Here is a 115343-nt window from a genome sequence, read left to right as displayed (position 1 = left end):
TGCCCGGTGTCCAGGTCGAGCAGGTGCAGCTCGTGGCGGTGGTTGACGACGGCCACCCGGTCGTGCGCGGGGTCGGGCACCAGCTCGTTGATCCGCCCCAGCCGGGCCGCCTCCGTCCCCGGGCCGCCCTCGCCGCCTTCGAGGATCACCAGCCGCTCCTCGTCGGAGTCGTCGCTGGCCGCCGCGATCAGCCGCGCGCCGTCGTTGAGCCAGGTCAGGAACCGGTAGCGGACGCCGTCCTGCACCCCGTACTGGCGTACGGGGCCCTCCCAGCCGGCCATCGCGTACGCCTTGCCGCGGGCGGTGACGGCCAGCGCGCTGCCGTCGGGGCTGAGCGTGGCGCTGTCGAGGTAGTCGGCCGCCTCGACGAACCTGCGGTTGCGCTGCGTCCTGGAGCTGGCCAGCCGCACCTCCAGCTTGCGCGCCCGCTCGCCGGGGTCGAGCAGGTACAGGTCCGCGCCCGCGTGGTAGACCAGCCGCTGCCCGTCGCTCGACAGGTTGCGCGTGTAGTAGTCCTCGTGGTGGGTGTGCTTGCGCAGGTCCTGGCCGTCGGGGGCGCACGAGTAGACGTTGCCGACGCCCTCGTGATCGGAGATGAAGCACACCCGGTCGCCGCTCCAGCAGGGCGAGGCCAGGTTCCCCGGCAGCCGGATCAGCCGCCTGAACTCGCCGTCGCCCCGCGGGTCGATCCACAGGTCGCCGACCGTCCCGCCGCGGTAGCGCTTCCACCGCGCCGGGTCGGCGGTGTTGCGGCCGAGCACGATCATGCCGTCGGGGCCGTGCGCGATCGAGTTCGCGGGCCCGTACGGGAGCCGCTCGGGCACCCCGCCCGGCGTCACCCGGTGCAGCCATTTGCGGCCCTCGAACGGCTGGGACTGGTCGCTGGCGTACAGGATGCGCCCTTCGGGGTCCCAGCCGGAGACCGTGCAGCGCGCGCCGTGGAAGGTCACCCGGCGGGCCGCGCCGCCGGCGGACGGCATGACGTACACCTCTTCAGGGCCCTCCTCGCTCCCGACGAACGCGAGCTGGTCGCCGTGCGGTGAGATGCGCGGGTAGCCCGCCTCGGCGAGGCCGGCGGTCAGGCGGAAGGCCCGGCCGCCCTGGGCCGAGACCATCCACAGGTCATCCTCGGCGGCGAAGACGACGACGTCCTGGAAGACGGCGGGAAATCGCAGGTAAGCCGACATTCAGGCAGCTCCACAATCGATCGGACGGCCGGGGAGTGCGGCCCTCGGCCGTCCGATCATGTCACCCGGCCGGGCAGCGCCCGGCTGCCCGGCCATCGAACGGGGTTATCCCTCGTCCGTCGTCGTCTTGCGGCCCTCGCGCTTGATCTCCTTGGCCTGCCGGTTGCTCTTGATCGACTGCTTCTTCGACTTGCCCGACTTCGTGCTGGGTTTCTTGTTGGAGTCAGCCATCGAAAATCCCCCCGAAACGGATGAGATGCACCTGATTAGTGCACCAAGCCCGTTACTACCCATCCACGCAGAAAAATCGACATACCGCCTATCGAGTGGGCCGGTCCCCGGACGGCTCGGACCACCACACGCCCTCGCCGTGCGACAGACCGGGCAGCCGCCGCTCGAACTCCTGCAGCCCCCCGGCCGGGAGCTCGCCCTCGATCGCCCACGTGTCGTCGCGCCTGACGGTGTCGCGCAGCTCGCCGCCCAGCGCCGCCAGGGCGGCCGCCACCTCGCTGAACGTCTCCAGCGGCACCTCCAGCTCGAAGCGGTGGCACGGCTCGTACACGGTGGTGCCCGCCTGGCGCAGCGCGCTCATGAGCACGAGCGGCGTGCGCCCGCGGAAGTCGCCCGCGACGGTCGTGGGGGCCGAGTAGCCGGTCCTGGTCAGCGTGACCACGACGTCGGTGACCGGCCAGCCGCGCGGGCCGGCGCCCAGTGCCAGGCGTACGCTCTCCTCGATCGCCCGGTGGTAGGCCAGCGGCAGCGAGCCGAGATCCACCCCCAGCCGGTAGCGCACGCCCGAGCCGGGGGCGGCCGGCTCGACCCGCAGGCCGACGGTGGCCATGAAGTCGTTGCGGTCCTGGCGCTGGATCTCCTCGACCGCTTCGCCGGTGCCCGACGGGCGCTCGAAGTAGACCGGGCGGCTCGGCTCGAACTCCGCCTCGACGCCGAAGTCCCTGGCCAGGGTCTCGCCGATGACCTCCTTCTGCACCTCCCCGTACAGCAGGACCGACGTCTCGCCGCCGGGCAGCGTGCGGGTGCCGATCAGCGGGTCCTGCTCGGCCAGCGCGAGCAGCGCGGCGTGCAGGCGGGGCTCCTGGCCGGGGACGCGGGGGCGTACGACGGTCTCCAGGCCGGGCGGGGTGAAGTGGGCCCGGTCCGCGGGCCCCGGCTCGCCGAGGTGGTCGCCGACGCGGATGCCGGGCACGCCCCAGACCTTCACGATGTCGCCCGCCAGCGCCTCCCGCTGCCGCGGGGCGCCGACGACGGCCAGCGCGGTCAGCCGGCCTTCGTAGTTCTGACCGGCGCCGTCCCGCCCGCTCCTGCGGAAGGTCAGGTGCTCGCGGGCGCGCAGCTCGCCCGCCCGCATCCGCAGATAAGCCACCTTCTCGCCGGACGGGGCCCGCTCGATCGCGAACACAGTCCCCCGCAACCCCTCGGGCGCGGGGGAGTGGGCGCCGGGCTCGGGCGCAGGACGGTGGGCGCCGGGCTCGGGGGCGGGGCGGTGGACGGCGGGCAGCAGGCTGAACGCGTCCAGCAGTTCGGCCACCCCTTGCCCGGTCACCGCCGAGCCGAACAGCACCGGATAGGCCTCGCCGGCCGCGCACTGCCGCACCAGCGCGGCGTGCGTCTGCCCGAAGCCGGGCTCCTTGCCGTCCACGAGCAGCTCCAGCAGCCCGTCGTCCCGCTCGGCCAGCACCTCGGCCGCCTCCTGCACGGAGGCGACCGCCCGGGTGCGGGCCGCGCGCCCGCCGATGCCGTCCACGGTGTTCAGAGCCACGCTGTACGGCGACAGCCGCCGCCGGACGTCGGCGAGCAGCTCCCGCTCCCTGGCTCCGGCCCGGTCGATCTTGTTCACGAAGATCAGGGTGGGCAGCCGCAACCTGTGCAGGGTCTTCATCAGGACCCGGGTGTGCGGCTGGACGCCCTCGACGGCCGACAGCACCAGCACGGCGCCGTCGAGCACGCCGAGCGCGCGCTCCACCTCGGCCACGAAGTCGGCGTGGCCGGGTGTGTCCACCAGGTTGACCCGCAGGTCGCCCAGGGTGAAGGCGGCGACGGCCGAGCGGATGGTGATGCCGCGACGGCGTTCGATCTCACCGCTGTCTGTCTGTGTGCTGCCCGCGTCGACGCTGCCGAGCCGGTCGATCACGCCGGTCTCGAACAGCAGCCGCTCAGTGAGGCTGGTCTTGCCCGCGTCTACGTGCGCGAGGATGCCGATGTTCAGGATGTGCATGAGTGGAGGAGCCCTCGAGAACTCTCGTGCCAATGGGGCGCTGGGAGATTCCGAGGCGGCGCCGCATCTCATGCTCCTGATCGTCGTGCTGACTGGTGCGCGGTCATCCTGCCACCGCGGGAGCAGCAAGGGCCAGCCATTTTCCGCACCCCCGCAACCCGCACCCCCGCAACCCGCACCCCCGCAACCCGCACCCCCGCAACCCGCACCCCCGCAGGCCGCGCCCCGTCCGGCATCCCGCACGACGCCCGGGAACGGGACGAACGCGCGCATACGCCGGCGACGGGTGCGCGGCGCGGAGAACCGGCGACCACCCGGACGCACCGGGTGCCGGAGGGTGGTGGCGCGGAGCGGGGACCGGTCGGCCAGTCGGATGGACCGGTGCCCGTGGGCGGGGGTGCGGCGCAAAGACCCGCACCCGGTGCTGAAGGGCGGTGGTGCGGTGCGGAGGATCGGTCGGCCAGCCCACGCCCCGGGTGCTGGCGGGTGGGATGGGTCAGATGAGGCGGAGTTGTTCTGGGGCGGCGGTGGCGGGCTCGTTGCCGGCCCCCGGGGCGCGGCGGGGTGGGAGGCGGCGGGCCATGGCCGGGGTGGCGCGGCCGACGCCGTGGCGCCGGGCCAGCTCGCTGACCTGGCCGCAGACCCGCTGCTGGTAGGACTTCGGCGCGTAGGCGCCCCGGCCGTAGAGCTCCAGGTAGCGCGGCACCAGCCGGGGGTGCTCGCGCGACAGCCAGTCAAGCCACCACTCGCGAGCCCCCGGCCGCAGGTGCAGCACGATCGGGACGACATGGGTGGCGCCCGACTGGGCGATCTCCTTGACCGTGGCCTCGAGCTGGGCGGGGGAGTCGGTGAGGTAGGGCAGGATCGGCGCCATCAGCACACCGCAGGCGACCCCGTTGTCGTTGAGCGTCGCGCAGACCTCCAGCCGCCTGCGCGGCGCGGGCGTGCCGGCCTCGACCGCCCGCCACACCTCCTGGTCGAGGAACCCGACCGACACGTTGGCGCCCACCTCGGCCACGTCGGCGGCCTCCGTCAGCAGGTCGAGGTCGCGCAGGATCAGGGTGCCCTTGGTGAGGATCGAGAACGGGTTGGCCGCGTCGCGTAGCGCCGAGATGATGCCGCGCATCAGCCGGTAGCGGCCCTCGGCGCGCTGGTAGCAGTCGACGTTGGTGCCCATCGCCACGTGGTGGCCGCCCCAGCGCGGCGCGGCCAGCTCCTTGCGGGCCAGCTCGGCGGCGTTGACCTTGACCACGATCTTGGAGTCGAAGTCCGCTCCGGCATCCAAATCTAGATATTCGTGCGTTTTTCGGGCAAAACAGTAAATACAGCGGTGACCACACCCGCGATACGGGTTGATCGTGTACTCGAACGGCACCCGGCTGGCCCCAGGAACCCGGTTGATGATGGATCTGGCCTGGATTTCGTAGAAGGTCATCCCCTTGAACTCAGGGGTGTCGAACGTGCGGGTGACCGCGCCGCGGGCGAACAGCGGCGCGGCCGGATCGGCCTGGCCGGCCCCGGCCAGACGCAGGTTGTCCCAGCGCATTCCATGATTAGAACAAAAGTTCGAGCTTGATCGCAAACCGAAAAGAGGTTGCAATTAGCTGGTCAGCCCGGGGCTAATGATCTTCAGGGTTGGGCAGAAAGACGCCACAGAGCTTGCGTGCGGGAGGTGCGCCTATGGCCTGGTCGCAGGACGAGGAGCGGATGCTGGCCCAGATTGAGCAGCACCTCGTCGACGACGATCCGCGACTCGTCGCACGACTGGAGTCGTTCAACGAGCGGGTTCGTCGCAGCGAGGCGCGGTCCAGCGGGCCGGACGGCGACAGCCCGAGACGCCGCCCACGCCGCTCGACCGTCATCATCCTGATCAGCTGGCTGCTCATCGCCACGCTGGTCGCCACACTTCTGATCATGGTTCTCCGTCACGAGGCCGCAGCCGCCCTGGCTCTGGCCGCCTCCTTCTGATCCGCCGGCCGGTCCGCCCCTCGTCTTGGGGGCGGCCCTTAAGCGTGTAACCACGCTTAAGGGCGGCACTTGAGCGTGCAGCCACGCTTGTGGGCGGCACTTGCAGTGTGCAACCAACGGGCCTCACGGATGTGTCCACGCCCTGCGCAGGCTCTCGTAGCCGAGCACGACGATTCCCTCCCGCAGGAGGAGCTCACGAGCCTCCGGTGAGGTGAGGAACGCGTAGTCGCTCCAGCGCACCGGCCACCCGTCCGGATCCGCCGCCCGCGCCCGCGCGTCCCCGAGCCCGGGGTGCACGGCCCACTCGCTCAGCCCCGCCGGCAGCTCGCGCAGCAACCTCGCGTACTCCGCCGCCTTGCCGTCGAGGTCCAGCCTGAAGCTGTCCAGGAAGTCGTGCTCCACGACCGGCAGGCCGCGCGCCCGCAGCCGCTCGCGCGCCGGGTCGAGCCAGGCCCGCACGGCCAGGCCGTACTCGCCGGCCAGTGACATCGTCAGGTCGAAGACGTCGTCGCGCCCGCCGTCGGCCAGGCAGTGCCAGTCCAGGTGGGTGGGCGAGAGCCCGGCGTCCGTCACGGCGGTGATCTGGGCGCGGAACTCGGTCTCCACCTCGTCGAGCCGGGCCGCGGCGAGCAGCTCGGGGATGCGGCCGGCCGTGAAGAGCTCGCCCGACTCGTCGAGCAGCGAGCCCACGCGCTCCTTCGGGGCCAGCGGCCCCCAGCGGTGGCCGGGCGAGTCGCGTACGAGGGTGAGATGGATGCCGAAAGGCAGCTCGGGCCGGTCGCGCAGCAGCTCCATGGCGTGCCCCGCCCCAGGGCACGGCGTCATCAGGCTGCACGAGGCGGCGATCCCCTCCTCGATCGAGCGGACGACCGCCTCGTTGACGGCGTCGTACATGCCGAAGTCGTCGGCGTTCACCAGCAGCAGCCGCGTGCCGGGCGGGTGTCCCAGGAGTTCGTTCACCCGCTCAGCGTGCCGGGGCGGCAGGGCAGAGCCAACAGGTTAACGTCAGTGCAGGCCGCGCTTGCCGGGGGCCCAGAACGGCTTGATCTTGATCGACGTACGCGGCCAGTTGCGCTCGCGTACGAGATGATCCCGGATCAGCCGGCAGGTCCTGGCCTCGCCGGCCAGGTAGGCGGCCCCCGCGTTGCCCGGCAGGTCCAGTGCGGCGACCGCGTCCAGCAGCGTCTTCGACGACGCGGCGGGCGCGCCGCGCCGGTGCGCCCGGCGCAGCTCGTGCGGGCCCTGCATGGGCGGATCGTGCTCGGCCGACTCGCTCTCCAGCACCCCGTGCACCTCCGCGCCGGGCCCGAGGCCGCGCAGCATCGGCCCGAACGCCACGCTCGCCGTCTCGTCCCCGGCGAACAGGTGGAACGGCGCCTCGTCGCGGACGAAGAAGTCGCCCTGCGGCCACCAGAACGTCACCGCGTCCCCGGGCGCCGCCTCCCTGGCCCACCGCAGCCCGATGCCGTCCCCGTCCCCCGGAGGGCCGTACAGGTGCGCCCGCAGCTCCAGCGCCCGCGCGTCGCGGTCGAAATCCCAGATCGTGTACGTGCGCAGCGTGTCGGCCGGCCGCAGCACCCCGCGCACCGACAGCGGATCGTTGATCTGGACCCTGATGTGCTGGCCCGCCCGGTACGGGAACCCGATCGGGGCACCGGTCACCAGCCGGATCCGCCGCATCGAGGGCGTGACGAGCCCGGCGTCGGTGACCTTCGCCTCCATGACGTATTTGGCGAACGCGCTCGCCAGCGGATTGCGCGGCATTCAGCACTCCTTAGAGCAAGTAGATTTCCTTAGAGCCATTAAAGAAACATAGATACCCTAGGATGTCAACGGACGATCCGGCGAAAGAGGTGGGCGATGGCCGCGCAGGGCTCCGGCAGACGGGCGAGGGTCCGGCAGGCGACGCTGACGGAGATCCGCGCGGCCGCGCGCAGGCTGCTGATCGAGCAGGGCTCGGCCGCCGTGACGATCAACGCCGTGGCCAGGGAGATGGGGATGAGCGGCCCGGCGCTCTACCACTACTTCGCCGGACACGAGGAGCTGGTCACGGCGGTGACGGTCGACTTCTTCCGCGAGCTGACGGCGGCGATGGCGGCGGCCCGCGACGCCTGCCCGCCCGGCGACCACGGCCGCAGGCTGCTGGCGACGTGCCGGGCGATGCGGAACTGGGCGATCGCGCACCGGGCGGAGTTCGGGTGGATGTTCGCCAGCCCGGTCAGCGGCGCACCGGAGCCCGGCTCCGCGCGTGACGCGGCCGGGCACGCCTTCGGCGAGGTCTTCTTCGAGGAGATGGCCGAGCTGTGGCGGACCAGGCCGTTCCCGCTGCCCGATCCGGAGCGGCTCGATCCGGCCATCAGGGAGCAGTTGCGCGGCTACACGGCCACGCACGCGCCCGGGGTGCCGGTGGAGGCCGTGCACGTCTTCATGACGTGCTGGATCAGGCTGTACGGGCTGCTGTGCATGGAGGTGCTCAACCAGCTCGACTTCGCGTACTCGGACCTGGGACCGGTGTTCGAGGAGTGCCTGCGCGAGCTCGCGCCCATGCTCGGCATCGACTACGACGCCGCGACCCCCGAGATCGCGGCGCCGTGATCGAGGCAGGAAGCAGCCGTCAGGTGGTGGCCAGGGCCACGGTCGGGGACAGGCGGGCGGCCCGCATGGCCGGATAGATCCCCGCGGCCGTGCCGATGAGCAGGGTGGCGGCGATCGCACCGCCCAGCGCCCACGGCGGCACCACCGGCGGCCAGCCGCGCGACAGGGCGTACGCGGTCGTGGCCAGCGCGCCGAGCACGGCCCCCGCCACTCCGCCGAGCGCCGACAGCAGCAGCGACTCCGACAGGAACTGCACGCGCACCTGCCCCCGCGTGGCCCCGAGCGAGCGGCGCAGGCCGATCTCCTTGCGGCGCTCCAGCACCGAGATGACCATCGTGTTGGCCACCCCGACGCCGCCCACGAGCAGCGCCACCGCGCCCAGCCCGAGCAGCAGGCCGGTGAACGCGCCCGCCGCGGCGGCCTTGGCGGCCAGCGCGTCCGACGGCCTGCTGACCGTGACCTCCTCCGGGTTCTCCGGGTTGACCGTGCGCGGCAGCACCTCACGGATCGACTCCACCGTCTCGTCGGACGAGCGCTCGTAGATGGTCGTCGGATAGCCGTCGAACCCGAGCAGCTTCCGCGCCGCCGGGAACCCGACCAGGGCCGAGCGCTCGATCTCCGGCGAGAGCGGCATCGGGCCGAGGATCCCGATGACCGTGAACCACCGGCCCCCCATCCACACCTGCACCCCGGTCCTCGTCAGGCCGAGGCGCTCGGCCGCCACCGAGCCCAGCACGACGGCCGGCTGCTCGGCGGTGGCCGCGTTCAGCCAGGCCCCCTTGGTCACCGCGCCTTCCAGGGTGGCCAGCAGGCCGGTGCTGGCCGCCTGCACCGCGATGCCGCCGCTGACGGCTCCGGGGATGTGGTTGTTACGCCGTACGGTCGCCTCGACGCCGCCCGTGGCCGCGGCCGTGCGCACCGGGCGGATGCGCTCGACCATGGCCAGCGCGCCGGTGGGCAGCTTGGCCTCCTCCCCGAACATGGTCTGGCCGGGGGAGACGGTCAGCAGGTTCGTGCCGAGCCGGTCGAGCTGGCGCAGGAGCTGCTCGCGCGAGGAGGCCGAGATCCCGATCACGGCGATCATCGTGGCGATGCCGATGGCGATGCCGAGCGCCGACAGGATCACCCGGGCGGGACGGGCGCGCAGCCCGGCGGCGCCCACCCGCAGCACGTCGCCGGGGCTCAGCCGGCCGGGCGACAGAGGCGCGCCGCGCCCTGCCGGGGTCATCGCCCGGCTCCCTTCAGCAGCGCGACCGGGCCCAGGTGGTCGTGTTCGTGGCCGTCGACGATCAGGCCGTCGCGCAGGCGTACCTGGCGGGAACACCAGCCGGCGATCTCGGCGTCGTGCGTGATGACGGCGACGGTGGTGCCGGAGTCGTGCAGGTCGGCCAGCACGCGCAGGACGTCGGCGCCGGCGGTGGAGTCCAGGTTGCCCGTCGGCTCGTCGGCCAGCAGCAGCGGCGGGTCCCCCGCGACCGCGCGGGCGACCGCCACCCGCTGCTGCTCGCCGCCGGACAGCTCGGACGGCTTGTGCCGCATCCGGTGCCCGAGCCCGACCCGTTCCAGGGCGGTGGCGGCGCGTTCGCGGCGGACGCGGCGGTTCGTGCCGGTGTAGAGCAGGCCGTCGGCCACGTTGTCCAGGGCGCTGACCCCCGGGGCCAGGTGGAACTGCTGGAAGACGAACCCGAGGTGGCGCGAGCGCAACGCGGACAGCTCGCGGTCGGACAGCGCCGCGACGTCGTGTCCGGCGACGCGCACGACGCCGGTGGTCGGGCGGTCGAGCGTGCCGATCATGTGCAGCATGGTCGACTTGCCCGACCCGGACGGCCCGACGATGGCCAGCAGGTCGCCGCGGACGATGGTGAGGTCCACTCCCCGGAGCGCGTGCACGGGCCCTGAGTAGGTCTTCGTCACCTCGTACAGCTCCACGATTGGATCGGGTGCGGGGCCGGTCATGACGCGGGCACCCCGACCTTCATGCCCTCGGTCAGCCCCGCGCCCTCGATCTCGACCAGCCCGCCGCCGAACGCCCCCGTCTCCACCGCGACGATCCGCGTCCCGCCGCTCTCGGCCACCTCGACGCCGAAGCCGCCCTCGCGCAGGGCCAGCAGCGCCTCCACGGGCACGGCCAGCACGTTCTCGTGCCGTTCGCTCTGCATCTCCACCTCGACCGGCGCCTGGTCCAGCCGGGTCTTGGGCTGCTTGGCCAGCGTGATGTCCACGTCGACGGTGGTGCTCGTGTCCTGCTCCTGCCCGGACGACTCCGCGACCGTGCCGACGGAGGTGATCCTGCCGTCCGCCCGCTCGCCCCCGGGCAGTGTCACGGCGACCTTGGCGCCCTTGCGGGCCAGCGACTGGTCGCCGGTGTCGAGGTCCACGTGCACGAGACGGCGGATGCCGCTCACGGTGAGCGCCTGCCCGCCGGGGGCGGTCCTGCCGCCGACGGCGACCTTGGCGTCGGTCACGCGGACGGCGGCGGGCTGGAAGGTCACCTGGGCGGCGTCCACCTGCCCGGTCTCCGGCAGCCCCCGGTCGTCCTGCCACTCCTTGACGGCCTGCTGGGTGGCGTAGCTGAAGTGGTCGTCCACGGTCAGGTAGTCGCCGTGGCCGAGCGCCTTGAGGTTGCGTTCGAGCTGCTCGACGTCGGGTCCGTCGGACATGCCGGACCGGAGCGTACGGTACAGCGGCAGCCTGCCGTACATGAGCACGAGCGGTTTGCGGTCCACCTTGAGCAGCGGCCGGCCGCGGCGGATCACCGCACCCTCGTCCGCGACCCACGTCACGGTGCCGGAGGTGCCGGAGGCGATCTGGCGTTCCCCCGCGTACGTGAGCGAGCCGTCCACCGTCTTGGTCTCCATCAGATCCTGCCGGACGATGTCCGCGGTGGCCGGGGGGAGCGGCGGCTGGGACGGGGCGGCGGCGCCGGTGACGCCGTCGTTCAGCACAGCGACGGCGGTCCACGTGACGGCGGCGGCCAGCACGGTGCCGCCGCTCAGCACCAGGCCCTTCCTCACTGCCCGGCTCCGGCCGTGGACTTGGGCTTGCCGAGGCCGGGCGCGAACTCCTCGCACGCCTTACGCGCGGCGTCGCCCTTCTCCTTCGAGCCCTTCATCTCGATGCGCAGCGCCTCGCCCGGCTTGGGGTCCTTCATGTCGATGCCGTGCTCGCGCATGCACTGCGCGAACTTCACCATCCGGTCGTAGTCCTGCTGGCTGGGCGTGGGCCGGTCGCCCACGACGGACTCCATGATGTGCCGGCACTGCTCGTGGGCCTGCTCCGCCTTCTTCTTGTCCGTCCCCTGGGGGATCATCAGCTCGATCCGGCCGCCCTTGGGGTCGGGCATGTCGATGCCGTGCTCGCGCATGCACTGCGCGAACTTCAGCGCCGCCTCGTCCATGCGCATCCCCGCCGACGGGGAGGCGGATCCTGGGGTGGAGGCCGCGGGCGACGCCGGGCCCCCGGCCGCGCTGACCACGCCGTCGTCCGGGGCCGCGACGCCGCCGCACGCGGCCAGCGCCGGGAACAGGGCCAGCACGAGGATGACGCCGGCCGGTAGCAACCGTAGGTTCATGAGTTCTCGCTCCTCCGCGCCGCGGGTCCTTCGCCCGGCGGCGCGGCCTTACTTCAGCCCACCGGGTGCTAAAACCGGATAAGCCCTTACTCGCGGCTAACACGGGTTCGGTCACGCTCGTGGCCAGAGGAAAGGGGCCGTCGATGCGGGTGCTTGTCGTGGAGGACGAGGAACGGCTGGCCGACGCCATCGCGCACGGCCTCAGGCTGCACGCGATCGCCGTGGACGTGGCCTACGACGGGCAGGACGCCCTCGACATGGCCGGGTACGTCGGCTACGACGTCGTGGTGCTCGACCGCGACCTGCCGGAGGTGCACGGCGACGACGTGTGCAGGCGGCTGCGCGAGAGCGGCGCGGGCAGCCGGGTGCTCATGCTGACCGCGGCCGGGCAGATCCGCGACAAGATCGACGGGCTGACCCTGGGCGCGGACGACTACCTGGTCAAGCCGTTCGCGTTCGCGGAGCTGGTGGCCAGGATCAGGGCGCTGGCCCGCCGCTCGGCCCGCGCGGCGGCCCCGGCGCTCGAACGGGCCGGGATCACGCTCGACCCGGACCGCCGCACGGTCAGCAGGGACGGGCGGCGGGTGCTGCTCAACCGCAAGGAGTTCGACGTGCTGCACGAGCTGCTCAACGCGGGCGGGGAGCTGGTCACCTCCGGCGAGCTGCGCAGGACCGTGTGGGACGAGTACGCCGACGCGAGCACGGGCGCGCTGCGCGTCACGATGACGTCGTTGCGCAGGAAACTCGGCGTGCCGCCGGCGATCCAGAACGTGCCGGGCAAGGGGTACCGGCTTTGACCGTCCAGGAACGGATGGAGCGGGGCCGCCTCTGGTGGAACAGCAGGCGGCTGCGGCTGCGGCTGACGATCCTGTTCGGCGTGCTGTTCTTCGCGGCCGGCACGATCCTGCTCTGGCTCACCTACCTGTTCACCGCGCAGGCGATGAACCAGCAGTTCGCCGGCGGGCTGGCCAAGGTCAAGGCCCTGCCGCCGGGCGTGGCGCCGCAGCCGGGCCCGGCGGCCGGCGACGTCGTGTTCCAGGCCGACGTCGAGCAGCGGGCCGACAGCGTGCTCGGCGACATGGTGCGCTCGTCCATGCTCGTCCTCGTCCTGGTCGGCGCCGTCGCGCTGGTGCTCGGGTACGTCGTCGCCGACCGGGCGCTGCGCCCGCTGGACCGGGTGACCGAAACGGCGCAGCGCCTGTCGGAGAGCACCCTGCACCAGCGGATCGGGCTGCGCGGGCCGCCCGACGAGGTCAGGCGGCTGGCCGACACCTTCGACGCGATGCTGGACCGGCTGAACCGGGTGTTCGACGCGCAGCGGCGCTTCATCGCCAACGCCTCGCGCGAGCTGCGCACGCCCCTGGCCATCAGCCGCACGGTGCTGGAGGTGTCGCTGGAGGAGCCGGCCGCCTCGCCCGACCTCAAGGCGCTGGCCAGGGCGCTGCTCGGCACCAACGCCCGCTACGAACGGCTCATCGAGGGCCTGCTGCTGCTCGCCCAGTCGGAGCAGGAGCTCACCGTGCGCAAGCCGGTGGACCTGGAGCAGGTCGTGCGGACCGTGCTGGAGCAGATCGACCTCCAGTCCCGCAAACGGCCCATCACGCTGCACCAGGACCTGCGCCCGGCGCTCGTCGAAGGGGACCCGCTGTTCCTGGAGCGGTGCGTGTTCAACCTGCTGGAGAACGCGATCAAGCACAACGTGCGCGACGGCGAGGTCTGGCTCACCCTGCGCAGGGAGCGGGGTGGCGCGGTGATCACGGTCCGGAACACCGGGCCGCTGGTGCCGCCGTACGAGGTGGACGACCTGTTCGAGCCGTTCAGCCGGATGCAGGCCGACCGGGTGCGCTCGTTCAAGGGGGCGGGGCTCGGGCTGTCGATCGTGCGCGCCATCGTGCGCGCGCACGGCGGCCAGGTCGAGGCGGTGGCGCCGGAGCAGGGCGGCCTCCACGTCACGGTACGGCTCCCGCACGGGCCCCGCTGAGCCCCGCCACCTTCGGATCTTCGCGAGCGGGCGTGAGATCCTGGAGGCGTGATGTCGCCGATCGACGTGCTGCGCGAGCAGATCATCGCCCATCTGGCCGCCTTCGACCGCAGGGAGGTGCCGCCGGCCGGCGGGGTGCGCCGGGCCGCCGTCACCGTGTGCGTCCTGGAGGACGCCGACCGGGTCCCGTACACCGTCGTGATCAGGCGGGCCGCCCGCGGCCGCAACCCCGGCCAGTGGGCGCTGCCCGGCGGGCGGCTGGACGACGGCGAGCAGCCGGTCGAGGCCGCGCTGCGGGAGCTGGCCGAGGAGACGGGCCTGACCGGGGTCGAGGTCGTGGGGCTGCTCGACGACTTCGTCACCGACTCCGGGTTCGTGATCACGCCGGTGGTGGCCTTCGGCGGCAGGCAGGAGCCGGTGGCCGACCCGCACGAGGTGGCCTCGGTGCACGCGGTGCCGCTGGAGTGGTTCCTGGCGCCCGGGGTTCCGCGCTGGCAGGGGGAGCTGCTGCAGATGCCGCTGGGCCCGTCCATCGTGATCCACGCGCCGACGGGGGCGATTTTGTGGCAGTTCGCGGAGGTCGCCCTGCGTGGTCGTGAGCAGCGGGTCTTCGACGTCGTCCAGCCCCACTGGACCAGATCATGACCGATTCTTTGGGTCGGATGGAATATGCGCCACCGGATGTCCGTTAGCATCGAAAGGCCGATGTGGTCTGTGTCCCCCGGGCCGCAAATTACCGCCTTCACGGAATACCGTTCGGCTGGAGCCGTGTTGTGCATCTCGCCGAGGAGGCGACCGCCACATCGGCCTTAAAGCTTCGCGCAGCTGTTTACAGGCGCCCCGCACACCCGCGGGGCGCCTGCTTTATGGTGGGGTGGCCGACCAGGCCGATGATCCAGGCCCGATGATCCAGGAGAGCTCGTTGCTTTACGAAGTGGTCAAGTTCGCCGCCGCGCCGATCGCCCACGCGATGTGCCGGCCGCACATCACCGGCGCGGCGCACGTGCCGAGGAGCGGGCCCGCGATCCTGGCCGCCAACCACCTGTCGGTGCTCGACTCGTTCCTGCTGCCGGCGCTGTTGCCGAGGCACGTGACGTTCACCGCCAAGAACGAGTATTTCGAGGGCAACCCCGTCTCGGGGTTCTTCATGCGGCTGGGTGGCAGCCTGCCCATCGACCGCGAGAGCGCGCACGCCGCGCAGGCCATGCTCGACGCCGCCGCCGGCCTGCTGGAGCAGGGGGAGCTGTTCGGCATCCACCCCGAGGGCACCCGCTCGCCCGACGGCCGCCTCTACCGCGGCAAGATCGGCGTGGCCTGGCTGGCGCTCAAGACGGGCGCCCCGGTGCTGCCCGTGGCGCTCAGCGGCACCGAGAAGGTGCTGCCGCTCGGCTCCAAGGTGCCGAGGCCCGCGCGGATCGGCATCGCGATCGGCGCGCCCCTGCGGTTCGAGGGCGATCACACCAAGGCGGCCGACCGTCGGCGGGTCACCGACGACATCATGTCGGCCATCCAGCGGTTGTCCGGCCAGGAATACGTGCCGACCTACGCGTCGAGTTTCAAGGCTTCCAATGGAATGTCCTGATTCGCCGCCGCTATGCTCTGACACCTGTCGTCGAGGACCAGGGGGCTGATCAGTGACGCGGGGCCGTACCATCGCAATCGTGTCCGGTGTCACCGTGCTCGCGGTGGGGGCCGCGGCCGGTGGCGCCTACTACGTGCTGCACACGAGGGGCACGCCCGCCGAGACCGCGCAGCGCTTCGCCGCCGCGTGGCAGGCGGGGGACAAGGCCGCGATGGCGGCGCAGCTGGCCACACCCCAGCAGCTCAGCGCGTACGACCAGCAGCGCACCGGGCTCGCGGTGGAGTCCGCGGCGATCAAGCTCGGCAAGATCACCGAGCGGGACGACCGGGCCAGCGCCCCCTACACCGCCACCCTGACCATGAAGAACGTCGGCACGTGGTCCTATGAGGGCCAGATCGACCTCAAGGTGGCCGACCGCGCGTGGAAGGTCGACTGGACGCCCAAGACGCTGCACCCGTCGCTGACCGAGGGCGCGCAGTTCGCGCTCAAGACGAACTGGCCGGACCGCGCGAAGATCACCGACGCCGACGGCGAGCGCATCGACACCGGCACCGCCGGCGGCTCCGTGCAGCAGCTCGTCGGCTACCTCGACAAGGCGACCAAGAAGGACGTCGCCAAGCTCGGCTCCTCCTACAAGGTCGGCCAGGCGGTCGGGCGGGGCGGGCTGCAGGAGGCGATGCAGAAGCGGCTGGCCGGCACGCCCGCCACCGAGATCCAGCTCGGCGGCAAGACGCTCGGGACCATCGACGGCAAGGACGGCGAGCCCGTGGAGACCACGCTCGACCCGAGCGTGCAGGCCGCCGCGGTCGGGGCGGTCAAGGACATGGAGAAGCCCACCTCGATGGTGGCGATCAAGCCTTCGACGGGCGAGATCCTGGCCGTGGTCAACAACAAGGGCGGCTTCAACCGGGCGCTGGACGGCCGCTACCCGCCCGGCTCGACGTTCAAGGCCGTCACGGCGATCGGGCTGCTCGCGGCCGGGATGTCGCCGGAGGACCAGGTGACGTGCCCGAAGAACGTCAACATCGGCGGGCTGCCGATCCGCAACTCCGACGAGGAGGCGTTCGGGGCGCTGTCGTTCCTCGACTCCTTCGCCCACTCGTGCAACACCACGTTCGCGCCGCTGGCCGAGCAGAAGCTGGGCGCGGCCAAGCTGCTGGAGGCGGCCGAGGAGGTCGGCTTCAACCAGCCGCTCAACATCGGGGTGCCCGCCACCAAGGCCAGCTTCCCCAAGGCCGAGTCGGACGCCGAGCTGGCCGCGGAGTCGTTCGGGCAGGCCAGGATCACGGCCAGCCCGCTGTCGATGGCCTCGGTGGCCGCCGCGATCGCCGACGGGACGTGGCGCCCGCCGACACTGGTGCCCTCGATGAAGCAGAAGGCCAAAGAACGTGAGCTGCCCGGCGGCGTGAAGTCCAAGCTGCACTCGATGATGTCGGCCGTGGTGACCAAGGGCACCGCCAAGGCGGCGGGGCTGCCGGCGGGGACGTACGGCAAGACCGGCACGGCCGAGTACGGCACCGGCGAGAAGCTCGACACCCATGCCTGGTTCATGGGCTTCAAGGGCGACGTGGCGTTCGCGGTGGTCGTCGAAGGCGGCGGCGGAGGCGGCAAGGTGGCGGCTCCGGTCGCGGCGACGTTCCTCAAGGGGCTGTGACCCGTCTTCACGGGGCAGTGACCTCGGGAAACCGGTGGCCGCAGGTCCGGTGACGGGGCGCCTCGGCTGGGCACAGACCAGGTGTGGCGCGGATCGGTGGCGAAGAGTACGAAGTGCGGCAGGCGACGATGCGGCGCCTGGCCGCGCAGGCGGGGTTCCGTGGTGTCGTGGCCTGGTCGAGAGGCGGGTCGGGGCAGGATCACTACGCCGACGTCTACCACCTCACGGGCTTCTACCAGCATCAGCCCTTCGTCCCCGACCTGCCGGGGCGCTGGCGGGCGCAGGGGCACGCGGCCGTGGTGCTGCCGGTCGACGGCCCCGCCCTGTTGCTGACGGGCGATGGAACGGTCCAGGAGCCTCGCCCCACCGCACACCTGCGCGCCGCGCCCGACCTCGTGGACGCGCTCGCCGAGCAGCTCAGGGCCGTGATCCCGCCGGGCAGGGTCGGCCTGATCGGCTGCGAGGCGATGGCCGCGCCGTGGTGGTGCCGGCTGCGCTCGGTGCTGCCGGGGCACGAGCTGGTCGGCGCGGACGACCTGGGCTGGGCGGCGCGCCGGATCAAGAGCCCGGCCGAGCTCGGCCTCATGCGCGCCGCGGGAGCGCTCGGCGTCCGCGCGGTGACGGCCGCCAAGCGCGCCGCCACGCCGGGGGCCACCGAGGCCGAGGTGGCGGCGGCCGCGGTCGCGGAGATCGTCCGGGCCGGCGGCGCCTACTACGGCATGGGCATCTCCTCCGGCGCCGAGTCGCACACGTTCGCCGCCTCGGGCCCCGCCCCCTACTCCGGCCGCGAGCTGTCCGCGGGCGATCTGCTCAGGATCGACCTGTACGGGTCGGTGCACGGCTACCTGTTCGACCTGGCTCGCACCTGGGTCGTGGGCGCCGAGCCGACGACGGAGCAGCGGCGGCTGCTCGACGCGGTCCGGGAGAGCGTGCAGGCCGGGATCGAGCTGCTGCGGCCGGGGCGGCAGGTCGGCCAGGTGGCGCGGCGGTGCCAGGAGGTGTTCGAGCGCTCGGCGTTCGTGGCCCATCACGGGATGCCCGCCTCGCAGCTGGGCGGGGCGTGGGGGCACGGGCTCGGGCTGTCGTTCGAGCCGCCGTGGGTGGCCGCGGACGGGCGGCACGCGGGCGAGGTGATCGAGGCGGGGATGTGCCTGGCGCTCGAACGCAGGATCGCGATGCCCGCCGTGGGCGGCGCCAACTACGAGGACGACGTCATCGTCACCGACTCAGGGCCCGAGGTCATCACCCCCGAACCTGGATGAACGACGCAAAATCCGTTGCATCCCTGATATCCGGCCAAGCAGGATCATGGCCGGGTATCGGCACGGAGGAGAAGACCATGAACGAGATCCTGCTCGATGCGATCCGCCACAACAACTGGGCCACCAAGCGGCTCATCCAGTTCTGCCGCGACCAGGAATTCTCGGCGGAGGATCTGCGGGTGCGCGGGGCCGGCACCTTCGGCGGCATCCTGGAGACGCTCCAGCACATCGTCGACTGCGACGAAAGCTACGCGCGGCGCCTGGCCGGGACCGGACCCTGGCGGGCGGACGGCGAAGCCGATCTGGGGACCCTGCTGATCCGGGCGTCAGAGGTCGAGCAGGTGTGGGAAGAGGTGCTGGCCAAGCCGATCGACGTCGAACGCGTGGTCATCGTGGACGAGGGCACGCGCGAGGTCCGCGCCGGCATCTTCCTGGCTCAGGCGCTCAACCACGCCAACCACCATCGTGAGCAGGTCTGCGCCATCCTGACGGGCTTCGGCATCCAGCCGCCGGACATCCAGGCCTGGGAGTACGCCTGGGACACAGAGCGGATCTGGGACCGGGCCTGAACCGGGATGAATACCGGCAGAGATGCGGTTATCGACCTTGGGCCCCGATAGAGGCCGTCCACGGGAGGCGCAGGTCAGCGCCGCAGAGGAAAGAAGGCGTTCCGCATGTCAGCGCAGGGCAACGCGGCCCGGCTCATCGTGCAGGCTCTGGAGGCCGAGGGCGTCGAATACGTTTTCGGCATCCCCGGTGAGGAGAACATCCATTTCGTCGACGCGCTCAACGACTCCTCCATCCGCTACGTGCTCGTACGGCACGAGCAGGGCGCGGCGTTCATGGCCGAGATCTACGGCAGGCTGACCGGCAAGGCGGGCGTGGCGTCGGCGACGCTCGGGCCCGGCGCGATCAACCTGATGCTCGGCGTGGCCGACGCCAACACCAACAGCACCCCGGTGGTGGCGATCACCGCCCAGGTCGGGCTCGACCGCATCTACAAGGAGTCGCACCAGGTGGTGGACCTGGTGTCGCTGTTCAGGCCGATCACCAAGTGGGCGGAGCTGGCCCCCTCGCCGCAGGCGCTGCCCGAGCTGATCCGCAAGGCGTTCAAGACCGCGCAGACCGAGCGGCCCGGCGCCGTCTACCTCGCCATCCCCGAGGACGTCGAGTCCGCGCCGGTCCCCGGCGACCTGCGCCCGCTGCCCGTGAACGTGGTGCGCACCCAGGACCCCTCACCCGCCCAGATCGCCCGCGCGGCCGACGTGCTGGCCACCGCCCGCAGGCCGATCGTGCTGGCCGGCCACGGTGCCGCCAGGGCGAGGGCCTCGGACGCGCTGGTGCGCTTCTCCGAACGGCTCGGGCTGCCGGTGGCGACCACGTTCAACGGCAAGGGCGTCTTCCCCGACGACCACCGGCACGCGCTGGGCGCGGTGGGCTTCATGCGGCACGACTACGTGAACTTCGGGTTCGACGAGGCCGACGTGCTGATCAGCGTCGGGTACGAGCTGCAGGAGTTCGACCCCGTCAAGATCAACCCGATGCGGGACAAGAAGATCATCCACATTCACCAGTTCCCCGCCGAGGTGGACGACCACTACCCGGTGGCGGTCGGCGTCCAGGGGGACATCTCGCGCTCGCTGCATGCGCTCGCCGACGCCGTGCACCGCAGGTTCGAGATCAACGGCACCGGTGAGAAGATCCGGCGCATGGTACGGGAGGAGCTGGCGCAGGGGCGTTCGGAGGACGGGTTCCCGCTGTCGCCGCGCCGGGTGGTGGCCGACATCCGCGAGGCCATGGGCCGCGAGGACATCGTGCTGGCCGACACGGGCGCGGTGAAGATGTGGATGGCCCGCATGTATCCGACGTACGAGCCGAACACGATGCTGGTCTCCAACGGGCTGTCGTCCATGGGCTTCTCCGTGCCGGGCGCGCTGGCCGCCAAGCTGGCCTTCCCCCGGCGGCGGGTGCTGGCGGCGACGGGCGACGGGGCGTTCCTGATGAACTCGCAGGAGCTGGAGACCGCCGTGCGCGAGCGGGTCCCGTTCGTGGTGCTGGTGTGGGTGGACGACGCGTACGGGCTGATCGAGTGGAAGATGGACCTGGAGCTCGGGCGCGACTCCAACGTCGCCTTCGGCAACCCCGACTTCGTGACGTACGCGGAGAGCTTCGGGGCGCGCGGCTACCGGATCACGAGCGCGGACGAGCTGCTGCCGACGCTGCGCAAGGCGCTGGCCGACGACGTCGTGTCGGTGATCGCGGTGCCGGTCGACTACGCGGCGAACCTGGAGCTGACCGACAAGCTGGGCGAGCTCACCGGCCCCTTCTGAGGTCCGCGCGGACAGGGCTGCGGCGTCGTAAGATCGTCCGGGTGAGCCTGCCTGCCGTACCTGATCTGGCGGCGCTGCCGGTCGAGCCGGCCCGCGACCCCTACCACGTCTACCTCGACTCGCTCACCAGCCCCGAGTCGCGGCGCACCATGCGCGGCTGCCTCGACCGGCTGGCCCGGCTGCTCACCGGCGACGAGGGCGTCACGGGCGCGGGCCAGCCATGGCATCTGCTGCGCTACGAGCACACCGTCCGGATCAGGACCATGCTCACCGATCAGGGCTGGTCGGCGGCCTACGTCAACAAGCATCTGGTGGCGCTGCGGCGGGTGCTGAAGGAGGCGTGGCGGCTCGGCCAGACCAGCGCCGAGGACTTCGCCCGCGCCTCCGACCTGGCCCCCGTACGCCAGACCCGGCTGCCGACGGGGCACCACGTGCCGCCTGAGGTGGTCGGCGCGGCCCTGTCGGCCTGCGACGACTCGGCGGCGGGGGTGCGCGACGCGGCGCTGATCGCCGTTCTCTACTCCACCGGGTGCCGCCGCGCCGAGATCGGCGGGCTGGCGCTGGCCGACTACGATCCGGGCGCGCGCTCGCTGCGGGTGCGGGGCAAGCGGGACAAGGAGCGGCTGGTCTACCTGACGACGGACGCGATCGGGCTGGTCGAGCGGTGGCTGGCGATCCGCGGGGCCGCTCCCGGGGCGATGTTCAGCCCGATCAGCAAGGCCGGGCGGCTGCGGCTGCGCGACGGGCGGCCCGCCGGGCTCACGGGGCAGGGCATCGCGGACATCCTGGCGCGCCGGCTGGGCGAGGCGGGCGCGTCGCGGCGTACGGCGCATGACTTCCGCCGTACGTTCATCGGCGAGCTGCTGGACGCGGGGGTGGACCTGGCGACGGCGCAGGCCCTGGTGGGGCACTCGTCGCCGGCCACCACGGCCCGCTACGACCGCCGCCCGGAACGGACGCGCCGCGAGGCCGTGGACCGCCTCCGCCTCCCGGCCGCCCGCCCCCTGGCCTGACCGCGTCCCGCGGCCCGCCGGCCTTTCGAGCGGCCGGCCTTTCGAGCGGCCGGCCTTTCGAGCGGCCGGCCTTTCGAGCGGCCGGCCGCTCGGGCGGCCGGCCTTTCGGGCGGTCAGCCCGCCGGCCTTTCGCTTGGTCAGCCCGCCAGGCGGGGCACGATGCCGGTGCTGTGCAGCCGTTCGCGGGCCGCCGCGATCGCCTCCGTGGTGGTGGTGAACACCTGCCCGGCCCGGTTGAGCCGGGCGACGACCCCGAGCGCCTCCAGCGGCTGGTGGTGGCCGTCGGGGATGCCGGAGACGTACACCATGACGCCCCGGCGTTCGAGGCGTTCGATGGCCTCGCCGAGCACCAGCGCGCCGCTGGCGTCGATGGTGGTGACGCGGGACATGCGCAGCACGACCACGGACACGTCGGTCACCTCCGACATCTCCCGCAGGAAGCGGTGCGACGCGGCGAAGAACAGCGGCCCGGCCAGCCGGTAGGTGACGATGTGCTCGGCGAGCAGGGCGTGCTCGTCCTCGGTGTGATGCGGCTGCAGGTCGTGGCGGAGCGGCTCGGCGTCGAGGCGTACGTTGCGCGCCATGGCCCGCAGCGCCATCGCCCCCGCCACCACCAGCCCCAGGATGACGGCCAGCACCGTGTCGAGCATCAGGGTCGCGACGGCGGTCAGCACGAGGACCACGGCATCGCCCCTGGTGGACCGGAACATGGCCCGGACCGCGTCCACCTCCACCATCCGCACGGAGGTGGCCAGCAGCACCCCGGCCAGCGCCGCGAGCGGGATCCTGGAGACGAGCCCGGCGGCGGTGTACACGATCAGGGCCAGGATTCCCGCGTGGGCCAGCGACGCCAGCCGGGACCGCGCCCCGGAGCGGACGTTCACGGCGGTGCGCACGAGGGCGCCCGTGCCCGGCATGCCGCCGAACAACGGGGTGACGAGGTTGGCCAGGCCCTGGCCGAACAGCTCCCTGTCGGGGTCGTGCCGCCGTCCGCCGCCCATGCCGTCCGCCACGGAGGCGGACAGCAGCGACTCCAGCGCGGCCAGCGCGGCCACCGCGACGGCGGGCGCGAACAGCGACGGCACCACGCTCAGGTCCAGGAACCCCAGCGACGGCGCGGGCAGCCCGGCGGGCAGCTCGCCGATCCTGGCCAGCGGAAGCGCGGCCAGCTCGGCGACGACGGTGGCGAGGGCCACGGCGACCAGCGAGAACGGCACGGTCGGCCGCACGCTGGCGCCCAGCAGCAGCAGCGCGGCCACGACCAGGGTGACGGACATGGCCCACCAGTGCGGTCTGGCCAGGAAGTCCAGGACGGCGTGCCAGGCCACGACGGCGACCTTGTCGCTCGGCCTGGCGTCCACGCCGAGCGCGTGCGGAACCTGCTGCAGCCCGATCACGCACGCGATGCCGACGGTGAAGCCCGCCACCACCGGGGCCGGCACCAGGGCCATGTAGCGGCCGGCGCGGGCCAGGGCCAGCGCCATCAGCAGCAGGCCGGCCAGCACGCCGACGGTGAGCACGCCGGTGGCGCCGTGGGCGCCCATGATCGGCATTAGCACGACGGTCATCGCGCCGCTGGTGCCCGACACCTGCAGCGCGGACCCGCCGAACACCGCCGCGATCGACCCGGCGACCACGGCCGTGGCCAGGCCCGACGCGGCGCCGAGCCCTGAGGAGATGCCGAACGCGAGCGCGAGCGGCAGCGCGACGACCGCCACCGTGAGCCCGGCGAGGAGGTCCTGACGGGGGTGGCGGCGCATCGCGGCCAGCGCGGCGCGTTCGGGCAGCAGGGAACGCACGTGTCCCCAGCCTGAGCCCAGCAGGCGGATCACAGCCCGCAACCTTGCGACTCGTATGAGTAACCGCACATGTACGTGAAAGGGCCGCGCACCATCACTCCCTCTAGGTAAAGACAACCCCGCCTTGTCCCAAATTGCATAAATTTGCAATTGGTGAAGAGGTGATCAGGATATCAAGGAACCGCTCTCACCTGGTGAAACAGCGACGTTCTCGCAATATTGACGGGGCGTGAAAGGGGGTGCTTGTTCGCGGAGCGAGGTGGAAGAAGGCGCCGGCGGATCAGAGGCGGGCGGCATCGCGAAAGCGTGCTCAGCGGATCAGGGGCGGGCCAGCATCGCGAAAGCGTGCTCGGCGGCCCGCACCGCCTCCGGCTCGACCTCCGCCAGCGGCCGTCCCTCGGCCAGCGGCAGCCAGTTGCGGTGGGCCAGCACCCGCTGCGTGGCCAGCACCTGCCCGGCCAGCAGGCTCGCGGTCAGGTCGTCGGTCGTCTCCGCGAGCGCCTCGGCGAGCGCCTCCTCGTCGCGCGACATGTACTGGAACACCCGCGCCGCCAGGCTCGGCGTGCCGAACACCATCCGGTGGTAGGCCACCACCTCGGGGTGGGCGTTGAGCCCTGTGACGGGATCGTGCCTGGCCAGCCCATCGAGGAAGTGCCGGCGCAGCGCCTCCAGCGGTGACTCGCCCGCCGCCCGCTCGCGCACCACGCGGGCCGCCTCGCCCTGATGGTCCGCTATGCGGTGCACCACCAGGTCTTCCTTGGCCGGGAAATACTTGAACAGCGTCGGCTTCGACACCCCCGCCGCCGCCGCGATCTCCGTGACGGGCACCTGATCGAAGCCACGCTCCAGAAAGAGCGCGATGGCCGCGGCCGAGATGGCGTCGTGCACGCGCTGCCGCTGGAGCTGCCGTAGTCCCGTCATGACCACACACTAGCAAAGTGTTAACCTGGTTAATATCTTAACCGAGTTAACGATTTTGGGGGGTGTGATGGGAACGCTCGACGACGAGCTCCGGTACGTCGAACGCTGCACGGCCGGTCTGCGCAGGATGCTCGACGGCGCCAGGAACAACGTGATCGTCGGTGAGACGGTGGCCGGCGACCGCTACAGCGCAGAGCGGCTGGGCCGCCACCTCAAGAGCCTGGCCAAGGAGCTGAGCGAGGCGCCGGACGGGCCGCCGTTCTTCGGCCGGCTCGACTTCGGTCAGGCCTCGGCCGAGCACCCGGGCCGCGCGTACCACATCGGCAGGCGGCACATCGTCGGCGAGCACGGCGGCCCGCCCGTGGTGATCGACTGGCGCGCGCCCGTCGCGCGGGCGTTCTACCGGGCCAGCGCGCGCGACCCGCAGGGCATCGAGGTACGCCGCCGGTTCGGCTGGTCGGGCAGCACGCTGACCGGGTTCGAGGACGAACGGCTCGGGCAGGGCGAGGAGGGCGAGAGCAAGATCCTCGCGGCCGAGATCGAACGCCCCCGCGTGGGCCCCATGCGCGACATCGTCGCCACGATCCAGCCCGAGCAGGACGACCTCGTACGCGCCGAGCTGGACACCTCGATCTGCGTGCAGGGCGCGCCCGGCACCGGCAAGACCGCCGTCGGCCTGCACCGGGCCGCCTACCTGCTCTACGCGCACCGCCGGCGCCTCGAACGCTCCGGCGTCCTGGTCCTCGGGCCGAACCGGGCCTTCCTCGGCTACATCTCCGCCGTCCTGCCCACGCTCGGCGAGGTGGACGTCGAGCAGACCACGCTGGAGCGGCTGCTGGCCACGGTCCCCGTCACCGCCTCCGACAGCACGGAGGCCGCGATGGTCAAGCACGACGCCCGCATGGCGGAGGCCCTGCGCAGGGCCCTGTACGGGCGGATCAGGAAGCCGGTCGAGCCCGTCGCGGTGGCCGACGGCTCCACCCGCTGGCGCGTCGGCGAGGACGAGCTGCGGCGCATCGTGGACGACACCCGGCGCGAGGCGCTCCCGTACGGCGTGGGGCGGGAACGGGTGCGGGCCCGCGTCGTGGCCGCGATCCAGCGCCAGGCCGAGGCCAGGGGGCACACGGCGAACGCGGCATGGACCCGCAGGACCGGCCGTGCCGTCACCCCGGCGCTGGACGCCGTCTGGCCCGCCGTCAAGCCGGAGGAGGTGCTATACGAGGTCCTTCTGGGTGAGCCCGGCCCGGCCGACCAGGTGCTGAGCGCGGCCGAGCGCGCGGCGATCACCTGGACCAGGCCGCCGCGCAGCGTCAAGAGCGCCAGGTGGAGCGCCGCCGACCTGGTCCTGCTCGACGAGGTCGCCGGCCTGATCGAGCGCCCTCGCGGCTATGGCCACGTCATCGTGGACGAGGCCCAGGACCTGTCGCCCATGGAGTGCCGGGCCGTGGCCAGGCGCAGCGAGCACGGCTCGCTCACCGTGCTCGGCGATCTCGCCCAGGGCACCACCCCGTGGGCGGCGACGTCGTGGGCGGAGCGCATGGAGCTGCTCGGCAAGCCGGACGGGCAGGTCATCGCCCTGACGACCGGCTTCCGCGTCCCGGCCGCGGTGGTCGAGCTGGCCAACACCCTGCTGGCGGCGCTCCTGGTGGAGGTGCCGGCGACGCGCTCGTACCGGAAGGACGGCAGGCTGCGCGTGGACGGGGTGGCCGAGCTGGAGAAGGGGGTGGTCGCGGCGGTGCGCGAGGCGCTCACGTTCGAGGGATCGATCGGGGTGATCGCCGCCGACGGCGACGTGGAGGCGCTCACGTCCGCACTCTGGAACGACGGCCTGAACGTGGGCGGTGGCGTCGGCGGGGGCACCGGCGGAGGCAGCGGTGAGGGCGTCGGCGAGCGGCTGACCGTGCTGCCCGCCTCACTGGCCAAGGGCCTGGAGTACGACCATGTGATCGTGGCCGAGCCCGCCGCCATCGCCGAGTCCGAGCGGCGCGGGCTGAACCGCCTGTATGTCGCCCTCACCCGGGCCGTCTCCCGGCTCGACGTGGTGCACGCCAGACCCCTGCCGCCGGAGCTTTCTCATCCAGCAGAAGCCGCCTGAAATGGGCAGATGTCAGGGTTCGTTCGCTCGACAGGATCACGCCGGGGGTGTGTGATGTGGTTCTCGTCTCGAGAGGAGCCCGTCAGTGACCTCTTCGCAGGACCCGCCTCAAGGCGACGACCCGCGCGCCGGGGAGGGCCAGTGGTCGCAGCCGCCACCCTATTCCCAGCCGGTGCAGGGGCCGCGGGCGAGCGACCAGGTTCTGTCGATCATCGGGTTCGCCTGCGCCGTGGTGGCCACGCTGTTCGTCCCGGTCCTGTTCGGCCTGGCGGGCATCGTGCTCGGCATCGTCGGCCACACCCGCGGCGAGCCGCTGGGCAAGTGGGCCGCCGTCGCGGCCGGCACAGGCATGATCATCGGTACGGTCCTCAGCCTGCTCCTGGTCCCCGCGTGACGTCCCGCCGGGCCCCCGGCCACTGACGATCAGGCACCGTCCCGGCCGCCCCTGACGGTCAGGTGCCGCCCTGGCTGAGGGTCAGGCACCGTCCCGGCCATCGCTGACGCGTCAGGCGTCGTCCTGGCCGGCCACGCGGATGACCGGCTCGTGGCGCACCGGGAAGTTGACCGAGGAAGCGATGAAGCAGGCCGCGTGCGCGTCCTCGTGCAGCTTGAGCGCGGTCTCGGCCATCTCCTGCGCGGTCACGGTGACCTCCGGCCGCAGCACCACCTCGGTGAAATGGCCGCCGTCAGCGGTCTCGGCCATCGTGCCGACGGCGCGGTCGATGTACCCGGTGACCACGACGCCCGACACGGCGCACTTGTGCAGATACGACAGCATGTGACACTGCGAGAGCGCGCCGACCAGCAGTTGCTCGGGGTTCCAGCGGGACGGGTCGCCGCGGAAGCTGGGGTCCGAGCTGCCCTGGATCGGCGGCGGGCCCTCGGCGGCCAGCTCGTGGTCGCGGGCGTAGGCGTTGTAGCGGCTGGTGCCGGTGCCCTGATTGCCGGTCCAGGTGACGACCGTCGGATAGGTGTGCTGGCGGGTCATACGCGTTCTTCCTTGCTGTGTGTGGTGGAACGGGTGTCGAGAACGTGCGCGCGGGCGATGGCGGCCGCCTCCTCGGCGCGGCCGCCCTCGATCGCGGCCAGCAGCGACTCGTGCTGGCCCGAGACGTGCGCGGACCGTGCCGGCGGCGTGAGGGAGCGCAGCGTGGACACCTGGATCTGGTCCCAGATCCGCTCCAGCGTGCGCAACGCCATCGCGTTGCCCGCCAGCTCCGCGATCAGCCGGTGGAAGCGGCGGTTGAGCCGTACGGCCTCGGCCAGCCGGCCCTCGGCGGTCACGGCCGCCGTCTCATCGGCGAGGTCGCGGAGCGCGACGAGGTCGGCGGGCGCGATGCGGCCGGCACGCTGCCGGACGGCGGCCAGCTCGGCCGTGAGCGCCTCCAGCGCCGCCCGCACCTGGTACGCCTCGTCCAGATCGTCCCGCTCCAGCGCCACGACGACCACACCGCGTCCGGCGGGCCGGACGAGCCCATCGGCCGCCAGCGCCCGCAGCGCCTCGCGCACGGGGGTCCGGCTCATCTCCAGGGTCGCCGCGGCCTCCATCTCGGTGAGCCGCGCGCCCGGCGGATAGGTGCCGTCGAGGATCAGCTCCCGCAACCGGCTGCACGCCACATCGGTCTGCACGCCGCCACTCTACGGCTTTGCATGCAATGTATGCAAAGCCGGATCCCATGGCTTGGACCTGGGCGCCGGCTCACCCCAGGCGTGCCACCCCTTCGAGCAGCCGGTCCACGTCGGAGCGGTCGTTGTAGTGGACCAGTCCCGCGCGCACCGCGCCGCCCGAGTCGCGGATGCCGAGGGCGCCGGTCAGCTCCCAGGCGTAGTTGTGGCCGTTCCAGACGTTCACGCCGAGCCCGGCGAGGTGCTCGGCCACCTGGCGCGGGGTGCGGCCGGAGACGTTGAAGTAGGCGGTGGCCGTGCGCCTGGCGGGCTTGCCGTACACCGTGACGTGCGGCAGCGTCTCCAACCCCTCGATCAGCGCCCCGAACAGCTCCAGCTCGTGCCCCTCCGCCGCGGCCATCGAGGCCAGCAGGCGTTCGCGGCGGGAGCCATCGCCCGGGACCATGGCGGCCAGGTGGTCCACCGCCGCCGTCACCCCGGCCAGATCGGCGAAGGCCGCCGTCCCCGTCTCGAACCGCTCGGGCACCGTGGCGGGCGAGGAGGCCAGTTTGTCCGGGGCGAGCCTCTCCAGCAGGGCCGGGTCGGCCACGACGGCGCCGATGTGCGGGCCCGACCACTTGTACGCGCTGGTGGCGTAGAAGTCGGCGCCCAGCGCCCGCATGTCCACCGGGCCGTGCGGGGTGGCGTGCACGCCGTCCACGTACATCAGCGCGCCCGCCCGATGCGCCAGCTCGGCGATGGCGGGCACGTCGGGGCGGGTGCCGAGAATGTTGCTCGCCGCCGTCACCGCCACCAGCCGGGTACGCTCGCCGATCAGGTCCGCGTACTGCTCGACCGGGAGCTCCCCGGTGACCGGGTCCACCTCCGCCCAGCGGACGGTGGCGCCGATCTGGGTCCAGGGGCGGACGTTCGCGTCGTGGTCGAGCCTGGACAGGACCACCTCGTCACCGGGTCCCGCGATCGCCCTGGCCAGCCGGTAGGTCAGCGTGGTCATGTTCGGGCCGAGTATCACGCCGTCCGGGTGGCCGCCGACCAGGTCGGCCACGGCCGCGCGGCAGCCGGCCACGATGGCGTCGGAGCGGTGGCTGGCGGGGAAGGCGCCGCCGACGTTGCCGATGCCGGTCCGGTAGGCGGCGGAGATAGCGTCGATCACCGATTGCGGGGTCTGCGTGCCCGCCGCACCGTCGAGGTAGGCGAAGCCGTCGGCCAGGGCGGGGTATGAAGCACGTACTGAGGCGAGGGGGAATGTCGGGGAAGGCATGATATGTAGATGCTCAGCCTCAGAGACCTCAACCGGGCCACTTTGGCCCGTCAGCATCTGCTCGCCCGGCATGAAGGGGATGTGGCGGACGTCGTACGGCGGCTGGCCGGGCTGCAGGCACAGGAGCCCCGGCCGCCGTACCTGGGGGTGTGGACCCGGCTGGCGGGGTTCGAGCGGGACGACCTGCACGCCGCGCTGCACGCGCGCACCCTGGTCAGGGCCACCATGTGGCGGGCCACGCTGCATCTGGTGACGGCGGAGGACTTCGCCGCGTTCCGGCCGCTGCTGCGGCCGGTGCTGGCCGCCGCCGCGCGCCGGTTCGAGGGGATCGACTTCGACGCGGTCGTGGCCGCCGCCGACCGGCTGCTCGCGGCGGGGCCGATGACGTTCAACGAGCTGCGGCCGCGGCTGCTGGAGGAGTTCCCCGGGGCGTACGACCGGGCGCTCGGGTACGCCGTGCGCATGCTCACGCCGCTCGTCATGGCGCCGACCGAGGACCGGTGGAGCTTTCCGCGCGAGCCGTCGTTCGGGCTGCCCGGCATCGGCCTGGACCCCGCGCCCGCGATGGAGCCGCTGATCGAGCGCTATCTCACCGCGTTCGGCCCGGCCACCCCCGCCGACGTGCAGACCTGGTCGGGGCTGAGCGGCCTGCGGCCCGTCATGAAGGCCATGGACCTGGAACGGGTCACCGACTTCGCCGGGCGCGAGCTCTTCGACCTGCCGGACGCTCCCCGGCCGGGCGGTGACGTGCCCGCGCCCGTACGGTTCCTGCCGGACTTCGACACGCTGATCCTGGGGCATGCCGATCGGACGCGCGTGCTGGCCGAGGAGTTCAAGGGGCGGGTCGCCACCAAGAACCTGCGGGTGAAGGCGGTTTACCTGATCGACGGGTTCGCGGCGGGGACGTGGCAGATCAAGCGCACGGCCAAGCGGGCCACGCTGCTGATCAGCCCGTTCACCTCGACCTCTTTGGACGTCCTTGAGGAGGAAGGGCTCCGGCTGCTGGCCTTCGCCGAGCCGGACGCCCCCGCCGCCTCTCTTGAAGTGGCGGACGGAGTCTGATTGGTTCGGGGCGGAGGTGTCACCTATGCCCCAGTTGACCGCTCTTGACGCGCAATTCCTCCATTTCGAGACCGCCACGAACATCGCCAACATCGCCGGCCTCGCCATCCTCGACGGCGACCTCAACCGCGCCGACCTGCAGGCACTGCTCGAACAGCGGCTCCCCTACGTGCCCGCGCTGCGGCGCAAGCTGGCTCCCGTGCCGCTCGGGCTGGACCATCCGTACTGGATGCAGGAGGACGATCTCGACCTCGACTACCACGTACGCGAGATCGGGCTCCCGCCGCCCGGCGACGACCGGCAGCTCGCCGACCAGATCTCGCGGCTGCACGCCCGGCGGCTCGACCGCCGGCGGCCGCTGTGGGAGATCTACCTGATCCACGGGCTGACCGGCGGGCGGATGGGTCTCTACACCAAGATCCATCATGCGGCCGTGGACGGGATCGGGGGCGCGGATGTGCTGGCCGCGCTGCTCGACACCAGCCCGGAGCCCGTACGGCCACTCACCGTTCTGCCCGATGCCGCCCTGCCCGAACGGGACGCGCCGCCGCCCGGGGCCGCCGAGATGCTGGTGCGGGGGCTGGCCAGGCTCGCCGGCAACCCCGCCTATGCCGTACGGTTCGCGGCCAGGGCCCTCCCGCACCTGGACGAGATCCCCGTCGTGTCCTGGATCCCGGGCAGCGGATTCGTCTCCGGGCTCGCCCGCAAGCTGGCCGGCACCGGGGAGGCGCCCGAGCTGCCCGCCCTGCCCGCGCCCAAGACGCCGTTCAGCGGGCCCGTCTCCGAGCATCGGCGCTTCGCGTTCGTGTCGCTGCCGCTGGAGGAGATCAAGCAGGTGCGCAAGGCGTTCGGGGTCACGGTGAACGACGTGGTCATGACCGTGTGCGCGGGCGCGCTGCGCAGGTGGCTGGCCGTGCACGGCGGGATCCCGCGCCAGCCGCTGGTGGCGGGCGTGCCGTTCTCGCTGCGGGCGGTCGGGGTGGAGGGCGCAGGCAACCAGGTGGCGATCATGACGGCGCCGCTCGCCGTGCACATCGACGACCCCGTCGCCCGGCTGCACCAGGTGCAGCACGCCATGCAGCGGATCAAGGACAGGTTCGCGCTGGCGCCCGCGCGGTGGCTGCGCGAGTTCAGCGAGTCGATGCCCGCCGCGCTCATGGGGCTCGCCTCGCGTTCGGCGTTCGGGCTCGTCGGCCAGACCGCGCCGCCGATCAACGTGGCCATCTCGAACGTGCCCGGACCCCAGTTCCCCCTGTACGTGTGCGGGGCCCGGCTGCTGACCCACTACCCGGTGTCGGTCATCACCGACGTGAGCGGCGGGATCAACATCACCGCCTTCTCCTACGACGGCTCGCTCGACATCGGGGTCATCACGGACAGGGAGATGGTGCCGGACGCCTGGGAGCTGACCGTCCATCTCCAGGATGCGCTCGACGAGCTGCGGAATGCGGAAGCCTCCTTGCCGCAATAGTTTCTACGCTGGGCGTATGATCCTGAATCGCCGGGTGCTCAACCGCACCACGCTTGAGCGCCAGCTCCTGCTGAGCCGCGCCACGATGTCGCCCGCGCAGGCCGTCGAGCGGCTGGTCGCGGTGCAGGGGCAGGAGGTCGACGCGCCGTACATCGGGCTGTGGTCGCGCCTGGCCGCCTTCACCCAGGACGACCTGGCCGCGCTCCTGTACGGCAAGCAGGTCGTACGGGGGTCGCTGCTGCGCGGGACCCAGCATCTGACGCTGGCCGACGACTACGTGTGGATCCGGCCGCTGGTGCAGGTGATCCTCTCCCGATCCAGGCAGGCGGCGTTCGGGCGGCTGATGCGGGAGGTGGATCTGGGAGAGTTCGCGGGGCTGGTGCGGGAGCATCTGGCCGGGCGTACGCTGACCCGGCCGCAGCTGCGGGACCTGCTGCTGAAGCGGTGGCCCGAGGTGGACCCGGTGGCGCTGGGCTTCTCGGCGCAGGCGCTGGTGCCGGTGGTGCACACGCCGCCCAACGGGATCTGGGGGAGAGGTGGGGCCACTCCGTTCACGCTGGCTGAGGAGTGGCTGGGGCGGGCACTGGAGTACGGGGCGGCTATGGGGGCGGCTACGGCGGCGGTGGAGCGACTGGTGGTGCGGTATCTGGCGGCTTTCGGGCCGGCGAGCGTCATGGACGTGCAGATGTGGTCGGGGTTGACGCGGTTGCGGGAGGTCGTGGAAACGATGCCCTTTTTACAGAAATATCAGGACATCGACGGTCGCGTCCTTTACGACCTGCCGGATGCTCCGCTCGCCGCAGCGGACGTGCCGGCTCCCGTACGGTTCCTGCCCTGGTTCGACAACCTCATCGTCGCCTTCGCCGACCGCAGCCGGATGATGACCGCCGAGCAGCGCAAGGCGGTGTGCGTGGGCGCGGTCATCTACCCCACGTTCCTCGTCGACGGAACTGTCGGTGGCATGTGGGACCTTAAGGCTGGCGTGCTGACGGTCGAGCCCTTCCATCCGCTGTCCGACGAGGTGATGGAGGAGCTGGCCGCCGAGGGGGCGCGCCTGATGGCCTTCGCCGGTTTCGAGAAAGGGAGCATCGAATGGCGACCGCCCAGGAGCTCTACGACGACCTGGTAACGGAGCACCTCACCCGGCCGGAGGTGAGCATGGGCCGGATGTTCCACGCTGAGGGCCTCCGGGTGCGGGGCAAGGTCTACGCGTTCTTCTCCAGGGACCGGGACCGGGTGGTCCTCAAGCTGCCGGCCTCCCGAGCCCGGGAGCTCGTGGGGGAGGGGACGGCCGAGGTGATGGTGATGGGGGCGCGGCGGATGCGGGAGTGGGTGGCGTTGCGGGAGCCGGACGAGACGGTGTGGCGCCGCCTCCTCACCGAAGCCTCCACGTACGTCGAGTCCTTGACCCGCTGACCGCAGCCCCCGGATCCGCGCACGCGGCGGAGCCGGACCGCTGGGCGGCATGTGCGCCAGGATGCCGGTGCCACACGAGGGCGGCGGGCGTTCTTTGTGAGCGCACCGGCTTCGTGAGCGCGCCGGCTATCTCCTTGTCGCTCTGGCCCGCCAAGACGCGGGTCCGCAGGCCCCTGAAGGGTCGCCGGTCCGCCGTCGCGAGCTGGGCGGTCAGTGCTCCGGCGGGCCGGCTCGCTCCCGGGATTGTCGGTGGGCCGGGTTACGGTCAGTGGGTGGAGTTGGCGGCCAGGGGTGGGAAGGCGTTCCGGGAGCCGGAGAGATGGGCATCGTCAGGGGCGGCGGCTATGCGTTCGATGGTTGTGGCGGGCCGATCGACGGGTGCGGTCGACAGGTATGGGGCGTGGTTGACGGGATGCCAGGGCGTGGTGGGCGGGGTTGGTGGCTGGTGCGGTGGGTTCGGAGGTGAGCTGCGTGGCGAGAGTGTCTTCGCGGCGGTCGTGGACGGCGTGCCGGACGGCGAGGGGCGGGCTGCCGGCGATCATCCGGGCGACGTACGGTCCGGTGAGGCCCATGGCCAGCTCGCGCTGCGTCGCCGCGAATGCCCCATGGCGGTCGGAAGCGGGATCTTTTTTGCGGGAAAAGTAGTTGGTCGCGGTGATCCCGGACACCCGCGCTGCGGCGGCGATGTGGGCAATCGTCGTCCGGTCGAGGGGCGCGTTGCAGGAACAGTTGGGTAGCTTGGTGGGAGACGACCTGCCTGGTCTGCCGCTACTTCTGGCCCCTCTACCCCAAGGTGTCGATGCTCATAGCCGCAATCATCCACACATTTTTAGGCTTGACCTAAATTTAGGCGCCGTCCATCCAACGCGAGCGAGGAGAGTGTTTTGTCCCAAGCAGCAGAGGTTCTCGAACTGGACGACAGCGTCGCCGACGGTGGCACGGCCGTCGGCGCCGATTCGGTGAAGACATACCTGAAGGCGATCGGCCGGGTGCCGCTGCTTACCGCTGAGCAGGAGATCGAGCTGGCCAAGCGCATCGAGGCGGGCCTGTTCGCCAGCGAGCGGCTGGACAGCGAGCCCAACCTGCCCGCCCAGCTCCGCGCCGATCTGGAGTGGATCGTGGACGACGGCCTGCGTGCCAAGCGCCGCATGCTGGAGGCCAACCTGCGGCTCGTCGTGTCCATCGCCAAGCGCTACACCGGTCGCGGCATGCTCTTCCTGGACCTGATCCAGGAGGGGAACCTGGGCCTGATCCGGACGATCGAGAAGTTCGACTACCGGCTCGGCTACAAGTTCTCCACGTACGCGACGTGGTGGATCAAGCAGGCCATCACCAGGGCCATGGCCGACCAGGCCCGTACGATCCGCATCCCCGTGCACATGGTGGAGCTGATCAACAAGGTGGCCAGGGCGCAGCGCCGCCTGCAGAGCGAGCTCGGCCGCGAGCCCACGCCGGAGGAGATCGCCAAGGAGAGCGAGCTCGAGGCGGACCGGGTCGTCGAGATCCAGGGCTACGGACGAGAGCCGATCTCCCTGCACACGCCGCTGGGCGAGGAGGGCGACAGCGAGTTCGGCGACCTCATCGAGGACACCGAGGCCATCTCACCCGCGGAAGCGGTCTCGTTCACCCTGCTCCAGCAGCAGCTGCACGCCCTGCTCGACCAGCTCTCGGAGCGCGAGGCGGGCGTGATCACGATGCGTTACGGCCTGGCCGACGGCAAGCCGATGACGCTCGACGAGATCGGGCGCATCTACGGGGTCACCCGCGAGCGCATCAGGCAGATCGAGGCCAAGACGATGTCCAAGCTCCGTCACCCGTCGCGTGCCCTGGCGCTGCGTGACTATCTGAGCTGACAGGCCCAGCCCGAATCCCGGGTCCCGGGGTGACGGGTTCGAGTCAGCGGGCTGGCGTGTCGCGACGACGATCGCGGGACGACCAGAAAGGCTGCGCAAACGGAAACTCAAGACTGTCGCCACAGCCCCTTTGCGGGCACGCAGGGTGACCTAGATTCCAACATGTGAAACGCTCCCGCTCGAGCCTCGTCCACCAGGCGACCTACGCGTTCAAGAACCCTGACAAGATCGTCCCCCATCTGCGGCGGCTGGCCCGCGACACGTGGTTCAGGCTGCGTACGCGTGATCATGTCGCCTATTACCGCGCCGTCATGAAGTCCGACACCGCGCGCGACCCCGAGGGCGCGGTCGGCTCCCACACGCACAGACGGTGGCTGACGCTGGGGCGGATGCAGTTCGACTACCTGGTCGAGCACGGGTTGAAGCCGGAATGCCGCATGCTGGAGATCGGCTGCGGGAACCTGCGCGCCGGTCACCTGTTCATCGACTACCTGCACACCGGCAACTACTACGGGCTCGACATCTCGCCCGACATCCTCATGGCGGCCCAGGACACGATCGTCCAGCACGGGCTGGGGGACAAGCTGCCGTACCTGACTCCCGTACGAGATCTGCGTTTCGCGTTCCTGCCCGACGCGCACTTCGACGTGGTGCACGCGCACAGCGTGTTCTCGCATTCGCCGCTGGAGGTCATCGACGAGTGCCTCGCGCACGTGGGGCGGGTGATGAAGGCGGGCGCGTGGTTCGACTTCACCTTCGACAGGACCGAGGGCCAGGAGCACCAGGTGCTGCGGGAGGACTTCTACTACCGCACCGAGACCCTCATCGCGCTGGCCGGCAAGCACGGGCTGCGGGCGACGTTCATGGAGGACTGGGAACGGCTGCCGCACAAGCAGTCGAAGATCCGGGTCACCAAGCCCCACTCGATGTGACACGCAGGGCACCACGCGTTAGATGAGGCTCGACGTCACAGCTGGGCCAGGCGTTCCATGAGGCTCGGGGCCGGGGCGGACGATTCCGCGCCGGTCGCGGGCGTACCGCAGCGGGCCGTTACGACCGGGTGGTGCCCGGCGCTCTCATTTGGCGGCGGTGCTCCAGAACTCCTCCAGTCGCGCCGCGCCCGCCGCCGGATCCTGCAGCAGCCACCAGTGGCCGAGCCCCGGCAGCTCGGCCAGCGCCGCGCCGGCCCTGGCCGCGGTCGCCTGACACAGCTCCAGCCGCATGAACGGGTCCCCGGACGGGGCCAGGATCAGCCCGGGAGCCGGGATGCCGGTGAACGCGGGGGACCACTCCGCGGCGACGTCCACCGCCGAGCGGTAGAGGGCCAGGATGCTCTCCGCCATGGTGCCGTCCATGGCGGCCGCCATCTCCAGGGCGTGCTCATGCGGCACGCCGAAGCCCTCGTACGCCTCCGCCTGCCGCTCGACCGGCGCGGATCGCTGCTGGGTGAAGAACTCCTCGCCCGCGCCGGGCGTCTGCCAGATCTTGGCCAGGTCGTGCCACTGGAAGTCCGGGTGGCCGAGGGTCGCCGCGTCGCTGACCCAGGTGCGTACGAGCTCCGGGCGGGTGCTGACCAGCCGCACCACCAGGCCGCCGCCCCAGTCGTGCCCGACCAGGTCGACCGGGTCCCCGCCCATGGACTCCAGCTCGCCGATCAGCCAGGCCACGTACTCCTCCTTCGTGGAGGTGAACCCGTCCGGCCTGGGGGCGCCGAAGCCGGGCAGCCGGAGGGCGCGCACGTCCTGGCGGTGCAGGGCCGCGCGGATCGGGTCCCAGACCTCAGAGGTCTCCGGGACGCCGTGAACCAGGACTGCGGTCATGATGGGCTCCTCTCCCGTGGCCCGCCGCGCGGGTGTCCCGGCCGGCGGTCATCCTGCCTTGACCGTACGCCCCGGGCCGGCGGTCCTCTTGCTTCGACGGTACGCCCGGGGTGGCGGGAGGGGCTGGCGGATAACGGACTGCAAGCGGGAAGAGGCGTGGCTTAATGTGTGGGGCGTGAGAGATGTCCGGCTGCTGCCCAAAGCCCACCTGCACGTTCACCTGGAGAGCACCGTACGCCCCGAGACCGTTCGTGAGCTGGGAGGGCCGCCCGCGCACGAGGGGGTGTTCGCGAACTTCAGGGAGTTCGCCGAGCAGCGGGCCCTGGTACGCGAGCTGCTGCGCACCCCCGAGCACTTCCGGCGGATCGCGGTGGAGCTCTGCGAGGACGAGGCCGCCCAGGGCACCCGCTACGTGGAGGTGACCTTCACCGCCGCCTCCCACGGCGAGCGGCTGGGGGCGCCCGAGATGCCGCTGGAGGCGGTGCTGGACGGGCTGGCCGAGGGCGCGGCCAGGTACGGGATCGAGTGCCGGGTGCTGCTCGACCACTCCAGGCGGCGCTCTGTGGAGCGGCTCTGGCGTACGTTCAAGCTGGCCGCCCGCTACGACGGTGTGATCGGCTTCGGGCTGGCCGGAGACGAGAGTTACCCGCTGGCGCCGTTCGCGGAGGTGTTCGAGGCGGTCAGGGACACCGGGCTGCACCTGGTGCACCACGCGGGCGAGGCGGCCGGGGCGGCGAGCATCCGCGAGGCGCTGGACCTCGGGCGCACCGAGCGGCTCGGGCACGGCATCCGGGTGCTCGACGACGACGCGCTGGTGGCGGAGGTGCGTGCGCGCGGGATCCCATTGGAGGTCTGCCCCACCTCCAACGTCCTGCTCGGGCTGGTGCCCTCGCTCGCCGAGCATCCGCTGCCCCGGCTGCGGGCGGCGGGGCTGGCGGTCACGATCAACACCGATGGGGAGACCGCGCTGGCCGACGAGTACGTACGGCTGCGGCAGGTCTTCGGGTACGGGGACGACGAACTGGCGGAGCTGGCGCGGGCCTCGATCGACGCGTCCTTCGCTCCCGAGGCGCTCAAGGCGGAGCTCAGGGCCGGGGTGGAGGGCTGGCTCGGGACGCCTGCGGCCGGTTGAGTGAGCACGGACGGTACGGACGGTTCGCCGGGGCTCGTGCCTGAGCCCGTTCTGGAGTCTGTTCTGGGGCGGCCGGGGGGAGTGGTCGTGCGGTGCCGGAGCGCGCCGGTCACCGGGAGCAGCGGGGCGGCCACCGGCGCCGTGACCCGGTTGACCGGGGTGGCGGCGTGCGACGGCGCCGAGGTGGCGTTCCGCGTGGTGCGCAAGGAGTTCCGGCCCGTGCGGACCGGGCGGCACGCCCCGTACGCGGACGATCCCCGGCACTGGGCGTACTGGCGGCGGGAGCCGCTGGCGTACGCGAGCGGCCTGCTGCCGTACGGGACGGAGCTGACCGCGCCCCGGTGTCACGGCGTCGTGGATGACGTGGTCTACCTGGCCGACGTCAGCGGTTCGCCCGGATCGCCGCGCGTGGCGGCACGCAGGCTCGGAGCCTGGCAGGCGGGTGCGGCCGTCCCCGGCGTGCCGTGGCTGGCGGGGCACCAGCTCGCCCAGCGGCTGGCGGTCGGCGAGTGGACGCCGGTGGACGCGGACCCGCGCGTCGCCGGGCTCTGGCGGCGGCAGGAGGAGCTCCTGAACGCGCTGGCCCGGCTGCCGGTGGTCCTGACGCACGGCGACTTCTCCCCGGGGAACCTGGTCGCCTCCGAGGGCAGGACCGTGGTGCTCGACTGGGCGACGCTCGGCGCGGGGCCCGTGGGGGCGGATCTGGCGGCGCTGGCGCTCGGCACGCTGGCCGATCCGGTTCCGGACTATCTGGCCGGGGCGGCGGGGCGGTTCCGGAGGGACGATGTCGAGCTGGGGTATCGCGCGACCGTCGCGTTGACGGGGGCGGGGCGGGTGCACTGGATGCTGTCGCGCGGGATGCGGCTGCCCGAGGGATATGAGGAGTTCGTCCTGTCCCAGGCTCCGTGACGCTGGTGGCGAAAAGGGTCGCCGGGGGTGGGCGCGGTGCGGGTCAATGGTGTGGTGAAAGCTGCTTACGACGACATCGCCGACTGGTACGAGCAGGAGTTCCTGCCCAGTGACGACACCGATCGGCTGGGCATCAGGCGGGCGCTGCGCGGGCTGCTGGGGCCCGGGCGCGGGCCGTGCCTGGAGATCGGGTGCGGCACGGGCGCGTACGCGGGGCTGGTCGGGGAGCTCGGGCGTACCCCTGTGGGGGTCGACCTCTCCGCCGGGATGCTGCGGTATGCGCGGGAGCGGCTGCCGGTGGCCCAGGCCGACGCCGGGCGGCTGCCGTTCCGTGACGGCAGTCTGCCGGCGGTCGTCTCGGTCATGGTTCACACCGACATGCCCGCTTATCCGGCCGTTCTGGGGGAGGTGGCCAGGGTGCTGGCGTCCGGCGGGGTGTTCGTGCACGTGGGGGTGCACCCGTGTTTCGTCGGCGGGTTCGCCGACTGGAGCGATCAGGCGGGGATCGTGATCCGGCCCGGCTACCTCGACCGGCACTGGACGAAGGCGTCGTGGACTGATCGGGGGCTGCGCGACAAGGTCGGGGCGAGCCACTGGCCGCTGCACGAGCTGCTCGGCGGCTTCGTGGGGGCCGGGCTCGGGCTGGAGGAGTTCGGCGAGGGCGGGGCGCCCGTGCCGCTCACGCTGGCGGTCAAGGCCAGAAAGCGGTGAGCCGGCCTGCGCGTCTTGGGCCAGAAAGTGGTGAGCGGATGCGGATCGTCCCTGTTTCGGCGCTCATGGCAGTGGAAGGCAGGACACCCAGTGGATGGACCGCGACCACCGCCCCACACCCGCCAGAACGCGGAAGTGGATGCTCCCCGTCGGGATCGCCCGACGAGGCGTCGCCGGCAGATGATCGCGGCGGCGAAGGGCCATGAAGGCTCGCTGCTCTCCCTGACCGCTGGGCCAGGGAGAAGCAGCGGCGGCCCGGCGGGTTACCCGCGGGCGATCTGGATCACCGCCGCGCCCAGCGGCTCCAGCGTGACCTCCCCGGACACCGGCCGGCCGGTGAGCAGGTCCGTCCCCTCCCCTCCGACGGGGACGGACGCGCTCTGCTCGCCGCTGTGGTTGAGCAGGAACACGTACTCGTGCGACGCGTCCCCCCGCACCGAGCACTCCACGTGGGCGGGCACGCCCTCGAAGCGGTTCCCGACCCCGGCGGCCGCCACCGCCTCCAGCACCACGGCGTCGAACGCCGGCTGCTCCAGCAGCGTGGCGACGTAGACGACCCGCCCGGCGCCGTACCGGTTCTCGACCACGGCGGCCCGCCCTTCGAGCAGCCCGTCGGCATAGGTGGCCAGCGCGGTCCCGGTCTCCAGGTGCAGGTCGTCGCGCCACCAGGTGGAGGTGGCGGTGCGGCCGTCGGCGAAGCGCACGCCGAACTCCTCGTGCGGCCTGGCCGGCCAGTACTCGTCGATCTTGGCACCGATGAGCTCGCGGAACGCCCCCGGGTAGCCGTCGGGCCGGACCCGGTTGTCGCCGTCGACCACGCCGGAGAAGAACGACATGATCACGGTCCCGCCGTCGCGGGCGAACGCGCGGATCCGCTCGGCCCCCTCGTCGTCGATCAGGTACGCGTTCGGCACCACCAGCACCTTGTACGCGTCCAGCGACGAGCCGTAGGACACGACGTCCACGGGGTAGTGCCGCTCCCACAGCGGCGTGTAGTGCCGCATCACCGTGTCGGTGTAGCTGAAGTCGCTGCGCGGGATGCCGAACGTCTCCTCCAGCCCCCACCAGCCGTTCCAGTCGAACAGCACGGCGATCTCCGCGCGCGAGGTCGTCCCGGCGACGGGCGCGAGCAACCCCACCTCGCGCCCGAGATCCACGATCTCCTTGAACGTCCGCGAGTCCGGACCCGAGTGCGGCAGCATCGCCGAGTGGAACCGCTCCTGGCCGCCCCTGCTGGCCCGCCACTGGAAGAACATCACCGAGTCGGCCGCCCGCGACAGCGCCTGCAGCGACCCGAGCCGCATGCGTCCCGGCTCCTTGACGATGTTGAGCTGCCACTGGCTGACCGCGCTGCTCGACTGCTCCATGAGCATCCACGGCTGACCGCCCTTGAGCGAGCGGAACAGGTCGTAGTTGAACGCCGCGGACACGTGCGAGTCGGCGTCGGCCGGGTTCGGGTAGATGTCGAGCGCGGCCGCGTCCTCCTCGCCCGCCCACTTCCAGTAGTCGGCGTGGCGGAAGAAACGCATGAAGTTCGTCATGACCGGGATGTCGTCACGGAAGGAGCGGACGATGTCCCGCTCGGCGAGATAGCACTCCAGCAGCGCGTCGGAGTTGAAGCGCTTGAAGTCGAGCCGGCGGGAGGGGTTCATCCAGGTGCGCGGGATGTTCGGCACCTCGATCTGGTCCCAGCCGGTGTACGTCTGGCCCCAGAACCGCGTCGTCCACGCCTCGTTCAGCGCGTCGAGGGAGCCGTACTTGCGCTGCAGCCAGCGCCGGAAGTTGATCGAGGCCGCCTCGTTGTACGCGGTCGGCCCGTACTCGTTGCTGATGTGCCACATCGCCAGCGCCGGGTGGAAGGAATAGCGCTCGGCCAGTTTGGTGGTGATGTTCGCCGCGTACTCGCGGTAGACGGGCGACGAGGGGTCGTACTGCAGCCGGTTGCCGAAGCCGAACGGGTGCCCGTCCTCCCTGATGGGGAACACCTCGGGGTGCAGGTGGGTGAGCCAGACGGGCGGGGCCGCGGTCGGGGTGGCCAGGTTGACGCTGATGCCGTTCTCGTGGAGGAGGTCCATGACCTCGTCCAGCCAGCCGAACTCGTAGGTGCCGGGCTCCGGCTCCAGCGAGGCCCACGCGAAAACGCCGAGTGAGACGGTGTTCACGCCGGCCTCGCGCATGAGCCGGACGTCCTCCCGCCAGACGGCGGGATCCCATTGCTCGGGGTTGTAGTCGCCGCCGAAGGCGAGGCCGCCGACGCGGGCGCGGAAATCGTCCATGCGAGTCATGTCAAAGCTCCCGTGGTAATACTTCTGCAGGATGACGAGCGGGATGGTCCCGGCGAAAAACCGGTGATCACAACACGAATGAGGCCGGGGCTACCGTGGCGGCAGCGGCTCGGCCGAGACGGTGGTCAGCCGCCGTTCGGCGCCGGTCAGCTCGTGCACCGGGCCGGTCAGCAGCACGGTGCGCTCCGCGACCACGTCCGCGACCGAGCGGCGTACGGACACGGCCACCTCGCCGGGCTCGACGACGCGCCGCCCGTTCCTGCCGGTGAAGGCCAGCAGCCGGATCGGCACGTCGAAGTCCACCTTGGCGCCCGCGCCCGGCGCCAGCTCGACGCGGGCGTACCCGACGAGCTGGGCGACGGGCCTGGTCACCGAGGCGATCCGGTCGGAGGCGTACACCTGGACCACCTCCGCGCCGGCCCGCTCCCCGGTGTTGCGCACGACCACGGAGCAGCGGATCGACTCCGCGGTGCCGGCCGTCCGCGCCACAGACCAGTCCTCGTAGGCGAAGCTCGTGTAGCTCAGCCCGTGGCCGAAGCTCAGCACGGGGGCCGGGTCGACGTTGCTGACCGAGCCGGCCCCGCCCAGCCTGGGGTGCAGGTAGCTGTAGGGCTGGCCGGCGTTCGAGCGCGGCATGCTCATGGGGAGCCGGCCCGAGGGGTTCACGGCGCCGCTGAGCACGCGGGCGATCGCCCCCGCGCCCTCCTCGCCGGGGAAGTACGCCTGGACGACGGCGGATGCGCGGCCGACGATCTCCGGCACCGCGTACGCGCGGCCGGTCATCAGCACCACCACGACCGGCGTGCCCGTGGCGATGACCGCGTCGGCGAGCTCCTGCTGCGCGCCGGGCAGATCGAGGACCTCCGCGTCGCAGCCCTCGCCGGAGGTGCCGCGCCCGAACAGCCCCGACCGGTCCCCGAGCACCACGATCGCGACGTCGGACCCGGCGGCCAGGCGGGCGGCGGCGGCGATCCCCGAGCGATCGCCGTCGTCCACCCCCGTGCCCCGTTCCGTGCTGATCACGGCGCCGGGCAGCTCCTCCCGGAGTGCCTCCAGGAGCGTGGGCGCGGCGATGCCCGGCTCGATTCCGGCGAAGTGCGGCAGGACGTGGTTGACGAAGGAGTAGCAGCCGAACAGGGCCGCGACGTCGTCCGCGTTCGGCCCGACGACGGCGACGCGGCGGCCGGCGGCGTCGCCGAGCGGGAGCAGGCCGTCGTTCGTCAGCAGGACGACCGACTCCTCGGCCAGCCGCCGCGCGATCTGCCGTGACTCGGCGTCGTCGAGGTCCACGGGGCCGGACGCCTCCGGCTCGTAGTCGTCGTCGAGCAGGCCGAGCCGCGCCTTCTGGAGCAGCACGCGGCGCAGCGCCCGATCGACGAGCGCCACGTCGATCCGCCCGCTGGTCACGGCCTGCTTCAGGGGCTCCAGGTAGGTGACCCCGGTGGGCAGCTCGACGTCGATGCCGGCGGTGAGCGCCTGCACGGCCGCGTCCTCGGCGTCGGAGGCCACCGCGTGCAGGGTGTGCAGGAAGGCGACGGCGAAGTAGTCGGCGACGACCGTGCCGTCGAAACCCCACTCGTCGCGCAGAATCCTGGTCAGGTACGTGGGGTCGGCGGCGATCGGGACGCCGTCGATCTCGGCGTAGGAGTTCATGACCGAGCCCGCCCGCGCGTCCCTGACGGCGACCTCGAACGGGAACAGCAGCGTGTCCGCCACCTCGCGCGCCCCCGCGTGCACCGGGGCCAGGTTGCGGCCGGCGCGCGAGTTGGAGTAGCCGACGAAATGCTTCAGGGTGGCGATCACCCCGGTGGACTGCAGGCCGCGCACGTAGGCGGCGCCGATGGTCGCGACCTCGTACGGGTCTTCCGAGATGCATTCCTCGACCCGGCCCCACCGCTGGTCGCGGATCACGTCGAGCACGGGGGCCAGGCCCTGGTGCACGCCGAGCGCGCGCATGCTCGCCCCGATCCGCCGGCCCATCAGCTCCACGAGGCCGGCGTCGAACGAGGCGCCCCACGCGGGTGGCACGGGATACGTCGTGGCCTGCCAGGCGGCGAGCCCGGTCAGGCACTCCTCGTGGGCGAGCGCGGGGATGCCGAGCCTGGTGTGGTCGCGCAGCCAGCGCTGCCGTGCGGCCAGGGTCGCGCTCGCCTGCTCCGGGTCCACCGGGCGGGTGCCGTAATGGCGGGTGATCTGGCCCAGGCCGTCACGGGCGAACGCCTCGAACGCGACCTCCTCGCCCTGCATCGAATCCTGCAGCGGCGCGACGACGCCCTCGTCGCGATTGACGTTCAGCCACACGCCCACGAGCTGGGCGAGCTTCTCGTCGAGCGACATGCCGGCCAGGACGGCCTCGGCCCGGCGCTCCGCGCCCCCCTGCTCAACACCTGCGGTCATGCATCCTCGTTCGTCTCGACCGTTGATAGCGCTAACAGAGGCAACCGATCAGAAAGTTTCTGGCATACTTTCCGAAAAGTTACCGTGACATTGCTGGGGAGTTACGCTAGGCTCCTGCCCGTAGTCATGTCAACAGTCCCCGTCTGACGACCGCGTTCCCGTGATTGACGCAGGTCAGCGGCTGATCGTGTTTCGCGCGGTTTTCCGAAAGTCCCAACTCGCGGGTGCCGGCCGGATGGCGGCACCACGGCAACGGGAGGTCCTGTGCCTCGAGCCACGCTGGCCGACGTCGCCGCGGCCGCCGGAGTGTCGGTGCCGACGGTCTCCAAGGTCCTGAGCGGGAAGAAGCACGTCTCCGCCGCGACCAGGGACAAGGTCCTCGAAGCCGTCAGGGCCTTCGGGTACGAAGCCCCGCGCCCGCCGAGCACTCCCCGGGTCGGCATCGTCGACCTGCTCATCGACGGGCTCGGCTCGCCGTGGGCGCAGGTGCTCATCAGGGGCGCCGAGAAGGCGGCGGCCCGATGGGGCTACTCGCTGGTCGTGAGCTCCTCCGCGCGGCCCGACTTCGACCTGCGCCGCTGGATCGGCATGGTGCGCAAGCGCAACACCGACGGCATCGTGCTGGTGCTCTCCAGGGCCGACCAGAACGAGATCGCCGCGATCACTGAGCTGCTGCACGTCCCCCTGGTGCTGCTCGACCCGGTCGGGCAGCGCGATCCGCGCATCTCCACCGTCGGCGCCACCAACTGGCTGGGCGGCGTCATGGCCACCACCCACCTGCTCGAATCGGGGCACACGCGGATCGGGTTCATCGGCGGGCCGCTCGACGTGCAGTGCACGCTCGACCGGTACGAGGGCTATCTGGCCGCGCACCGGACGTTCGGCATCGACCCCGACCCCGAGCTCACCCGCTACGGGGACTTCCTCGTCGGGGGCGGCAAGACGCACGGGGCCGACCTGCTCGCCCGCGACGACCGGCCCACCGCCATCTTCGCCGGAAACGACCTGCTGGCGGCGGGCGTCTACCAGGCGGCCACGGAGCGCGGCATCCGCGTGCCCGAGGAGCTGTCCGTCATCGGGTTCGACGACTCCCCGCTGTGCGAGATGCTCTCCCCGCCCCTCACCACGGTCCGGCAGCCGCTCGACGACATGGCCAACGAGGCGGTCCGGCTCCTCTCGGAGGAGCTGACGCACCCCAGGGGGGCGGCGGGCACCCGGATAGAGCTCGCCACGACGCTCGTGGTCAGGAGCAGCACCGCGATTCTCCCGTGACCGCTTTACCCTCCGTTCACGATCGGCAGGGGCTTCTTGGGGAATTTCCGGCCTGCCTTCGGCATTGATACGAGGACTGGCGTGCCTGTCTCCGCCGGCCGCGACCGTATGGGCGGATTCGCCCCGCGGACCGGACGGGCGGGTTTCGACGCCGGGCCCAAGACGGCAGAACGCTCGTCGATCCCTGGGCGATCACCCGTGTTCCACGGGGATGCGGATATCGCTTTACCTAACGAGGTAGATCTTTGTCCGTTTCATGGGGATTGATTTGCTTTTGTCCGGTTTAGGGCTTAATGTAGTAAGCGTTACCGGCGAATGGCCTGGCCCCACCAGGGTCCGCCACCGGTGACCGAATCCCGGTTTCTCCGGATTCTCCCGCGCTCCACGTGGTGTCTGACGCGGCGTGTCTGTACGGCATGCCGGTGTGGCGTGACGCCCGGCCACGTTCGTCCAGCGAGCGCAAAGTTCCTCGTTCCCTCACAAAGGACCGACTTTCTTCATGTCCGCTCGCCTGCGTTCCATCGCTATGCTCACCGCCACCGTACTCAGTGCTCTGACCGTCGGCGCGACCACGGCGCACGCCGACGATGACACCGCGACCGGCCGTCAGGCCATGCTCAAGGGTTCGACCACCGCGTCCTACTTCTGGGACGACTCCTCCGGCCGCGCCGGGGACACGGGTCTGCCCGCTGCCGGCAAGCCCATGCAGAAGGGTCTCGTCGCCAGCCCGAGCTGGCCGCTGATGACCGAGGGCTACGTCGTCTACAAGGGCAAGAAGATGCCGTTCTTCGTCGGTGACCGCGGTCCCGGCGACCCCTCCAGCCGTGGCGTCATGCTCGACCTGGACGCCAAGACCTTCGCCGACCTGACCGGCGGCACGTTCAACCCCAGCACGCTGGGCGTCGACGGCGCCGGCGGCGAGGGCCACATCAAGGTCGACTACGTCGTCACGAAGTGGGGCGACGGGGTCGGCAAGAAGAACGCCCCCGTGGCCTTCTCCTCGGGCGCCTGGTCCGAGAAGGACGCCAGGCCCGCCACTCCGGCCCAGAACACCGCCGAGTTCGTCCAGCCGGTGTCGGTCAAGAACGCGGCCGGCTGATCCGGCCGAGGTGAAACAGGGCGCTCCCGCACCGGGGGCGCCCTTTCGCATGCCCGTCCTTGTATCGTTACACGCCATCGATGGGGAGAACGTGGACGAGGGTCCGGCGCCCGTTCCCCGGATGATCGCGAACCGGGGCGTTCCCGTCCTGCGATAGAGAGAGTGTGGGACCGTTCACCTTCCGGCGCAGGCGCGAAGCCCCAGACGCCGGCCCAGACGCTGACGCCGGTGGGGGCGTCGATGCTGACAGCACCGACGCCCAGCTTCTCCTCGCCGTCGCCGCGCAGAGCACCACCGCGCTGCGCCTGCTCCATCAGCGGCACGCCCCCTGGCTCCGAGCCCGGCTGGCCCGCCGCTGCGCCGACCCGGATGCCGTGGACGACGCGCTGCAGGACACGTTCGTGGCCGTGTGGCGGTCGGCGGGGCGGTTCGAGGGCGCCGATGCGGCGGGCTGGCTGTGGACGATCGCCATCCGGCGGCTGATCTCGGCGCTGCGCGGGCGCGGCTCCCGCTGGATCGGCCGGCCGGACCACTCAGAGACCGAGCTGGACGCCGGGGTGGTCGGGTCGGCCGAGGACGTCGTCCTGCTCGGCGTCGAGCACGGCGACCTCGGCACCGCACTGACCAGGCTCTCCCCGGAGCTGCGGGCCGTCATCGAGGCCACCGCGCTGGACGGCCTCACCACCAAGGAGGCCGCGCGCCTCCTCGGGATCCCTGAAGGCACGGTCAAGTCCCGCGCGATGCGGGCCAGGGCCCGGTTGCGCGAGGAGCTGTCTTGACCGGCTGGCACATCTCCGACGACCTGCGTGAACGCTATCTGACCGGGACCCTGGAGTCCGCCCTGGCCATGTCCGTGGACGCCCACCTCGGCGGGTGCGCGGGCTGCCGGGCGGCGATCCCGTACGAACCCGACTGGCTGGAGTCCTCCTGGGAACGGCTGGAATCCCGGCTGATCGTGCCCCGCCCAGGCCCGGTCGAGCGGCTCCTGCGGCACGGCGGCGTGCCCGGCCACCTGGCCAGGCTGCTGACCGCCACGCCCACGATGAGCCGGGCCTGGCCGGCGGCGGTGGTGGCCGCGCTGGCGTTCGCGGTGCTGGCGGCACGGCAGGGGCCGGACCTGGTGCCGGTGTTCCTGATCATGGCGCCGGTGCTGCCGCTGACGGGGATCGCGCTGGCGTACGGGCCGCGCGTCGACCCCGCGCACGAGCTCATGTCCGCGACGCCCATGGCGGGACCGCCGCTGCTGCTGGCCAGGGCGGCGGCCGTGCTGGCGGTCGCGACCGTGCTGGCCGCGCTCGGCTCGCCGCTGCTGCCCGCGCCGCCCGGCCTGAGCGCCGCCTGGCTGCTGCCCTCACTGGCCGTCACCTCGGGGTGCCTGGCCCTGTCGAACCGGCTGCCCGTGCCGATCGCCGCACTCGCCGTGGGCGGGCTGTGGCTGGCCATCGTCGGCACGGGCCGCTTCTCCGGCGGCTGGCTCGCCGCCTTCGGCCCGCCGGCGCAGCTCGGCTACGCCGTGGTCGTCCTCCTCCTGTTGTTCCGTCTCCGCAAAGCGAGTACCGCATGATCCAGATCAACGGCCTGACCAAGAGGTACGGCGGCCGGCCCGCCCTCGACGGCCTCGACCTGACCCTCGGCATCGGCGTGACGGGCCTGCTCGGCCCCAACGGCGCCGGCAAGAGCACCCTGCTGCGCTGCCTGGCCACCACCCTGGCCCCGGACGGCGGCTCGATCGACGCGTACGGCCTGAACCCGGCCGCCCCCGTACAGCGCACCGCGCTGCGGCGCCGGCTCGGCTACCTGCCGCAGGACCCGGGCTTCTACCCGCACTTCACCGCGTTCGACCTGGTGGACTACGTGGCGATCCTGAAGGAGCTGACCGATCGCGCGGCGCGGCACGCCGAGGTGCGGCGGGTGCTGGCCGAGGTGGAGCTGACCGACAAGGCCGGGACGAAGGTCCGCAAACTGTCGGGCGGCATGCGGCAGCGACTGGCGCTCGCGCAGGCCCTGCTGGGCGAGCCCGATCTGCTGATCCTCGACGAACCGACCGTGGGGCTGGACCCGGAGCAGCGGATGTCGTTCAGGGCGCTGGTGTCGCGGCTGGGTGAGAGCTGTACCGTCGTGCTGTCCACCCACCAGACGGAGGACGTCGCCGCGCTGTGCGAGCGGGTGGTGGTGCTGCGCGACGGGCGGGCGGCGTTCGACGGGACGCCGCGCGAGCTGGCCGGGATCGCGGACGGCCGGGTGTGGCTGTCGGACGAGGCGCCCGCGGCGGCGCGGGTGTTCTGGCGGACCGCGGACGGACGGTACCGGACGCTCGGCGACCGGCCGCCCGCGGCGGAGGCGACGCGGCCCGGCGTCGAGGACGGCTACCTGACGCTGCTGGGAGAGGCGGCATGACCGGCGTGGCGCGGCAGCTGTTCGGGTTCGAGGCGCGCAGGCTGGCGCGGCATCCGCTGGTGTGGGGCGCGACCGGCCTGGTGCTGGCGCTGCAGACCTACCTCAGCCGGGACCGGCAGCCCCACCTCGGGATGGACGCGGTCAACGCGACGGGCCTGTCCACGTGCCTGGCGGCGGCGGTGCTGATCGTCGCGAGCCTGGCCGCCTCGCGTGACGGCCGGCACGGGATGCCCGAGAGCCTGGCGGGCCTGCCGGGGCGGGCCGAACACCGTACGCGGGCGATCCTGCTGGCCACCCCGCTCGTCGCCGGCCTGGCCGCGGCCGTCGCGGTCGGCGGCTATCTGATGATCCGTGTGCTGAGCGGTCCTGCGGCGGGCCGGTTCGACGTGTGGGAACCGCTGACCGCGGTGGCCGCCGCGATGCTCGCCGCCACGCTGGGGGTGGCGGTCGGGCGCTGGGCCCGGTGGCTGGTCGCCGGCCCGATGGTGGTGGCCGCACTGGGCTACCTGATCTTCCAGAACCACCAGAACGGGCCGGCCGGCTGGCTGCTGCCGGTCATGCAGGTCTACCGCGCCGACTGGCCCGACCGGCCGTCCGGCGTCCACCTCCTGTACGTGCTGGCGCTCGCGGCCTGCTGCGCCGCCCTCGCGCTCCTGAGACATCGCCTGCGCCCGGCGTCCGTCGTGGCCGTGGTCGCGGCGCTGGCGGTCGCGGTGCCCACGGGGGCCGCCGCGACCGCCCAATCGACCATCGTCCAGCCGGCGCGGGGCACGCTGAGCCTGGCGACCGTGGACCCCCGGGTCCGCGAGCGCTACTTCGGCCCCGATGCCCACCGCTGCTCGGACCGTGACGGCATCACCTACTGCGCCTACCAGGGATACGAGCCCTGGATCCCGCTGTGGGAGCAGGCCATGCGCCCGGCCGTGGACGTCCTGCCCGCCGCCCGGCGGGCCCGCCTGCCCCGGGTCCAGCAGAACGCCTCGACGTGGTTCTTCGGCGACGACTCCGGCACGTTCGTGATCCGGCCGCCGATGACGTGGGGCCACCCGGACCAGCGCGCCATGCTGGCCCAGGACGTGGCGTTCTGGGCGACCGGGCTGGTCGGCGGGCTGGTCGGCGGGCCATGGCAGGGTACGGAGTGCGACGCGGGCGGCCAGGCGCGCATGGTCGTGGCCCTCTGGATAGCCGGCCAGGTCACGCCGCCAGAGCTGCCGCGAGCCCTCGACATCGACGACGACTTCGGACGCCGGTACCTGATCGGCTGGGGTGCCGCCGAGGTCGCCTACGCCCAGCGCCTCCTCGCCGTCCCCGGGGCCCGCGACAGGATCCGGGCCGGCTGGGACACCCTCACGAACCCCACCACGACCATCGACCAGGCCCTGCCCCTGCTCGGCCTGGAGCGCACACACTCAACGCGGCCGGGAGCGACACCATGTCTCTGACGACCACGCCGGTGATCCCGGCTCCGATTTCACCCTTGGCCCCACCGTCGACGCCGCCCTCGACCGGGTCTCACGGCGCTCCCCGGCGGCGCTCCGCCGTCCGGGGCGTCAGATGGCGCTCGGCCGCCCTGCTTCTCCGCCCGCTCGTCAGGGCCGTCGACTGGGCGCCGCTCGCCGTGGTCACCGCGTTCGCCGCCGCCCTGCTCGGCCTGGTGCAGGCCGGCGAGCCGCTGGCGGGCGGGCAGGCTCTGCTGCTGATGCGCGTCACGGGCACCCTGCTCGGCTCGGCCGCCGCGTTCGCCCTGGTGGACGCCATGTCGGCGGACCTGGGCGCGGCATCGGTGCCTCGGTGGATCCGCCAGTCGCTGCGCTGCGCGCTCGCCGGAGGGGTCGCGGTGGCCGTGTGGCTGGGCGCGTTCGCGTACGTCCTGTCCCGCCTTCCCGACGGCACCCTCTTCCCGGTCGCCGAGCTCCTGACCGAGATGGCCGTCTGCCTCGGCATCGCCCTGGCCGCCGCGGCCACCGCCGTCAGGTACGCCACGGGCCGCCAGGCCGCCATGGCCGCCGTCATCGTGCAGCTCGGGCTGGTCCTGGCGACCATCCTGCTGCCGCAGCAGATGAGGCTCTGGCCCCCGGCCTGCGGATTCGGTTATTGGGACGAGGCGCATCTGTTCTGGCTGGCGATGCTGCCGCTGCCGTACGCCTGGCTGGCCCTCGCCTGCCGGGACCTGCGCCGCTGAGGTCCGGAGGCGGCCGTCCGTGAACGGGAAGTGAATTCTGCCGTACGGTCGCCTTTCCGCCCGCGCCTGCCGCAAATGGCCGCCCCATAATTCCAGTCATGGGGGATGTTTTACGAAACGGGGCGCGATGAAGCGGTGGGTCGGCGTCATTCTGGCGGTCGTTCTCGCCGGGGTGGCGGTGGTGGCGATCGTCTTGGGGAACCGGGAGGCCGGCCCGCCGGAGGCCGTCGTGGTGCGGGGGGTCATCGGGTCGGAGAAGAAGCCGTTCTTCGACGATCCCCGGGTCAAGGCGGCCTTCGCCAAGCACGGGCTGCGGGTCGAGGTGGACACCGCGGGGTCGCGGCAGATCGTCACGGACGTCGATCTGAGCCGGTACGCCTTCGCCTTCCCCTCCAGCGTTCCGGCCGCCGAGCGGATCAAGCGCGACCGGAAGGCCACGACCACGTACTCGCCGTTCTATTCGCCGATGGCGGTGGCCACGTTCGAGCCGATCGCGGAGCTCTTGGCGAAGGCTGGCATACTGGATAAATCGGGCAGCGGGTATCAGAGCTTTGATATCAAGAAATATCTAGATTTAGTCGCTAAAGGCACCCGATGGGATCAAATTCCGGGTAATTCGACTTACCGGGCTCGTAAGCGGGTCCTCCTCACCACCACCGACATCCGGACGTCCAACTCCGCCGCCATGTATCTGTCGGCCATCGGCTACGTCGCCAACGGCGATGACGTGCCCACCTCCGGCGCCCAGATCGCCAGGATCGCCCCGATCGTCGCCCCGGCCGTCCTCGATCAGGGTTTCGCCGAGTCCACCAGCGAAGCGTCGTTCGACGACTACCTGGCGCTGGGCGCGGGCAAGACGCCGATGCTGGTGGTCTACGAGGCGCAGTATCTCGCCCACGTCTTCGCCGGCGACGGCGCGATCAAGCCCGGGATGCGGCTGGTGTACCCGTCGCCCACCGTGCTCAGCAAGCACACGCTGGTCCCGCTGGCCGAGCCCGGGTCCCGGGTCGGCGAGCTGCTCACCGAGGATCCGGAGCTGCAGGCCCTCGCGGCCGCGTACGGCTTCCGCACCACCGACCCCCAGGCGTTCGCCGCGCTGGTCGCCAAGACCACGGCGCCGGCCGCGGCCGACCTGGTGGACGTCGTCGAGCCGCCCGCGTACGAGCGGCTGGACCAGCTGATCACCACCATCGACTCCGCCCGGCCCTAGCAAGGAGATCCCGCACGTGTCCGATCTGGTGCTCACGCCGCCCGCGGCGGTCACCCCGGTCCCGGCCGAGACGGCGGCCACCATGCTGCCGATGGCCGAGGAGCGCGCCGCCGAGCTGGCCGCCAAGGCCCGCGACTTCGCCGGCGAGCTGAGCGGGCTCGACCCGCGCTCGCCGGAGTTCGCCCGCAAGGTGCACGACATCTCCTCGATGGGCGACACCGAGATGAGGTCCGCCTCGCAGGTGTCCAACCGCATGCTCAAGCGGCCGGTCGCCGCACTCGGCGCGGCCAGGGGCGAGGGCGCCGACGCGCAGGCCAAGGTCGCCTCCGAGCTGGTGGCGCTGCGCCGTACCATCGTGGATCTCGACCCGAAGCAGGCCGCGAGCGGGACGCGCAAGCTGCTGGGGCTCATCCCGTTCGGCGACCGGCTGCGCGACTACTTCGCCCGCTACCACTCCGCGCAACAGCATCTCGACGACATCATCCGGGCGCTGAAGTCCGGCCAGGACGAGCTGCTGCGCGACAACGCCGCCATCGAGGGCGAGAAGGCGAACCTGTGGGCGGCCATGACCCGGCTGCAGGAGTACGCGGTCATGTCGCAGGCCATGGACGCCGCCCTGGAGGAGCAGATCGCGCTGGCCGACGAGGCGCGGGCCACGGCGCTGCGCTCCGACGCCCTGTTCACCGTGCGCCAGCGCCACCAGGACCTGCTGACCCAGCTCGCCGTGTCCGCCCAGGGGTATCTCGCGCTGGACCTCGTACGCAAGAACAACCTGGAGCTCAGCAAGGGCGTGGACCGCGCCACCACGACCACGGTCGCGGCGCTGCGGACGGCGGTCACGGTCGCGCAGGCGCTGGCGAACCAGAAGCTGGTGCTCGACCAGATCACCGCGCTCAACGCCACGACCAGCGACCTCATCCTGGCCACCAGCGAGATGCTGCGCACGCAGGCGGGCGCGATCCAGAACCAGGCGGCATCGACGACCGTGGACCTGGACACGCTGCGCAAGGCGTTCGACAACGTCTACGCCACGATGGACGCGATCGACACCTTCCGCGAGCAGGCCGTGCAGAGCATGGCGGCCACCGTGGACAGCCTGTCCGCCGAGCTGGGGCACGCCAAGACGTACCTGGAGCGCGCCCAGGAGGGCACGCGATGATGAGACGTCTCACGCCCGTCGCCCTGCTCGCCTGCCTGGTCGTCTCCTCACTGGCGAGCTGCGGGACGGACACGGAAACCGACGGGCCTGACGTGCTGCGGGTGCTGGCGGGCAGCGAGGTCAAGGACCTCGAACCGCTGCTCAGGCGGGCCGAGCAGGAGGCCGGCGTCAAGGTGCGCCTCACCTACACCGGCACGCTCGACGGCGCCGAGCAGGTCGCGAGCGGACGCACCGACGGCAGACAGGACGCGATCTGGTTCTCCTCCAACCGCTACCTGTCACTGATCGACGGCGCCCAGGACAGGCTGTCCACCCAGACCAAGATCATGGTCTCGCCCGTCGTGCTCGGGCTGAAGCCCGCCAAGGCGAACGAGCTCGGCTGGACCGGCAAGCCGGTCTCCTGGACGGACATCGCGAAGGCGGCCAAGGACGGCAGGTTCGGCTTCGCCATGACGAACCCCGCCTCCTCCAACTCCGGCTTCTCCGCCCTGGTCGGCGTGGCCGCGGCGCTGTCGGACGCGGACGGCGCGCTCAGCGCCGAGCAGGTCGAGTCGGTGACGCCGCGCCTGAAGGACTTCTTCTCCGCGCAACGGCTGACGGCGGGCTCGTCGGGCTGGCTGGCCGACGCCTACTCCCGCGACCCGCGCGTGGACGGCATGGTCAACTACGAGTCGGTCCTGCTGGGGCTGCGCGAGCCGCTCACGCTCGTCTACCCGGACGACGGCGTGGTCAGCGCCGACTACCCGCTCACCCTGCTCGCCGCCGCGAACGAGACCAAGAAGGACCTGTACGGCAAGCTCACCGCATGGCTGCGCACGCCGGCCGTGCAGCGCGACATCATGACCGGCACCCATCGGCGGCCGATCACGCCAGGAGTGGCCCAGGACCCGCGCTTCGGCGGCAGGCAGCTGATCGAGCTGCCCTTCCCGAACCGGCGCAGCACCGCGGACGAGCTGATCGCCACCTATCTCAACCGGGTGCGGGTCCCGGCCGAGGCGCGGTTCGTGCTCGACACGTCCGGTTCGATGGAGGGGGAGCGGATCGGCGCGCTGCGCCAGGCGCTGGTGGCGCTGACCGGCGCGGACACCTCCGTCTCCGGCGCGTTCTCCCGCTTCAGCAACCGGGAGACGGTCACGATGATCCCGTTCAGCGGCAGGCCGCGGCCGGGGGTCCCGTTCACCGTGCCGGAACGCGATCCCGCGCCGGTGCTCGCCGAGATCAAGGCGTTCGCGGAGGGCTTGACCGCGGCGGGCGGCACCGCGATCTACGACAGCCTCGCCGCCGCCTACGACCTCCCGGCCGTGCCGGGGCGCTACACCTCGATCGTGCTCATGACCGATGGCGAGAACACCGACGGCTCCGACTACGCCGCCTTCGAGGCCCGTTACCGGGCGCTGCCCGCGGAGCGGCGGGCGCCGGCGTTCGTGGTGCTGTTCGGTGAGAGCGACGCCGAGGAGATGCGCAAGGTCGCCGGGCTGACCGGCGGCGCCGTGTTCGACGCCCGCAGCACGTCGCTGAGCAGCGTGTTCAAGGAGATCCGTGGCTATCAGTGAGCGCGTGCTGCGCTACCTGGGCTCGACCAGGAACATCGCCGGCTCCTCGCTGGCGCTGCTCGGCCTGGTGACCCACTTCCTGGGGCTGGCGGGCGCGTGGTGGCCGGTCGTCGTGGCGGCGCTGTACGGGGCCGGCGCGCTGCTGGCCCCGCCGGAACGCGTCCGGCTGACGATCTCCCACGCCGAGGTGGAGACGCGGGCGCTGCGCGCCGACCTCGACACGCTGCTCCGGCGGATCGGCGGCCGTTTCCCCGCCGACGTGCACGCGGCCGTGGACACGCTGGCCGAGGTGCTGGGAGGCGTGCTGGACCGGGCCGAGCAGCTCACGTCCTCGCCCGACCAGCTGCACGTGGTCTCGCAGACCATCCGCCGGTATCTGCCCGCGAGCCTGGAGGCGTACGCGAACCTGCCGCGCGGCTACGCCCGCACCCGCCGCGGCGGGCGGGAGCACAGCGCGCACGAGGAGCTGCTGGCCCAGCTCGCGCTGCTCGACGCCGAGCTGCGCAAGGTGGCCGAGGCCGTGCATCGAGGGGACGAGCAGGCGCTGCGGGACCAGGGGAGGTTCCTGCGGGACAAGTTCGGCGGCTCGGAGCTGGATCTCGGCTGAAGTCTGGAGGGGTCTAGCGGGCCGAGGCGAGCAGTTCGCGGATCGGCAGCACGTCGCCTGCCGCGGTCCTGACGGCGCCGGGGTCGCCGGACGAGCCGGCGCCGTAGACGGCCTCGCCGTGGGCGGCCAGCCAGCGGCCCATCGCGTGCAGCCGGTCGAGCGCCGGTGGCGGGATGGTGCCCGATTGGGTGGGGCCGACGTTCAGCAGCAGGTTGGAGTCCGCCGCGACGCAGCGCAGCAGGGTGCCGAGCAGCTCGTCCACCTCACGCCAGGCGTTGTCGTGCGGCATGTAGCCCCAGGACCGGTTCATGGTCAGGCAGGTCTCCAGCGGGACGCCCGGCACGATCGCGACGGGGTTGAGGCCGGTGGAGTTCTCGCCGGGCAGGTCGTTCTCGAAGCCCTGCACGTCCTCGCCGGGCTGGATGCCGGACTTGCGGTTGTTGAGCACGACGGCGCCCGGCTGCAGATCGTGGACCAGGGCGTAGAGGCGCTCGTAGTCCCATGGCCGGTCCACGGTGAACCAGCCGGGGTGCCGCTCGGCGGCGTTGGAGTGCGGCCAGTCGCCGTCGAACCACACCTGGCCGAGCTCGCCGTACTGCGTGCACAGCTCCTCGACCTGGCCGTGCAGAAAGCCGAGGTAGTCCGGCCAGCCGGCGGGATCGAGGTAACCGGGGTGATGCCAGTCCACGAGCGAGACGTAGCAGCCCAGCTTGATCCCGGACTCACGGCACGCCTCCGCCAGCTCGGCGATCGGATCGCGGCTGAACGGCGAATTGGTGATCTTGAAGTCGGACAGGCCGGTGTCGTACATGGAGAAGCCGTCGTGGTGCCGGCTGGTGATCGTGATCCACTTCTGGCCCGCGTCGGCGGCGGCCTTGGCGAACGCGCGGGCGTCGAAGGCGGCGGGGTTGAACACCTTCGCCAGCCCGGCGTAATCCTCGCGCGGCACCTCCGACACGGCTCTGTCCCATTCGCCGCGGCCGACCATCGAGTACAGGCCCCAGTGGACGAACATGCCGAATCGGGCGTCGGTGTACCAGGTCTTCATCGGGGCTCCGTTCGGTAGGGCGCCGCCTCGAAGGCGCCGAGCGCGGCGGGCGAGTGCTGGCCCGAGCCGTTGACGGGCAGGCGGCTGCCGTCCAGGCGGGGGTCGACGTGGCGGGCGAACCAGGAGTCCAACCTGTCGCGCAGCTCGGCGAGCTCGGGCAGTCCCGCGTGTGCGAGATTGTGCCGCTCGTCCGGATCCCGCGCGAGGTGGTAGAGCTCGTGCGGGCCGTGCGGGTAGCGGTGCACGTATTTCCAGGCGCCGGTCCGGATCATCCGCACCGGCCCGTACTCGTCGTAGACGACGACCTCCGCCCCCGACCGGTCGTCGAAGGCGGCGAAGGAACGGCCGGGCCCGCCACCGTCGTCGGGCAGGCCGAGATGGTCCAGGAGGGTGGGGCGCAGGTCGTACCCGGATACGAGCGCGTCGTACACCACCCCTTGGGGCACCCGGCCGGGCTGACTGAAGATCGCGGGGACCATGACGGAGGTGTCGTACATGTTCTGCGGGAACGTGCCGTTGCCTTTGCCCCAGATGCCGTGATGGCCGCAGTTGAAGCCGTTGTCGCTGCTGAAGATCACCAGCGTCGATGCCGTCAGCCCCTGGGCCTCCAGCGTGGCGAGCACCCGGCCGATCCCCGCGTCCATGGCGGTGACGGCGGCGAAGTACCCGATCAGCGCGGCTCTGACGTCGGCCTCGCCGCCCACGGGCACGCCGTCCGCGTCCAGCGGCTGCCACGGGTGAGCCGGCTCCTGCGGGCACGACGCGAACGCGCACGACTCGTACAGCGCCTCGAACTCCGGCGGGTGCTGCCCCTTCCACGGCTTGTGCGGCGCGGTGTAGTGCAGAGACAGGTAGAACGGCTCCGCACGGCCCGCCTCCTGGTCGATGAAGGCCGCCGCCCGCGCGGTGAGCTCGTCGGTGAGATAGCCGTCCACCTGCTGCCCCATGATCGTGGCCCCGAGGTACGGCCCCCCGCCGGACGGGTGCGCGTACCAGTGGACGAAGCCGGGCCGCGGCCGGTCGTTGGCGCCGAGATGCCACTTGCCCACCAGCCCCAGCCGGTAGCCCGCGTCGGCCAGGTCGTCGGTGAACAGCCGCTGCCCAGCGAGGTGGTCGTCGGGCGAAGGCCCGCTGAGCCAGTCGTGCACCCCGTGCGCGGACGGGATCCGCCCGGTGAACAGCGACGCCCTGGCCGGGGAGCAGACCGGCGAGACGCTGAAGAATCGCGACAGCCGCACCCCTGACGCGGCCAGCCCGTCCAGGTGCGGGGTCTGGATCTCGGAGTTGCCCGCGCAGCCGAGCGCCCACGGCCCCTGGTCGTCGCTCAGGATGAACAGCACATTGGGCCGTTGCGGATCACGACTGGCCAAAGAGCTCCACCTCCACGGTCTTCCCGCTCCGCGCGGATTCGTAGGCGGCCAGCACGGTGGCCACGACGTCGCGGCCTGTCTGCGCGCCGATGGCGACGGGCCGCTCGCCGCGTACCGCGGCGGCGAAGTCGGTGAGCTGGTCCGCGAAGGCGGTACGCACGTGCTCACCCATGTCGGCGGGGGCGCCGAGCAAGGTGCGCACCCCCTGCTCGGTGGCGATCTGGACCCCGGTCGTGCGGGAGGCGCGCAGGGTGCCCGACGTGCCCAGGACCTCGATCTCGTCGATCCCGGACAACGCGCTGTCGATGACGGCCACCGTGGCCAGCACGCCGTTGTCCAGCTCGATCTGCAGCAGTCCCTCGGTCTCCACGGCCGCCCGGCGCACCACGGTGGCGTTGACCCGGGCCGGCCGCCCGTCCGCGAGCCAGGCGGCCCTGTCGATGCAGTGCGCGCCGATGTTCATGATCGCGCCGCCGCCGGCCAGCTCCGGGTCGAAGAACCAGCCGGGACGGTGGCCCGGCCGGTAGTCGGTGGAGCGCCGGTCCACGATCGCGACCGGCGTCCCGATCAGGCCGTCGGCGATCGCACGGCGAGCGGTCGCGGTGATGGGCAGATAGTGCTGGATGTGGCCGAGGAAGAGCGCCACCCCGGCGGCCGAGCAGGCGGCCGCCATCGCGTCGCAGTCGGCGAGCGAGGTGGCCATCGGCTTCTCCATCAGCACGTGCACCCCGGCCGCCGCCGCGTCCACGGCGGGAGCCAGGTGCAGCGCGTGCGGGGTGCACACGATCAGCGCGTCGACGCAGCCGCCGAGCATGCTCATGTGGTCGTCGTGCACGGTGGCGGAGGTGAGCGCGGCCAGCTCCGCCGCGCGGCCGGCGTCCACGTCGAACACCGCCGCCACCCGCACCTCCTCCGGCAGGTCCAGCGCGGCTTGCGCGTAGAGCCGGGCGACACCGCCGGCACCGACCAGGCCGAGCCGTACAACTGCCATGGTGATGTCCTTACGTCCGGGGGATGACTGGACCACCTTGGCTCAAGTTCTACCTTAATTCAACCCTTTGAAGGGGTATGAATATTGGTGGACTCGCGTACCGCCAGCGCGGGAACGACGAGATGCTGCTGGAGGGGGGCGTCCGGCTCGGCGAGGCGGCGCAGGAGCGTCTGCACCGCGAGCCGTCCGACGGCCTGCTTGGCGGGGGAGATCGCGGTGAGCGGCACGGCGGACAGGTCGGCGATCTCGTCGTCGTAGCCGATCACCGACAGGTCGCCCGGCACCGCCATCCCGCGCTTGGCCGCGGCCGCCACCAGCAGCGTCGCCTCTCTGTCGGCGAAGCACAGCGCGGCCGTGCAGCCTGCGGCCAGCAGCAGGTCCAGGCAGCTCTCCGCGTCGGCCGCCGTCCACCTGCCGATGGTGTGCTCCAGCGCGGGTTCGAGCCCGCGATGGGCCAGCGCCTCGCGCAGTCCCTGCGCGACCTCGGACGCGTGCGGGCTGCTGCGCGCCAGGAACGCGATCGTGGAGTGGCCGAGCGAGAACAGGTGGCGGGCGGCGATGTAGCCGCCGGCCGCGTGGTTGGAGCAGACGAACTCGTGGATGTCGCCGCCCGACCTGAACCGCCGCTCGACCAGCACCAGGGGGAGGCCGAGCCGGTCCAGGTCGGCGTGCGCGTCCGCCCGCCCGGTCAGCTCGGGCACGATGAGCAGGCCCTGGGCGCCCGCCGCGACCATGCTCTCCACCGCCTGCCGCTCCTGGGCGACGTCGTAGCCGGTGCTGCGCAGCAGCAGTTGCGCGCCGTTCCTGGACAGCTCGCTCTCGATGCCCGCGATGATCCTCGGGTAGTAGTACGTCATCGACGGCACGATCGCGCCCACCACGGGGCCGGTGCGCGGCTGCTCGGCCTGCACGTAGGTGCCCGAGCCCTGGCGGCGATAGACGAGCCCCTCGTTGACCAGCAGGTCGACCGCCCTGCGCACGGTGTTGAGGCTGACCCCCTGTTCTTTGGACAGCTGCTGCTCGGTCGGCAGCCTGCCCTCCGGCCACCGGATCTCGGCGATGCCGCGCCGTAGCTCGTCGGCGAGCTGGCGGAACTTCTCGCCACGCTTGGGTTCACTCACGGGACCTCCCGGAGAATCTTGGCGCATCCGCCGAGGAAAGGAGCTCGTAGGACGTATCAGCTCTGCATCGCTCAAATTCAATCCTAAGAATCCGTTGACTCTAGCGTATGAATACCCGCAGAATCCTGCACATCGTTCCCTGATACAACGGCGGTGCTCATGAATCTCCCTCAGAAGGGTGCGGCAGCCCTCGCCGTCGCCGTCCTCATGCTGGGCACGTCCGCGTGCGGTGGTGGCGGTGGCACCTCAGACGCCAAGGAGTTCACGTTCTGGTCGATGCACAAGCAGGACGAGCCCCGCGCCAAGATGCTCGGCGAACTGGCCGCCGCGTTCACCAAGGACACCGGGATCAAGGTCAACCTGGTCTTCCAGGGCAGGGAGAACCTGAAGAAGCTGCAGCCCACCCTGGTCGGCGGCAACGTCGCGGCCGACCTGGTCGACGGCTCGCAGGCCGGCCTGCTCAACCTGCTGCAGGCCACCGGCAACGCCAAGGACCTGTCCGGCCTGCTGAAGGACCAGATCCCCGGCGAGGACAAGACCGTCGGCGACGTCATCCCCGACAACTACCAGCAGGTCATCGCCGACGCCGGCAAGACCTACATGATCCCCACGTCAGTGCACACCTGGCAGATCTACTACAACGCGGCCAAGCTGCCCGACGTCGCGGCCAACCCGCCGAAGACGTTCGACGAACTGCTCGCGCTGTTCGACAAGAGCAAGGCGGCGGGCCGGGCCGCGCTCGCCGCGGACGGAGACATCCAGGGGTACGTCGGCAAATGGCTCTCCCAGGCGCTGATCCGCGAGTTCGGCCCCGGCAACCTGGCCAAGGCGCTCACCGACCAGAGCGGAGCCGGGTTCGACGACCCCAAGTTCCTCAAGGCGGCCACGTACATCGAGAGCCTGGCCAAGGGCGACTACATGATCGACGGCTGGGACGCCAGCAAGTTCCCCGCCATCCAGCAGAAGTGGGCGCAAGGCGCGGCCGACTTCCTGTTCATCGGCACCTACGGACCGAGTGAGACGGCCGAGGTCGCCGGCTCCGGATTCACGTTCCGTTCCTTCCCCTTCCCCAAGACCGAGGGCGGGTTCACCTCCGAAGAGGTCTCGCTGTTCGGCTTCGCCGTGCCGGCCAAGGCCAAGCACGCGGCGAACGCGGAGAAGTTCATCGAGTACTTCATGAACAAGAAATGGCTGGAGCGCATCCCCGCCGACGAGAAGGTGATGTCGATCCGCACCGACACCAGCACCCCCGCCGAGGTGGCCGACGCCAAGGCGACCCTCGACTCGGGCGTGCCCTTCCACCTGCAGATGGACGGCGTGCGCGGCATGGACGACTGGAACGTCAAGATCTACCTGCCGATGGCCAAGGACCTGTTCGCCGGCAAGGTCACCGCCGCGGACTTCGTCGCCAAGCTCAAGACCGACACCGTCAACTGGTGGAAGGTCAACGGCTGATGACCGCGGCCACCGTAGAGGCTCCGGCCGTCATCAGGACCGTCGCGGAGACAGGCAGCCCGCTGGCCAGGGCCAGGCAGCGCCTCTACCTGCCCTTCGTGCTGCCCGCCCTGGCGGTCTACCTGCTGGTCTTCATGGTGCCGAGCCTGTTCACGGTGGTGCTCAGCTTCGCCAAGTGGGCGGGCGCCGGGCCGATCGAGTGGGTGGGCTTCGACAACTACCGGCGGCTCTGGTACGACGACGTCTTCCACTCCTCGCTGCTCAACACGCTGCTGATCCTGATCGGCGTGGGGTTCCTGACCTTCCTGTTCAGCTTCGGGCTGACGATGGTGCTGCGGGAGATGGCCGGGCGCAAGTTCGTCCGCGCGGTCATCTTCTTCCCCAACGCCGTCTCCGCGCTGGCCATCTCGATCCTGTGGGGCTTCCTGTTCCAGGCCGACGGCCTGATCAACGCCCTGCTGCGGCTGGCCGGCGTGGACGCCGTGCCGAAGTGGCTGGCCGACGACAACCTGTTCTACGTCATCTGCCTGGGCCTGGTCTGGGTCAACACCGGCTTCTACACCACGATCCTGATGGCGGCCGTCGACCGCATCCCGGCCTACCTGTACGAGGCGGCCGACCTGGAGGGCGCCTCGCCCTGGCAGAAGTTCCGCAACGTCACGCTGCCGCTGATGTGGGACGCGGTCGCGGTCAGCGCCACCCTCTGGGCGATCAGCGCCATCAAGATCTTCGAGTTCATCTACGTCTTCGCCGGGGCGGCGGGCTCGGTGCCGACGACCAAGTCGTGGACGTTGTCGCTGTACGCCTACGCCGAGGCCTTCCAGCCCACGGGCGAGGCACGGTACGGGGCCTCGGCCGCGGCCACGATGGTGACGCTCGTACTGATCGTCGTGCTGACGTTGCTGACCCGCAGGGTCACCCGACGCGAGAGCTTGGAGTACTGAGCCATGGCCACAGTCCCCGTACGGCTGCGCCCAGGCAGGCTGCTGGTCTGGCTCGTCGTCGCCTTCGACCTCCTGGTGCTGCTCTGGCTCATCCTGTCGTCGTTCAAGACGGCCAGGGAGATCTTCGCCAGCCCCTTCGGCCTGCCCGCCGACTGGCAGCTCGGCAACTGGGCACGCGCCTGGGAGGTCAGCGAGTTCGGCCCGGCGATCCTGCGCACGGTCGTCGTGGTGGCGGCCACCGCGATCGGCACCGTGCTCATCGCCGCACCGGCCGCCTACGCGCTGAGCCGCTTCACGACCAGGACGTCAGGACCGCTGACCTCGTTCTTCGCCATGGGGCTCGGCGTACCCATCCAGGCGATCATGCTGCCGCTCTTCGTGGCCATGTCGCAGCTGGGGCTGGTCAACAACCTCGGCGGCCTGATCATCGTGTACGTCGCGACGTCCATCCCGTTCGCGGTGTTCTTCCTGACCGCCTTCTTCCGCAGCCTGCCGGGCGACCTGGAGGAGGCGGCGGCGATCGACGGGGCCGGCCCGCTGCGCACCTTCTGGCGGATCATGTTGCCGCTGGCCCGCTCCGGCCTGGTCACCCTGGTGATCCTGAACGTGATCGGGCACTGGAGCGAGGGCCTGCTCTCCCTCATCTTCCTGCAGGACCCGGCCCAGCAGACGTTGCCCCTGGCCCTGCTCAACTTCATGACCCGCGTGCAGTACAGCGGCGCCGACTGGGGCGGCCTGTTCGCGGCCATCGCCATCGTCATCCTGCCGCTCCTGCTGGTCTACATCTGGCTCGGACGCCGCATCATCGAGGGCATGACCCTCGGCAGCGGCAAGTAGCCCCCTTCTGAGAGGCACCCCCCATGCGCTCGATCCATGCTGCTCTCGCCCTGGCTCTGCTGACCCCCGCCGCCGCGGTCGCGGAGCCGTTACCCCTGGTCAACGGCGGCTTCGAGACATGGACGGCGGGCCTGCCCGCCTCATGGGCGGCGTGGAAACCGAAGGGCGACGGCCGGATCGCCGCCTCGGCGGACGCGGCCGAGGGGACGAGCGCGGCCGAGCTGAGCACGGACACCGCGGACGACCGGGTGGCGATCACCCAGAAGGCCGCCCTGCCCGACAGCGGCGGCGGCCTCGTCCACCTGCGGGCCAAGGTCCGCTCGGCCGGGCTGACCGGCGGCCGGACCAGCATCAGGGTGCAGTCGTTCACCGCGTCCGGCGTCTCCAACGGGCTGCAGTACTTCGCCCAGACCACGGGCACCACCGGCTGGCACGGCGTCGACGGCTACCTGGAGGTCCCGGCGGGGACCGCCTCCGTCAGCCTGCAGCCGATGATCGACAGCGGGGTGGGCACGTTCGCCGTCGACGCGCTCAGCATCGAGTGGGCGGGCCCGCCGCCCTCGGGGGACGGCTGGCAGTTCGTCCCCATGTCCGGCACGCCGGCCTCCTCCGAGGAGAACGGCACGCTCACGATCGGCGGCTCGGCGGGGGCGAGCGGCCAGTACCGCCGGACCTTCCCCGCCGGCGATCGCACGGTCTACGCCTCACGGCTGCGGGTCAAGCTCGACGAGATCGCCTGCCAGTCCAGCAAGCTGGAGATCGCCTACACCCCGATGCGGGCCGGCCTGCCGATTCCCGGCGTCCGCTACGCCTACGCCGACATCGACCAGCAGCGCGGCTTCGTGCCCGTCGCCCACAACGTGCCGATGCCGACCGGCGCCGACGCGGTGCGCGTCGAGGTGACCTTCACCGGCCCCGGCACCGCCTGGATCGAGACGGCCGAGCCCGCCGCGCTGCCTAAGGACGTGGGGGGCACGTACCCGAGCTCGCGGGTGAGCCACCCGCTGAAGAACCCGCAGAACATGATGGGCGGCTCCGACTGGAGCGCCGTCGCCGACGAGCCGGACGAGGTCAAGCGCGCCAAACTGGGCACGCTGGCGACCATGCCGGAGCCCGACTACCTCGCCGCGGCGAAGACCGCGAGCGCGAGCCGCACGGGACTGGACATCCATCCCGACTTCGAGACGCACCTGCGCAGGTTCGCCGAGCTGGGTGAGCGGCGGCGGGCCGTCCTCGGCCTGGTCGAGTTCGCCCGCGGCTACGACGACGTGCCGTACGCCCACCCCTCCTGGTCGAAGAACACGATCCCGTTCCAGGCCGTGCGCGCCTACGACCTGGTGTACGACGCACCGGACTGGACGCAGGAAACCCGCGCGCTGGTCGAGAGCTGGCTGCGGCGCACCGTCGTCGCCTTCGTCAACCTGGCGGACAAGCCGACAGGCCTGCACAACATCGAGGTCTACGGCTACCGCTACGCCTTCGCCGTCGCCTCCATCCTGGGGGATCCCGACCTGGTCAGGTACGTGCTGCCGATGACCGACCGGATGTTCTCCGGCCGGCAGTTCTTCGCCGACGGCACCTGGGAGGAGGCGACCACCTCCTATCACGACCAGGTGATGTTCTTCGCCCGCGGCGCGTTCACCCTGCTCGCGGAGAACTACGCCGACCCGGCCGGATACACCGGCGACCTCAAGCTCGACCACACCGATCTGGTGCCGGCGCGCTATCCCCTCTTCGCCAAGGCGGCGGCCATGGGCCAGGCGCTGCGCTTCCCCGACGACGTGCCCGTGACGATCAACGACACGCACTTCCCCACGGCCGGCGACATGGTGGCCACGGACCCGATCACCAACCTGAAGAACATCGAGCTGTACGGCTACGGCCACTACGCGCTGACCGCCGGCGACACGAAGGACGCGCTGCAGGCACACCTCACGCTGCCGCCCACCTCGGAGGGCCTGCCGTACAAGGCGGGCCACGGCCACGGCGACCACCTGGGGCTGATCCTGTGGGGGTCGGGCATGGAGGTGCTGCCCGACCAGGGTTATCCGACCCAGGTGCCCAACAACCGCTACTGGCACATGGACACCCCCGCGCACAACACGCCGTGGATCTGGTCCAGGGACAACGCCGGCGGCTACACCTGCCAGGACGCGCTCGGCACCGGCGCGGCGGTGCTCGCCTATGACGACGGCGCCACCTCGGGCAAGGACGTGCAGCTGATCGAGGCGTCCGAGCCGGGGCCCGCGCAGGACGGCGCCGAGGTCAAGCGACGCCTGCTCGCGGTGATCCAGTCGCCGGAGGGCCGGTACGTCGTGGACGTCTCGCGGCTCAAGGGCGGCGACGCCCATCAGTGGTTCCTGCGCGCCTCCGAGGACGAGGACGTCTCACTCGACACCGCGCTGCCGCTGCAGGACAAGGGCGGCACGGTGAAGTCCTACTACGAGTCGACCGGCAACACGGACGGGCTGAGCGAGGACCGTGACCTGATGCGCGACCCACGCGTCGGCCCGGGCACCGGAGACCTCTCCTTCACCTGGACGGGCGCCAGGACGGGCACGGCCGTGCGCGCGTTCGTGAACGGCGCTCCCGGCGATGAGGTGATCTTCTCCAAGGTGCCGACCCTCCGCCGCACCGGGAACGACGCGGCCAAGAAGGACGCCTACCCCAACTGGCACTTCCAGCGCCGCAGGCTGGTCACCCCCGCGGACACCACGACGTACGCGGCCGTCTACGAGACCATGCGCACGGGGCAGCAGGGCAAGCTGTCGTCCGTCACCTTCGAGGAGGCGTTCGGCGGCGACCCGATGACCACCGTCACCCGCCTCGAAACACCGAAATATCGCGACATCGTGTACGTGAGCGACTCCACCCAGGAGCGCGTCGTCGACGGGCTCGCGATGGCCGGCCGCTTCGTGCTGGCCCGCGTCGACAAGGCCACCGGCGCCGTCGTCTCCGGCTACGTGAACGGCGACGGCCACCTGTACGGCGGCGCGTTCCGCCTCACCGGCGAGGAGCGGACGCTCACCGTGACCGGCGCCTCCAGTGCCTGGACCGGCGCCCCGGCCACCCCGCTGAGCGGCAAGCCCGACGCCCTGACCCTGGACGGCACGCTCCCCGGCTGGGCCAAGGGCCTGTGGGCCAGCACCAGGCTGGGCGACGGACGCGGCTGGGGGCTGCGCGTCGACCGGGTCACTCCCGATGGCGCCGGCGTGCACGACTGGGTGCCGTTCGAGGTCGGCTCCGCCGGTGCGACCACGTCCTTCTACCCGCGCGGCGAGCAGGTGCCGGGCGCCGTGACGGCCACCGTACGCCGCCCCGCCTGGGCCGCGCTCAGCCCGGCGACCCTGATCGACGCGGTGACGAACGCCGCCGAGACCGGCGAGATCCACGGTACGGGCGTGCGTGCCGGGCTGCTGGCTCAGCTTCGCGCGCTGGCCAAGGCGTGGGACCGGCCTCAGGCCAGGCACGGCCTCCTGACGGCGCTGACCGCGGAGGTGACGGCACTGGCGGGCAGGAAGATCGATCGAACCTTCTCGAGCGACCTGATCAACGCCCTGAAGGCCGCCCGCGACCTGCCTTAGTCGTGCGCCGGCAGCAGGGGCCGTTGCATGAGCAGCGTGTCGATCGAGCGGCCGTGCTTGAATCCGACGCCGGTCAGGCGGCCTGCCTCGACGAAGCCGAAGCGGCGGTGCAGCGTCGCCGAGGCGGGATCGCCGGTGTCGGCGATGACCGCGATCATCTGCCGCATCCCGGCCGCGATGGACCTGGTCACCACCTCGCCGAGCAGCGCGGTGCCCAGCCCCTGGCCGAGGTGGCCGGGGGAGAGGTAGATCGTGTCCTCGACGGTGTAGCGGTAGGCCGGCTTGGGCCGCCAGGGACCGGCGTAGGCGTAACCGGCCACCTCGCCGGACAGGTCGGCCACCAGGAAGGGCAGGCCGCGCCCGGCGAGATCGTCCAGCCACCGCTGCCAGTCCGCGATCGTCCTGGGCGTCTCGTCGAAGGTGGCCACGCTGTGGTTGACGTAGTGCGCGCCGATCTCGGCCACGGCCTTCACGTCCTCGGGAGTGGCCGGGCGAACGACGGCCGGAGACTTCACCACAACGCTCCTCTTTTCTCTATAGTGAAATCTCATGCTATTATAGCGTAAATGGTGGATCTTGTGGTCTTGGGTGCCCGGCTTCAGGAGCTCCGGCACAGCCGGGCCATGACCCTCCAGGAGCTGGCCGAGGCGGCCGACGTCAGCGTGAGCATGCTGTCCTCGGTCGAGCGCGGCCTGAAGGCCCCCACGATCGTCGTCCTCGGCCGCATCGCGGACGGCCTGGGCGTGCCGCTCGCCGACCTGGTCGCCCAGCCCGAGGACAGCCGCGTCATCGTGCGCCGCGCCTTCGAGCAGGACACCGCCGACGAGCCCGGAGGGTGGCGCCGGACGATCCTCACCCCCGTGATCCCCGGCGTGAACTTCGAATGGATCCGTACCGTGCTGCCCGCGGGCTGCGATGCCGGGCGGTTCGCGGCGTACGCGCCGGGCTCGCACGAATACGTCGTCGTCGAGTCCGGCACCCTCCGGCTCACCGTCGGCGACAGGGTCGTCGAGCTGGACGAGGGAGACTCGGTCTACTTCGCCGCCGACGCCGACCACGCCTACGCCAACGCCGGTCCCGTTCCCTGCGCGTACCATGTCGCCGCGCTCATCATGCGCTCACGCGCCGCCCGCCCAGGCTGATCGCCGGCTCAGTACGAGGCGGGACGCACGAGTCCCCTCTCGTACGCGTGCACGGCGGCCCGCAGCGCAGACGGTAGAAAACACGCCCTGAAGCCGTCGTCCCGCTGGAGTGCCCTCCTGATAAATGGCTCTGAAGTACTACGGTATGGCCCGCGTCCTGACCTCGGCACCGGGGACAGAGGGCCATGGGAGGATGGCTGGTGTGGGGGTGACGATCCAGGATGTTGCCAGGGCCGCCGGCGTCTCGCCGATGACCGTCTCCCACGTGCTCAACGACCATCCCCACGTCAGGACCGAGACGCGTGAGCGCGTGCTGCGGGCCATCGCCGAGCTCGACTACCGGGTCAACGTCGCGGCGCGCAACCTGCGCACCGGGCGAACCGGCACGATCGGGCTCGCCGTTCCGGAGGTCGATCGGCCCTACTTCGGTCAGCTCGCCGCCGCGATCATCGCCGCGGCGGCGCGGCACGAGCTCAAGGTGGCCATCGAGCAGACCGGCGCCTCGCGTGAGGGCGAGCTCGACGCCCTGGCGCTGTCGCGCCACCGGCTCTACGACGGCTTGATCCTCAGCACCGTCGGGCTGGGGTCCGCCGACACCGAGCTGCTCAAGGTCGACCATCCCGTGGTCATCCTGGGGGAGCGGATCTTCGAGGGGCCCGTCGACCACGTCGCGATGCCCAACGCCGAGGGCGCCAAGGCCGCCACCGCCCACCTCGCCGAGCGGGGCTGCCGCCGCATCGCGATCGTCGCCGGCCGGACCGGCGACCAGGTGGACGTCTCCAGCCTGCGCCTCGCCGGCTACCGCGAGGCCGTCGATGAGGCGGGGCTCGGCTTCGACCCGGCGCTCGTGGTCCCCATCGACGCGCTCACCATGGAGGACGCCGCCGCCGCCGCGCGGCGGATGGCCGATTCCGGGCTCGTGTTCGACGGCGTGTTCTGCGTGACCGACACCGTGGCGATCGGGGTGCTGCGCGGGCTGGCCGACCGCGGGGTGCGCGTGCCCGGCGCGGTGAAGGTCATCGGGTTCGACAACGTCGAGGAGGGCGCCTACACGGTGCCCTCGCTGTCGTCGATCGATCCCGACCATGCGCTCATGGCGGGCACCGCGGTCGAGCTGCTGGCCCGGCGCCTGGCGGAGAAGGGCCAGGGGAAGCGGCCGGAGGTGCGCGAGTTCGTCAGCCGCTGGTCCGTCGTGGCCCGCGAGTCCACCGGAGGGTGAACGCGCGGGCCACGCTGTGGGTCGTCAGTGGCCCGGTGCCGAGAGTTTCGGCAGGGGGACGCGTGACCAGTCCATGTCCGAGCCGAAGTAGAAGCTCGGGTACGCCGGCTGGTTGTAGCCCGTCTGCTGCCTGGCCACCTCCACGCGATACTGCGGGTCGTGCATGAGCGTGTACAGCTTGTGGTTCGTCACCTCGGTGCTCAGGTAGATCCGCACCGCCCCGCTGTCGGCCGTACGGACCAGCAGCTCCTCGCGCCAGTCGCCGAAGACGTCGGCGACCAGCCCCGGGTTGCCCTTCGTCCAGTTGTTGGCCAGCGTGCCCTCGGCGGTGAGCAGCGTGCCGCGCTTCCAGTCGTCGATCGTCGGCGTCTGGAGGACGGTGGTCGCCGTGCCGTTGACGAACTGCGTGGTCATGTCGGCGGCCCAGCGGATGCTCATGTTCGTGCCGGGGGCGTTCCTGCCCAGGTAGTCGCCGCGCGCAGACCACAGGCCCGCCTCGATCGCCTGGTTGGGCGGCATCGACGACCACGTCTCCAGGCCGCGGATCGACGGGTCGATGTCGCCGGCCATGCCGCGCCCGGTGTCCACGCCGCTGTAGCCGCCGAAGAGCACCTTGCCGGTGGCCGCGTCCCGCATCGCCCAGCCGTACGGGGCCCACGCGCCGCCCTCGTGCACCGTCCAGACCTCCAGGCCCGGGCGGTCGGGGTCGAAGTCGCCGACGTGCATGGCGTCACCGTGGCCGAGCCGGACGTTCTGGCCCGGCACGTTGCTCTGCGGAGGCGCCTGGGCGAACGAGGAGTAGAGCAGGTCGCCGTCGTCGTCGATGGTCGCGGAGCCGTACACGACCTCCTGCCTGCCGTCGCCGTCCACGTCGGCCACGCTCATCGAGTGGAACCCCTGCGTGGTGAGGTCGGCGTACTCGGGGTTGCTCCCGGGGACGCCGTGCGGGGAGGCGTTGAACGGGTTGGCCATCGGCGCGTGGCCGCTGTCGACGTACCAGACCTCCTTGAGCCTCCTGCCGTCCCAGTCGTAGGCCACGAGCGTCGTGCGCGTGTAGTAGCCGCGCGCGAACACGGCCGACGGGCGCTTGCCGTCCAGGTACGCCACCGAGGACAGGAACCGGTCCACCCGGTTGCCCGGCTCGATCCTGGCCATCGCGTAGTCGCCCCACATCAGCCCGTCGTCGCCGCGGCCGGGCTTGTAGCGGACGGTCTGCAGCTCTCTGCCGGTCGCGCCTTCGAGCACCGACAGGTATTCGGGGCCGGTGATGACGAACCCGGCGAACTCGCGCAGCCGGTTGTTGCCGCTGCGGCTCGGCGCGTAGACGTCGACGAAGTAAGTGGCGAGCTCCACGGCGTCCTCGTGGGACAGCGGATATTCGTGCGCCACCGGGATGCCGAAGGCCTCTTCGAGCGTGGCCGGCCAGCGTCCAGCGACGACCTCAGGATGCTCCTGCCATTTCGCGAACATGGCAACAACATGGTCGAAATAATCTGCCGCGCTCTTCCGGTAATCGTCGCTGTGCGCGTAACCGGCTTTGACATCCTGCTTCGGCATCGTGACATGACGCTCGGAGACGACCTCGCCGCCGGCCCCGTAACGGATGATCTTCGTGCCGGGAGCGGTCTTGAGCATCATCTCCGAGCGGCCGTCGCCGTCGAAGTCGTAGACCAGGAACTGGGTGTAGTGGGCGCCGGAGCGGATGTTCACGCCGAGGTCGAGCCGCCAGCGCAACGTGCCGTCGAGCTCGTAGGTGTCGACGTAGGTGTTGCCGGTGTAGCCGCGCTGGGAGACGTCCTTGGAGTTGGACGGGTCCCACTTGACGACGTACTCGTACTGGCCGTCGCCGTCCACGTCGCCGACGCTCATGTCGTTGGCCGCGTACGTGTACGCCTCGCCCGCCGGGGTGACGCCGTCGGCCGGTTTCCGGAGCGGTAAGTCGTAAAACGATTTAAGCCAGGGCGTGGCTGGATCGCTGCGGCGGCCTTCCCGGCCCTTCGCGACGGGGGCGACCCGGTACTCGGCGGAGCCGGTGCCGGCGGCGTCGAGATAGTTCGTGCTGTCGGTGACCGTGGCGATGGCGCGGCCGTTCCTGTAGACGCGGAAGTCGGTGCCCGTCAGGCCGGCCGTCCCATGGCCTGAGGCCTCGTCGCCGAGCAGCCGCCAGCTCAGGAACACGCCCTGGCCGGTGGTGGCGGCGACCAGGCCGCGGTCGAGGTGCTCCAGCTGGACGCCCGCGCCCGGCCGGCCGCCCGCGGCTTCCGCGCCGGCCGGCAGCGCCGCCAGGGGAAGGCAGAGCAGGGAGGCCAGCGCGCTGGTGAGTACGCGGCGCACGCCGCTGGGGGGACTCATGTCACGGGGCTCCTCGATTAAATCGATAAAATCAGTGGGAAGCTATTGGGGTCAGTCAGGTTTGTCAAGGGAGTGTTTCCGCCGGGTTTCCTGGGACTCGCACGCCGGCGACTGACGAGGTGAATCCCGGAATGGGGATGTAAGTTTCACGCCGCCTTTCCCGCGCCCGGCAGGTCCTGGCAAAGCTCCGGCGCGGCCCGTTGCCGGGGGTGCGGGCGGCGCTTATGGTCGCTCGCACCGGCTCGGGGTTCGCCGCCGGAGCACGGCCGCGCAGCGGAGGTCAGGGCAGCGGAGGTCAGGTCAGTGGGGTCAGCGTCGATGCGCCGGTGCGCCGCCGGTGCGGGCCTGGCGGCCGCGGGCCTGCTGGCCGGCTGCTCGGCACCCACTCCTGGGGGCGCACCGGCCGCGGAGACGTACACGGTCTGGGATCCGTACGCGCAGTACGGCGACGACTCCGCATGGGTCGAGCTGCTCACTCGCTGCGGCGCCGGCGCGGGCGTCAAGGTGGCGCGGACCCCCTTCGAGAACACCGACCTGACCAACAGGACGATGCTGGCCGCACAGCAGGGCCAGGCGCCGGACGTGCTCCTGGTGGACAACCCGATGGTCTCCACGCTGGCCGGGGCCGGGATCCTGACGACCACGCAGGAGATCAAGGTCGGCACCTCGGCGATCCTGCCGAACCTGCTGGCCGCCGGGCAGGTGGGCGGCCGGACGTACGGGGTCCCGATCGGCGCCAACACCCTGGCCCTCTATTACAACAAGGCAGTGCTGGACGAGGCCGGCGTGGACCCCGGCGCGGTGCGGGACTGGGCCACGCTGACGGCGGCGCTGGAGAAGGTGACGGCGTCGGGGAAGCAAGGGATCACGTTCGCGGCCATCGACACCGAGGAGGGCAGCTTCCAGTTCCTGCCGTGGTTCTGGGGAACCGGCGCGCGGCTCACCAAGCTCGACTCGGCGCGCGGTATCGCGGCGGAGTCGCTGTGGACGAACTGGGTGCGGCAGGGGTACGCGCCGGCCTCCGTGCTGCGTAACTCGCAGACGGCGAGCTGGCGGGAGTTCGCGACCGGCCGCTTCGGCTTCGGCGAGAACGGGACCTGGCAGCTCGCCAACGCCAGGAGACTGGGCTTCGAGTACGGGATCATCCCGATCCCCGCCAGGACGGGCGGCACCGCCCCAGGGCCGCTCGGCGGGGAGTTCGTCAGCGTGCCCGTGCAGGCCGACACCACCCGGTACGCCGCCTCGCGCAAGCTCGTGACGTGCCTGACCGGCCCCGGCAGCGCCGACATCACGAACGAGACGCTGTCGTACGTCGCTCCCACCGCCGCTGGGCAGGCCAGGCAGGTGGCGGCGGACCCGGAGCTGCGGGTGTGGGTGAACGCGGTCAACGCGGCCAGAGGACGGACGAGCGACAATCTGGGCGCCAAGTATCCGAAGATCTCCGAGCCGCTGCGGGGGGCCGTCCAGGCCTCCTTGAGCGGCGCCTTGAGCCCGCGGGAGGCGATGACCGCCGCCCAAGCCGAGGCGGTGAAAGCCACCCGGTAGGCGATGACCGCCGCCCAGGCCAAGCCGTGGAGGCCACCCGGTAGGCGATGACCGCCGGCCGGGCCGAGGCCGTGGAAGCCACCCGGTAGCACCCCGTGCGCCCCGGCCGCTGAGCGAGATCACCGGCTTCCCGGCCGCCTCCTGGGTCTTGCCGGTTGCCCCAAGTCGGCTTTCAATGATCCCCATACGGTGATCCTGGAGGGGCCGATGCGTGGTTTACGGGCGTCCGCAGTCGTTCTGATGATCGTTCTCACGACTCTCGTGGCAGCGGGGCCGTCCGCCCCCGCGGTCGCCGGTCCGGCGGACCCGGAGCCGGCCTCACTCGTCACCCTGTCCGTCCCCGACAAGGCCGCCATGGAACGCCTGGTGGCCTCCGGCGCGGACCTCACCGAACGGGTGCGGCCCCAGCCGGACGGCAGCATCCAGGTCGACGCGGTCGTCACGCCCAGCCAGCTCGCCGAGCTCCGCCCGCTCGGCGCCACCCTGGCCACCGGCACGCCGGCCCCCGCCCAGACGAAGGCCACGGCCGCGCAGGACCGGATCGTCATCGAGCGGGCCGTCTGGTTCGAGTCCCGTGACGGATATTTCCTGTCGGTCGAGGCGTCGAGCAGCGCCGCGCAGGCCGCCACGCTCAGCGTCACCTGGAAGGGCAGGAAGGGGACGACCGGCCAGGCCCCGATGGTCGCGTACGTGGACGCGGGCGCGTACCTGGGCCACCAGTTCAGCACCCCGGTGCCGGCGGAGAGCCGGCCCGAGTGGGTCACCGTCACCTCGGCGGGCGGCGGCACGGCGCAGGCGCGGCCCAGGGAATGGCCCGACGGCGCGCGGCCCGACCGCGCGGGGCCCGGCTACCAGCGCGACTTCATCACCCAGTACATGCCGCCCGCCCAGCTCAACGAGCGGATCAAGGCGCTGCACCGGCGCTATCCGAAGCTCACCGACATCATCGCGCTGCCGAACCGCACCAACGGCTACCGCCGCCACGCCCAGGCCCTGATCGGCACCCCGCCGGCCGCCGCCGTCGTGATCACCTCGGCCGCCTACGGCTCGGAGGGCGGCAACGACCTGGCCGTCGAGCTCGTCACCCCCGGCGCGCCCGGCCGCGCCCTCCAGGTGAGCGTCAACGGCAAACTCGTCACCGTCAGCCTGGCCACCGACGCCGCCGGCGCGCCCGTCAGCACCGCCGCCCAGGTCGCCGCCGCCGTCAACGCGACGCCGGGCACCGGCGTCAAGGCCACGACCTACCGGACGGACGCGGGGGCGGGCGTCATGGCGCCCGCGCCGCTCACCCAGCTCAGCGACTTCCTCAGCGCGCCGGCCGACGTGTCCCGCGCCCCCGCCCAGGTGCTGGCCCTGCGCGTCGGCGCGCACCGCGACGGCTCGCGCACCGGGGTGCTGGCCTACGCCCAGGAGCACGCGCGAGAATGGGTGACGCCGCTGGTCACCATCGAGGCGGCCGAGCGGCTGCTGCGCAACCACGCCCGCGACAAGGACACCCGCAGGCTGCTGGAGCGCACCGACATCTTCATCGTGCCGACCGTCAACCCCGACGGCGCGAACTACAGCTTCTACGACTTCAACTCCCAGCGTAAGAACATGACGAACCACTGCCCGGCCCAGCAGTCCGACCCGGCGCTGCGCAACGCCTGGGGCGTGGACGTCAACCGCAACTACGCCGTCGGCTCGCTGTCCGACGGGTATTTCGGCGCCTCGGCCAACTGCCAGTCCGGCACGTTCGCGGGGCCGGCCGAGCATTCCGAGCCGGAGAGCCGCAACGTCATCTGGCTCGCGCAGCGGTACCGCAACATCAGGTTCGCCATGAACGTGCACAGTTACGGCGGCTACTTCATGTGGCCGCCCGGCGCGTACAAGCTCGACGGCCGCGTCACCCTGCCCAGGCCCGCGCCCGAGCAGGAGGCGTACTTCCTGCGCTCGGCCCGCACGATCGAGGAGGCCATCGCGGCCGAGCGCGGCACCGTCACCTGGCCGCAGCAGACCGGCCCCGTGACGGACGTGCTGTACTCGGCGGCCGGCAACTCCGCCGACGAGCTCTGGTACGACTTCGGCGTCTACGGCTGGGACTTCGAGGTCGGCGCCGACCTGTGGAACCCCGGGACGCGGACGTGGGAGGGCGTGGGCTTCCAGCCGCCGTTCAGCGAGGGGCACGCGGAGGCGATGGAGTTCGCCGCCGGCCTGATCTCGCTGATCGGCATCGCCGCGGACTTCCGCGAACCCTGATCGCCACGGCCGGACTCACCGCTCCGCGGACCCTGATCGCGGCGGCCGGCAGCACCGCTCCGCGAACGTCGATCGCGGCGGCCGGACTCACCACCGGCCGCCGCGAACCCTGATCTGGAGGACTCCTTGCGCCTACCCACCGCACTCCTCGGCGTCGCCGTCACGGCCGCGCTGCTCGCCATCCCGCCGGCGGCGGCCCAACCGGCCGACCCGCCGCCGTCCGCCGTCCGCGACTTCGGCAACGGCCCCGAGCGGAACGAGGTCGCGGCCGGCACGTCCGAGAACGCGCTCCGCCGCGCCCCCGCGGACCAGCAGGCGGACCAGCCGTACGGGGTGTCCCGCGACCGTGGCTACCCCCGGCGGACCGAGCTGCCCGTCCCCGCGGAGAACCCGGCCGACGCCAGCATCAAGCTCGGCCTGGTGCCCTACCACGGCATCGCGCCCAGGCTGAACGACCTGCAACGGCGCAGCAACCGGGTCAGCGCCGAGCTCACCGGCCGCTCGTACGACGGCCGCGACCTCTACCTCGTCACCGTCACCGCGCCCGAGAGCGCGAGCGAGGCGCGCGAGCAGGCCAGGATCCGCGACCGCATCGAGAACGACCCGGTCGCCGCCGCCCGCGACCGCAAGCTGGCCAAACGGTACAAGGCGCCGCTGTTCGTCAACGGCAACATCCACGGTAACGAGTGGGAGGGCACGGACGCCGCGCTGCGCACCGTCGAAGAGCTCGCCACCAGCACCGACCCCACGATCGCCGCGCTGCTGGCGCGCACCAGGCTCTACTTCAACATCACCGCCAACCCCGACGGCCGGGTCAACGGCGTGCGCGTCAACGGCGCCGGCTTCGACCTCAACCGCGACTTCGTCACCGCCTCCCAGCCCGAGGTGCGGGCGATGCGCCAGGTGATGATCGACACCCAGCCGGTCGCCATGATCGACCTGCACGGCTATGTCAACGGCACGCTCATCGAGCCGACCACGCCGCCGCACGGCGCCAACTACGAGTACGACCTGTTCATCACCAGCACCTACGCCAACGGGCTCGGCATGGAGTCGGCCGTCAACGGGCTCGGCTACACCTTCGAGAAGGACGGCGTGCACCCGGTGCAGATCCCGTTCAGGGACTCCGAGGAGGGCTGGGACGACTGGCCGCCGATCTTCACCCCGCAGTACGCGCCCTTCCACGGCACGGTCGCCGCGCACACCGTCGAGATCCCGCTGACCGTCAACGGCGCCGCCTACAACCAGCTGCCCGTCGCGGAGCTGCGCCGCCGCTCCGCGATCAACACCGACGTCGCCGCCGCCGCGATCCGGGCGACCTACGGCTTCGTGCAGGCCAGGCACGACCAGCTCATCGCGGACCAGATCGAGGTGTTCCGCAGGGGCGCGGCGGGCGAGCCGTCGAAGACCGTGCCGCTCGGCATCGTGCCCGGGTTCGGCCCCGAGGACGTCTACACCACCACCTACCCCCGGGCCTACGTCATCACCGGCGAGCGCTCGGCCCCGGCCGCCGCGCGCCTGGTGGACCACCTGATCGCGAACGACGTGCGGGTCGAGCGGGCCACGCATGCCTTCCGGGCGGGCGGCAGGACGTACCCGGCGGGCTCGTACGTCGTGGACATGCGCCAGCCCAAGCGCGGCCTGGCGAACGTGATGCTGGAGGCGGGCGCCGACATCTCCGCCAAGGTGAGCACGATGTACGACATATCCGGATGGAGTCACGGCCTGCTCTGGGGCGCCACCGTCACCGGCGTGCCCTCGCTCGGCGTGCGCTCCGAGCCGGTCAAGGCCGCCGCGCCGACCGGCTCGGTGCCGCGCACCCCCGGGCCGCTGCTGCTCAAGGTGACCGACGCCAAGGACGTGCGGGCGCTGAACGACCTGCTCGCCCAGGGCGTACAGGTGACATGGGGGAGCGGCGGGGCCATCGTCCCGGCGAGCGCCAGGCAGGCCGCGCGGACGGTGTCCGACCGCTACGGCGTGGCCTTCGTCCCGGCCGGCTCCGCCACCGGCGTCCCGCTGTCACAGGTGCGGATCGCCGCCGCCGCGTCCGCCGACGAGCTGTTCACGCTGCGCGAGCTGGGCTTCGCCGTCACGCCCGTCTCCACGGCCGTGCTGAACGCCGGCTTCGACTGGAGCGCGGCCGACGTGCTGTTCGTCTCCAGCGGGCTGAGCTACGCGGCGCTCAACCCGGCCGCCAGAACGGCGCTCGACGCGTTCCTCGCCACCGGTGGCGTGGTCACCAGGGGCGGCACCGGCGCGACGTTCAACGCCGCGGCCGGGCTGCTCACCGTGACCGCCGTGGCCGGCAACCCCGACGCCAACGGCGTGGTCAGCACGGTGGCCTCGGACGGTCCTGTGGGCGGCGGCTCGCCGGCCCACTCGTTCGTGTACTCGCCGCGCTGGTTCACCGGGCTCGGGGCCGAGGTCAAGGTCGAGCAGTCGTACGCGGCCGGCGGACCGCTCGTCGCCGGCCACTGGCGGGCGGACGAGAACGGCGCCGGGGGGCAGGAGGCGGCCAGGGGACAGGCGGCCGTGGTCAGCGGCCGGGACGAGCGCGGGGCGGCCGTGGTGCTGTTCGGCACCGAGCCGATGTTCCGCAACCACCCGAAGGGGCTGTTCCCGCAGGTGGCGAGGGCGCTGTACTGGTCGGCCGCCGTCACGGGCGCGACCGTCACGACGCCCTGATCACGTGGGTGCCCGCCCGGCTCCTCGCGCGGGAGGAGCCGGACGGGCACCTGCTACATACCTTCTACGTGCTTCGCACCGGCCGAGCGCTTGCCGGACCTAGAGAACCGGTCGAGCGCTTGCTGGAGCGGCGGGACCGGTCGAGCGCATACCGGACCGGCGGGACCGGTCGAGCTTTCCGGCGCTAGTGGACCGGCGCGTAACCGGCGGGGCGGGTGGTGAACGTACCCCGTCCCTGGGTCCTGCTGCGCAGCCGGGTCGCGTAACCGAACACCTCGGCCAGCGGCACGGTCGCCGTGATGACCACCGTCCCCGCCGCCCGCGCCGACGAGCCCGAGATCCGGCCGCGCCTGGCCGCCAGGTCGCCCAGCACCCCACCGGCGGCGTCGTCCGGCACGGTGACCGTGATCTCGGCCACCGGTTCGAGCAGCACCATGGCGCAGGCCCGGAGCGCCTCGCGCAGCGCGAGCCGCCCGGCCGTGCGGAAGGCCAGCTCCGAGGAGTCCTTGGAGTGGGTGGCCCCGTCGGTCAGCGTGACCCGCAGGCCGGTCACCGGATGACCGCCGAGCGGGCCGTCGGCCAGCGCGTCCCGGCACCCGGCCTCGACCGCGCGGACGTACTCGCGCGGCACCCGCCCGCCGGTGACGGACGACGCGAACGCGAACCCCGTACCGTCCATCGGCTCCACGTCGAGCACGACGTGGGCGAACTGCCCGGCGCCGCCGTCCTGCTTGACGTGCCGGTACAGCAGCCCCGACACCCCGCGCACGACCGTCTCCCGATGCGCCACCTGCGGCCGGCCGACCCCGATCGCCAGCCCGTGGTCGCGGCGCAGCTTCTCCGCCGCGACCTCCAGGTGCAGCTCACCCATCCCGGACAGCACCGTCTGCCCGGTCTCGGCGTCCGTCCTGACGACCAGCGAGGGATCCTCCTCGGTCAGCCGCGCCAGCGCCGACGCCAGCCGGTCGGCGTCGGTGCCGTGGCGCGCCTCGACCGCCACGGAGACGACCGGCTCGGTCGCGCTCGGCGGCTCCAGCACCACCGGCGCGTCCTGCGCGCACAGAGTGGTGCCCGCGCGGGCCGCCTTCGGCCCGACCACCGCGACGATGTCCCCGGCCGTGGCCAGGTCCGCCTCGGTGTGCCGGTCGGCCTGCACACGCAGGATCCGGCCGATCCGCTCGGTGCGCCGCATGACGGGATCCAGCACCGTGTCCCCCTTCCGCATCGTTCCCGAGTACACCCGCAGGTACGTCAGCCGCCCGGTGGCGGTCGAGCTCACCTTGAACACCAGCGCGGCCAGCGGCGCCGCCGGATCGGCGGCGCGCTCCTGCTCCGCGCCGCCGTGCTCGCCGCGCACCGCCGGGACGTCCAGCGGCGAGGGCAGGTACGCCACCACCGCGTCCAGCAGCGGCTCCACCCCCCGATCGCGGTACGCGGAGCCGCACAGCACCACCAGGCCGGCGCCCGAACGCGTGAGGTCGCGCAGCGCCGCGGCCAGCGTGCCGGCGGAGATCGACGGCTGCGCGCAGAACTCCTCCAGCGCACCGGGATGCAGCTCGGCCACCGCCTCTTCGAGCAGCCGGCGCCGCCGCCGCGCCTCCTCCAGCAGAGCGCCCGTCACGGGACCCTCCTCGTAGGAGCCGCCGCCGTCCCAGACGAGCGAGCGCATCCCGACGAGGTCCACCACGCCGGTGAACCCGTCCTCGCGCCCGATCGGCAGCTGGACCACCAGCGGCGCCGGATGCAGCCGCCGGCGGATCGACTCGACGGCCGCGTCGAGGTCGGCGCCCGCGCGATCGAGCTTGTTGACGAACGCGATGCGCGGCACGCCGTACCGGTCGGCCCGCCGCCAGACGGACTCGCTCTGCGGCTCGACGCCCGCGACCCCGTCGAACACCGCGATCGCGCCGTCGAGCACCCGCAGCGAGCGCTCCACCTCGTCGGAGAAGTCGACGTGGCCGGGGGTGTCGATGAGGTTGATCCGGTGCCCGTCCCAGGCACAGCTCACGGCCGCGGCGAAGATGGTGATCCCGCGGTCGCGCTCCTGGGAGTCGAAGTCGGTGACGGTCGTGCCGTCGTGCACCTCGCCGCGCTTGTAGGTGGCGCCCGCGAGGTAGAGCATCCGCTCGGTGACGGTGGTCTTGCCGGCGTCGACGTGGGCGAGGATGCCCAGGTTGCGGATGGTGGTCAGCGAGGTGGAGAGGTGAGCACGCACGGCCCTGGCCCTTTCGGGTCGTTTCTGAACAGGACGGCGCGATTCCCCCGGCGGACGGCCTCAGACGAGGCGGACAGCCCGGCCTCAGGCCAGACGGACGGCCCGGCCTTGGGTCAGGCGGGCGGCCTGGCCTTTGGCCAGGCGGAACCCCGATCCGGAGCAGGGGGTACGGGTGTCCGTCAGGGCATCCGGTGACGGCCGCGCAGCCGGCACCGGGGCGGCGAAGACACCAGGATCACCTCGTAGCGCGACGGGGAGATCACGGCAGCGGTGCTGTGTCGCACGGCCGGCTCCTCTCCCTCGTCGATACGGGTGCGCCGACGCAACGCCTGCACGCGATGCGCCGATCTTTCGTCCGTGGCGAGTGTAGCGAAGGCGAAGTGCCAGGACGAGCGAATATTTCCCCGCTATCGGGCCGCCGTTCACCGACCGGCGGAGGTTCACCCCGCGGACGCCTCGCTGCCCTCGATGAGAGACACGACCGTCATGTCGGCATGTCGACATAGTCGCGAGATGGCTTCCAGGGGAAGGACCCGCGCCCATGACGACCTCTCTTGACACCGGTCGCTACACCGTCGGCCTGGCCACGAGCGCCGCCGATCTGCAGGCTGCCCAGCGGCTGCGGTACGCGGTCTTCGCCGAAGAGATGGGGGCCAGGCTCGACAGCCCGGTCACCGGCCTCGACGCGGACCGGCTCGACGCCTACTGCGACCACCTGCTCGTACGGGACGGACGGGAGGTCGTCGGCACGTACCGGCTGCTGCCTCCTGGGCGTACGGACCGGCTCTACTCCGAGACCGAGTTCGACCTCGGCAACCTCGCGCCCATCAGGACCGGCCTGGTCGAGGCGGGGCGCACGTGCGTACATCCCGATCATCGGGACGGCACTGTCGTCGCGCTGCTCTGGGCGGGCATCGCCCGCTACATGGTGGCGGGCGGCCACGAGTGGCTGGCGGGATGCTGCTCGGTGCCCCTCGACGACGGTGGCGCGCTCGCCGCGACGGTCGCCGAGCGGGTGCCGCTCGGGCCCGAGGAATACCGGGTCGCGCCCCGTAACCCGTGGCGCGGCCGGGCCGCGCCACGGATTGCGGGGCGCGCCGACCGGTTCGTGCCGCCCGCGCTGCTGCGCGGCTACCTGCGGCTGGGCTCGTGGGTGTGCGGGACGCCGGCGCACGACCGGGACTTCGGTACGGCCGACTTCTTCGTGCTGCTGTCCATGGCCAACGCGAACACCCGCTACCTGCGCCACTTCCTGGGAGCCTCCCAATGACCACCGCCATCCACACGGGGGAGACGGGCGCAGGGGAGAAGGGCCGCCTTGCTGAGATCGCCGGGCTTGGGGCGAACGGGGCTGCCGGGAACGGCGTGGCCGGTGGGGTCGCTGCGGCGGCCGGCCCGTGGCGGCCGGTGAGCCCGTGCTCGCCGGACGCCTGCCTGGGGGCCCCGGCCGCGCTCGCCGGCCCGGTGCACCGCGTGGCGCGGCTGCTGGCCGCCGTCCTCGTGGTGCTCGCGGGACTCCCGCTCTCACTCGCGGCCACCCGGACGAGTCCCGCCCGGCAGGCCGCGATCACGCGCGCGTGGGCCAGGACGCTGCTGCACGCGCTCGGCGTGGAAGTGCGGGTCACAGCCCAGTCCGGCGGGGAAGTGCGGGTAACCGCCCCGGCCGCCGCCGGCCCGTCCGGCGTGGAGCTGCGGGTCACAACCCCGGCCGCCGCCGGCCCGTCCGGCGGGGGAGCGCGGGTCACAGAACCGGCCGTCGCCGGCCCGGTGGGCGGGGGAGTGCTGGTCGTGGCGAACCACGTCTCCTGGCTCGACCCCCTGGTCATCGCGGCCACCGTGCCGTCGCGCCCGCTCGCCAAGCGTGAGGTCGCCGCCTGGCCGGTGGTCGGCAGGCTGACGGCCGCCTCAGGGGCGCTGTTCATCGACAGGGACCGCCTGTCCGCCTTGCCGGCCGCCGTCGAGACCATCGCGAACGCGCTCAGAGCAGGTCACACCGTGGCCGCCTTCCCCGAGGGCACCACGTGGTGCGGGCGCGGGATGGGCCGCTTCCGCCCGGCTGTGTTCCAGGCGGCGCTGGACGCCGGCGCCGAGATCCGCCCGGTCACGCTGCGTTACCGCGAGGGCGAGACCCACTCCACCCGCCCCTCCTTCGTGGGCGACGACTCGCTGCTCGCCTCCGCCCTGCGGGTGACCGCGACCCGTGGCCTGGTCGCCGAGGTCGTCGTGCTCGCCCCCATCCGCCACCGCTCCGGGACCGCGGGAAAGGGCCGGGAGCGGGCGGCGCTGGCCGGGATCGCCGAATCCCGCGTACGCGCCCGCATCCCCGAATCCCACCCGGCTTAAGCGTTTCACCTGCACGTTCGCCGCGATGAGAAGGCGTTTATGGGGGCCTAGAGGATGGTAGAGGCGTATTTAGCAGGGGAACTGGAGATCGCCCCGCTATCGGAAGCCTTCGGGGGAAGGCGTTGATAGGCGGTCTCCGCGGTTGCTGAGACCGCCGGATCGGGGGAACCCAATGCGCAAGACGCTCACCGGGCTGGGCCTGGCGTTCTTCTTGACGCTAGGACCGGCCGCCGCGGCGACGGCAGAAACGCCCGTCGCGCCGGTCGCGCAGAGTCAGGTCACACCCGCGCCGCAGCAGAACGACACCAGGGACGAAGGGGGCGGCGGCAACGCCGGCCTGTGGGGTCTGCTGGGCCTGCTGGGCCTGCTCGGCTTCGCGGGCATGCGCAAGCAGCACCGCAACCACGTCGGTACCGCTGAGCACATCCCTAACCGGACTACGCGCCCGTAACATCGCGCCCATAACCCAATCTCCGTGACCGAACAAGTCCGGCTTGATGCCGGCATGAGACGAGGTGGCACGGCCGTCCCAGGACGGCCGTGCCACCTCGCGCGACTGGCGCGAACGGGTCTCTTCGATTAGGTTAGGCTCACCTTATAGAGGCTGACCAAGGAGCCGTTTCTCTTGACTCGCACGCTCGCCCTCGTGGCGCTTTTACTGGTCACCATCGCGGGCTGCGGCACCACGGCGCCCGCGCCCGCCGCCGGCACGGGGACCGGCTCGGCGTCCGCCCAGGCCGCCGCCCCCGTGACCATGGACCACAAGTACGGCTCGACCACGATCCCGGCGGCGCCCAAGCGCATCGTCACCGTCGGCCTCCTGGAGCAGGACTCGCTGCTCGCCCTCGGCATCGTGCCGGTCGCGACCACGGAGTGGTTCGGCGGATACCCGGGCGCGATCGGTGAGTGGGCCAAGGGCAAGCTCGGCGGCGCCGCCCTGCCGCAGGTGCTCAAGGACACCGGCAGCGGCCCCCAGTTCGAGAAGATCGCGGCGCTCAAGCCCGACCTGATCCTCGGCCTGTACTCGGGGCTCACCAAGGAGCAGTACGAGACGCTGTCCAAGATCGCTCCGACCGTGGCCCAGCCGAAGGAGTACATCGACTACGGCATCCCCTGGCAGGAGCTCACCAAGCGGGTCGGCACCGCCGTCGGCAAGGCCGCGGAGGCCGGCAAGCTGGTCGCCGACGTCGAGGCCCGCTTCACCCAGGTGCAGAAGGACCACCCTGAGTTCAAGGGCCAGACCGGCCTGATGGCCACCCTGTACGAGGGCTATTTCGTCTTCGGCAGCCAGGACCCGCGCGCCCGCCTGCTCGTCTCGCTCGGCTTCCAGCTGCCCAGCGGCCTCGACACCGCCATCGGCGACAAGTTCGGCGCGAACATCAGCAGGGAGCGGCTCGACCTCGTCGACACCGGCGTGATCGTGTGGAGTGTGCCCGACGCCGCGAAGGGCGAGGCCACGCTGCACGGCGACAGCGTCTACAAGGGGCTCGACGTGGTGAAGGAGGGCAGGGAGGTCTTCCTGTCGGAGAACACCCCGCAGGGCGACGCGGTCGCCTTCCTCACCGTGCTCAGCCTGCCGTACGTGCTCGAAACCCTCGTTCCGCGACTCGCGGCCGCGGTCGACGGCGACCCGGCGACCAAGACCGCGTTGTGAAGGCCCTCGGGGCCGCGGTGTTCGCGCTGGTCCTGGCGGTCCTGCTGTCGCTCTCCCTCGGAGCCCGGCAGGTCCCGCCGGACCAGCTGGTGGGCGCGCTGGTGGGCACGGTGACCGACCGCGACGTCCTCGACGTCGTCTGGTCGGTACGGGTGCCGCGCACGCTGCTCGGCGTGCTGGCCGGGGCGGCGCTCGGCCTGTCGGGCGCCCTCATGCAGGCGCTCACCCGCAACCCGCTCGCCGACCCCGGTGTGCTGGGCGTCAGCGCGGGAGCGGCGTTCGCCGTGGTGCTGGCCATCGGCGTCGCGGGGGTCGCGACGCCCGCCGGGTACGTGTGGTTCGCGTTCGCGGGGGCGCTGGTGGCCAGCGTCGTCGTCTACGGGCTGGCCGGGCTGGGCCGCGACGGGATGTCGCCGGTCAAGCTGGCGCTGGCGGGGGTCGCGGTGACGTTCCTGCTCAGCTCGGTGACCAGCGCGTTCGTGCTGGTGGACCCCGAGTCGCTGAGCAGGTACCGGTTCTGGTCGGCGGGCTCGCTGTCCGGCGGCGGCGCGGAGGCGCTGCCGCAGCTCGTGCCGTTCGCGGTGGTGGGGGCGGCGCTTGCGGTCGCCTGCGGGCCCGCGCTGAACAGCCTCGCGCTCGGCGACGACGTGGCCAGAGGGCTGGGGCGCAGGGTCGGCCTGGTCAGGCTGCAGGGGGCGGCGGCGGTCATGCTGCTGACCGGTGTGGCCGTGGCGGCCATCGGTCCCGTGGTCTTCGTCGGGCTCGTCGTGCCCTATCTGGCCCGCTACCTGGCGGGACGGAACGGCTCCGAGGCCGACCAGCGCCTGCTGCTGCCGCTGGCGGCGCTGCTCGGGCCGTGCCTGCTGCTCGCCGCCGACGTCGTGGGCCGGATCGTGGCACCGCCGATCGAGGTGCAGGCCGGGCTGCTGGTGGCGTTCATCGGCGGACCGTTCTTCGTCGTGCTGGCCCGCCGCCGGCGTCTCGCGGAGCTGTGATCGCCATGAACCTGTCACACCTGCGCAGCCGCGGGCCGATCTCCTTCATCGGGATGAACCGGGTCACCTTCCGCCTGTCCGTCCCGCCCGTGTCCGGCGTGCTGCGGCCCCGGCTGATCCTGGTGTGCCTGGCCGTGGCCGCGGCGGCATTGCTGGCCTTCTGCCTGGGCATCGGGCTCGGCGAGGTGCCGCTCAGCCTGGGCGAGGTCGCCGGCTCGCTGCTGGGGACCGGCGACCAGGGCACCGCGTTCGTCGTACGCGAGCTGCGCCTGCCCAGAGCGCTGACCGGAATGCTGGCCGGCGTCGCGTTCGGCGTGTCGGGCGCGTTGTTCCAGACCATGACCCGCAACCCGCTGGCCAGCCCCGACATGATCGGCGTCACGCAGGGCGCGGGTGTCGCCGTGGTGGCCGGCCTGGTCCTCGGCGTCGGGGCGGGGCTGCAGCTGCTCGGCTTCGCGGGGGCCGTGGTGGCGGCGCTGGTGACGTACCTGCTGGCCTGGCGGCGCGGCGTCAGCGGGCAGCGCATCGTGCTCGTCGGGATCGGGCTGTCGTGGATGTGCACGAGCGCGACCGAGTACCTCATGGTCACCAGCGGGGACTTCCAGGCGCAGCAGGCGCTCGGCTGGCTGTTCGGCAACCTGAACGGGCGCACCTGGGACCACGTGACGCCGCTCGCGCTCGCGCTGGCGGTGCTCGTCCCCGTGGCGCTGCTGCTCGGCCGCTGGACGCGGGTGCTGCAGCTCGGCGACGAGGTGGCCGTCGTGCTCGGGGCGCCCGTGAACGCCGCCCGGCTGACGCTGCTGATCACCGGGGTGGCGCTGGTCGCGTTCGGCACGGCGGCGGCGGGGCCGGTCGCGTTCGTGGCGCTGGCCGCGCCGCAGATCGCTCAGCGGCTGGCCCGCACCGCCTGGCCGCCGCCGCTGGCCTCGGGGCTCGCGGGGGCGTTCGTGGTGCTGGGCGCCGACCTGATCGCGCGGTTGCTCATCCCGGACGTGGAGCTGCCGGTCGGCGTGGTCACCGGCGCGCTGGGCGCGCCGCTGCTGCTGTGGCTGCTGGCCAGGGCGCGCCGAGCTTGACAGTGATCTACATATTACCTACCTTTTAAATAGGTAATTGTGGGGAGGGCAGCGGTGAGCGCGGTTGCGGTGATCGGGGCGGGACCCACCGGGACGGTCCTGCTGGAGCGGATCTGCGCCAACGCTCCCGAGCTGCTCGGGGACGGCCGGCTCGACGTGCACGTGGTGGACCCCTACCCGCACGGAGCCGGCCGCGTCTGGCGCGCGGAGCAGGCGGACCTGCTCTGGGCCAACAGCGCCGCCGCCGACATCACCGTCTTCACCGACGCCTCGGTGCGCTGCGCGGGCCCGGCCAGGCCCGGTCCGGCCCTGGCCGAGTGGCTCGGCTGCGAGCCGGGGTTCTTCGCGCCGCGGCCGGTGCTCAGCCGGTACCTGGCGCACGCGTTCGAGCGGGCCGTGCGCACCGCGCCGCGCAACGTCCGCGTGCACCTGCACCGGGCCTCGGCGACCGGACTGGCCGGGGTACGCGCGGACGCCCAGCGGGTGGAGCTGACCTCGGGCGAACGGCTGGAGGCCGACGCGGTGGTGCTCGCGCAGGGCCACCAGGGCGTGCTGCCCACGCCGCTGGAGGCGGAGCAGGCCGCGTTCGCCGGGCGTCACGGGCTGGCGTACCTGCCCACCGGGTACGCCGCCGACCTCGCGCTCGATTCGCTGCCCGCCGGCGAGCCGGTGCTCGTGCGGGGCGCCGGGCTGGCGTTCGTGGACCTGATGGTGCTGCTCACCTCGGGGCGCGGCGGGCGCTTCACCGGCGACGGGGAGCTCGTCTACCTGCCCAGCGGCCGGGAGCCCAGGCTGTTCGTGGGATCGCGCAGGGGCGTGCCGTACCACGCCAAGATCGGCTACCGGCCGGCCGGCGCGCCGGCCGGGTCGCCCGGGTTCGTCGATCCCGGCGCGCCGCCGGGCGAGCTGCGGGCCGCGGTGGCCAAGGAGCTGGCCTACGCGTACTACCGCGAGCTGTTCACCGCGCACCCGTCGCGCACGAAGATCGGATGGAACGCGTTCGAGGCCGCCTTCGCCGCCGCCGAGTGGGGCGGCAAGCAGGCGCGGGCGCTGGTCACCAAGTCCGTCTCCCGGTACGCCGACCGGCTCCACCTCGACCGCCTGGACCGCCCGCTGCACGGGATGCGCTTCGGCGACCTGGCCGGGCTGCAGCGGTGGATGCACGGCTACCTGGGAGCCGACCTGGAGCGGCGGGCCGATCCCGCCCACAGCGCGGACCTGGCGATGATCCACGGGCTGATCGCCGTACGCGCCGCGCTCGGCGAGGGCCCCGCCGACCCGTGGTTCGACGGGCTGTTCAACTTCGTCGCCAGCGGCCCGCCTCCGCGTCGGCTGGCGGAGCTGCGGGCGCTGGCCAGGGCGGGCGTGGTGACGTTCCTGGGGGCGGGGATGCGGGTCGAACAGGACGCGCGGGCCGGGGTGTGGCGGGCGACGAGCCTGTCCGTGCCGGGGGCGGTGGAGGCGCGGGCCCTGGCCGAGGCACGGCTGCCGGCGCCCAGCGTGAGCCGCGGCACGGACCCGCTCGTCGCCGGGCTGCACGCGCGGGGCGAGTGCCGGGAGGTTTCGGGGCTGCTCGACGTGCGGCTGCCCGACCGGCGCCTGGTAGGGGCGGACGGCCTGGCCCATCCGCGGCGCTTCGCGTTCGGCGCGTGGACGGCGGGCGGGCGGGGCGCCGCGGGGTTCGCGCGGCCGGGGGCCGACGCGCCGCTGTTCCGGCACGCCGACGCCCTGGCGCGCACCGTACTCGCCCAGACGGCCGGAGCACGGCTGCGCACCGCGGCCTGATCCCTGTACGGCTGAGCACCCAGGTGAACGGCCGCCCGGCGGCTCCATCGGGCTCTGAACCAGGTCGGCCGGGCACGAAACCAGGCTCGGGTGGGTCAGTTCGCCACGCGGAGCACGATCTTGCCCTGGATGTGCCCGCGCTCGGCGCGCTCGTGGGCCGCGGCGGCCTCGCTGAGCGGGAAGACGCTGTCGATCCCGGCCCGGAGGCGGCCCTCGCCGAGCAGGCGGGCCAGCTCCGTCATCTGCCGTCCGTCCGAGTGGACCTGGCCCGACCGGTGGACGATCCCGCGCCCGGCCGCCTCCTCCAGCCGGTAGTCGCCGAAGAAGACCGGGCTGAGCGTGCCGCCGTCCCTGAGCACCGGCAGGAACCGGTGCCCGCGCGGGCCGCCGACGGTGTCGATCAGGCAGTCGACGTCCCGGACCACGTCCTCGGCCGCGACGGCGGTGTAGTCGACGAACTCGTCCGCCCCCAGACCCTTCAGGAACGCCTCGTGGCGGCCGGAGGCGACGCCGATGACGTACGCGCCCGCGTCCTTGGCGAGCTGTACGGCGAAGTGGCCGACCCCGCCCGCCGCGCCGTTGACCAGCACCCTGCTGCCCGGCTGGAGCCGGATGTGGTCGAACAGGTACTGGTACGCCGTGAGCCCCGCCATGGGGACGGCCGCCGCGTGCACGTGATCGACGGACGCGGGCTTGCGGGCGAGCTGGCCGGCCGGCGCGGTGGTGTACTCGGCGTACGCCTTGCCGCCGTCGCCCGGGGTGGCGGGGAAGCGGATGAGGCCGAACACCTCGTCGCCCTCCTGCCATTCTGTGACGCCCTCGCCGAGCGCGGCCACGACGCCCGACGCGTCGGAGCCGGGGGTGAACGGCAGGGGGATGGTGGGGCGCAGGTCGTCGGGGATGTTGGCGAAGGCGGTGCGGGCGTACCAGTCGGGCGGGTTGAGGCAGGCGGCGTGCACGCGGATCAGGACCTCGCCGGGGCCGGGCTCGGGACGGGCGACGCGCTCGTGCGTGAGCACGCCGGGGCCGCCGAAGGCGTGCACGCGCACGGCGTTCATGGTTTCGGACATGGAGGACTCCCTGCGGAACCGGGCTCCGCTATGATGCGGAGCACTGCTCCGAATAGTAACCGGGGCAGTGCTCCGCTTGTCAACGGGAAGCAGGTCACCATGGCGGACGAGCAGGACGGCTCCATGGATCAGAGGGGCCGAGCCAAAGGCGCGAGCGGAGGACCGGCACGGCCCGAGGGCTCGGGCGAGGGCTCGGGCAAGGGCGGCGCGCGGGCCGAGGGCGCGGGGAGGGAGCCGCGGGCCGATGCGCGGCGTAACCGGGAGCGCCTGCTGGCGGTCGCGCGCACCGTGGTCGCCGAGCACGGGACCGAGGCGTCCCTGCGCGACATCGCGCGCCGGGCCGAGGTCGGGCTCGGGACCCTCTACCGGCACTTCCCGACGCGGGAGGCGCTGCTGGAGGCGTTGCTGCGGCAGGGGTTCGACCGGCTCGCCGAGCGCGCGGAGGCGCTGGCCGAGGGCGCCGAGCCGGACGAGGCGCTGCGGGAGTGGCTGCGCGACTTCGCCGGCGGCGCGGGCGCCTACCGGGGCCTGGCCGGGTCGATGATGGCCACCCTCAACGACGAAGGGTCGCCCCTGTCCGTGTCGTGCCACACGATGCGCGCGGCGGCCGGCCGCCTGCTGGAGCGGGCGCAGGCGAGCGGGCACATCCGCGACGACATCGATGGGACGGACCTGTTCGCCCTGGTCAACGCGCTGAGCTGGATCGCCGACCAGGCGCCGTCGCTGGCCTCGCGGCGCGAGCACCTCTTCGCCCTGGTGATGGACGGCCTCAAACCCCGCTAGGAGGCCGCCGAAGGGAAGGGGATTCACCCAGGTGCCGCTCACCGCCGCGCGGGGATGGGGCTTCACGCCGGGACCACGTGACCGATGCGGAAGAAGCCGTCGCGGTCGTAAGCGCGCTTGACTTCACGCAGCCGCCGGTGGTCCGCCGGGGTGTAGGCCGCGGCCGTCCTGGACGGGTCGGACAGGAAGTTCAGGAACGTCCCCCCGTTCGCGTACGGCCGCAGCTCCTCCGCCAGCCCGGGGACCGGCGTGTCCACGATCACCGACAGCTTCGTGCCGCGGTGGCTCACCGGCCCGGTGTCCGCACCCGGGCGGCCCAGCGCGCCGCCCCAGTGGCGGATCTCCACGGTCTGCGCCACCCCGGCCGCCTTCACCAGGATGCCGGGCAGCTCCTCCGGGACCTCGTCGAACATGTCCATGTGCCGGTTCGGCGTGCCGCCCATCGACGTGTCCGCGTAGGTGGCGGGGCCGATCTCGTCCAGCAGCGCCGGGCCTGCCGCCCGCCACAGCGGCGCGAGCGCCTGCCTGGCCTGCGCCTCGGTCCCCACGTGCACGGCCTTGACCAGCACCACGTGCCGCCCGGCCACGGGCGCGGGGGCGTCGGCCGGCATGCGCTTGAGCACGACCGCCGTGCTGAGCTCGTCGGGGGCGTCGTCGATCCAGGTCCGGTACGCCCCGAGGACGTCCGCCGCGGCCTCGATCGGGAAGTAGGCGAAGCCGGAGGTCACCCGTGAGACCGGGTGGAGCCGGAACTCCAGCGAGGTCACCACGCCGAACCCGCCGCCGCCTCCGCGCAGCGCCCAGAAAAGCTCCGGGTGGCTGGCCGGGCTCGCCGTGACGTGCCGCCCGTCGGCCAGCAGGACGTCGGCGCGCACCACGTTGTCGGCGGCGAAGCCGTACATGCGGCCCAGCCAGCCGAGCCCGCCGCCGAGGGTGTAGCCGGTGACGCCCACGCCCGGCGCGGAGCCCGACAGCGGCGCGAGCCCGAACGGCGCGGCGGCGGCGATGACCTCCGCCCAGCGCGCGCCGGGACCGACCTTGGCGACGCGGCGGGCCGGGTCCACCAGCACGGAGGCCATCGGCGAGGTCCTGACGAGGACGCCGCCGTCGCACGCGGCGTGCGTGCCGTGCCCGGTCGCCTGCACCGCGAACGGCACCCCGTGCCGCCGCGCCGTCAGCAGCGCCGCGCGCACGTCCGGCACGCCGTACGCCTCGGCCACCAGCGCCGGGCGCGAGTCCACCGACGGGTTCAGCGACCTGCGCAGCTCGTCATAGGCGGGGTCGCCAGGCCGGTGCACGGGGCCGGTGAACCCGGGGATCCGGAGGTCTTCCTGGAGGATGTACGGCTGGCTCATTGATCTGCCCCTTCTGGTTCCCGTGGTGTCTGAGACCACTGTGCTGAAGGGCGCTTACGGCTTCGTTCTCGTCTGCTTACCGCCGCCCTTAAGACCCCAGGATCTTCCGGACAGGGGCGAAGGGGATCCGCTCGCCGTCGCCGTTCCGCCTACGCCGGCGGGCGTAGCCGAGGGCGCGGCTCCTACTACGGGAGGGACTTTCAGGTTAGGTAAGGCTAATCTAATATGCCGTCCATAAGGGCAAATTTCCTGTCATGAGGAGAATCCATGGCCACTGTCCCGCGACGCTCGCTCGTCGCTCTCGGCGCCGCCGCCCTGCTCGGCGTGAGCGCCTGCGGCGGGACGGCCGCGCCGCCCTCGGCCGTTCCCTCGGCGGCCCCCACTGCTGCCGCGCAGGGCCCGTGGACCTGGACCGACGACCGGGGCAAGAGCCTCTCCCTCCCGCAGCGGCCGCAGCGCGTCGTCGCCCAGTCGGCCGCGGCGGCCGCGCTGTGGGACTTCGGCGTGCGGCCGGTCGCGGTGTTCGGCCCGCACAAGCTGAAGAACGGCGGGCGCGACCCCGAGGTGGGCGAGGTCGACATCAGCAAGGTCGAGTCGATCGGGAACGTGTGGGGCGAGTTCAACGTCGAGAAGTACGCCTCGCTCCAGCCCGATCTGCTGGTCGCGGGCATGTACCAGAAGAACACCCTCTGGTACGTCCCGCCGGAGTCGGTCGCGGCCGTGGACCAGATCGCCCCGTCGGCCGGCGTGCAGCTCAGCGGCAAGCCCCTGGTGGAGATCATCGAACGGTACGGGGCCCTGGCCGCCGCGCTCGGCGCGGACCTGAAGGCCGCGCCCGTGGCCGGGGCCAAGAGCCGCTTCGACGCGGCGAGCGCGGCGCTCAAGACGCTGGCCGCGGCGAAGCCGGACCTCAAGGTCATGATCGTCACCGGTACGCCCGAGTCCCTGTACGTCGCCTACCTGCCGGACCACCCCGACATCAAGTACTGGGGCGAGCTGGGCCTGAACATCGTCTATCCCCCCAAGCCCACCCAGAGCGAGGGCGGCTTCTGGGAGGTGCTGAGCTGGGAGAACGCCGACAAGTACCAGGCGGACGTGATCCTCGTGGACGCCCGCTCGCAGTCGATGAAGATCGAGGAGATGGCGAAGAAGCCGACCTGGGCCAAGCTCCCGGCGGTCAAGGCGGGCCAGCTCTACCCGTGGCACGCGGCCGAGAGGTACAGCTATCTCGGTTACGCCAAGGTCATGGAGGAGCTCGCGGCCAATCTGGAGAAGTCGCGCGACGACGTCGTGAAGTAGCGCTTCAGGTGACCGGGACGATCTCGGCCCTGGTCAGGGCGCCGTCCTGGATGGTGAGCAGGCCCAGCGTGCCGTGCGGCTGACGGCGGCGGTCGGTGGGGGAGCCCGGGTTGAAGATGCGCAGGCCGCCGGGCTCGTCCTGTTCGTCGAGCGGGATGTGCGAGTGGCCGAAGACCACCAGGTCCGCGTCCGGGAACCGGCGGCGCATGCGCTCCAGCCGCCCCTTGGCCGGGCCGCTGTCGTGGATCATGCCGATCCGCAGCCCGTCCAGGGTCAGCTCCAGGGTCTCCGGCGCCACCACGTCGGGGCCGTCGTTGTTGCCCTTCACCACGTGCACCGGCGCGTACGCGGCCAGCTCGCCGAGCACCGAGGCGACGCAGACGTCTCCCGCGTGCAGGATGACGTCCGCGTCGCGCAGGTGCCCGGCGACCCTGGGCGGGCACGAGCGCCAGCGTCTGGGCGCGTGGGTGTCGGACAGCGCGACCACGTTCACACCGAGGTCATGCCCCGTTCGCGCCGCGCCTCACGGGCGCTGTCCGTACAGGTCCGCTCACGGGCGCTGTTCGTACAGGTCTGCCAGCCACGCCCGCCAGCGCGGCCCGCTCTCGTCGCCCGCGTACGGCAGGTGTGCGGCGATCATGCTGCCCTGCAGCCCCTGGAGGAAGCGGTAGAGGGCGTCGCCGGTGCGGATGCCGACCGTCTGGGAGTTGCGGAAGTAGACGACCCCTTCGATCGAGCCGGGGCCGAAGCGGACCCGGTCGCCCGGCTCGGGCGGGCCGCCCAGCTCGGCGTACAGGGTCTCCCAGGCGCGCGGCCAGTCGTGGACGGGCGGCCCGAACTCGGTGATCGGTGTCGCGATCCGGCCGGCGAAGTGCGTGAGGTATTCGACGAGGGTCGCGAAGTACATCTCCAGCCCCCTGGACATGGCCTCGAACTCGTCCTGCCAGTCGTCGCCGGGCAGGAAGCCGCTGGTGACCATGCGCAGCTGCGTGCTGCCCCGGTCGCGGCCCTCGATGAGGAACTCATAGGCGACGAACCGCCCGTCGTCGGTCTTGTCGCTGCCGTGGGCCAGGTGCTTGAGCGGGTCGGCGACGGTCACCGTGGAGTCGGGCATGTCGAACCCGCCGAAGGCGGTGCGGACGACGCCGTCCGCCACCTCGTTGCGTCCCAGGAACCACGAGTCGATGCCCGGCCCCGTCGAGATGGCCGCCCACACGTCCTCGGGCGTGGCCTCGACCATGGCCTCCAAGGGAAGCTCGAACTCGTGCCCCACGTCAGCCCTCCTCTTTCGCGGCGGGCTTCACCGAGGGGTGCACGGCCACGATCAGCCGATGGTCGCGTCCGCCCTCCGCCGTTTCGTCATGATATTTGCTGACCAGCGACGCCACGCAGTTCGCCAGCTCCTCGGCGAACGCCGCCCGGTCGGCCGACGACGCGAAGCGCACCTCACCGTCGATGGCGAACGTGGCCACCCGCTTCTGCGCCTTGGCCGCCCCGGTGAGCAGGGTGCCGACATCGCGTACGAGCTGCGCGGCCAGCGCCAGCAGCCACCGCGCCGACAGCCGGTCAGGCGAGCGGGCGGGGTCGGGCTGCACGGCGGCCAGCGCGGTCGGGGAGATCACGAAGGACGCCGCGGCGGCCTGCATCACCCGCTCGGTCACGTTGCCCTTCCTGCGCTCCTCGACCAGCTCGACCAGGCCGTGCCGCTCCAGCGTGCGCAGGTGGTAGTTGACCTTCTGCCTGGCCAGGCCTACCTTGGCGGCCAGCGACGTGGCGGAGCCCGGCTCCACCAGCGCGGCCAGCAGCTTCGAGCGCATGGGGTCGAGCGACGCCTCGGCTGCCGCGGGGTCTTCGATCACCGCCACTTCGTGCATGCTTGAACGATGGCACCGAAAAAAAAGATTGTCAAGACAGTCGCGCTGCTCGGTCCTCGAGGTACCGCTGCTCGGGAATGCTCGTGGTCAGGCGGGCCGCGTCCCGGTACCCGGTCACCGCCGCCGCCGTGTCACCCGCCATCTCCAGCAGGTGCGCGCGGACGGAGGCCAGCCGGTGATGGCCCGACATGCGCTCGTCGGCGGCCAGGCGGTCGAGCAGGTCCAGCCCGGCACGCGGGCCGTGCACCATGGCGACCGCGACCGCGTGGTTGAGCGTGACCACCGGGTTGTCCTCGACCCCGGCCAGCACCCCGTACAGCGCCAGGATCTGCGGCCAGTCGGTCTCGCCGGCCGTGGGCGCCTCGTCGTGCACGGCCGCGATGGCGGCCTGCAGCTGGTACGGGCCGATCGCCGTGCTGGTCAGGGCGTCGCTGACCAGCTCGACACCCTCCTCGATGAGCCGCCGGTCCCACCGGCCGCGGTCCTGCTCGGCGAGCGGGATCAGCCGGCCGTCCGGCCCGGTGCGCGCCGGCCGCCGCGCCTCGGTGAGCAGCATGAGCGCCAGCAGCCCGGCGACCTCGCCGTCGCGGGGCAGCAACCGGCGCACCGCCCGGGTGAGCCTGATCGCCTCGCCGGTCAGCTCGGCCCGGTGCAGCTCGGGGCCGGAAGTGGCGGTGTAGCCCTCGTTGAAGATCAGGTAGAGCACGTGCAGCACCACGCGCAGCCGGTCGGCCCGCTCGCCCTCGGGCGGCAGCCGGAACGGCACGCCGGTGGCCTTGATGCGCTGCTTGGCCCGGCTGATGCGCTGCGCCATCGTGGCCTCGGGCACCAGGAACGCGCTGGCGATCTGCGCCGTCGTCAGCCCGCCCACGGCGCGCAGGGTGAGCGCGAGCTGCGAGGGCTGCGACAGCGACGGATGGCAGCACAGGAACAGCAACGTCAGCGTGTCGTCCTGGCCGGAGGCCCGCTCCTCGCCGGGTGCGGGGGCGGTGAGCTCGTCGGCCGGCACGCTGATCGCGACGCTCTCCTCCCTGCGGCGGCGGGCGTGCTCGCTGCGGATGAGGTCGATGACCCGGCGGGAGGCGACGGTGATCAGCCAGGCCCGCGGGCTCTCCGGCAGGCCCTGCTCGGGCCACTGCACCGCCGCGTCGAGCAACGCCTCCTGGACGGCGTCCTCGCACGTGCCGAACTGCTCGTAACGCCGTACGAGCGCGCCCAGCACCTGCGGCGCCAGCTCCCGCAGCAGGTCCTCGACCTCGCTCACGCGGAGATCTCGTTGATGATCGGCCGCACCTCCATCGCGCAGAGCCGGGCGTCCGGCCAGCGAGCGGCGATCTCGGTGGCCCTCTCGACGTTGGGGCAGTCGACGATCAGGTAGCCGGCCAGGTATTCCTTGGCCTCCAGGAACGGCCCGTCGGTGACGGCGGGGACGCCGCCGCGCACCTTCACGGTCCTGGCGCTCTCGGGGCCGTCCAGCGCCTGGCCGCCGACCAGCTCGCCGCTCTCGCCCAGCTCCCGCATCAGCGCGTCGACCTCGGCCATCACCTCGTCGTGGCTGCTCGCGATCGCGTCCTGGGAGGCGGGGTTGGTGTAGATCATCAGTAGGTATTTCACGCAGGTCATCCTAGGGGCGGCACGGGCCGCGCAAAAAGGCGAAACTCCAGCTCAGGCCCCGCCACCGACGCCTTCCCTGCCGTCCCGTCCGTGGCGGCTGCCGCGCACGGCCCCGGTTCTGCCGGGTGGTGATCGGGTGGCGACGGGCGGTGTGCAAGAGTGTCCTTGTGGGGACGTGGCGCCACGCGCCCAGGCGCGTGGCGCCACATGGCCCTGACCCGCGACCCCCGTCCAGCTCGGCCCGCGCCAGGATCCGGCCGCCGGCGGGTTGGTCGGTACGGGGAAGGTTTGCTACGGTTCTCGCCAGTGTGCGGGACACGCCCGATCACAGTGTGGCGAGGGAGGTTGATGAATATGGCTGCCAGCGGCCGTCTTCAGCATGCCCTTGCCCGACCGGCGCACCTCTAGCGCCCGGCTCGGGTCGTTCAACGACCAGGAGTCTTACGTGTCCCATTTCTTCTCCGTGACCGGCACCGATCTGATCACCGACCGCCTCATCCTGCGGTCGTGGACCCCCGCCGAGGTCGCCGCCGTCCTGGACGGTACCCGCCTGCCCCACTGGGCCGGCGACTTCCCCGCCGAGGGTGACCACGTCATCGCCGGACTGTTCGCCGAGCAGCCCGCCTGGCTCGGCGAGTACGGCCACCGCCAGCTCATCGAGCGCGACGGCGGCCTGGTGGTCGGGTCGATCGGCCTGTTCTGGCCGCCGAGCGACGGCGACCTGGAGATCGGCTACGGCGTTGTGCCCTCCAGGCAGGGCCGCGGCTACGCCACCGAGGCCACCCGCGCCCTGACGGAGTTCGCCTATGGCGCGCCGGGAGTCGGCACCGTGTCCGCCGGCGTCGAGCTGTCGAACCCGTCCTCGATCAGGGTGCTGGAGAAGGCCGGCTTCCAGCGCTCGCACACCGACACCGAGCAGCAGACGGCCCGATACCGCGCCACCCCGCCCGCCGGGCGGTAACCGCCGATCCGGCCGCACCTTCACCATCAGCGTGAAGGTGCGGCCGGTGGGCGGCGTCCTGGCAGTGCGGCCGGTGGGCGCCGTCAGCTCATCTGGCGGTGCGGCCGGTCGGTGCCGTCCTGGCGGTGCGGCCGGTACGTGCCGTCAGTTCACCTGGCGGGCGGCCAGGCCGTGGTCACCGCCGGCGGCGATGCGCGTGATCCCAGGCCCCCACACGACGGGGAACGGCGGCATCGGCACGGGATGCCCGGTGCCCGTCTGGCCGGAGTTGTACTGTCCCCAGCCGTAGGCCTCCCCGCCCGAGGTGAGCGCCAGCCCGAAGGCGCAGCCCGCCGCCACGTCCCTGATGCCGGACAGGCCGGGAACGACCTGCGGCTGCGTGACGACGGAGCCGGTGAAGGCCACCTGAGCCTGGGAGTTGTCGCCCCACGCCCACACCCGGCCCGATCCGTCGGCCAGGTAGCTGTGCCCGCATCCGGCGGCGATCGCGCGCACCTGCCCGTACCCGCCGATCACCGGCTGCGGGCTGAGCGACGCCGTGACCGAGGTGGTCCCGTTGCCGAGCTGGCCGAAGTTGTTGGCCCCCCAGGACAGCAGCGTGCCGTCGGCGCGCACCGCCAGCGAGTGGTAGAAGCCCGCGGCGATGTCGAAGACGGGCCCGCTCTCCTTGCCGCCGAGGCCGGGAATCACAACGGGGCTTGCCTTGTCGACGCCCGTCCCGTCACCGAGCTGACCCCGCGAGTTGGCCCCCCAGGCCAGCACGGTGAAGGAGTTCCGCAGCGCCATGCTGTGGAACCAGCCGGCCTCGATGTGCGTGATGTTCCGCATCTCGCCGAGGAGCTGCGGGGTGGCGTACGAGCCGCCGAACGAGCCGAGCCCGAGCTGCCCGAAGTTGTTGACCCCCCAGGCGTAGACGTTGCCCTTGTCGGTGCGGGCCAGGCTGAAGCCCCAGCCCGCCGCGACCTCCACGATGCCGCTCAGGCCCGCGGTCTTGACCGGCACGTTCGTGTCGGTGTGGGTGCCGTCGCCGAGCTGGCCGTTGTTGTTCTGGCCCCACGCCCACACCGTGCCGTCGGCGGCGATGGCGAGGGAGTGGGTGAGGCTGCCCGCGAGCTCGGTGAAGCCCGCCTCCGGGTTGCGCACCTCGACGGGGATCGGCTGGTCGTCGTCGCTGCCGTTGCCGAGCTGGCCGAAGGCGCCCCGGCCCCAGGCGATGGCATGTGTGCCCGGCGCCGCGGCCGCCGGACCGGCGACGGCCAGCCCGGCCGCCACCACGACGGCCGCCAGGGCGGCGCGCACGTGTGTGATCGACATGGAGTCTCCTCAGGATGATCGGGCGAACCCGATGGGTGTCCTCCTCCTAGGTGCGGGGCCGGAACCTGGAGGATTCTCATGGCTACCCGTGAGGCGTTCCATGCCGTTCCATCTGTGCCATGGAGTGAGTCGTGAGGAAGGCCCGAAAGCTGACAGGACGCCAGAGGTCCGTACGGACCCGGCTGGCGTTAAGAAAGTGAGAAGGAAGCCCTCGGATGGCCTCGACGACCAGACGGCGAGGAAAGCGGGAAAGCTGGAGCCAATTGGAAAATTGAGAAGGAAGCTCTCCCATGGCCTCGCCGGGCCCAACCGTATCAGGCGGGGATCAGCTCATGCAGCGTCGCGGGCGTGTACACCCGCGCGCCGGGCGGCAGGTCGGCCGGCGTCTCCAGCCCGATGTAGGTGACGTTCCCGGCCGGGGACGCCTTCGCGCGCAGCAGGCCGGTCAGGTAGCCGACGTTCAGGTAGTCGCGCTCCACGATCGAGCGCACCAGCAGGGACGCGGTGACCTGGTTGCCCTCCACCTGGTTGAAGCCGGGGAATCCCTGCAGATACACGTGCAGCCACTTCACCCGCCACTCGCCGTCGTCGCCGCGCAGGAAGACGAGCGGCAGGGCGATCCGTCCCGATCCGCGCAGGTCCGACTTCATCCGTACGGTACGCGGCTCGAACGGCCTGCCTTTCTGAGCGGAGTCCCTGGTCATGTACCCGAAGAACGCCTCGGCGGCCTCGTCGAACCGTTCCCCCGCGTAGATGTTGACCTGGGGGATGATGATCGGCTGCGTCGCCTGGGCGAGACGGATGTCGACGAACTCCGACGCGCCGTCCGACGCCTCGGTGAGGTCGCCGGAGTAGACGGCGAAGCCGTTGGTGTGGTTCGTCCAGGAGATGTGCGTCGGGTTGTCGTAGGCGGCGTCGAGCATGAGCGCGGACAGGTCGTAGTCGGTGCGCCGCTCGGACTCGCGCCAGTGGACGAAGAAGCGGAGCAGCTCGCCGCGCACCGGCGACAGGGAGCCGCGGGGCAGCGTTCCGAGCCCGGGCGCGACGGCCTTGCCGGACAGTGGCAGGGCGACGTCGAGCACGCCGGGATCGACGATCAGCTCCCCGAGGTCGGGGAGACGGCGGGTGATCTCCTCGTCCAGGAACGCCAGGGTCCGCGCCACGACCTCCTCATCGAGCGGCGAGCGCGCGTCGGGGTCCGTCCACGCCCGGCCGTGCCGGTTGGTGAAGACGCGGCCCGCGGCGGGGGCGAGCCGGTTCTGCAGGTGCTCGCGCAGGGACAGCAGGACCCGGCAGGAGGCGCCCGCCATCGCCTGCTCGGCGGCCGCCAGCACGGCGTCCGGGGAGGGAGCGATGCGCAGGAGGTGGTCCAGGCGGCGCAGCAGCGCGCCGGGCGCGTGCGCGAGCAGTTCGACGGCCTCCTCGGTGCGGCCGGCCGCCAGGGCGGCCTCGACGCGGCTGTCGATCCCGGCCGCCTGCCGGGTGCCCCTGGCCACCTCGAAGACTTGGGCGGCGCGCGGGAAGTGCGGGTACTCGTGCGGATGCAGCCGCTCGCCGAGCCGCTTCCACTGCTCCCGGTAGCGTGGCACGTCGCCGAGCTTGGCCGGGGTGGCGACCGCGTCGAGGGCCCGCATGAGGGCGCGGCGCTCGGCGCGGCGGAACGAGCGGAGCTTGGTGGGCACGGCCAGCGTGACGTCGCCGCCGGAGCAGCCGCAGGCCAGCCGGAGCACGTCGGTCACCGTGTCCACGAGCAGCGGCCGGCCGGCGGCCAGGCGCACCTCGTTGACGACGGCGCGGTTCTCCCTGACGGGGATGCGCTCGGGCTCCTCGGCGCAGAACGACGCCAGCAGGCGCAGCGCCGCCAGGTCCTCCTCCGACAACGGCGCCTCGGAGCCCGCCAGCGAGAAGTACAGCTCGCGCGCCTCCTCCTCCAGGCTGCCGCCCAGCTCCAGCACGGTCACCCGGTCGGTGGCCAGCGGGACCAGCTCGGCGTGCGCGGCGAGCAGATCGGCGTAACCGTGCTGGTAGCTGCCGTAGCCCGGCAGGGTCAGCAGGTTGAGCGTGGCCGGCTGGACGCGGTCGGCGCCGGCCGGGCCGACCATGGAGTCGAGCAGCAGGCCGGCCCAGAACTCCAGCGTGTCCGGCACGTTCTTCGGAAAGTCGATGAAGTACGCGTTGTGCTGGACGTGGTCGCCGACCAGGGCCCGGACGGCGGCCAGGACCCGTACCCCGAGATCTATGACGGTCGCGCCGGGCAGCCGGCCCAGACGTTCGAGCAGGGCCGGCGAACAGGTGAAGCCGACGCTCAGGAGGGCGGCGTCGAGCTGACGGGCGGCCACCTCGCCCCAGCCCGGCCCGGACTCGGCGGGAGTACCGATGGGGACGCGTAACCGCCTGACGATGACGAGGCTCTCCAGAGAATCCACGGACGGCACCCTATAGGGGGATAAGGCGGGTTTTCGAGGTTCTTGCGGTGGGGCGCGGCTCGCGTGTCCGTTCGCCGCTATCGCCGCTCACCGTCAACCCGTGAGCTGGGGGATGACCTTCTCGCCGAACAGCCGGATCGCGGCGAGCACCTCCTCCCGGGGCAGACCGCCGATGTCGATCAGCACCAGGTGCGTGTCGAGCCCCAGCAGCTTCTGCTGGGCGTTGAGCCGATCGGCGACCTCGCTGGGGTCGCCGCAGATCGCCGCGCCCTCCATCAGCCTGCCGATGTCGACCGCCCTGCCGTCGCCGCGCCACGGGCTGGCGAACGAGGCGTACGCCTCCAGGTAGGGCCGCCACCGTTCGCGCGCGTCGTTCTCCGCGACGAACACGTGACTGGGCAGCGCGACCCGGCCTGGACCGGCCCGCCGGTAGCCGGCCACGACGTCCACGTAGCTGCCCGGGTCGCGCAGCGTGCTGGGCAGCATGAGCGGCATGCCCAGCTCGGCGGCGAAGTCCGCGGACGCCGCCGATCCGCTGCCGACCCACAATGTCGGGTGCGGCCGCTGGATCGGGCGCGGCGTGGTGGTCACGTTCTCCAGCGGGCTGCGGAACGTGCCGTGCCAGGTGACGTTCTCCTCCTGCAGCAGTTTCAGCAGCAGGCGCAGGTATTCGTGCAACCGCGGCCGCAGGTCCGCGGGCGCGATGCCGAAGGCGACGTCGGTCTCCTTGGACACGCCGCGGGCCACGATGAGCTCGGCGCGTCCGCCGGACAGCACGTCGAGGGTGGCGAGCTCTTCGGCGACGCGCACGGGGTCGTGGTGGGCCAGCAGGGTGACGCCGGTGGACAGGCGCAGCGTGGTCGTCTGGGCCGCGATCGTGGCGAGCAGAAGCTCGGGTGCGGAGATGATGTAGCGGGTGAAGTGGTGCTCGCCGATGGCCACGCCGGTGAATCCGGCTTCTTCGGCCACGACGGCCTGGTCCACCATCGCGCGGATGCGATCCGGCTCGGAGTGGGTCTGCCCGGTGCGTGGATCTGGCAGGTGATCCCCGAGGATCAGCAGATAGACATCCACAAGGGGAGACTCTACCCAAAACGGGCCCACTGGCTGGGCCCCGTGCCGTGAAGAGCACGGGGCCGCGCTGCTCAGCCGATGGCCAAGTACTTGAAGATCCGGCTCAGCTCCAGGTTGACCTTTTTCTGGAGGGTGGCGTCGTTGATCCAGTCGTTCTTGAAGTGCGATTTGGCGGCTGCCTGGCCGCCGTCGCTGTTGATCAGCATCTGGACGGTGGTGTATTCGCCGGAGTCGTCCACTTGGTAGAAGACGTGATTCTTCTGGGCCTTGGTCACGGTGAAGTGGCAGTATTCCCAGGACAGCCCCTTCTTGTCCATCGGCGCCTTCTTCGTGATCGTGATATGCGCGTCGTACTCCTCGCCGTCCAGGGTCACCTTGATCCCTTCCAGGAACACCCATGTGCCGGCGCCGTTGTAGCCGACCGTGGGATTCTCGACCCTTATCACGTTGAGCCCGAGCCCCGTCTCATCGAACGTCTCCCACCTTTTGACCGTACTGCTGATTTCCGGCATGCCTGCCCCCGTTGAATTGATCGATTTCCCGTGAGTCGCGCTTATCGTCACAGCGCGAAATCGCTCTCTAATCAACGGCGGTTTGCAGTGAAAGCTGACGATAATTTTCGCGCATTTGCGTGGCGCACAAATTGTCGTCATTTCGCGCCGGCGTGGGCATCAGCGGACGAATGCCGATGACGTACACCTTCCTGGCGCTCTTGACGTGGCCCGCGGCGATGCGCAGACCGTCCCGATTGGCCGGCGTGCTCGTCTCGCCGACGTTGGCGGCGTGGGATCTTCACTCGTCCCACCTGTCGCCTCGGCCCCACCCGCCTCTCGCCGGGCGCGAGCCCGAGGCGGCGGGAACACGTTCGTGTTCGATCACCATCGCGAACACGAACGTGCTCTCCTGGATCGAGGTCAGGCCGCCTTCGGGATGAGGCCGTGCGGGTCGAGCACGTACTTGCGGGCCGCCCCTTCGTCGAACTCGTGGTAGCCCCGCGGCGCCTCGTCGAGCGGGATCGGCGTGGCGTTGACGGCCTTCGCGATCTGCACCCTGTCGTGCAGGATCGCCGTCATGAGCTGGCGGTTGTACCTCATCACCGGGCACTGTCCGGTGACGAAGCTGTGCGCCTTGGCCCAGCCGAGCCCGATCCTGATCGACAGCGAGCCGTGCTTGGCCGCGTCGTCGTGCGCCCCCGGGTCTCCGGTCACGTACAGGCCGGGGATGCCCAGCGCGCCACCCGCCCGGGTGACGTCCATGAGCGTGTTGAGCACGGTGGCCGGGTGCTCCTCACCCGACTCGCGGCCGTGCCCGCGGGCCTCGAAGCCCACGGCGTCCACCGCGCAGTCGACCTCCGGCACGCCGAGCAGCTCCTCGATCTGGTCCCTCGGCTCGCCCCTGGACACGTCCACGGTCTCGCAGCCGAAGCTGCGGGCCTGGGCGAGCCGTTCCTTGTTCAGGTCGCCGACGATGACCACGGCGGCCCCGAGCAGGAACGCGGAGGCGGCCGCGGCCAGCCCCACCGGGCCCGCGCCGGCGATGTAGACGGTCGATCCGGGCCCGACGCCCGCGCTCACGCAGCCGTGGAAGCCGGTCGGGAAGATGTCCGTGAGCATGGCCAGGTCCAGGATCTTCTCCATGGCCTGGTCCTTGTCGGGGAACGTGAGCAGGTTCCAGTCCGCGTATGGGACAAGCGCGTAGTCGGCCTGCCCGCCGGTCCAGCCGCCCATGTCGACGTAGCCGTACGCCGAGCCGGGACGGTCGGGATTGACGTTCTCACAGATGTGGGTGTTGCGCTCCTTGCAGTTGCGGCACCGCCCGCAGGAGATGTTGAACGGCACGGACACCAGGTCGCCGGTCTTGACGAACTCCACGTCGCGGCCGGTCTCGACGACCTCGCCGGTGATCTCGTGCCCCAGGACGAGCCCCGGGGGAGCCGTGGTGCGGCCGCGAACCATGTGCTGGTCGCTGCCGCAGATGTTGGTGGCGACGGTCTTGAGTATCGCGGCGTGCGGCAGCTTGCGCCCCACGTTCGCCGGATTGACCCCAGGACCGTCCTTGAGCTCGAACTCGGGGTAGCCGGTCTCGTGCACCTCGACCTTGCCTGGGCCTTCGTAGACAACCGCTTTGTTGCCAGGCATGACGTTCCTTCCCTCGTACGCGGAGTGGCGGTCGTGTCACCGGATTCCACATCACCTCCCGCCTGGACGGCGGAGCTGGCGTAAGAGGATTTATGTCTTTAAGTCCCATTATATCGAGGGTCGGGCTCCGGGGTCAGGGGCGCCAGCCCTCATCGAAGTCGTCGTGGTCCTCCCAGCGCTGCGCCAGCTCCCAGGCCGTCGCCCCCGCGAACCCGGCCAGGCCCGGGTCGCCGGACCGCAGCCCCTCCAGGCAGCGGTCGAGCGTCCGCCGGCGGGCCCGCACGTCACGCAGCGTGCGCGCCGGGTCATGGCGAGCGATGTAGTCGGCGTCCCTGGCCGACTGCGTGTGCCCGGCCTCGCCGGTGATGCAGATGGCGCCGCGGAACGCCGACGTGCCCCCGTAGCCGACGAACTCCTGGCCGTTGGTCATGGTCACGAAGTCGTCGCCGTCGTACCACTCGTTGCCCGGATCGTAGGACCAGGGGCCGGGGGTGGCGTCGCGGGCGGCCTGCTCGTCCTCGTCGAGCCGGGCGCGGACGAACGCGATCAGCTCATCCACGGCCCCGGCTCCTCTCACCGCGCGCTTCCGGGCCGCGGCCCACCGGATCGACATAGATCATGAAGCACATCGTCCCGGTCCTGACGCCGTACGTCGAGGCAGACAGGCGAACGGGGTGTCAGGCGCGCAGCCGGGCCGACGGCGTGGCGGGCGCCTTCGGGCGGCCCACCCTGGCCACGTGCAGGAGCGTGCTCGGGTCGGCCACGCCCAGCAGCCCGGCCAGCGCCGCCCTGGTCTGTTCGTCGTCGATGAGCTGGCTGAGCGGATGCGTGGTGTAGCCGAGGCCCGACAGGGTGAGCCAGTGCCGCATCAGCAGCCGGCCCGTCTCCAGCTCCTCCTCGGCCGGCCCCACCAGCACCAGCACGTCCCCGTCGTAGTCCAGCAGCCCCCGCGAGGCCCCGGCCAGCACCCTGGGCAGGCCCAGGCGGCGCAGTGCCGGGTAGAGCGCGAGCGAGGCCCGCAGCGCGACCGCCTCCACCCTGCTCAGCGCCAGGGCCCGGTCGCTGAGCCCGTCGAGCAGGTAACGGCGGTGACGCCGGGTCAGCCGCAGCCAGTGGCGCAGCTCCCGCGTCACCGGCCCGTCGCCGAACTGGCGCAGGTCCGCCGCGTGCAGCAGATCCTCCAGGTCCCGGCAGGCGAGCCTGCGCGTCCCGGTCAGCCGCTCCGCCACCTCGGCGGGCAGCCGCCCCGGGTGGTACTCGCCGCGGTTCGCGCCGCGCGCCCGCACGTCCGCGGTGCTGAAGGGCGTCTCGTACGGCTGCGCCGCGGCACGCAGGAAGCCCGCGCGCAGCGGTCCGGGATCATGGTGGAATCCGACGTGGAGCCCCGCGTCCGCGCACACGATCAGGCAGCACTCGACGAAGGCCCCCAGGCTGAGCCGCAGATCCCGGCCCGTGGGATCGCTGACGGGCAGCGCCCTGGACGGGTCCCAGCCCACGGCGACCTCGTCGTCGGCGTAGGTGAGCGTCCACGGCTGGGTGTTGTGCGCGCTGGGCGCACGCCAGAAGTCGGGCTCAAGGGCCCGCAGCTCTCTCACGCGAGATCCTTGCCGTAGAAGGTGTAGCCGTGCAGCGGGCGCCCGCCCATCGCGACGTACTGGGCGGCGGAGCCGGGGTTGGTGCGCTCGACGTACGTGCTGCGCAGCGTGTGGTACCCGCCGCCGCGCAGCCCTTCGTGCAGCTCGCGGGAGAGCAGCCGCATGTAGCCGTGCCCCTGCTCGCCCGGCACCGTGCCCTTGATGATGAGCACCGCCTCGCGGCGGTAGCGGGACCTGGTGGCCAGGAGCTGGAGCTGGCGCAGCAGGTGCAGATCGCCACCAATTTTCGCGATAAATCGCGAAATGTCGGGCAGGCAGAGTACGAACGCGACCGGCCGGTCCGCCTTCGTCAGGTACAGCAGCAGCGCCTCGTCCAGCAGGTACGCCAGCCCGTCCGTCTGCGCCGCGAGCTGCCCGGCCGAGATCACGGTGTAGTAGCCGAGCTGCGCGAAGCTGGCGTTGAGCATCTCGCGCAGGATGGGCAGCTGCTCCTTGACCCGCCGACGGTCGCCCCGGTGCACCCGCAGCCGCTCGGCCTCGATGCGCGCGTCGTCGAAGGCGAACACGGGCTCCTCCGGCACCGGGCAGATCCAGGTGTCGGACTCGAAGCGGCGGCCGAACCCGTACGCCTCGTAGGCCGCCGGGTAGTAGGGATGGTTCCAGGCGCTGTCGATGAAACCGCGCTCGCCGAAGCCACTGGTGATGACGCCGCCCGCCTGGTTCGGCAGCAGCGAGACCGGCCCGAACACCGCCTGCCTGCCGCCCGCGGCCCCGGCGGCGCAGATGCCGTCGAACAGCTCCTCCGCCGCCTCCGCCACGAACTCGGTCAGCCCGAAGAGCTGCGTGGCCCGGCCCAGCTTGGCGTCGAGCGCGGCGTCGGTGTGCAGCGTCGTCCTGGCCACCACCTGGCCGTTCCGCCTGAGCAGGAAGAGGCGGACGCCCTGGCGGTGCCAGGCGCGTACCTGGGAGTGCAGCGGCGGGATGAACCGCGGCTCGCCCGCGTAGACGCGGCCGGTCAGCGCGAGGAAGTCGCGCAGGTCACGGCGCGTCTCGACCGGCTCCAGCCCGGACGCGGTGCCGGCTCGACCCTCAGCCCTGTTTTCTGAGCCGGCGATCACCCGCGCCTCACTCGCGGCCCGGCGCCGTCCTCGCCGTCCTCGCCGGACAGGGGCGTGAACGTCTCGATGTGCGCCATCGGCCCGCCCTCCGCGCGCCAGCCGCCGTTGCTGTAGCCCTCAGGTTCGGCGTTGTAGAGGCGGATGTATCCCGCCGTGGCGTTCTTCGTGCCGTCCGTCACCCACTGCATGAGCTTGCGGTGGTGCCGGCTGCGCGCGAACCGCAGCAGCGCGTCGCGATCCTCGAAGAAGGCCAGGGTCCCGAGCGTGAACGGGAACTCCCAGTACACCTTGTGCCAGCGATAACCGCGCATCCGCTTCATGTCGCGGACCATCCGGAACCACGTCAGCGTGAGCGTGAGAATCGACAGCGGCCCCCGGTAACGGGTCGCCCCGACGAACATCGCCGTCGCCTGCCCCTGCGGCGGGGCCTGGCTGAAATCCGTGGTCCTCATGCGTCCTTCACCAGGTAGACGTTCTTCATCTTCGTGAGCCCGGCGAAGGGCCCTTCGCCCAGGTCGTACACCTGGACCCGCAGGTCGGCGGCGGTCGGGTCCTCTTTGAGCGACTCGGCGAAGTCGCGCGAGACCGCGCTCAGGTGGGCGACGACGCCCTTGCGGCAGATCTCGGCCAGCAGCTCGCGGTCGGCGTCGCCGCGCAGCTCGATGTTGATCACCGGGCGGTACTCCAGGCCGGGCAGCTCCTCCAGCGACAGGCAGAACCTGTTGATCGAGGCGGCGTACGGGTTGCCCTGGTAGAGGCCGTACTCGACGTCCTGCGGGTAGAGGTTGGCGCCCATGTAGGAGATCGTCGAGTCCTTGCGGCCGAACAGGAACAGCAGCGGCAGGTTCAGCCGCTCGTCGGTCCACGCGCTTTCGTACGCCTCGTCGCCGAGCGCCCGCCTGACCTCGGCGAGCGTGTGCAGCCTGGCCTCGTCGCCGACGTTGTAGCGGAGTTTGGGCTGCAGGCACGTCTTGGTGTTGATGGTGCACAGCAGCTCGCCGTCCGCGTTCACCTCCAGGAACGTCTCCAGCGGGTTGTAGTGGAAGATCATCGGCAGCCGCTGCTCGCCCGGCCCGAGCAGCCGGTCGCGCAGCCCTTGGTCGGCGGCCAGGCGCTTGCGCAGCCGCACGCTGAACCCGCTCTCCGCGCCCATCCCGATCGTCAGGTCGCTCGCGCCGTAGCCGGAGCGGACCTCCTCGAACCGCTCCTCCAGGTAGTCGCGCAGCGCCTCCGTCATGCCCTCGCCGCCGACCATGCCGCGCACGCGGTAGTCGGCCCAGGGGAAGCCCGCCTCGTCGAGGCGGTCGCGCAGATGCTTGAGGAACGGCGGGTACGCGGCCACCACGTAGTCGTAGCCGGGGCCGAAGTGCTCCAGCGTGTCGGCGATCTTCTCCAGGTCGGGCCCGGTGTTCTTGACCATCGCGATCCTGGTCATGGCCGTGCCCGTGGTGGTGCCCGTGGCCCACGCGCCCATCGAGTACGCGTTGATCACGAACAGCTTCCTGCCGGGGAAGACCAGGTCGATGTACCCGGCGGCGTTGCGGTAGATGCCCTTGAGCTCGCGCGGCCCGCGTACCCAGTTGTAGGGCTTGCCGCTGGACCCCGACGACTCGTCCACGATCACGCCCGGCCGGTGCAGCCTGCCCTCCTGGCAGCGGCTCTCCTCGTCGTACACCCCGGCGTAGTTCTGCTTGGTCGTCTCCGGGAAGTCGGCCAGCCTCCTGGCGTGCCCGGCGCCGCGCGTACGCAGGAAGTCGCGGTAGGCGGGGACGTCCACGGCGGCGAACTGGCAGGCCACCCTGGCGTGCCTGGCGGCCACCCGGTCGAGCGCGGGGTGGTAGCCGCGGGCGACCAGCCGCCAGATGGCGGGATGCAGGGCGCCCAGCCGGTACGCGCCGGTGAGGGACCAGGAGTAGGCCTGGAGCCGGGCTCGTCGCCAGCGCTGGCGGGGGGTGAGCGGCCCGAGGACGGGACTGAGGCGGGTCATGACGGGTGAGAGTAGTGGGGTCCGATGAAAGATCGCTTTACATCCGCTTTCATCCGTTATTCCAGAGCGATCACATGCGGAAGCAACCTTTCCGCATAGCCCTTTATCGTGGGGCGACACCACGGAGGAGGACACGTTGATCGAACTGTCATGGCCGCAGGTGAGTGCCCGGCGGCTGGAGCGGGCCGGGCTCGGCGCCGGACGCGCGGCCGAGGGGCCCGAGGGCGTCGTGGCGGCCATGTGCGGGGCGCACGCCCAGGTGATGTCGGCCGCGGAGGCCTCCATCGGCCTGCGGCTGGACGGCGTCACGCGCGCGCACGTGCGCGAGGCGCTGTGGGGCGGGCGCAGCCTGGTCAAGACGCACGGCCCGCGCGGCACCGTGCACCTCCTGCCCGCGCGCGACCTGCCGATGTGGGTGAGCGCGATGTCGTCGGTGCCGGCGGCGTACAACACGACGCCCCCGTCCAGGCGGATGACGCCCGAGCAGACCGACCAGGTGGTGGCCGCCATCCGCGAGGTGCTGGCGACGGCCGAGATGACGATCGACGAGCTGAGCGAGGCGGTCGTCGCCGCCACCGGGCCGTGGGCCGGGGAGCTCGTCATGCCCGCCTTCCAGGGCTGGTGGCCGCGCTGGCGGCAGGCGATGTCGGTGGCCGCGCACCGGGGCGCGTTCGTCTTCGGGCCGGTGCGCGGCCGCAAGGTCACCTACACCGCCGCCCCCGAGGCGCCGCCCGTGACCGATGGGCTCGGGGCGCTGGTCACGAGCTATCTGACCGCGTACGGGCCCGCCACGCCCGACCAGTTCGCGCAGTGGGCCGGCGGGCCGGTGAAGTGGGCCGCCGCCGCGTTCGGGTCGGCCGCCCTGGAGGAGGTCCTCTTCGAGGGGAAGCGGGCCTGGGTGGTGGCGGGTGACACGGCGGTGCCCGAGGAGCCGCCGCGGGGAGTGCGGCTGCTGCCGTACTTCGACGCTTATGTGGTGGCGGGCCGGCCGCGTGAGCTGCTCTACCCGGGGCCGGCGGCGGCGCGGGCGCTGGCCGGCGGCCAGGCGGGGAACTTCCCGGTGCTGCTCGTGGACGGCATCGTGAGCGGGGTGTGGCATCAGCGGCGGTCCGGCAGCAAGATCGACGTCACCGTCGAGCCGCTCCGCGACCTCACCGCCGCCCAGCTCCGTGAGCTCGACGAGCAGGTCGAACGCGTGGGCGAGGTGATGGAGGGCCGGCCGCGCCTGACCATCGGACCGGTCACCGTGGGCGCGCACGCCTGAGCCCTTCGCCAAGCGGGACCTGGCGGAGCCGGATCATCCGTAGGCGGAGTCAGGCGGTCTTCGCCGCCGCCTCGATGCCGTCGAGCAGCACGCGGAGGCCGACCGCGAACGTCTCGCCCACCCGATGCTCCAGGTACGGCTCGTCCGCGCGGGGCTCGTCGTCCTCCGACTCCACCCAGGTCACCATGGGGAAGCGGGCGGCGAACCCCGGCGCCACCTCCTCCAGCAGGGACGAGCGCGCCTGCCACCACTCCTCGTCCGACACCCCGGTCGCCGAGGGGGCCAGCCGCGACTCCGCCACCGTCTTCGCCGCCCCGCGTACGAAATCGAACAGCAGCGCCACCACGCCGCGCAGCCTGCTGGGCCGCAGCCCGGTCTCGCGCAGGATGCCGACCACGCTCTCCAGCGCCGCGAACTCGTTGGGCCCCAGCACCGGCCGCGCCTGCGACACCTGGAGCACCCACGGATGCCGTACGTAGCAGGCCAGCGCCTGCTCGGCCCACGAGGCGACGGCCGGGCGCCAGCCGTCGCTCAGGTCGTAATCGGAAGGCAGCTCGGCCATGGCCTTGTCGTACATCAGGTCGACCAGTTCGCCCTTGTTCGGGACGTACGTGTAGAGCGCCATCCCGGTGCGGCCGAGCCGTTCGCCGACCTTGCGCATGGACAGCGCCGCCATGCCCTCACTGTCGGCCAGGGCGATGGCGGCGTCCACGATCTCATCCACGCTCAGGCCGGGCTTGGGCCCCGGACGCACCTCGCCGGGCGCGCCGCTGCGCCACAGCAGCGCCATCGAACGGCGCGCGTCACCCTGACCCGCGAAGACGACCACCGAGGAACTCCCCATGCCGGTGAACTCTTTACGGCATAAGGATATCAGCGCCCCTTACCCGTTACGGCCCGATCGCCGACCGGTCGCTTGTTACGGCTGGCCGGGTGCTCGCTATCGCGAGGGCGGTGGGCGGTGGGCGGCCACGGTGGCGAGCATCTCCCAGGCCGCCTCCGGACGCAGCGTCTCCGCCGGATCCCGGTCGAACGGGTCGAGGACGACGGTCTCGGCGCCGAGTTGGCGAAGCTGCTCCAGATCGTCCATCACCTGGTCGATCGTCCCCTCACCTGCGCGCCGGTCCGCACCAGTGACCGGCGCGGCGGTGACGCGCAGCAGAATCCTCGGTGCGAACGCGGGCAGGGGCCGGTCGTGCTCGCGCGCGACCTCCTTCAGCCGCGTCAACGTCTCACGCAGCCAGGGGAGGGTGTTCCTGAGCGGGTGCCACGCGTCGCCGTACCGCACCGCCCTGCGCAGGCCCGCCTCGCTGCCGCCGCCCACCCAGATCGGCACGCCGCCTGAACGGTAGTCGCGCTCGTCGGCCCAGGCCGTCCGGATGGCGGCGAGATGGTCGTCGGTCAGCCGGCCGCGCCGCTCGTAGGCCACCCCGAGCGCCTCGAACTCCTGCCGCGCCCACCCGATCCCCACGCCCAGCACCAGCCGGCCGCCGCTGAGGTCGTTGAGGTTGGCCGCCATCCGGGCCACGAGCAAGGGGTGACGGTAGGGGACGATCAGCACCGTCGTGCCGAGCCCGATCCGGGTGGTGGCGCCGGCGAGCCAGGCGAGGGTGGTGAACGGCTCGTAGAACGGCGCGGGATACTGCTCGGCCACGTCAGGCGTGATCACCACGTGGTCGGACACCATCAGCAGGTCGAACCCGAGCCCTTCGACCGTCTGCGCCCATCGCCGCAGGAGAGCGGGGCCGGTGCCGGGACCGAAGTTCGGGACGTTCACGCCGAGTCGCACCGGGTCAGGCTATCCAGCGATCAACCCGCGAGGGAAGGAATCCCGGGTGCCACGCCACCTCTGGCACGTTGTCCTGGGAAAGCGGCGCCCTGGAAACGAGCCGCCTGGGGAACGAGCCGCCTGGGGAACGAGCCGCCCCGGGAACGAGCCGCCCTGGGAACGCGGCGTCCCCGGAGCGTGCCGGTCGGGGAACGTGGCGCCCCCGGGAAAATGGCACCCCGGGAACGCGCCGGTCCCGGCGCCCGCATGGCGGGCACCGGGACAGATGCGAGGGCGGGAGGTCAGCGACCGACGCCGATGCCGACCCCCGGGCCGAAGCCGTGGCCTACCCAGTTGCCGTTGCCGCTGGTCGGCCAGTTGCGGTGCTTCCAGTGGTGCTCGCCCCAGCTGTCGTGCCCGTGGTCCTGGTGCCCGTTGTTCCAGCCCCAGCCGTAGACGGCCCCGCCCTTGCAGCCGTCGGCGTCGCGGGTCCCGGCGAACACGCCGTGGTGGGTGACGTGGTGGTAGGTCGTGTCTTCGTTCACCCCGAGGCCGCAGTGGTCCGGGTACTGGTGGTTCCAGTCGGTCCAGGTGTCGGCGGCAGCGGTGCCGGCGGTCCCGAACAGCACGGCCGCGGCGAGCAGCGCACCGCCGGCGGCGATGAGGCTACCTTTCATGATCTCCCCCTGTTATCACGAAGTGACATCGGCCATCACTCTACGTAGCGATCTTGTGGTATTCGCGCAGCGCCACGCCCGGTTTCGCCCAACAGGGGGCCGTTGACCGGCAAACTCGCAGGTGTCACCGGTCGCGGCCGTACAGCCGCCTCAACCCGGTTCGGCCCGCTGCGGTCGCCCTGGCCGGCCTCAACCCTTTTCGACGAAGAACTCCGCCAGCACCGGGGCCGGCGTCCCCGGATCGACGTCGTCCGCGCGGCCGGGAAGCTGCGATGCCGGGCATCCGGTACGGTCCTCGCCATGTCCGCGGCGGCCGTGCGCAGCGCCTCCGGGCTGGACATGCTGTCGACGACCAGCGTGGGCACGGTGACGGCGGCGTACCGGGTGAGGGCGGCCGAGCTCGCGAGCGTGGTGTCGTACACGAGGGTGGGCGCGATCGCCTCGAGCGCGGCGCGGAACGGCGAGGTGCGCATGCCCGCCACCATCTCGGGCGGGATGCCGATCGCGGTCTGGAACGCCTCGACCGCCGCACCCCCGCTCGCCGGCCCGCACCAGCTCGTCGAGCTGCTTGACCAGATCGGCGGACGCGGCGTCCCCTACGGGCGGCGGCTCGAACAGCGCCAGCTTCACGGCCCTCCCGGCCCCCTGCTCGCGCAGGCTCGCCTCAAGGGCCAGGATCGCGCCGGAGGAGTGGCCGAACACGAACGCCGTGCCACCCGCGTGGTCGATCAGCGCGGCGAGATCCGCAGCCTCCCGCTCAACACTGCGCGGACCGACACCGTGAGGGTCGGTGCATGGCTGTTCCTTCCTGGAGCTCCTGACGTTGCACCGACGAACGGGACCGCCCCGGACAGACAACCACCCGGCTAGAAAGTACGTCCGCGAGAGGGCGGCCCTGCGACTCAGTGTCGCCCGCCCGCCTCCGCCCGCCCGCCTCCGCCCGCCCGCCTCCGCGCGGCCGGGTCAGCCGGTCGGCGCGGGGAGGAGCGCTTCGGCGCCGATGGGCCGGTATCCCGCCGCGAGGAAGGCGCGGACGCTGGCCGCGTTCCCTGGGGCGACCTGTGCCCAGACGGGCCCCGGCGCCAGGTGCCTGGCAGAGGCGGCCAGGGCCCGGCCCAGCCCGCGGCCGCGATGGTCGGGCTCGACCTCGACCGCGGCCTCCCACCGCCCGGCCACGCCGCGCCCGACGACGAGCAGGCCGCCGTCCTGGGACGTCCACACGCGTACGTCGTCGCGGTAGCGGCGGGCCCGCGCCACCCGTGGATGATCGCCGGCGGTGAGCTCCTCCAGAGGAGCAGGCGGCGGGCCGGCCAGCGGCTCGGCCAGCAGGAGCAGGTCGATGTTTCCGACCTGGCGCCCGGCCCAGCGCCCGAGCGCCGACAGGAACGGCGGGCAGAGCGGGGCGGACAGGTCGCCGGGCGGGAGCCGATCGCGGATCCAGACCGGGTCGAGGTCGGCGAACACGACCGTGTGGGCGGTGAAGGCGATCACTCCCAGGTCGCGGGGCGACGGCTGCGGCAGGACCGTCAGGCCGCCGTCCGCTTCGGGGAGCCGGCCGCGCTGGGCCTCGTCGAGCAGATCCGCCAGCGTTCGCATGAGGTCCATTCCAGCAGGCCGATGGCCGGCCGGACCAGATCACCGGGAAGAGGCCTCCACGGCGGCGAGATAGGCGTGGATCGCGTCGCGGTTGCGCGAAAGGCACTCGATGCGCTGGTGAAGGCGCGTGGCCTCGGCCTTGAGCAGGTCGGCGAGCTCAGGGGTGAGGCACTGCGGGTGGAGGTGGATCTCGTCGGGTTTGTCGAGGAACGGCAGGATGCGGCGGATGATCTCCGTGGTGAGACCGGAGTCGAGCAGGCCGCGGATCTGCTGAACGCGGTGGACGGCCGCGTCCGGGTAATGGCGGTAACCGTTGCCGGCACGTTCGGGGTGGAGGAGGTCCTGTTCCTCGTAGTAGCGCAGCATTCTGGTGGGGACGCCGGTGCGCTGGGACAGCTCGCCGATCCTCATGGCGTACCCCGATCGTGTGGATTTGCCTTCACATTGATGTGAAGGTTTCAGCATATTCGACATGTCTGATGTGACGATGACCTGCGCGCCTCGCGTCGGGAGAATGCCGTGGTCGGGGCTGCTGGCGCTGTTCACGGCGGCGTTCGCGGCGGTCATGACGGAGCTGCTGCCGGCAGGGTTGCTGCCGCAGCTCGGCGCGGCGTTGGAGGTGTCGCCGGCGCAGGTGGGGTTCCTGGTGACGGGGTACGCGGTGGCGTCGTTCCTGGCGGCGATCCCGCTGACGGCGCTGCTGCGCGGGCTGGCCCGGCGGCCGGTGCTGGTGGGGGCGCTGACGGGGTTCGCGGTCTGCAACGGGGTGACGGCGTTGTCGTCCTCGTACGCGGTGACCTTCGGGGCGCGGGTGCTGGCCGGGGTCATGGGCGGGATCCTGTGGGCGATGCTGGTCGGGTACGCCGCGCGGATGGTGCCGGCCGAGCGGCGCGGGCGGGCGATCGCGATCGTGTCGGCGGGGATCACGGTGGCGCTGTGCGCGGGGATCCCGGCGGGGGCGGCGCTGGCGTCGGCGTTCGGGTGGCGGGCCGCGTTCGGCGGGCTGGCCGTCGTGCCGGTCGTCCTGGTGGGGTGGGTGCTGTGGAAGGTGCCGAACTTCCCCGGCGAGGCGGCCGCGGCGCGGGTGCCGTTGCGGAGGGTGGCGGTCATTCCCGGCATCCGTACGGTGCTGGGGGTGACGTTGCTGGTGCTGGTGGGACATCAGGCGATGTACACGTATGTGGCGGCGTTCGTGGAGCTGTCGGGGGGTGTGCGGAC

Annotated in this window: 102 protein-coding genes and 1 pseudogene (2 of these 103 only partly in view); 55 read left to right on the top strand and 48 right to left on the bottom strand. The window is 71.9% G+C overall.

Features of this window, described 5'->3' with window-relative positions; all coding sequences use genetic code 11:
* The 4 genes from ABEA43_RS20960 to ABEA43_RS20945 form a co-directional block, all read right to left on the bottom strand.
* A protein-coding gene (locus ABEA43_RS20960; RefSeq protein ID WP_345564073.1) for a S41 family peptidase crosses the window boundary here: on the bottom strand, window positions 1-1187 show its 5' portion. Its footprint begins 1933 nt before the window's first position; the window shows 1187 of its 3120 coding nt (coding positions 1-1187); the start codon lies at window positions 1185-1187; the stop codon falls past the left edge of the window.
* A 105-nt stretch (window positions 1188-1292) separates the two neighbouring features.
* Window positions 1293-1418, bottom strand: coding sequence for a hypothetical protein (locus ABEA43_RS20955; RefSeq protein WP_345564072.1), 126 nt, complete (start codon window positions 1416-1418; stop codon window positions 1293-1295).
* 88 nt (window positions 1419-1506) lie between these two features.
* Window positions 1507-3420, bottom strand: a complete 1914-nt coding sequence (locus ABEA43_RS20950; RefSeq protein ID WP_345564070.1) for a GTP-binding protein — start codon at window positions 3418-3420, stop codon at window positions 1507-1509.
* A gap of 496 nt (window positions 3421-3916) precedes the next feature.
* A complete protein-coding gene (locus ABEA43_RS20945) occupies window positions 3917-4966 on the bottom strand; it encodes an Rv2578c family radical SAM protein (protein WP_345564068.1) in 1050 nt (349 codons plus the stop codon).
* A 134-nt stretch (window positions 4967-5100) separates the two neighbouring features.
* On the opposite strand from ABEA43_RS20945, the gene ABEA43_RS20940 reads away from it, so the two are divergent.
* Window positions 5101-5388 (top strand): DUF3040 domain-containing protein, encoded by a 288-nt coding sequence (locus ABEA43_RS20940; RefSeq protein ID WP_345564066.1) that lies wholly within the window; start codon window positions 5101-5103, stop codon window positions 5386-5388.
* Window positions 5389-5511: 123 nt separating this feature from the next.
* Here ABEA43_RS20940 and ABEA43_RS20935 read toward each other — a convergent pair whose 3' ends face one another.
* Together ABEA43_RS20935 and ABEA43_RS20930 are read right to left on the bottom strand one after the other, a co-directional pair.
* The gene (locus ABEA43_RS20935; RefSeq protein WP_345564063.1) at window positions 5512-6348 is read right to left on the bottom strand and encodes a polysaccharide deacetylase family protein; all 837 of its coding nucleotides are present in this window, start codon (window positions 6346-6348) and stop codon (window positions 5512-5514) included.
* A gap of 45 nt (window positions 6349-6393) precedes the next feature.
* Window positions 6394-7152 carry a siderophore-interacting protein gene (locus ABEA43_RS20930; RefSeq protein ID WP_345564062.1) on the bottom strand — a complete coding sequence of 253 codons (759 nt, stop codon included), beginning with the start codon at window positions 7150-7152 and terminating at the stop codon, window positions 6394-6396.
* A gap of 96 nt (window positions 7153-7248) precedes the next feature.
* Between ABEA43_RS20930 and ABEA43_RS20925 the strand changes: the two genes are divergently transcribed.
* Window positions 7249-7983 (top strand): TetR/AcrR family transcriptional regulator, encoded by a 735-nt coding sequence (locus tag ABEA43_RS20925; RefSeq protein WP_345564060.1) that lies wholly within the window; start codon window positions 7249-7251, stop codon window positions 7981-7983.
* Window positions 7984-8002: 19 nt separating this feature from the next.
* Here ABEA43_RS20925 and ABEA43_RS20920 read toward each other — a convergent pair whose 3' ends face one another.
* The 4 genes from ABEA43_RS20920 to ABEA43_RS20905 are packed head-to-tail and all read right to left on the bottom strand — an operon-like array spanning window position 8003 to window position 11554.
* Complete coding sequence (locus ABEA43_RS20920; protein WP_345564059.1) at window positions 8003-9211, bottom strand: ABC transporter permease; 1209 nt, start codon at window positions 9209-9211, stop codon at window positions 8003-8005.
* Window positions 9208-9939, bottom strand: a complete 732-nt coding sequence (locus ABEA43_RS20915) for an ABC transporter ATP-binding protein (RefSeq protein ID WP_345564058.1) — start codon at window positions 9937-9939, stop codon at window positions 9208-9210. The genes ABEA43_RS20920 and ABEA43_RS20915 overlap by 4 nt, the downstream gene beginning before the upstream one ends.
* Window positions 9936-10997, bottom strand: a complete 1062-nt coding sequence (locus ABEA43_RS20910; RefSeq protein ID WP_345564056.1) for an efflux RND transporter periplasmic adaptor subunit — start codon at window positions 10995-10997, stop codon at window positions 9936-9938. The genes ABEA43_RS20915 and ABEA43_RS20910 overlap by 4 nt, the downstream gene beginning before the upstream one ends.
* Window positions 10994-11554 (bottom strand): hypothetical protein, encoded by a 561-nt coding sequence (locus tag ABEA43_RS20905; protein ID WP_345564054.1) that lies wholly within the window; start codon window positions 11552-11554, stop codon window positions 10994-10996. The genes ABEA43_RS20910 and ABEA43_RS20905 overlap by 4 nt, the downstream gene beginning before the upstream one ends.
* Window positions 11555-11697: 143 nt before the next feature.
* On the opposite strand from ABEA43_RS20905, the gene ABEA43_RS20900 reads away from it, so the two are divergent.
* The 9 genes from ABEA43_RS20900 (at window position 11698) to ABEA43_RS20860 (ending at window position 21376) form a co-directional block, all read left to right on the top strand.
* Window positions 11698-12351: a response regulator transcription factor gene (locus tag ABEA43_RS20900; RefSeq protein WP_345564052.1), complete on the top strand. Its 654-nt coding sequence runs from the start codon at window positions 11698-11700 to the stop codon at window positions 12349-12351.
* On the top strand, window positions 12348-13535 hold the full coding sequence (locus tag ABEA43_RS20895) for a sensor histidine kinase (RefSeq protein WP_345564050.1): 1188 nt from the start codon (window positions 12348-12350) through the stop codon (window positions 13533-13535). Before ABEA43_RS20900 ends, ABEA43_RS20895 begins: the two co-directional genes overlap by 4 nt.
* 51 nt (window positions 13536-13586) lie before the next feature.
* Window positions 13587-14180 (top strand): NUDIX hydrolase, encoded by a 594-nt coding sequence (locus ABEA43_RS20890; RefSeq protein WP_345564344.1) that lies wholly within the window; start codon window positions 13587-13589, stop codon window positions 14178-14180.
* A 277-nt stretch (window positions 14181-14457) separates the two neighbouring features.
* A complete protein-coding gene (locus ABEA43_RS20885; RefSeq protein ID WP_345564049.1) occupies window positions 14458-15117 on the top strand; it encodes a lysophospholipid acyltransferase family protein in 660 nt (219 codons plus the stop codon).
* A gap of 79 nt (window positions 15118-15196) precedes the next feature.
* Complete coding sequence (locus ABEA43_RS20880) at window positions 15197-16771, top strand: penicillin-binding transpeptidase domain-containing protein (protein WP_345564047.1); 1575 nt, start codon at window positions 15197-15199, stop codon at window positions 16769-16771.
* A 113-nt stretch (window positions 16772-16884) separates the two neighbouring features.
* A complete protein-coding gene (locus tag ABEA43_RS20875; RefSeq protein ID WP_345564046.1) occupies window positions 16885-18033 on the top strand; it encodes a M24 family metallopeptidase in 1149 nt (382 codons plus the stop codon).
* A gap of 77 nt (window positions 18034-18110) precedes the next feature.
* Entirely contained in the window at window positions 18111-18602 is a 492-nt protein-coding gene (locus ABEA43_RS20870) for a DinB family protein (RefSeq protein ID WP_345564044.1), read from the top strand.
* Between the two features lie 105 nt (window positions 18603-18707).
* Window positions 18708-20363, top strand: a complete 1656-nt coding sequence (locus ABEA43_RS20865) for an acetolactate synthase large subunit (RefSeq protein WP_345564042.1) — start codon at window positions 18708-18710, stop codon at window positions 20361-20363.
* 41 nt (window positions 20364-20404) lie between these two features.
* The gene (locus ABEA43_RS20860) at window positions 20405-21376 is read left to right on the top strand and encodes a tyrosine-type recombinase/integrase (protein WP_345564041.1); all 972 of its coding nucleotides are present in this window, start codon (window positions 20405-20407) and stop codon (window positions 21374-21376) included.
* A 137-nt stretch (window positions 21377-21513) separates the two neighbouring features.
* Here ABEA43_RS20860 and ABEA43_RS20855 read toward each other — a convergent pair whose 3' ends face one another.
* Window positions 21514-23136 carry a SulP family inorganic anion transporter gene (locus ABEA43_RS20855; protein WP_345564342.1) on the bottom strand — a complete coding sequence of 541 codons (1623 nt, stop codon included), beginning with the start codon at window positions 23134-23136 and terminating at the stop codon, window positions 21514-21516.
* A gap of 357 nt (window positions 23137-23493) precedes the next feature.
* Window positions 23494-24096: a TetR family transcriptional regulator gene (locus tag ABEA43_RS20850; protein ID WP_345564040.1), complete on the bottom strand. Its 603-nt coding sequence runs from the start codon at window positions 24094-24096 to the stop codon at window positions 23494-23496.
* Between the two features lie 67 nt (window positions 24097-24163).
* On the opposite strand from ABEA43_RS20850, the gene ABEA43_RS20845 reads away from it, so the two are divergent.
* Together ABEA43_RS20845 and ABEA43_RS20840 are read left to right on the top strand one after the other, a co-directional pair.
* The gene (locus tag ABEA43_RS20845; RefSeq protein WP_345564038.1) at window positions 24164-26191 is read left to right on the top strand and encodes a HelD family protein; all 2028 of its coding nucleotides are present in this window, start codon (window positions 24164-24166) and stop codon (window positions 26189-26191) included.
* An 85-nt stretch (window positions 26192-26276) separates the two neighbouring features.
* Complete coding sequence (locus tag ABEA43_RS20840; RefSeq protein ID WP_345564037.1) at window positions 26277-26585, top strand: hypothetical protein; 309 nt, start codon at window positions 26277-26279, stop codon at window positions 26583-26585.
* A 111-nt stretch (window positions 26586-26696) separates the two neighbouring features.
* On the opposite strand, the gene ABEA43_RS20835 is transcribed toward ABEA43_RS20840, so the two are convergent.
* From ABEA43_RS20835 to ABEA43_RS20825, 3 genes are all read right to left on the bottom strand, one after another.
* The gene (locus tag ABEA43_RS20835) at window positions 26697-27179 is read right to left on the bottom strand and encodes an OsmC family protein (RefSeq protein WP_345564036.1); all 483 of its coding nucleotides are present in this window, start codon (window positions 27177-27179) and stop codon (window positions 26697-26699) included.
* Entirely contained in the window at window positions 27176-27820 is a 645-nt protein-coding gene (locus ABEA43_RS20830; RefSeq protein ID WP_345564035.1) for a GntR family transcriptional regulator, read from the bottom strand. The genes ABEA43_RS20835 and ABEA43_RS20830 overlap by 4 nt, the downstream gene beginning before the upstream one ends.
* Before the next feature lie 70 nt (window positions 27821-27890).
* Window positions 27891-29078 (bottom strand): cysteine desulfurase-like protein, encoded by a 1188-nt coding sequence (locus ABEA43_RS20825; protein ID WP_345564034.1) that lies wholly within the window; start codon window positions 29076-29078, stop codon window positions 27891-27893.
* Between the two features lie 9 nt (window positions 29079-29087).
* Here ABEA43_RS20825 and ABEA43_RS20820 point away from each other — a divergent pair, with 9 nt between their 5' ends.
* From ABEA43_RS20820 to ABEA43_RS20805, 4 genes are read left to right on the top strand one after another with little or no spacing between them, the layout of a single operon-like run.
* Window positions 29088-30140, top strand: a complete 1053-nt coding sequence (locus tag ABEA43_RS20820; protein WP_345564033.1) for a winged helix DNA-binding domain-containing protein — start codon at window positions 29088-29090, stop codon at window positions 30138-30140.
* A 25-nt stretch (window positions 30141-30165) separates the two neighbouring features.
* Window positions 30166-31611: a WS/DGAT/MGAT family O-acyltransferase gene (locus tag ABEA43_RS20815; protein ID WP_345564032.1), complete on the top strand. Its 1446-nt coding sequence runs from the start codon at window positions 30166-30168 to the stop codon at window positions 31609-31611.
* Window positions 31612-31627: 16 nt separating this feature from the next.
* A complete protein-coding gene (locus tag ABEA43_RS20810) occupies window positions 31628-32740 on the top strand; it encodes a winged helix DNA-binding domain-containing protein (protein WP_345564031.1) in 1113 nt (370 codons plus the stop codon).
* Window positions 32704-33027, top strand: a complete 324-nt coding sequence (locus ABEA43_RS20805) for an MmcQ/YjbR family DNA-binding protein (protein ID WP_345564030.1) — start codon at window positions 32704-32706, stop codon at window positions 33025-33027. The genes ABEA43_RS20810 and ABEA43_RS20805 overlap by 37 nt, the downstream gene beginning before the upstream one ends.
* Before the next feature lie 329 nt (window positions 33028-33356).
* On the opposite strand, the gene ABEA43_RS20800 is transcribed toward ABEA43_RS20805, so the two are convergent.
* Complete coding sequence (locus ABEA43_RS20800; protein WP_345564029.1) at window positions 33357-33695, bottom strand: hypothetical protein; 339 nt, start codon at window positions 33693-33695, stop codon at window positions 33357-33359.
* A gap of 186 nt (window positions 33696-33881) precedes the next feature.
* Between ABEA43_RS20800 and ABEA43_RS20795 the strand changes: the two are divergent.
* Together ABEA43_RS20795 and ABEA43_RS20790 are read left to right on the top strand one after the other, a co-directional pair.
* Window positions 33882-34880 (top strand): annotated as a pseudogene (locus tag ABEA43_RS20795) (RNA polymerase sigma factor); the annotation flags it as partial.
* Window positions 34881-35044: 164 nt separating this feature from the next.
* Entirely contained in the window at window positions 35045-35812 is a 768-nt protein-coding gene (locus tag ABEA43_RS20790) for a class I SAM-dependent methyltransferase (protein ID WP_345564027.1), read from the top strand.
* 144 nt (window positions 35813-35956) lie between these two features.
* On the opposite strand, the gene ABEA43_RS20785 is transcribed toward ABEA43_RS20790, so the two are convergent.
* The gene (locus ABEA43_RS20785) at window positions 35957-36700 is read right to left on the bottom strand and encodes an alpha/beta fold hydrolase (protein ID WP_345564025.1); all 744 of its coding nucleotides are present in this window, start codon (window positions 36698-36700) and stop codon (window positions 35957-35959) included.
* 175 nt (window positions 36701-36875) lie between these two features.
* Between ABEA43_RS20785 and add the strand changes: the two genes are divergently transcribed.
* The 3 genes from add to ABEA43_RS20770 all read left to right on the top strand — a co-directional run bounded on the left by add (window position 36876) and on the right by ABEA43_RS20770 (window position 39452).
* The gene (add, locus tag ABEA43_RS20780; protein ID WP_345564024.1) at window positions 36876-37832 is read left to right on the top strand and encodes an adenosine deaminase; all 957 of its coding nucleotides are present in this window, start codon (window positions 36876-36878) and stop codon (window positions 37830-37832) included.
* Between the two features lie 87 nt (window positions 37833-37919).
* Window positions 37920-38741: a phosphotransferase gene (locus tag ABEA43_RS20775; RefSeq protein WP_345564023.1), complete on the top strand. Its 822-nt coding sequence runs from the start codon at window positions 37920-37922 to the stop codon at window positions 38739-38741.
* A gap of 54 nt (window positions 38742-38795) precedes the next feature.
* Window positions 38796-39452 carry a class I SAM-dependent methyltransferase gene (locus tag ABEA43_RS20770; RefSeq protein WP_345564022.1) on the top strand — a complete coding sequence of 219 codons (657 nt, stop codon included), beginning with the start codon at window positions 38796-38798 and terminating at the stop codon, window positions 39450-39452.
* Between the two features lie 263 nt (window positions 39453-39715).
* Here ABEA43_RS20770 and ABEA43_RS20765 read toward each other — a convergent pair whose 3' ends face one another.
* A complete protein-coding gene (locus ABEA43_RS20765; protein WP_345564020.1) occupies window positions 39716-41728 on the bottom strand; it encodes a beta-galactosidase in 2013 nt (670 codons plus the stop codon).
* 99 nt (window positions 41729-41827) lie between these two features.
* On the bottom strand, window positions 41828-44134 hold the full coding sequence (locus ABEA43_RS20760; protein WP_345564018.1) for a beta-xylosidase/alpha-l-arabinosidase: 2307 nt from the start codon (window positions 44132-44134) through the stop codon (window positions 41828-41830).
* Window positions 44135-44398: 264 nt separating this feature from the next.
* Between ABEA43_RS20760 and ABEA43_RS20755 the strand changes: the two genes are divergently transcribed.
* The 11 genes from ABEA43_RS20755 (at window position 44399) to ABEA43_RS20705 (ending at window position 55613) form a co-directional block, all read left to right on the top strand.
* The gene (locus tag ABEA43_RS20755; RefSeq protein WP_345564016.1) at window positions 44399-45406 is read left to right on the top strand and encodes a LacI family DNA-binding transcriptional regulator; all 1008 of its coding nucleotides are present in this window, start codon (window positions 44399-44401) and stop codon (window positions 45404-45406) included.
* Between the two features lie 499 nt (window positions 45407-45905).
* Window positions 45906-46505: a hypothetical protein gene (locus tag ABEA43_RS20750; protein WP_345564014.1), complete on the top strand. Its 600-nt coding sequence runs from the start codon at window positions 45906-45908 to the stop codon at window positions 46503-46505.
* 164 nt (window positions 46506-46669) lie between these two features.
* Window positions 46670-47284, top strand: a complete 615-nt coding sequence (locus ABEA43_RS20745; protein ID WP_345564013.1) for an RNA polymerase sigma factor — start codon at window positions 46670-46672, stop codon at window positions 47282-47284.
* Window positions 47281-48069 (top strand): zf-HC2 domain-containing protein, encoded by a 789-nt coding sequence (locus tag ABEA43_RS20740; RefSeq protein WP_345564012.1) that lies wholly within the window; start codon window positions 47281-47283, stop codon window positions 48067-48069. The genes ABEA43_RS20745 and ABEA43_RS20740 overlap by 4 nt, the downstream gene beginning before the upstream one ends.
* Window positions 48066-48902: an ABC transporter ATP-binding protein gene (locus tag ABEA43_RS20735; protein WP_345564010.1), complete on the top strand. Its 837-nt coding sequence runs from the start codon at window positions 48066-48068 to the stop codon at window positions 48900-48902. Before ABEA43_RS20740 ends, ABEA43_RS20735 begins: the two co-directional genes overlap by 4 nt.
* Window positions 48899-50344, top strand: a complete 1446-nt coding sequence (locus ABEA43_RS20730) for a hypothetical protein (RefSeq protein WP_345564009.1) — start codon at window positions 48899-48901, stop codon at window positions 50342-50344. Before ABEA43_RS20735 ends, ABEA43_RS20730 begins: the two co-directional genes overlap by 4 nt.
* Before the next feature lie 35 nt (window positions 50345-50379).
* The gene (locus ABEA43_RS20725) at window positions 50380-51084 is read left to right on the top strand and encodes a hypothetical protein (protein WP_345564008.1); all 705 of its coding nucleotides are present in this window, start codon (window positions 50380-50382) and stop codon (window positions 51082-51084) included.
* A 127-nt stretch (window positions 51085-51211) separates the two neighbouring features.
* Window positions 51212-52294: a hypothetical protein gene (locus ABEA43_RS20720; protein WP_345564006.1), complete on the top strand. Its 1083-nt coding sequence runs from the start codon at window positions 51212-51214 to the stop codon at window positions 52292-52294.
* Window positions 52295-52310: 16 nt separating this feature from the next.
* Window positions 52311-53453 carry a toxic anion resistance protein gene (locus tag ABEA43_RS20715; protein WP_345564005.1) on the top strand — a complete coding sequence of 381 codons (1143 nt, stop codon included), beginning with the start codon at window positions 52311-52313 and terminating at the stop codon, window positions 53451-53453.
* Complete coding sequence (locus tag ABEA43_RS20710; protein WP_345564004.1) at window positions 53450-55006, top strand: substrate-binding domain-containing protein; 1557 nt, start codon at window positions 53450-53452, stop codon at window positions 55004-55006. The genes ABEA43_RS20715 and ABEA43_RS20710 overlap by 4 nt, the downstream gene beginning before the upstream one ends.
* The gene (locus ABEA43_RS20705; RefSeq protein WP_345564003.1) at window positions 54993-55613 is read left to right on the top strand and encodes a hypothetical protein; all 621 of its coding nucleotides are present in this window, start codon (window positions 54993-54995) and stop codon (window positions 55611-55613) included. The genes ABEA43_RS20710 and ABEA43_RS20705 overlap by 14 nt, the downstream gene beginning before the upstream one ends.
* Window positions 55614-55626: 13 nt before the next feature.
* On the opposite strand, the gene ABEA43_RS20700 is transcribed toward ABEA43_RS20705, so the two are convergent.
* From ABEA43_RS20700 to ABEA43_RS20685, 4 genes are read right to left on the bottom strand one after another with little or no spacing between them, the layout of a single operon-like run.
* On the bottom strand, window positions 55627-56661 hold the full coding sequence (locus ABEA43_RS20700) for an alpha-L-fucosidase (protein ID WP_345564001.1): 1035 nt from the start codon (window positions 56659-56661) through the stop codon (window positions 55627-55629).
* Window positions 56658-58031 carry a sulfatase-like hydrolase/transferase gene (locus tag ABEA43_RS20695; RefSeq protein ID WP_345563999.1) on the bottom strand — a complete coding sequence of 458 codons (1374 nt, stop codon included), beginning with the start codon at window positions 58029-58031 and terminating at the stop codon, window positions 56658-56660. Before ABEA43_RS20695 ends, ABEA43_RS20700 begins: the two co-directional genes overlap by 4 nt.
* Window positions 58018-59022, bottom strand: coding sequence for a Gfo/Idh/MocA family protein (locus ABEA43_RS20690; RefSeq protein WP_345563998.1), 1005 nt, complete (start codon window positions 59020-59022; stop codon window positions 58018-58020). Before ABEA43_RS20690 ends, ABEA43_RS20695 begins: the two co-directional genes overlap by 14 nt.
* A gap of 59 nt (window positions 59023-59081) precedes the next feature.
* Window positions 59082-60143: a substrate-binding domain-containing protein gene (locus ABEA43_RS20685; RefSeq protein WP_345563996.1), complete on the bottom strand. Its 1062-nt coding sequence runs from the start codon at window positions 60141-60143 to the stop codon at window positions 59082-59084.
* 159 nt (window positions 60144-60302) lie between these two features.
* On the opposite strand from ABEA43_RS20685, the gene ABEA43_RS20680 reads away from it, so the two are divergent.
* The 4 genes from ABEA43_RS20680 to ABEA43_RS20665 are packed head-to-tail and all read left to right on the top strand — an operon-like array spanning window position 60303 to window position 66963.
* Complete coding sequence (locus tag ABEA43_RS20680; protein WP_345563994.1) at window positions 60303-61598, top strand: ABC transporter substrate-binding protein; 1296 nt, start codon at window positions 60303-60305, stop codon at window positions 61596-61598.
* Window positions 61598-62542 carry a carbohydrate ABC transporter permease gene (locus tag ABEA43_RS20675; RefSeq protein WP_345563993.1) on the top strand — a complete coding sequence of 315 codons (945 nt, stop codon included), beginning with the start codon at window positions 61598-61600 and terminating at the stop codon, window positions 62540-62542. Before ABEA43_RS20680 ends, ABEA43_RS20675 begins: the two co-directional genes overlap by 1 nt.
* Window positions 62543-62545: 3 nt before the next feature.
* On the top strand, window positions 62546-63379 hold the full coding sequence (locus ABEA43_RS20670) for a carbohydrate ABC transporter permease (protein WP_345563992.1): 834 nt from the start codon (window positions 62546-62548) through the stop codon (window positions 63377-63379).
* A 23-nt stretch (window positions 63380-63402) separates the two neighbouring features.
* Window positions 63403-66963, top strand: a complete 3561-nt coding sequence (locus tag ABEA43_RS20665) for a heparinase II/III domain-containing protein (RefSeq protein WP_345563990.1) — start codon at window positions 63403-63405, stop codon at window positions 66961-66963.
* Here the strand turns inward: ABEA43_RS20665 and ABEA43_RS20660 are convergent.
* A complete protein-coding gene (locus ABEA43_RS20660) occupies window positions 66960-67478 on the bottom strand; it encodes a GNAT family N-acetyltransferase (protein ID WP_345563989.1) in 519 nt (172 codons plus the stop codon). The two genes, ABEA43_RS20665 and ABEA43_RS20660, sit on opposite strands and share 4 nt — an antisense overlap.
* A gap of 51 nt (window positions 67479-67529) precedes the next feature.
* Between ABEA43_RS20660 and ABEA43_RS20655 the strand changes: the two genes are divergently transcribed.
* Entirely contained in the window at window positions 67530-68105 is a 576-nt protein-coding gene (locus tag ABEA43_RS20655) for a helix-turn-helix domain-containing protein (RefSeq protein WP_345563988.1), read from the top strand.
* A 208-nt stretch (window positions 68106-68313) separates the two neighbouring features.
* Complete coding sequence (locus ABEA43_RS20650) at window positions 68314-69324, top strand: LacI family DNA-binding transcriptional regulator (protein WP_345563986.1); 1011 nt, start codon at window positions 68314-68316, stop codon at window positions 69322-69324.
* Window positions 69325-69348: 24 nt separating this feature from the next.
* Here the strand turns inward: ABEA43_RS20650 and ABEA43_RS20645 are convergent, their stop codons facing one another.
* Window positions 69349-71676: a rhamnogalacturonan lyase gene (locus ABEA43_RS20645; RefSeq protein WP_345563984.1), complete on the bottom strand. Its 2328-nt coding sequence runs from the start codon at window positions 71674-71676 to the stop codon at window positions 69349-69351.
* Window positions 71677-71979: 303 nt separating this feature from the next.
* Here ABEA43_RS20645 and ABEA43_RS20640 point away from each other — a divergent pair, with 303 nt between their 5' ends.
* The 3 genes from ABEA43_RS20640 (at window position 71980) to ABEA43_RS20630 (ending at window position 78144) form a co-directional block, all read left to right on the top strand.
* A complete protein-coding gene (locus ABEA43_RS20640) occupies window positions 71980-73221 on the top strand; it encodes a sugar ABC transporter substrate-binding protein (protein WP_345563982.1) in 1242 nt (413 codons plus the stop codon).
* Window positions 73222-73461: 240 nt separating this feature from the next.
* Window positions 73462-75459, top strand: a complete 1998-nt coding sequence (locus ABEA43_RS20635) for a M14 family metallopeptidase (protein WP_345563979.1) — start codon at window positions 73462-73464, stop codon at window positions 75457-75459.
* Between the two features lie 126 nt (window positions 75460-75585).
* Window positions 75586-78144, top strand: coding sequence for a M14 family zinc carboxypeptidase (locus tag ABEA43_RS20630; RefSeq protein WP_345563978.1), 2559 nt, complete (start codon window positions 75586-75588; stop codon window positions 78142-78144).
* Window positions 78145-78328: 184 nt separating this feature from the next.
* On the opposite strand, the gene fusA is transcribed toward ABEA43_RS20630, so the two are convergent.
* Window positions 78329-80359, bottom strand: a complete 2031-nt coding sequence (gene fusA, locus ABEA43_RS20625) for an elongation factor G (protein ID WP_345563977.1) — start codon at window positions 80357-80359, stop codon at window positions 78329-78331.
* Between the two features lie 541 nt (window positions 80360-80900).
* Between fusA and ABEA43_RS20620 the strand changes: the two genes are divergently transcribed.
* From ABEA43_RS20620 to ABEA43_RS20590, 7 genes are all read left to right on the top strand, one after another.
* The gene (locus ABEA43_RS20620) at window positions 80901-81629 is read left to right on the top strand and encodes a GNAT family N-acetyltransferase (protein ID WP_345563976.1); all 729 of its coding nucleotides are present in this window, start codon (window positions 80901-80903) and stop codon (window positions 81627-81629) included.
* Window positions 81626-82702: a lysophospholipid acyltransferase family protein gene (locus ABEA43_RS20615; protein WP_345563974.1), complete on the top strand. Its 1077-nt coding sequence runs from the start codon at window positions 81626-81628 to the stop codon at window positions 82700-82702. Before ABEA43_RS20620 ends, ABEA43_RS20615 begins: the two co-directional genes overlap by 4 nt.
* A gap of 172 nt (window positions 82703-82874) precedes the next feature.
* The gene (locus ABEA43_RS20610) at window positions 82875-83153 is read left to right on the top strand and encodes a WGxxGxxG family protein (RefSeq protein WP_345563972.1); all 279 of its coding nucleotides are present in this window, start codon (window positions 82875-82877) and stop codon (window positions 83151-83153) included.
* Between the two features lie 174 nt (window positions 83154-83327).
* Window positions 83328-84356, top strand: coding sequence for an iron-siderophore ABC transporter substrate-binding protein (locus ABEA43_RS20605; protein WP_345563971.1), 1029 nt, complete (start codon window positions 83328-83330; stop codon window positions 84354-84356).
* Window positions 84353-85351: a FecCD family ABC transporter permease gene (locus ABEA43_RS20600; protein WP_345563970.1), complete on the top strand. Its 999-nt coding sequence runs from the start codon at window positions 84353-84355 to the stop codon at window positions 85349-85351. The genes ABEA43_RS20605 and ABEA43_RS20600 overlap by 4 nt, the downstream gene beginning before the upstream one ends.
* A gap of 5 nt (window positions 85352-85356) precedes the next feature.
* Window positions 85357-86427 carry a FecCD family ABC transporter permease gene (locus ABEA43_RS20595; protein ID WP_345563969.1) on the top strand — a complete coding sequence of 357 codons (1071 nt, stop codon included), beginning with the start codon at window positions 85357-85359 and terminating at the stop codon, window positions 86425-86427.
* A 54-nt stretch (window positions 86428-86481) separates the two neighbouring features.
* Window positions 86482-88212, top strand: a complete 1731-nt coding sequence (locus ABEA43_RS20590; RefSeq protein WP_345563968.1) for an FAD/NAD(P)-binding protein — start codon at window positions 86482-86484, stop codon at window positions 88210-88212.
* A 95-nt stretch (window positions 88213-88307) separates the two neighbouring features.
* Here ABEA43_RS20590 and ABEA43_RS20585 read toward each other — a convergent pair whose 3' ends face one another.
* The gene (locus tag ABEA43_RS20585; RefSeq protein ID WP_345563967.1) at window positions 88308-89282 is read right to left on the bottom strand and encodes an NADP-dependent oxidoreductase; all 975 of its coding nucleotides are present in this window, start codon (window positions 89280-89282) and stop codon (window positions 88308-88310) included.
* A gap of 99 nt (window positions 89283-89381) precedes the next feature.
* Here ABEA43_RS20585 and ABEA43_RS20580 point away from each other — a divergent pair, with 99 nt between their 5' ends.
* Window positions 89382-90065, top strand: a complete 684-nt coding sequence (locus tag ABEA43_RS20580; protein ID WP_345563966.1) for a TetR/AcrR family transcriptional regulator — start codon at window positions 89382-89384, stop codon at window positions 90063-90065.
* Between the two features lie 62 nt (window positions 90066-90127).
* On the opposite strand, the gene ABEA43_RS20575 is transcribed toward ABEA43_RS20580, so the two are convergent.
* Window positions 90128-91420 carry an FAD-binding oxidoreductase gene (locus tag ABEA43_RS20575; RefSeq protein WP_345563963.1) on the bottom strand — a complete coding sequence of 431 codons (1293 nt, stop codon included), beginning with the start codon at window positions 91418-91420 and terminating at the stop codon, window positions 90128-90130.
* 267 nt (window positions 91421-91687) lie between these two features.
* On the opposite strand from ABEA43_RS20575, the gene ABEA43_RS20570 reads away from it, so the two are divergent.
* Window positions 91688-92719, top strand: a complete 1032-nt coding sequence (locus ABEA43_RS20570; RefSeq protein ID WP_345563962.1) for an ABC transporter substrate-binding protein — start codon at window positions 91688-91690, stop codon at window positions 92717-92719.
* A gap of 4 nt (window positions 92720-92723) precedes the next feature.
* Here the strand turns inward: ABEA43_RS20570 and ABEA43_RS20565 are convergent, their stop codons facing one another.
* Genes ABEA43_RS20565 through ABEA43_RS20545 form a run of 5 tightly spaced genes read right to left on the bottom strand, consistent with a single transcriptional unit; the run spans window position 92724 to window position 96207 of the window.
* Entirely contained in the window at window positions 92724-93212 is a 489-nt protein-coding gene (locus ABEA43_RS20565; protein WP_345563960.1) for a metallophosphoesterase family protein, read from the bottom strand.
* A gap of 57 nt (window positions 93213-93269) precedes the next feature.
* Complete coding sequence (locus ABEA43_RS20560; protein WP_345563958.1) at window positions 93270-93992, bottom strand: SRPBCC family protein; 723 nt, start codon at window positions 93990-93992, stop codon at window positions 93270-93272.
* A gap of 1 nt (window position 93993) precedes the next feature.
* Window positions 93994-94593: an ArsR/SmtB family transcription factor gene (locus ABEA43_RS20555; RefSeq protein ID WP_345563956.1), complete on the bottom strand. Its 600-nt coding sequence runs from the start codon at window positions 94591-94593 to the stop codon at window positions 93994-93996.
* 31 nt (window positions 94594-94624) lie between these two features.
* Window positions 94625-95857: an RNA polymerase sigma factor gene (locus tag ABEA43_RS20550; protein WP_345563954.1), complete on the bottom strand. Its 1233-nt coding sequence runs from the start codon at window positions 95855-95857 to the stop codon at window positions 94625-94627.
* The gene (locus ABEA43_RS20545; RefSeq protein WP_345563952.1) at window positions 95854-96207 is read right to left on the bottom strand and encodes a YciI family protein; all 354 of its coding nucleotides are present in this window, start codon (window positions 96205-96207) and stop codon (window positions 95854-95856) included. Before ABEA43_RS20545 ends, ABEA43_RS20550 begins: the two co-directional genes overlap by 4 nt.
* Window positions 96208-96652: 445 nt before the next feature.
* Here ABEA43_RS20545 and ABEA43_RS20540 point away from each other — a divergent pair, with 445 nt between their 5' ends.
* Window positions 96653-97168 carry a GNAT family N-acetyltransferase gene (locus ABEA43_RS20540; RefSeq protein WP_345563950.1) on the top strand — a complete coding sequence of 172 codons (516 nt, stop codon included), beginning with the start codon at window positions 96653-96655 and terminating at the stop codon, window positions 97166-97168.
* 144 nt (window positions 97169-97312) lie between these two features.
* Here ABEA43_RS20540 and ABEA43_RS20535 read toward each other — a convergent pair whose 3' ends face one another.
* The 10 genes from ABEA43_RS20535 to ABEA43_RS20490 all read right to left on the bottom strand — a co-directional run bounded on the left by ABEA43_RS20535 (window position 97313) and on the right by ABEA43_RS20490 (window position 108820).
* Complete coding sequence (locus tag ABEA43_RS20535; protein ID WP_345563948.1) at window positions 97313-98482, bottom strand: RCC1 domain-containing protein; 1170 nt, start codon at window positions 98480-98482, stop codon at window positions 97313-97315.
* A 314-nt stretch (window positions 98483-98796) separates the two neighbouring features.
* Window positions 98797-100908: a TerD family protein gene (locus ABEA43_RS20530; protein ID WP_345563947.1), complete on the bottom strand. Its 2112-nt coding sequence runs from the start codon at window positions 100906-100908 to the stop codon at window positions 98797-98799.
* A 93-nt stretch (window positions 100909-101001) separates the two neighbouring features.
* Window positions 101002-101982, bottom strand: coding sequence for an LLM class flavin-dependent oxidoreductase (locus tag ABEA43_RS20525; RefSeq protein WP_345563946.1), 981 nt, complete (start codon window positions 101980-101982; stop codon window positions 101002-101004).
* Between the two features lie 71 nt (window positions 101983-102053).
* Entirely contained in the window at window positions 102054-102494 is a 441-nt protein-coding gene (locus ABEA43_RS20520; RefSeq protein ID WP_345563945.1) for a hypothetical protein, read from the bottom strand.
* Window positions 102495-102896: 402 nt separating this feature from the next.
* Entirely contained in the window at window positions 102897-104120 is a 1224-nt protein-coding gene (fdhA, locus tag ABEA43_RS20515; RefSeq protein WP_345563944.1) for a formaldehyde dehydrogenase, glutathione-independent, read from the bottom strand.
* Window positions 104121-104253: 133 nt separating this feature from the next.
* Window positions 104254-104679 (bottom strand): DUF6221 family protein, encoded by a 426-nt coding sequence (locus ABEA43_RS20510; protein ID WP_345563942.1) that lies wholly within the window; start codon window positions 104677-104679, stop codon window positions 104254-104256.
* Between the two features lie 118 nt (window positions 104680-104797).
* A complete protein-coding gene (locus tag ABEA43_RS20505) occupies window positions 104798-105715 on the bottom strand; it encodes a nitroreductase family protein (protein ID WP_345563941.1) in 918 nt (305 codons plus the stop codon).
* A complete protein-coding gene (locus tag ABEA43_RS20500) occupies window positions 105712-106833 on the bottom strand; it encodes a hypothetical protein (protein ID WP_345563940.1) in 1122 nt (373 codons plus the stop codon). Before ABEA43_RS20500 ends, ABEA43_RS20505 begins: the two co-directional genes overlap by 4 nt.
* Window positions 106830-107285, bottom strand: coding sequence for a DUF4188 domain-containing protein (locus tag ABEA43_RS20495; protein ID WP_345563938.1), 456 nt, complete (start codon window positions 107283-107285; stop codon window positions 106830-106832). Before ABEA43_RS20495 ends, ABEA43_RS20500 begins: the two co-directional genes overlap by 4 nt.
* Window positions 107282-108820, bottom strand: a complete 1539-nt coding sequence (locus tag ABEA43_RS20490) for a phenylacetate--CoA ligase family protein (RefSeq protein ID WP_345563936.1) — start codon at window positions 108818-108820, stop codon at window positions 107282-107284. Before ABEA43_RS20490 ends, ABEA43_RS20495 begins: the two co-directional genes overlap by 4 nt.
* Before the next feature lie 136 nt (window positions 108821-108956).
* On the opposite strand from ABEA43_RS20490, the gene ABEA43_RS20485 reads away from it, so the two are divergent.
* Complete coding sequence (locus ABEA43_RS20485; RefSeq protein WP_345563934.1) at window positions 108957-110084, top strand: winged helix DNA-binding domain-containing protein; 1128 nt, start codon at window positions 108957-108959, stop codon at window positions 110082-110084.
* 49 nt (window positions 110085-110133) lie between these two features.
* Here ABEA43_RS20485 and ABEA43_RS20480 read toward each other — a convergent pair whose 3' ends face one another.
* From ABEA43_RS20480 to ABEA43_RS20470, 3 genes are all read right to left on the bottom strand, one after another.
* Window positions 110134-110913: a TetR/AcrR family transcriptional regulator gene (locus ABEA43_RS20480; RefSeq protein WP_345564341.1), complete on the bottom strand. Its 780-nt coding sequence runs from the start codon at window positions 110911-110913 to the stop codon at window positions 110134-110136.
* A gap of 111 nt (window positions 110914-111024) precedes the next feature.
* Window positions 111025-111873, bottom strand: a complete 849-nt coding sequence (locus tag ABEA43_RS20475; protein ID WP_345563932.1) for an LLM class flavin-dependent oxidoreductase — start codon at window positions 111871-111873, stop codon at window positions 111025-111027.
* 281 nt (window positions 111874-112154) lie between these two features.
* Window positions 112155-112529, bottom strand: a complete 375-nt coding sequence (locus ABEA43_RS20470) for a hypothetical protein (RefSeq protein ID WP_345563930.1) — start codon at window positions 112527-112529, stop codon at window positions 112155-112157.
* A 300-nt stretch (window positions 112530-112829) separates the two neighbouring features.
* On the opposite strand from ABEA43_RS20470, the gene ABEA43_RS20465 reads away from it, so the two are divergent.
* Window positions 112830-113399 (top strand): hypothetical protein, encoded by a 570-nt coding sequence (locus ABEA43_RS20465; RefSeq protein ID WP_345563929.1) that lies wholly within the window; start codon window positions 112830-112832, stop codon window positions 113397-113399.
* A 93-nt stretch (window positions 113400-113492) separates the two neighbouring features.
* Here ABEA43_RS20465 and ABEA43_RS20460 read toward each other — a convergent pair whose 3' ends face one another.
* Window positions 113493-114125, bottom strand: coding sequence for a GNAT family N-acetyltransferase (locus ABEA43_RS20460; RefSeq protein WP_345563927.1), 633 nt, complete (start codon window positions 114123-114125; stop codon window positions 113493-113495).
* A gap of 39 nt (window positions 114126-114164) precedes the next feature.
* Window positions 114165-114536, bottom strand: a complete 372-nt coding sequence (locus ABEA43_RS20455; protein WP_345563925.1) for a MerR family transcriptional regulator — start codon at window positions 114534-114536, stop codon at window positions 114165-114167.
* A gap of 61 nt (window positions 114537-114597) precedes the next feature.
* On the opposite strand from ABEA43_RS20455, the gene ABEA43_RS20450 reads away from it, so the two are divergent.
* Window positions 114598-115343: the 5' portion of an MFS transporter gene (locus ABEA43_RS20450; protein ID WP_345563923.1), read on the top strand. The gene runs 487 nt beyond the window's last position; only the first 746 of its 1233 coding nucleotides appear in the window; it begins with the start codon at window positions 114598-114600; its stop codon lies beyond the right edge, outside the window.

It is taken from the genome of Nonomuraea rosea, assembly GCF_039539705.1.
GTDB lineage: Bacteria > Actinomycetota > Actinomycetes > Streptosporangiales > Streptosporangiaceae > Nonomuraea > Nonomuraea rosea.
The sequence above is the reverse complement of the archived record's forward strand: the minus strand, read 5'-3'. Positions and strand labels throughout refer to the sequence as shown.

Bases quoted from the DNA above. Each gene is read 5' to 3' on its own strand.
- ABEA43_RS20915 (WP_345564058.1), bottom strand. From the start codon at position 9,939: ATGACCGGCCCCGCACCCGATCCAATCGTGGAGCTGTACGAGGTGACG.
- ABEA43_RS20855 (WP_345564342.1), bottom strand. From the start codon at position 23,136: ATGCGCCGCCACCCCCGTCAGGACCTCCTCGCCGGGCTCACGGTGGCG.
- ABEA43_RS20520 (WP_345563945.1), bottom strand. From the start codon at position 102,494: ATGCCGGAAATCAGCAGTACGGTCAAAAGGTGGGAGACGTTCGATGAG.
- ABEA43_RS20570 (WP_345563962.1), top strand. From the start codon at position 91,688: ATGGCCACTGTCCCGCGACGCTCGCTCGTCGCTCTCGGCGCCGCCGCC.
- ABEA43_RS20575 (WP_345563963.1), bottom strand. From the start codon at position 91,420: ATGAGCCAGCCGTACATCCTCCAGGAAGACCTCCGGATCCCCGGGTTC.
- ABEA43_RS20905 (WP_345564054.1), bottom strand. From the start codon at position 11,554: ATGAACCTACGGTTGCTACCGGCCGGCGTCATCCTCGTGCTGGCCCTG.
- ABEA43_RS20655 (WP_345563988.1), top strand. From the start codon at position 67,530: ATGGTGGATCTTGTGGTCTTGGGTGCCCGGCTTCAGGAGCTCCGGCAC.
- ABEA43_RS20635 (WP_345563979.1), top strand. From the start codon at position 73,462: ATGATCGTTCTCACGACTCTCGTGGCAGCGGGGCCGTCCGCCCCCGCG.
- ABEA43_RS20470 (WP_345563930.1), bottom strand. From the start codon at position 112,529: ATGAAAGGTAGCCTCATCGCCGCCGGCGGTGCGCTGCTCGCCGCGGCC.
- ABEA43_RS20535 (WP_345563948.1), bottom strand. From the start codon at position 98,482: ATGTCGATCACACACGTGCGCGCCGCCCTGGCGGCCGTCGTGGTGGCG.
- ABEA43_RS20810 (WP_345564031.1), top strand. From the start codon at position 31,628: ATGATCCTGAATCGCCGGGTGCTCAACCGCACCACGCTTGAGCGCCAG.
- ABEA43_RS20555 (WP_345563956.1), bottom strand. From the start codon at position 94,593: ATGCACGAAGTGGCGGTGATCGAAGACCCCGCGGCAGCCGAGGCGTCG.
- ABEA43_RS20785 (WP_345564025.1), bottom strand. From the start codon at position 36,700: ATGACCGCAGTCCTGGTTCACGGCGTCCCGGAGACCTCTGAGGTCTGG.
- ABEA43_RS20730 (WP_345564009.1), top strand. From the start codon at position 48,899: ATGACCGGCGTGGCGCGGCAGCTGTTCGGGTTCGAGGCGCGCAGGCTG.
- ABEA43_RS20820 (WP_345564033.1), top strand. From the start codon at position 29,088: ATGCTCAGCCTCAGAGACCTCAACCGGGCCACTTTGGCCCGTCAGCAT.
- ABEA43_RS20670 (WP_345563992.1), top strand. From the start codon at position 62,546: ATGGCCACAGTCCCCGTACGGCTGCGCCCAGGCAGGCTGCTGGTCTGG.
- ABEA43_RS20460 (WP_345563927.1), bottom strand. From the start codon at position 114,125: ATGCGAACGCTGGCGGATCTGCTCGACGAGGCCCAGCGCGGCCGGCTC.
- ABEA43_RS20665 (WP_345563990.1), top strand. From the start codon at position 63,403: ATGCGCTCGATCCATGCTGCTCTCGCCCTGGCTCTGCTGACCCCCGCC.
- ABEA43_RS20610 (WP_345563972.1), top strand. From the start codon at position 82,875: ATGCGCAAGACGCTCACCGGGCTGGGCCTGGCGTTCTTCTTGACGCTA.
- ABEA43_RS20595 (WP_345563969.1), top strand. From the start codon at position 85,357: ATGAACCTGTCACACCTGCGCAGCCGCGGGCCGATCTCCTTCATCGGG.
- ABEA43_RS20845 (WP_345564038.1), top strand. From the start codon at position 24,164: ATGGGAACGCTCGACGACGAGCTCCGGTACGTCGAACGCTGCACGGCC.
- ABEA43_RS20765 (WP_345564020.1), bottom strand. From the start codon at position 41,728: ATGGACGATTTCCGCGCCCGCGTCGGCGGCCTCGCCTTCGGCGGCGAC.
- ABEA43_RS20900 (WP_345564052.1), top strand. From the start codon at position 11,698: ATGCGGGTGCTTGTCGTGGAGGACGAGGAACGGCTGGCCGACGCCATC.
- ABEA43_RS20490 (WP_345563936.1), bottom strand. From the start codon at position 108,820: ATGACCCGCCTCAGTCCCGTCCTCGGGCCGCTCACCCCCCGCCAGCGC.
- ABEA43_RS20700 (WP_345564001.1), bottom strand. From the start codon at position 56,661: ATGAAGACCTGGTACACCGACGCCCGATTCGGCATGTTCGTCCACTGG.
- ABEA43_RS20870 (WP_345564044.1), top strand. From the start codon at position 18,111: ATGAACGAGATCCTGCTCGATGCGATCCGCCACAACAACTGGGCCACC.
- ABEA43_RS20585 (WP_345563967.1), bottom strand. From the start codon at position 89,282: ATGTCCGAAACCATGAACGCCGTGCGCGTGCACGCCTTCGGCGGCCCC.
- ABEA43_RS20495 (WP_345563938.1), bottom strand. From the start codon at position 107,285: ATGAGGACCACGGATTTCAGCCAGGCCCCGCCGCAGGGGCAGGCGACG.
- fdhA (WP_345563944.1), bottom strand. From the start codon at position 104,120: ATGCCTGGCAACAAAGCGGTTGTCTACGAAGGCCCAGGCAAGGTCGAG.
- ABEA43_RS20925 (WP_345564060.1), top strand. From the start codon at position 7,249: ATGGCCGCGCAGGGCTCCGGCAGACGGGCGAGGGTCCGGCAGGCGACG.
- ABEA43_RS20950 (WP_345564070.1), bottom strand. From the start codon at position 3,420: ATGCACATCCTGAACATCGGCATCCTCGCGCACGTAGACGCGGGCAAG.
- ABEA43_RS20945 (WP_345564068.1), bottom strand. From the start codon at position 4,966: ATGCGCTGGGACAACCTGCGTCTGGCCGGGGCCGGCCAGGCCGATCCG.
- ABEA43_RS20930 (WP_345564062.1), bottom strand. From the start codon at position 7,152: ATGCCGCGCAATCCGCTGGCGAGCGCGTTCGCCAAATACGTCATGGAG.
- ABEA43_RS20815 (WP_345564032.1), top strand. From the start codon at position 30,166: ATGCCCCAGTTGACCGCTCTTGACGCGCAATTCCTCCATTTCGAGACC.
- ABEA43_RS20455 (WP_345563925.1), bottom strand. From the start codon at position 114,536: ATGAGGATCGGCGAGCTGTCCCAGCGCACCGGCGTCCCCACCAGAATG.
- ABEA43_RS20805 (WP_345564030.1), top strand. From the start codon at position 32,704: ATGGCGACCGCCCAGGAGCTCTACGACGACCTGGTAACGGAGCACCTC.
- ABEA43_RS20835 (WP_345564036.1), bottom strand. From the start codon at position 27,179: ATGACCCGCCAGCACACCTATCCGACGGTCGTCACCTGGACCGGCAAT.
- ABEA43_RS20735 (WP_345564010.1), top strand. From the start codon at position 48,066: ATGATCCAGATCAACGGCCTGACCAAGAGGTACGGCGGCCGGCCCGCC.
- ABEA43_RS20580 (WP_345563966.1), top strand. From the start codon at position 89,382: ATGGCGGACGAGCAGGACGGCTCCATGGATCAGAGGGGCCGAGCCAAA.
- ABEA43_RS20750 (WP_345564014.1), top strand. From the start codon at position 45,906: ATGTCCGCTCGCCTGCGTTCCATCGCTATGCTCACCGCCACCGTACTC.
- ABEA43_RS20955 (WP_345564072.1), bottom strand. From the start codon at position 1,418: ATGGCTGACTCCAACAAGAAACCCAGCACGAAGTCGGGCAAGTCGAAG.
- ABEA43_RS20615 (WP_345563974.1), top strand. From the start codon at position 81,626: ATGACCACCGCCATCCACACGGGGGAGACGGGCGCAGGGGAGAAGGGC.
- ABEA43_RS20890 (WP_345564344.1), top strand. From the start codon at position 13,587: ATGTCGCCGATCGACGTGCTGCGCGAGCAGATCATCGCCCATCTGGCC.
- ABEA43_RS20720 (WP_345564006.1), top strand. From the start codon at position 51,212: ATGAAGCGGTGGGTCGGCGTCATTCTGGCGGTCGTTCTCGCCGGGGTG.
- ABEA43_RS20675 (WP_345563993.1), top strand. From the start codon at position 61,598: ATGACCGCGGCCACCGTAGAGGCTCCGGCCGTCATCAGGACCGTCGCG.
- ABEA43_RS20760 (WP_345564018.1), bottom strand. From the start codon at position 44,134: ATGACCGCAGGTGTTGAGCAGGGGGGCGCGGAGCGCCGGGCCGAGGCC.
- ABEA43_RS20680 (WP_345563994.1), top strand. From the start codon at position 60,303: ATGAATCTCCCTCAGAAGGGTGCGGCAGCCCTCGCCGTCGCCGTCCTC.
- ABEA43_RS20865 (WP_345564042.1), top strand. From the start codon at position 18,708: ATGTCAGCGCAGGGCAACGCGGCCCGGCTCATCGTGCAGGCTCTGGAG.
- ABEA43_RS20690 (WP_345563998.1), bottom strand. From the start codon at position 59,022: ATGGCAGTTGTACGGCTCGGCCTGGTCGGTGCCGGCGGTGTCGCCCGG.
- ABEA43_RS20710 (WP_345564004.1), top strand. From the start codon at position 53,450: ATGATGAGACGTCTCACGCCCGTCGCCCTGCTCGCCTGCCTGGTCGTC.
- ABEA43_RS20465 (WP_345563929.1), top strand. From the start codon at position 112,830: ATGTCCGCGGCGGCCGTGCGCAGCGCCTCCGGGCTGGACATGCTGTCG.
- ABEA43_RS20850 (WP_345564040.1), bottom strand. From the start codon at position 24,096: ATGACGGGACTACGGCAGCTCCAGCGGCAGCGCGTGCACGACGCCATC.
- ABEA43_RS20920 (WP_345564059.1), bottom strand. From the start codon at position 9,211: ATGACCCCGGCAGGGCGCGGCGCGCCTCTGTCGCCCGGCCGGCTGAGC.
- ABEA43_RS20620 (WP_345563976.1), top strand. From the start codon at position 80,901: ATGACGACCTCTCTTGACACCGGTCGCTACACCGTCGGCCTGGCCACG.
- ABEA43_RS20825 (WP_345564034.1), bottom strand. From the start codon at position 29,078: ATGCCTTCCCCGACATTCCCCCTCGCCTCAGTACGTGCTTCATACCCC.
- ABEA43_RS20940 (WP_345564066.1), top strand. From the start codon at position 5,101: ATGGCCTGGTCGCAGGACGAGGAGCGGATGCTGGCCCAGATTGAGCAG.
- ABEA43_RS20645 (WP_345563984.1), bottom strand. From the start codon at position 71,676: ATGAGTCCCCCCAGCGGCGTGCGCCGCGTACTCACCAGCGCGCTGGCC.